The 112,776-nt window shown below is 57.1% G+C and carries 120 protein-coding genes, 4 tRNA genes and 5 pseudogenes (1 of these 129 running past the window's edge); 38 read left to right on the forward strand and 91 right to left on the reverse strand.

The genetic code is table 11. From position 1 onward, the window contains the following. From PXT33_RS13655 to PXT33_RS13785, 27 genes and pseudogenes are all read left to right on the forward strand, one after another. On the forward strand, nt 1–76 hold the 3' portion of the coding sequence (locus PXT33_RS13655; protein WP_009274458.1) for a hypothetical protein. It extends 68 nt beyond the left edge of the window; 76 of the gene's 144 nt are visible here — the last part of the coding sequence; the start codon falls outside the window, past its left edge; its stop codon occupies nt 74–76. A 185-nt stretch (nt 77–261) separates the two neighbouring features. Further along, nucleotides 262–1,842 carry a MobQ family relaxase gene (mobQ, locus tag PXT33_RS13660; RefSeq protein ID WP_332376788.1) on the forward strand — a complete coding sequence of 527 codons (1,581 nt, stop codon included), beginning with the start codon at nt 262–264 and terminating at the stop codon, nt 1,840–1,842. A 64-nt stretch (nt 1,843–1,906) separates the two neighbouring features. Next, a complete protein-coding gene (locus PXT33_RS13665) occupies nt 1,907–2,551 on the forward strand; it encodes a CHC2 zinc finger domain-containing protein (RefSeq protein WP_347070384.1) in 645 nt (214 codons plus the stop codon). Next, nucleotides 2,520–3,857, forward strand: a complete 1,338-nt coding sequence (locus PXT33_RS13670) for a virulence-associated E family protein (RefSeq protein ID WP_044959872.1) — start codon at nt 2,520–2,522, stop codon at nt 3,855–3,857. The genes PXT33_RS13665 and PXT33_RS13670 overlap by 32 nt, the downstream gene beginning before the upstream one ends. 242 nt (nt 3,858–4,099) lie before the next feature. After that, nucleotides 4,100–4,297 (forward strand): hypothetical protein, encoded by a 198-nt coding sequence (locus PXT33_RS13675; RefSeq protein WP_003020324.1) that lies wholly within the window; start codon nt 4,100–4,102, stop codon nt 4,295–4,297. Further along, a complete protein-coding gene (locus PXT33_RS13680) occupies nt 4,298–5,968 on the forward strand; it encodes a recombinase family protein (RefSeq protein WP_332376790.1) in 1,671 nt (556 codons plus the stop codon). Nucleotides 5,969–6,058: 90 nt separating this feature from the next. Beyond that, a pseudogene (locus PXT33_RS13685) lies at nt 6,059–6,142 on the forward strand (Maff2 family mobile element protein); the annotation flags it as partial. Nucleotides 6,143–6,355: 213 nt separating this feature from the next. Beyond that, nucleotides 6,356–7,221 (forward strand): annotated as a pseudogene (locus tag PXT33_RS13690) (VirB6/TrbL-like conjugal transfer protein, CD1112 family). 13 nt (nt 7,222–7,234) lie between these two features. Continuing rightward, nucleotides 7,235–7,600, forward strand: coding sequence for a PrgI family protein (locus PXT33_RS13695; protein WP_223474649.1), 366 nt, complete (start codon nt 7,235–7,237; stop codon nt 7,598–7,600). Then, nucleotides 7,572–9,965 (forward strand): VirB4-like conjugal transfer ATPase, CD1110 family, encoded by a 2,394-nt coding sequence (locus PXT33_RS13700; RefSeq protein ID WP_332376791.1) that lies wholly within the window; start codon nt 7,572–7,574, stop codon nt 9,963–9,965. The genes PXT33_RS13695 and PXT33_RS13700 overlap by 29 nt, the downstream gene beginning before the upstream one ends. An 82-nt stretch (nt 9,966–10,047) precedes the next feature. Continuing rightward, on the forward strand, nt 10,048–10,701 hold the full coding sequence (locus PXT33_RS13705) for a hypothetical protein (protein ID WP_347070385.1): 654 nt from the start codon (nt 10,048–10,050) through the stop codon (nt 10,699–10,701). Beyond that, on the forward strand, nt 10,683–10,925 hold the full coding sequence (locus PXT33_RS13710; RefSeq protein WP_347070386.1) for a hypothetical protein: 243 nt from the start codon (nt 10,683–10,685) through the stop codon (nt 10,923–10,925). The genes PXT33_RS13705 and PXT33_RS13710 overlap by 19 nt, the downstream gene beginning before the upstream one ends. Continuing rightward, the gene (locus tag PXT33_RS13715) at nt 10,901–11,566 is read left to right on the forward strand and encodes a C40 family peptidase (RefSeq protein WP_350339891.1); all 666 of its coding nucleotides are present in this window, start codon (nt 10,901–10,903) and stop codon (nt 11,564–11,566) included. The genes PXT33_RS13710 and PXT33_RS13715 overlap by 25 nt, the downstream gene beginning before the upstream one ends. After that, nucleotides 11,563–11,691: an NlpC/P60 family protein gene (locus tag PXT33_RS13720; protein ID WP_347070388.1), complete on the forward strand. Its 129-nt coding sequence runs from the start codon at nt 11,563–11,565 to the stop codon at nt 11,689–11,691. The genes PXT33_RS13715 and PXT33_RS13720 overlap by 4 nt, the downstream gene beginning before the upstream one ends. Before the next feature lie 13 nt (nt 11,692–11,704). After that, nucleotides 11,705–11,971, forward strand: coding sequence for a DUF4315 family protein (locus tag PXT33_RS13725; protein ID WP_117950439.1), 267 nt, complete (start codon nt 11,705–11,707; stop codon nt 11,969–11,971). Further along, on the forward strand, nt 11,955–12,683 hold the full coding sequence (locus PXT33_RS13730; RefSeq protein WP_223386650.1) for a DUF4366 domain-containing protein: 729 nt from the start codon (nt 11,955–11,957) through the stop codon (nt 12,681–12,683). Before PXT33_RS13725 ends, PXT33_RS13730 begins: the two co-directional genes overlap by 17 nt. 100 nt (nt 12,684–12,783) lie before the next feature. Next, a pseudogene (locus tag PXT33_RS13735) lies at nt 12,784–14,825 on the forward strand (DNA topoisomerase 3). Beyond that, the gene (locus PXT33_RS13740; protein ID WP_156076597.1) at nt 14,825–15,712 is read left to right on the forward strand and encodes an LPD16 domain-containing protein; all 888 of its coding nucleotides are present in this window, start codon (nt 14,825–14,827) and stop codon (nt 15,710–15,712) included. The pseudogene PXT33_RS13735 and the gene PXT33_RS13740 overlap by 1 nt, the downstream one beginning before the upstream one ends. A gap of 8 nt (nt 15,713–15,720) precedes the next feature. Continuing rightward, a complete protein-coding gene (locus PXT33_RS13745) occupies nt 15,721–16,236 on the forward strand; it encodes a YodL domain-containing protein (protein ID WP_223386651.1) in 516 nt (171 codons plus the stop codon). Continuing rightward, complete coding sequence (locus tag PXT33_RS13750) at nt 16,226–16,429, forward strand: transposon-transfer assisting family protein (RefSeq protein WP_097779582.1); 204 nt, start codon at nt 16,226–16,228, stop codon at nt 16,427–16,429. Before PXT33_RS13745 ends, PXT33_RS13750 begins: the two co-directional genes overlap by 11 nt. Nucleotides 16,430–16,594: 165 nt before the next feature. Continuing rightward, nucleotides 16,595–17,032: a radical SAM mobile pair system MarR family transcriptional regulator gene (locus PXT33_RS13755; RefSeq protein WP_242924032.1), complete on the forward strand. Its 438-nt coding sequence runs from the start codon at nt 16,595–16,597 to the stop codon at nt 17,030–17,032. Then, the gene (locus PXT33_RS13760; protein WP_242924033.1) at nt 17,029–17,718 is read left to right on the forward strand and encodes a radical SAM mobile pair protein A; all 690 of its coding nucleotides are present in this window, start codon (nt 17,029–17,031) and stop codon (nt 17,716–17,718) included. The genes PXT33_RS13755 and PXT33_RS13760 overlap by 4 nt, the downstream gene beginning before the upstream one ends. Continuing rightward, on the forward strand, nt 17,706–18,614 hold the full coding sequence (locus PXT33_RS13765; protein ID WP_332376794.1) for a radical SAM mobile pair protein B: 909 nt from the start codon (nt 17,706–17,708) through the stop codon (nt 18,612–18,614). Before PXT33_RS13760 ends, PXT33_RS13765 begins: the two co-directional genes overlap by 13 nt. A gap of 110 nt (nt 18,615–18,724) precedes the next feature. After that, nucleotides 18,725–19,134, forward strand: a pseudogene (locus tag PXT33_RS13770) (arsenate reductase ArsC). 176 nt (nt 19,135–19,310) lie between these two features. After that, nucleotides 19,311–19,622: a hypothetical protein gene (locus tag PXT33_RS13775; protein WP_347070389.1), complete on the forward strand. Its 312-nt coding sequence runs from the start codon at nt 19,311–19,313 to the stop codon at nt 19,620–19,622. A gap of 850 nt (nt 19,623–20,472) precedes the next feature. Then, entirely contained in the window at nt 20,473–20,829 is a 357-nt protein-coding gene (locus tag PXT33_RS13780) for a TnpV protein (RefSeq protein WP_223386654.1), read from the forward strand. Nucleotides 20,830–21,542: 713 nt separating this feature from the next. After that, a pseudogene (locus PXT33_RS13785) lies at nt 21,543–24,185 on the forward strand (N-domain protein, SNF2 family); the annotation flags it as partial. A gap of 801 nt (nt 24,186–24,986) precedes the next feature. On the opposite strand, the gene ppdK reads toward PXT33_RS13785, so the two are convergent. Beyond that, nucleotides 24,987–27,653 carry a pyruvate, phosphate dikinase gene (gene ppdK, locus PXT33_RS13790; protein WP_332376795.1) on the reverse strand — a complete coding sequence of 889 codons (2,667 nt, stop codon included), beginning with the start codon at nt 27,651–27,653 and terminating at the stop codon, nt 24,987–24,989. Nucleotides 27,654–27,761: 108 nt separating this feature from the next. Beyond that, a complete protein-coding gene (locus tag PXT33_RS13795) occupies nt 27,762–28,037 on the reverse strand; it encodes a hypothetical protein (protein ID WP_346352279.1) in 276 nt (91 codons plus the stop codon). Between the two features lie 38 nt (nt 28,038–28,075). Here PXT33_RS13795 and PXT33_RS13800 point away from each other — a divergent pair, with 38 nt between their 5' ends. Both PXT33_RS13800 and pth read left to right on the forward strand, forming a co-directional pair. Beyond that, on the forward strand, nt 28,076–29,014 hold the full coding sequence (locus PXT33_RS13800) for a UDP-N-acetylglucosamine diphosphorylase (protein ID WP_332376796.1): 939 nt from the start codon (nt 28,076–28,078) through the stop codon (nt 29,012–29,014). After that, nucleotides 29,001–29,579 carry an aminoacyl-tRNA hydrolase gene (pth, locus tag PXT33_RS13805; RefSeq protein ID WP_097774427.1) on the forward strand — a complete coding sequence of 193 codons (579 nt, stop codon included), beginning with the start codon at nt 29,001–29,003 and terminating at the stop codon, nt 29,577–29,579. Before PXT33_RS13800 ends, pth begins: the two co-directional genes overlap by 14 nt. A 197-nt stretch (nt 29,580–29,776) precedes the next feature. On the opposite strand, the gene PXT33_RS13810 is transcribed toward pth, so the two are convergent. Continuing rightward, on the reverse strand, nt 29,777–29,950 hold the full coding sequence (locus tag PXT33_RS13810; RefSeq protein ID WP_347070390.1) for a hypothetical protein: 174 nt from the start codon (nt 29,948–29,950) through the stop codon (nt 29,777–29,779). A 257-nt stretch (nt 29,951–30,207) separates the two neighbouring features. Here PXT33_RS13810 and mfd point away from each other — a divergent pair, with 257 nt between their 5' ends. After that, on the forward strand, nt 30,208–33,237 hold the full coding sequence (mfd, locus tag PXT33_RS13815; protein WP_347070391.1) for a transcription-repair coupling factor: 3,030 nt from the start codon (nt 30,208–30,210) through the stop codon (nt 33,235–33,237). Between the two features lie 19 nt (nt 33,238–33,256). Further along, a complete protein-coding gene (locus PXT33_RS13820; RefSeq protein WP_332376798.1) occupies nt 33,257–34,375 on the forward strand; it encodes a foldase in 1,119 nt (372 codons plus the stop codon). Nucleotides 34,376–34,438: 63 nt separating this feature from the next. Here PXT33_RS13820 and PXT33_RS13825 read toward each other — a convergent pair whose 3' ends face one another. From PXT33_RS13825 to PXT33_RS13865, 9 genes are all read right to left on the reverse strand, one after another. Beyond that, nucleotides 34,439–35,968: a glycoside hydrolase family 2 TIM barrel-domain containing protein gene (locus PXT33_RS13825; RefSeq protein WP_347070392.1), complete on the reverse strand. Its 1,530-nt coding sequence runs from the start codon at nt 35,966–35,968 to the stop codon at nt 34,439–34,441. Continuing rightward, entirely contained in the window at nt 35,920–36,207 is a 288-nt protein-coding gene (locus PXT33_RS13830) for a hypothetical protein (protein ID WP_347070393.1), read from the reverse strand. The genes PXT33_RS13825 and PXT33_RS13830 overlap by 49 nt, the downstream gene beginning before the upstream one ends. A 254-nt stretch (nt 36,208–36,461) precedes the next feature. Next, nucleotides 36,462–37,262, reverse strand: coding sequence for a twin-arginine translocase subunit TatC (tatC, locus tag PXT33_RS13835; protein WP_332376799.1), 801 nt, complete (start codon nt 37,260–37,262; stop codon nt 36,462–36,464). A gap of 2 nt (nt 37,263–37,264) precedes the next feature. Next, a complete protein-coding gene (gene tatA, locus PXT33_RS13840) occupies nt 37,265–37,468 on the reverse strand; it encodes a twin-arginine translocase TatA/TatE family subunit (protein ID WP_005937852.1) in 204 nt (67 codons plus the stop codon). 91 nt (nt 37,469–37,559) lie between these two features. Continuing rightward, entirely contained in the window at nt 37,560–38,168 is a 609-nt protein-coding gene (locus PXT33_RS13845) for a twin-arginine translocase TatA/TatE family subunit (RefSeq protein WP_097781274.1), read from the reverse strand. 344 nt (nt 38,169–38,512) lie between these two features. Beyond that, complete coding sequence (gene nifU / locus PXT33_RS13850; RefSeq protein ID WP_005937858.1) at nt 38,513–38,956, reverse strand: Fe-S cluster assembly scaffold protein NifU; 444 nt, start codon at nt 38,954–38,956, stop codon at nt 38,513–38,515. A 2-nt stretch (nt 38,957–38,958) separates the two neighbouring features. Then, a complete protein-coding gene (locus PXT33_RS13855) occupies nt 38,959–40,176 on the reverse strand; it encodes a cysteine desulfurase family protein (RefSeq protein WP_005937861.1) in 1,218 nt (405 codons plus the stop codon). A gap of 133 nt (nt 40,177–40,309) precedes the next feature. Beyond that, nucleotides 40,310–40,750, reverse strand: a complete 441-nt coding sequence (locus PXT33_RS13860; protein WP_097777163.1) for a hypothetical protein — start codon at nt 40,748–40,750, stop codon at nt 40,310–40,312. Nucleotides 40,751–40,770: 20 nt separating this feature from the next. Then, nucleotides 40,771–41,094, reverse strand: coding sequence for a rhodanese-like domain-containing protein (locus tag PXT33_RS13865; RefSeq protein ID WP_005937868.1), 324 nt, complete (start codon nt 41,092–41,094; stop codon nt 40,771–40,773). A 129-nt stretch (nt 41,095–41,223) separates the two neighbouring features. Here PXT33_RS13865 and PXT33_RS13870 point away from each other — a divergent pair, with 129 nt between their 5' ends. Next, nucleotides 41,224–41,682, forward strand: coding sequence for an Rrf2 family transcriptional regulator (locus tag PXT33_RS13870; protein ID WP_005937871.1), 459 nt, complete (start codon nt 41,224–41,226; stop codon nt 41,680–41,682). A 70-nt stretch (nt 41,683–41,752) separates the two neighbouring features. Next, a tRNA-Trp gene (locus PXT33_RS13875) sits at nt 41,753–41,828 on the forward strand. Nucleotides 41,829–41,960: 132 nt separating this feature from the next. Here the strand turns inward: PXT33_RS13875 and PXT33_RS13880 are convergent. The 7 genes from PXT33_RS13880 to PXT33_RS13910 form a co-directional block, all read right to left on the reverse strand. Further along, a tRNA-Thr gene (locus tag PXT33_RS13880) sits at nt 41,961–42,036 on the reverse strand. A 3-nt stretch (nt 42,037–42,039) separates the two neighbouring features. Next, nucleotides 42,040–42,116: transfer RNA gene (locus tag PXT33_RS13885), tRNA-Asp, on the reverse strand. Nucleotides 42,117–42,328: 212 nt separating this feature from the next. Then, nucleotides 42,329–42,404: transfer RNA gene (locus PXT33_RS13890), tRNA-Thr, on the reverse strand. Between the two features lie 240 nt (nt 42,405–42,644). Next, nucleotides 42,645–44,021, reverse strand: coding sequence for a sigma-70 family RNA polymerase sigma factor (locus PXT33_RS13895; RefSeq protein WP_005937878.1), 1,377 nt, complete (start codon nt 44,019–44,021; stop codon nt 42,645–42,647). Nucleotides 44,022–44,091: 70 nt separating this feature from the next. After that, nucleotides 44,092–45,051 carry an elongation factor P 5-aminopentanone reductase gene (gene ymfI, locus PXT33_RS13900; protein WP_332376800.1) on the reverse strand — a complete coding sequence of 320 codons (960 nt, stop codon included), beginning with the start codon at nt 45,049–45,051 and terminating at the stop codon, nt 44,092–44,094. A 263-nt stretch (nt 45,052–45,314) separates the two neighbouring features. Beyond that, nucleotides 45,315–45,797: a nucleoside deaminase gene (locus PXT33_RS13905; RefSeq protein WP_332376801.1), complete on the reverse strand. Its 483-nt coding sequence runs from the start codon at nt 45,795–45,797 to the stop codon at nt 45,315–45,317. A gap of 10 nt (nt 45,798–45,807) precedes the next feature. Next, nucleotides 45,808–46,197, reverse strand: a complete 390-nt coding sequence (locus tag PXT33_RS13910; protein WP_332376802.1) for a CPBP family intramembrane glutamic endopeptidase — start codon at nt 46,195–46,197, stop codon at nt 45,808–45,810. A 210-nt stretch (nt 46,198–46,407) separates the two neighbouring features. Here PXT33_RS13910 and PXT33_RS13915 point away from each other — a divergent pair, with 210 nt between their 5' ends. Then, nucleotides 46,408–47,265 (forward strand): DegV family protein, encoded by an 858-nt coding sequence (locus PXT33_RS13915; protein ID WP_332376803.1) that lies wholly within the window; start codon nt 46,408–46,410, stop codon nt 47,263–47,265. A 154-nt stretch (nt 47,266–47,419) separates the two neighbouring features. Here the strand turns inward: PXT33_RS13915 and PXT33_RS13920 are convergent, their stop codons facing one another. The 8 genes from PXT33_RS13920 to PXT33_RS13955 form a co-directional block, all read right to left on the reverse strand. Continuing rightward, on the reverse strand, nt 47,420–48,193 hold the full coding sequence (locus tag PXT33_RS13920; protein ID WP_332376804.1) for a TSUP family transporter: 774 nt from the start codon (nt 48,191–48,193) through the stop codon (nt 47,420–47,422). A gap of 49 nt (nt 48,194–48,242) precedes the next feature. Further along, nucleotides 48,243–49,094, reverse strand: a complete 852-nt coding sequence (locus PXT33_RS13925) for a serine hydrolase (RefSeq protein WP_097774416.1) — start codon at nt 49,092–49,094, stop codon at nt 48,243–48,245. A 22-nt stretch (nt 49,095–49,116) separates the two neighbouring features. After that, entirely contained in the window at nt 49,117–50,106 is a 990-nt protein-coding gene (locus PXT33_RS13930; protein ID WP_332376805.1) for a dipeptidase, read from the reverse strand. Between the two features lie 15 nt (nt 50,107–50,121). Next, on the reverse strand, nt 50,122–53,424 hold the full coding sequence (locus PXT33_RS13935; protein WP_347070394.1) for a DEAD/DEAH box helicase: 3,303 nt from the start codon (nt 53,422–53,424) through the stop codon (nt 50,122–50,124). A gap of 161 nt (nt 53,425–53,585) precedes the next feature. Next, nucleotides 53,586–53,978, reverse strand: a complete 393-nt coding sequence (locus PXT33_RS13940) for a metal-dependent transcriptional regulator (RefSeq protein ID WP_005937910.1) — start codon at nt 53,976–53,978, stop codon at nt 53,586–53,588. A gap of 186 nt (nt 53,979–54,164) precedes the next feature. Further along, the gene (locus PXT33_RS13945; protein WP_332376808.1) at nt 54,165–54,719 is read right to left on the reverse strand and encodes a Fe-S-containing hydro-lyase; all 555 of its coding nucleotides are present in this window, start codon (nt 54,717–54,719) and stop codon (nt 54,165–54,167) included. Between the two features lie 12 nt (nt 54,720–54,731). Beyond that, complete coding sequence (locus PXT33_RS13950) at nt 54,732–55,571, reverse strand: fumarate hydratase (protein ID WP_005937916.1); 840 nt, start codon at nt 55,569–55,571, stop codon at nt 54,732–54,734. A 15-nt stretch (nt 55,572–55,586) separates the two neighbouring features. Beyond that, nucleotides 55,587–56,759, reverse strand: coding sequence for an NADP-dependent malic enzyme (locus PXT33_RS13955; RefSeq protein ID WP_097774410.1), 1,173 nt, complete (start codon nt 56,757–56,759; stop codon nt 55,587–55,589). Between the two features lie 354 nt (nt 56,760–57,113). On the opposite strand from PXT33_RS13955, the gene PXT33_RS13960 reads away from it, so the two are divergent. Further along, entirely contained in the window at nt 57,114–58,271 is a 1,158-nt protein-coding gene (locus PXT33_RS13960; protein ID WP_332376809.1) for a trigger factor, read from the forward strand. 272 nt (nt 58,272–58,543) lie between these two features. Here PXT33_RS13960 and PXT33_RS13965 read toward each other — a convergent pair whose 3' ends face one another. The 52 genes from PXT33_RS13965 to PXT33_RS14220 all read right to left on the reverse strand — a co-directional run bounded on the left by PXT33_RS13965 (nt 58,544) and on the right by PXT33_RS14220 (nt 98,843). Then, entirely contained in the window at nt 58,544–59,191 is a 648-nt protein-coding gene (locus tag PXT33_RS13965) for a hypothetical protein (RefSeq protein ID WP_332376810.1), read from the reverse strand. 79 nt (nt 59,192–59,270) lie between these two features. Next, nucleotides 59,271–59,885, reverse strand: coding sequence for a CDP-diacylglycerol--glycerol-3-phosphate 3-phosphatidyltransferase (gene pgsA / locus PXT33_RS13970; protein ID WP_005937936.1), 615 nt, complete (start codon nt 59,883–59,885; stop codon nt 59,271–59,273). Nucleotides 59,886–59,903: 18 nt separating this feature from the next. Beyond that, nucleotides 59,904–61,229, reverse strand: coding sequence for a 30S ribosomal protein S12 methylthiotransferase RimO (gene rimO, locus PXT33_RS13975; RefSeq protein ID WP_332376811.1), 1,326 nt, complete (start codon nt 61,227–61,229; stop codon nt 59,904–59,906). A 38-nt stretch (nt 61,230–61,267) separates the two neighbouring features. Then, nucleotides 61,268–61,777 carry a RecX family transcriptional regulator gene (locus PXT33_RS13980; RefSeq protein WP_332376812.1) on the reverse strand — a complete coding sequence of 170 codons (510 nt, stop codon included), beginning with the start codon at nt 61,775–61,777 and terminating at the stop codon, nt 61,268–61,270. Beyond that, nucleotides 61,778–62,959 (reverse strand): recombinase RecA, encoded by a 1,182-nt coding sequence (gene recA, locus PXT33_RS13985; protein ID WP_005937946.1) that lies wholly within the window; start codon nt 62,957–62,959, stop codon nt 61,778–61,780. A gap of 117 nt (nt 62,960–63,076) precedes the next feature. Beyond that, complete coding sequence (locus PXT33_RS13990; RefSeq protein WP_332376813.1) at nt 63,077–64,051, reverse strand: HemK/PrmC family methyltransferase; 975 nt, start codon at nt 64,049–64,051, stop codon at nt 63,077–63,079. Next, nucleotides 64,045–64,992, reverse strand: a complete 948-nt coding sequence (locus tag PXT33_RS13995) for a DUF1385 domain-containing protein (protein WP_332376814.1) — start codon at nt 64,990–64,992, stop codon at nt 64,045–64,047. The genes PXT33_RS13990 and PXT33_RS13995 overlap by 7 nt, the downstream gene beginning before the upstream one ends. A gap of 62 nt (nt 64,993–65,054) precedes the next feature. Beyond that, nucleotides 65,055–66,479, reverse strand: coding sequence for a HAMP domain-containing sensor histidine kinase (locus tag PXT33_RS14000; protein ID WP_120079784.1), 1,425 nt, complete (start codon nt 66,477–66,479; stop codon nt 65,055–65,057). Continuing rightward, a complete protein-coding gene (locus tag PXT33_RS14005) occupies nt 66,476–67,183 on the reverse strand; it encodes a response regulator transcription factor (protein WP_332376815.1) in 708 nt (235 codons plus the stop codon). Before PXT33_RS14005 ends, PXT33_RS14000 begins: the two co-directional genes overlap by 4 nt. A gap of 18 nt (nt 67,184–67,201) precedes the next feature. Continuing rightward, complete coding sequence (locus PXT33_RS14010; protein ID WP_332376816.1) at nt 67,202–68,509, reverse strand: hypothetical protein; 1,308 nt, start codon at nt 68,507–68,509, stop codon at nt 67,202–67,204. Between the two features lie 158 nt (nt 68,510–68,667). Further along, nucleotides 68,668–71,502 (reverse strand): InlB B-repeat-containing protein, encoded by a 2,835-nt coding sequence (locus PXT33_RS14015; protein ID WP_347070395.1) that lies wholly within the window; start codon nt 71,500–71,502, stop codon nt 68,668–68,670. A gap of 266 nt (nt 71,503–71,768) precedes the next feature. Continuing rightward, complete coding sequence (gene rplQ / locus PXT33_RS14020; RefSeq protein WP_005921819.1) at nt 71,769–72,110, reverse strand: 50S ribosomal protein L17; 342 nt, start codon at nt 72,108–72,110, stop codon at nt 71,769–71,771. A gap of 23 nt (nt 72,111–72,133) precedes the next feature. After that, a complete protein-coding gene (locus PXT33_RS14025) occupies nt 72,134–73,093 on the reverse strand; it encodes a DNA-directed RNA polymerase subunit alpha (protein WP_044953267.1) in 960 nt (319 codons plus the stop codon). 113 nt (nt 73,094–73,206) lie between these two features. After that, complete coding sequence (rpsD, locus tag PXT33_RS14030; protein WP_005937973.1) at nt 73,207–73,809, reverse strand: 30S ribosomal protein S4; 603 nt, start codon at nt 73,807–73,809, stop codon at nt 73,207–73,209. 20 nt (nt 73,810–73,829) lie between these two features. After that, nucleotides 73,830–74,240 (reverse strand): 30S ribosomal protein S11, encoded by a 411-nt coding sequence (gene rpsK, locus PXT33_RS14035; protein WP_005934894.1) that lies wholly within the window; start codon nt 74,238–74,240, stop codon nt 73,830–73,832. A gap of 14 nt (nt 74,241–74,254) precedes the next feature. Further along, a complete protein-coding gene (gene rpsM / locus PXT33_RS14040) occupies nt 74,255–74,626 on the reverse strand; it encodes a 30S ribosomal protein S13 (RefSeq protein ID WP_005937976.1) in 372 nt (123 codons plus the stop codon). 82 nt (nt 74,627–74,708) lie between these two features. Beyond that, the gene (gene rpmJ, locus PXT33_RS14045; RefSeq protein ID WP_005921832.1) at nt 74,709–74,822 is read right to left on the reverse strand and encodes a 50S ribosomal protein L36; all 114 of its coding nucleotides are present in this window, start codon (nt 74,820–74,822) and stop codon (nt 74,709–74,711) included. Between the two features lie 35 nt (nt 74,823–74,857). Continuing rightward, a complete protein-coding gene (gene infA, locus PXT33_RS14050; protein WP_005937979.1) occupies nt 74,858–75,109 on the reverse strand; it encodes a translation initiation factor IF-1 in 252 nt (83 codons plus the stop codon). 714 nt (nt 75,110–75,823) lie between these two features. Beyond that, nucleotides 75,824–76,615, reverse strand: a complete 792-nt coding sequence (gene map, locus PXT33_RS14055; protein ID WP_097777145.1) for a type I methionyl aminopeptidase — start codon at nt 76,613–76,615, stop codon at nt 75,824–75,826. Nucleotides 76,616–76,617: 2 nt separating this feature from the next. Then, the gene (locus PXT33_RS14060; protein ID WP_005937991.1) at nt 76,618–77,250 is read right to left on the reverse strand and encodes an adenylate kinase; all 633 of its coding nucleotides are present in this window, start codon (nt 77,248–77,250) and stop codon (nt 76,618–76,620) included. A 114-nt stretch (nt 77,251–77,364) separates the two neighbouring features. Then, the gene (gene secY / locus PXT33_RS14065; RefSeq protein ID WP_005937994.1) at nt 77,365–78,660 is read right to left on the reverse strand and encodes a preprotein translocase subunit SecY; all 1,296 of its coding nucleotides are present in this window, start codon (nt 78,658–78,660) and stop codon (nt 77,365–77,367) included. A 1-nt stretch (nt 78,661) separates the two neighbouring features. Then, nucleotides 78,662–79,102: a 50S ribosomal protein L15 gene (gene rplO / locus PXT33_RS14070; protein WP_005934902.1), complete on the reverse strand. Its 441-nt coding sequence runs from the start codon at nt 79,100–79,102 to the stop codon at nt 78,662–78,664. A 20-nt stretch (nt 79,103–79,122) separates the two neighbouring features. Further along, on the reverse strand, nt 79,123–79,308 hold the full coding sequence (gene rpmD / locus PXT33_RS14075; protein WP_005934904.1) for a 50S ribosomal protein L30: 186 nt from the start codon (nt 79,306–79,308) through the stop codon (nt 79,123–79,125). 14 nt (nt 79,309–79,322) lie between these two features. Then, complete coding sequence (gene rpsE, locus PXT33_RS14080) at nt 79,323–79,823, reverse strand: 30S ribosomal protein S5 (RefSeq protein ID WP_005937997.1); 501 nt, start codon at nt 79,821–79,823, stop codon at nt 79,323–79,325. Nucleotides 79,824–79,842: 19 nt separating this feature from the next. After that, the gene (gene rplR, locus PXT33_RS14085) at nt 79,843–80,202 is read right to left on the reverse strand and encodes a 50S ribosomal protein L18 (protein WP_005938000.1); all 360 of its coding nucleotides are present in this window, start codon (nt 80,200–80,202) and stop codon (nt 79,843–79,845) included. 18 nt (nt 80,203–80,220) lie between these two features. Then, on the reverse strand, nt 80,221–80,772 hold the full coding sequence (gene rplF, locus PXT33_RS14090; RefSeq protein WP_005938003.1) for a 50S ribosomal protein L6: 552 nt from the start codon (nt 80,770–80,772) through the stop codon (nt 80,221–80,223). A gap of 17 nt (nt 80,773–80,789) precedes the next feature. Next, nucleotides 80,790–81,188 carry a 30S ribosomal protein S8 gene (gene rpsH / locus PXT33_RS14095; RefSeq protein WP_005938007.1) on the reverse strand — a complete coding sequence of 133 codons (399 nt, stop codon included), beginning with the start codon at nt 81,186–81,188 and terminating at the stop codon, nt 80,790–80,792. Nucleotides 81,189–81,298: 110 nt separating this feature from the next. Continuing rightward, nucleotides 81,299–81,484, reverse strand: a complete 186-nt coding sequence (locus tag PXT33_RS14100) for a type Z 30S ribosomal protein S14 (protein WP_005921866.1) — start codon at nt 81,482–81,484, stop codon at nt 81,299–81,301. A 17-nt stretch (nt 81,485–81,501) separates the two neighbouring features. After that, a complete protein-coding gene (rplE, locus tag PXT33_RS14105; protein ID WP_005938011.1) occupies nt 81,502–82,047 on the reverse strand; it encodes a 50S ribosomal protein L5 in 546 nt (181 codons plus the stop codon). 17 nt (nt 82,048–82,064) lie between these two features. Next, nucleotides 82,065–82,379 carry a 50S ribosomal protein L24 gene (gene rplX, locus PXT33_RS14110; protein ID WP_005934911.1) on the reverse strand — a complete coding sequence of 105 codons (315 nt, stop codon included), beginning with the start codon at nt 82,377–82,379 and terminating at the stop codon, nt 82,065–82,067. Nucleotides 82,380–82,392: 13 nt separating this feature from the next. Continuing rightward, the gene (rplN, locus tag PXT33_RS14115) at nt 82,393–82,761 is read right to left on the reverse strand and encodes a 50S ribosomal protein L14 (protein WP_005938014.1); all 369 of its coding nucleotides are present in this window, start codon (nt 82,759–82,761) and stop codon (nt 82,393–82,395) included. Between the two features lie 41 nt (nt 82,762–82,802). Then, a complete protein-coding gene (rpsQ, locus tag PXT33_RS14120; RefSeq protein WP_005938017.1) occupies nt 82,803–83,060 on the reverse strand; it encodes a 30S ribosomal protein S17 in 258 nt (85 codons plus the stop codon). 12 nt (nt 83,061–83,072) lie between these two features. Then, entirely contained in the window at nt 83,073–83,258 is a 186-nt protein-coding gene (rpmC, locus tag PXT33_RS14125; RefSeq protein WP_005921879.1) for a 50S ribosomal protein L29, read from the reverse strand. Next, nucleotides 83,248–83,688, reverse strand: coding sequence for a 50S ribosomal protein L16 (rplP, locus tag PXT33_RS14130; protein ID WP_005938020.1), 441 nt, complete (start codon nt 83,686–83,688; stop codon nt 83,248–83,250). Before rplP ends, rpmC begins: the two co-directional genes overlap by 11 nt. Continuing rightward, a complete protein-coding gene (rpsC, locus tag PXT33_RS14135; protein WP_005938023.1) occupies nt 83,688–84,392 on the reverse strand; it encodes a 30S ribosomal protein S3 in 705 nt (234 codons plus the stop codon). The genes rplP and rpsC overlap by 1 nt, the downstream gene beginning before the upstream one ends. A gap of 12 nt (nt 84,393–84,404) precedes the next feature. Then, complete coding sequence (gene rplV, locus PXT33_RS14140; RefSeq protein WP_005921882.1) at nt 84,405–84,740, reverse strand: 50S ribosomal protein L22; 336 nt, start codon at nt 84,738–84,740, stop codon at nt 84,405–84,407. Nucleotides 84,741–84,758: 18 nt separating this feature from the next. Then, nucleotides 84,759–85,025, reverse strand: a complete 267-nt coding sequence (rpsS, locus tag PXT33_RS14145) for a 30S ribosomal protein S19 (protein WP_005921883.1) — start codon at nt 85,023–85,025, stop codon at nt 84,759–84,761. 17 nt (nt 85,026–85,042) lie between these two features. Continuing rightward, nucleotides 85,043–85,873: a 50S ribosomal protein L2 gene (rplB, locus tag PXT33_RS14150; protein ID WP_005938027.1), complete on the reverse strand. Its 831-nt coding sequence runs from the start codon at nt 85,871–85,873 to the stop codon at nt 85,043–85,045. Between the two features lie 78 nt (nt 85,874–85,951). Continuing rightward, entirely contained in the window at nt 85,952–86,248 is a 297-nt protein-coding gene (rplW, locus tag PXT33_RS14155) for a 50S ribosomal protein L23 (RefSeq protein WP_005938030.1), read from the reverse strand. Then, on the reverse strand, nt 86,248–86,871 hold the full coding sequence (gene rplD / locus PXT33_RS14160; protein ID WP_005938033.1) for a 50S ribosomal protein L4: 624 nt from the start codon (nt 86,869–86,871) through the stop codon (nt 86,248–86,250). The genes rplW and rplD overlap by 1 nt, the downstream gene beginning before the upstream one ends. Before the next feature lie 14 nt (nt 86,872–86,885). Next, on the reverse strand, nt 86,886–87,518 hold the full coding sequence (rplC, locus tag PXT33_RS14165) for a 50S ribosomal protein L3 (protein ID WP_005938036.1): 633 nt from the start codon (nt 87,516–87,518) through the stop codon (nt 86,886–86,888). A gap of 97 nt (nt 87,519–87,615) precedes the next feature. Further along, nucleotides 87,616–87,927, reverse strand: coding sequence for a 30S ribosomal protein S10 (gene rpsJ / locus PXT33_RS14170; protein ID WP_005934923.1), 312 nt, complete (start codon nt 87,925–87,927; stop codon nt 87,616–87,618). Between the two features lie 890 nt (nt 87,928–88,817). Beyond that, complete coding sequence (locus tag PXT33_RS14175) at nt 88,818–90,572, reverse strand: NFACT RNA binding domain-containing protein (RefSeq protein ID WP_332376820.1); 1,755 nt, start codon at nt 90,570–90,572, stop codon at nt 88,818–88,820. A 273-nt stretch (nt 90,573–90,845) separates the two neighbouring features. After that, nucleotides 90,846–91,622, reverse strand: coding sequence for a Nif3-like dinuclear metal center hexameric protein (locus PXT33_RS14180; protein WP_332376821.1), 777 nt, complete (start codon nt 91,620–91,622; stop codon nt 90,846–90,848). 88 nt (nt 91,623–91,710) lie between these two features. Next, nucleotides 91,711–92,421, reverse strand: coding sequence for a class I SAM-dependent methyltransferase (locus PXT33_RS14185; RefSeq protein ID WP_120079774.1), 711 nt, complete (start codon nt 92,419–92,421; stop codon nt 91,711–91,713). Nucleotide 92,422: 1 nt separating this feature from the next. Further along, nucleotides 92,423–92,677, reverse strand: coding sequence for a DUF1858 domain-containing protein (locus tag PXT33_RS14190; RefSeq protein WP_005938058.1), 255 nt, complete (start codon nt 92,675–92,677; stop codon nt 92,423–92,425). Nucleotides 92,678–92,785: 108 nt separating this feature from the next. Then, nucleotides 92,786–93,655 carry a YitT family protein gene (locus PXT33_RS14195; RefSeq protein WP_332376822.1) on the reverse strand — a complete coding sequence of 290 codons (870 nt, stop codon included), beginning with the start codon at nt 93,653–93,655 and terminating at the stop codon, nt 92,786–92,788. A gap of 114 nt (nt 93,656–93,769) precedes the next feature. Then, the gene (locus PXT33_RS14200; protein WP_332376823.1) at nt 93,770–94,471 is read right to left on the reverse strand and encodes a P-II family nitrogen regulator; all 702 of its coding nucleotides are present in this window, start codon (nt 94,469–94,471) and stop codon (nt 93,770–93,772) included. Nucleotides 94,472–94,483: 12 nt separating this feature from the next. Next, on the reverse strand, nt 94,484–96,031 hold the full coding sequence (locus PXT33_RS14205; protein WP_332376824.1) for a DUF1538 domain-containing protein: 1,548 nt from the start codon (nt 96,029–96,031) through the stop codon (nt 94,484–94,486). 153 nt (nt 96,032–96,184) lie between these two features. Then, the gene (locus PXT33_RS14210) at nt 96,185–97,501 is read right to left on the reverse strand and encodes an NAD(P)-dependent oxidoreductase (RefSeq protein ID WP_120079766.1); all 1,317 of its coding nucleotides are present in this window, start codon (nt 97,499–97,501) and stop codon (nt 96,185–96,187) included. Nucleotides 97,502–97,638: 137 nt separating this feature from the next. Further along, nucleotides 97,639–97,995, reverse strand: a complete 357-nt coding sequence (locus PXT33_RS14215; protein ID WP_347070396.1) for a nucleotidyltransferase family protein — start codon at nt 97,993–97,995, stop codon at nt 97,639–97,641. Beyond that, complete coding sequence (locus PXT33_RS14220) at nt 97,953–98,843, reverse strand: nucleotidyltransferase family protein (protein ID WP_347070397.1); 891 nt, start codon at nt 98,841–98,843, stop codon at nt 97,953–97,955. The genes PXT33_RS14215 and PXT33_RS14220 overlap by 43 nt, the downstream gene beginning before the upstream one ends. Before the next feature lie 255 nt (nt 98,844–99,098). On the opposite strand from PXT33_RS14220, the gene PXT33_RS14225 reads away from it, so the two are divergent. Together PXT33_RS14225 and PXT33_RS14230 are read left to right on the forward strand one after the other, a co-directional pair. Then, a complete protein-coding gene (locus PXT33_RS14225) occupies nt 99,099–100,295 on the forward strand; it encodes an acetate/propionate family kinase (RefSeq protein ID WP_097774388.1) in 1,197 nt (398 codons plus the stop codon). A 307-nt stretch (nt 100,296–100,602) separates the two neighbouring features. Continuing rightward, nucleotides 100,603–100,890, forward strand: coding sequence for a zinc-ribbon domain containing protein (locus tag PXT33_RS14230; RefSeq protein WP_005921120.1), 288 nt, complete (start codon nt 100,603–100,605; stop codon nt 100,888–100,890). A gap of 113 nt (nt 100,891–101,003) precedes the next feature. Here the strand turns inward: PXT33_RS14230 and PXT33_RS14235 are convergent, their stop codons facing one another. Next, nucleotides 101,004–102,623 carry a phospholipase D-like domain-containing protein gene (locus PXT33_RS14235; RefSeq protein ID WP_332376826.1) on the reverse strand — a complete coding sequence of 540 codons (1,620 nt, stop codon included), beginning with the start codon at nt 102,621–102,623 and terminating at the stop codon, nt 101,004–101,006. A gap of 183 nt (nt 102,624–102,806) precedes the next feature. On the opposite strand from PXT33_RS14235, the gene udk reads away from it, so the two are divergent. Beyond that, nucleotides 102,807–103,436 carry a uridine kinase gene (udk, locus tag PXT33_RS14240; RefSeq protein ID WP_332376827.1) on the forward strand — a complete coding sequence of 210 codons (630 nt, stop codon included), beginning with the start codon at nt 102,807–102,809 and terminating at the stop codon, nt 103,434–103,436. A 128-nt stretch (nt 103,437–103,564) separates the two neighbouring features. On the opposite strand, the gene atpC is transcribed toward udk, so the two are convergent. The 11 genes from atpC to PXT33_RS14295 form a co-directional block, all read right to left on the reverse strand. Then, nucleotides 103,565–103,963 (reverse strand): ATP synthase F1 subunit epsilon, encoded by a 399-nt coding sequence (gene atpC, locus PXT33_RS14245; RefSeq protein WP_005938085.1) that lies wholly within the window; start codon nt 103,961–103,963, stop codon nt 103,565–103,567. A gap of 3 nt (nt 103,964–103,966) precedes the next feature. Further along, a complete protein-coding gene (atpD, locus tag PXT33_RS14250) occupies nt 103,967–105,361 on the reverse strand; it encodes a F0F1 ATP synthase subunit beta (protein WP_347070398.1) in 1,395 nt (464 codons plus the stop codon). Between the two features lie 26 nt (nt 105,362–105,387). Then, nucleotides 105,388–106,236, reverse strand: coding sequence for an ATP synthase F1 subunit gamma (atpG, locus tag PXT33_RS14255; protein WP_005938091.1), 849 nt, complete (start codon nt 106,234–106,236; stop codon nt 105,388–105,390). A 17-nt stretch (nt 106,237–106,253) separates the two neighbouring features. Beyond that, nucleotides 106,254–107,774: a F0F1 ATP synthase subunit alpha gene (atpA, locus tag PXT33_RS14260; RefSeq protein ID WP_097774385.1), complete on the reverse strand. Its 1,521-nt coding sequence runs from the start codon at nt 107,772–107,774 to the stop codon at nt 106,254–106,256. A gap of 51 nt (nt 107,775–107,825) precedes the next feature. Then, entirely contained in the window at nt 107,826–108,365 is a 540-nt protein-coding gene (gene atpH, locus PXT33_RS14265) for an ATP synthase F1 subunit delta (RefSeq protein ID WP_097774384.1), read from the reverse strand. Then, nucleotides 108,362–108,868, reverse strand: coding sequence for a F0F1 ATP synthase subunit B (atpF, locus tag PXT33_RS14270; RefSeq protein WP_005938099.1), 507 nt, complete (start codon nt 108,866–108,868; stop codon nt 108,362–108,364). Before atpF ends, atpH begins: the two co-directional genes overlap by 4 nt. Before the next feature lie 36 nt (nt 108,869–108,904). Beyond that, nucleotides 108,905–109,186: an ATP synthase F0 subunit C gene (atpE, locus tag PXT33_RS14275; protein ID WP_005930278.1), complete on the reverse strand. Its 282-nt coding sequence runs from the start codon at nt 109,184–109,186 to the stop codon at nt 108,905–108,907. Between the two features lie 53 nt (nt 109,187–109,239). Further along, nucleotides 109,240–109,983 (reverse strand): F0F1 ATP synthase subunit A, encoded by a 744-nt coding sequence (locus PXT33_RS14280; RefSeq protein WP_154259627.1) that lies wholly within the window; start codon nt 109,981–109,983, stop codon nt 109,240–109,242. A 3-nt stretch (nt 109,984–109,986) separates the two neighbouring features. Next, on the reverse strand, nt 109,987–110,487 hold the full coding sequence (locus PXT33_RS14285) for an ATP synthase subunit I (protein ID WP_005938105.1): 501 nt from the start codon (nt 110,485–110,487) through the stop codon (nt 109,987–109,989). A 22-nt stretch (nt 110,488–110,509) separates the two neighbouring features. Next, nucleotides 110,510–110,770: an AtpZ/AtpI family protein gene (locus PXT33_RS14290; protein WP_044953278.1), complete on the reverse strand. Its 261-nt coding sequence runs from the start codon at nt 110,768–110,770 to the stop codon at nt 110,510–110,512. Nucleotides 110,771–111,226: 456 nt separating this feature from the next. Beyond that, a complete protein-coding gene (locus tag PXT33_RS14295) occupies nt 111,227–112,645 on the reverse strand; it encodes a glycogen synthase (RefSeq protein WP_097774381.1) in 1,419 nt (472 codons plus the stop codon). Nucleotides 112,646–112,776: the final 131 nt, after the last annotated feature.

Raw genomic sequence — 112,776 nt, forward strand, 5'->3', positions numbered from 1 at the left:
AATGGGGCTGCTCGTTATCGGAATTGGGATTGTAGGATTGATTTTTTCAATCATAGGATTTATAGAACGCAAGTAAAATAACTTCCAGTTTGTCAGCTTCACATCGGGTCAACTTGCCCCGAACTTTTACAATTAAATACCCGCCGCCCACATAGCGGCACACCGAGCAGGAAATCTGAAAAAGGTCTCCTGCTTTTTCTGCCCAAAATGAGGTGGTAAAACGCCACCCCGTCCACCAATTAGCGAAAGGAGGGACACGAAATGCCCTGTCCACACAACGAAATCACGATTGTTCAGCGCAGCCAGCGGCAGTCTGCGGTTGCCGCCGCTGCTTACCAGAGTGGCGAAAAGCTGTTCTGTGAATACGACCAGCAAGTGAAGCACTACCCGGAAAAGCGTGGTATCGTCCACAATGAAATCCTGCTCCCGGCAAATGCTCCGCCGGAGTATGCAGACCGCAATACCCTATGGAACGCCGCCGAAGCTGTGGAAAAACAATGGAACTCCCAGCTTGCAAGGAGGTGGGTGCTTACCATTCCCAGAGAGATACCGCCTGACCAGTACGCTGTCCTTGTCCGGGAGTTTTGTGAGCAGCAGTTTGTTTCCAAAGGAATGATTGTTGACTTTGCCATCCATGACACTTATCCGCCGGGACACAATCCCCACGCCCATGTCCTGCTCACTATGAGGGCAATGGACGAACATGGGAAATGGCTTCCCAAGAGCCGCAAGGTTTATGACCTTGACGAGAATGGGGAACGGATCAAACTTCCGTCCGGCAGATGGAAAAGCCACAAGGAGGATACGGTTGACTGGAACGACCAGAAGTATTGTGAAATCTGGCGGCATGAATGGGAGGTCATCCAGAACCGCTATCTGGAAGCCAATGACCGCCCGGAGCGTGTGGACTTGCGTTCCTATGCCAGACAGGGGCTTGATATAGTTCCCACTGTCCATGAGGGGGCTGCTGTCCGGCAGATGGAAAAGCGTGGTATCCAGACGAATATCAGCAACCTGAACCGGGAAATCAGAGCCGCCAACAGTCTGATGAAGTCCATCCGGCAGCTTATCCAAAACCTCAAAGGCTGGATTACCGAGCTGGGTGAAAAACGGAAAGAGCTGCTTGCGCAAAAAGCGGCGGAGGAAGCAACGCTTCTTCCCAATCTGCTGATGAAGTATATGGAGATACGAAAGGAAGAACGGAAGGACTGGACAAGGGCTGGACAGAACCGGGGGACTTCACAGGACTTAAAGGCAGTCAGCGAAGCCCTGTCCTATCTCCGGCAAAAGGGGCTTTCCACTGTGGAGGACTTAGAAGCATTTCTGGAATCTTCCGGGAAATCAGCCGCAGATTACCGCAATCAGATGAAGCCAAAGGAAGCCCGCAGTAAAGTGATTGACGGGATTCTTGCCAGCCGAACAGACTGCAAGGAATGTAAGCCTTTCTATGAGAAGTACCAGAAGATATTTTTCAAGAAAACAAAGGAGAAATTCAAACAGGAACACCCGGAGGTTGCCCGGTATGAGAAAGCCGCTGCCTACCTTGCCAAGCACCCAGACGATAAGGACAGCACCCAAAAGGAACTGCAAGAGGAGCAGGAAACGCTTCTGGAAGAAATTGCAGCCCTGAAAATACCGTTGACCGAGGTACAGGAGGATTTGAAGAAGCTGCGGGACATCCGCTACTGGGTACGGAAAGCCACCCCCGGCACAGAAGAAAGCAAAGAGCCGCCCAAGAAGCAGCCCCTCAAAGAAGTCTTGCAGGATAAGGCGGACGAGAAAAAAGCACAAAGAACTGCCCCGGTGCAGACAAAACACAAACAACAGGATATGGAACTTTAACAGGCACTTGCCATTTTCAGATTGAGAATGTCAGGTGCTTTTCTTTTTTCAAGGAGGGATAGATTTGAATGTATTTGAAGCTGTGAAGCAGTCCGTCACAACAAGACAGGCTGCGGAGCATTATGGAATCCGTGTAGGCCGGAACGGGATGGCTTGTTGCCCGTTCCATAACGATAAAACCCCAAGCATGAAGCTTGATCGGCGTTACCACTGCTTCGGCTGCGGTGCGGATGGGGATGTGATTGATTTTGCCGCCGCCCTGTATGGGCTGGGAAAGAAAGAAGCCGCCGTACAGCTGGCACAGGACTTCGGGCTTTCCTATGAGGACTGGAAACCGCCGGGGAAGGCTAAAAAGCCCAAGCCCCGGCAGAAATCCCAGGAGGAACAGTTTCAGGAAGCAAAGAGCCGCTGCTTCCGTATTCTTGCCGATTATCTTCACTCGCTTCGGGCATGGAGAAAGGATTATGCCCCGCACTCCCCGGAGGAAGCCTTTCATCCACGGTTTGTGGAAGCCTTACAGAAGCAAGACCAAGTGGAATATCTGCTGGATGTGCTGCTCTTTGGGGAGACAGAGGAAAAAGCAGCTTTGATTACGGACTACGGGAAGGATGTGATACAGCTTGAAAAGCGAATGGCAGAGCTTGCCGCCGCAAACGCAGCAAGAACTAAAAAACACCATGAACGCCATGCAGCCGCCCCAGAGCATTGAGGAAATCAAGGCGGGGCTGGAAACTACCGAGAAAGGCGGTGTCCGTCAGAGCATACGGAACTGCCTGACCGTATTCCAGCGTGACCCGCTGCTTTCCGGGGCTATCGCATACAACATCCTGACCGACCGCAAGGACATCATAAAGCCCATCGGCTTCCACAGGGAAAGCACCGCCCTGAACGATACGGACATGAAGTATCTGCTTCTCTATCTGGAAGAAACCTACGGGCTTACCAATGAGAAGAAGATTGATAACGCCATCGGGATTGTGGCGAATGAAAACAAGTACCATCCCATCCGGGACTATCTCAATACCCTTGTGTGGGACGGGACAGAGCGAATCCGTTTCTGCCTGCGGCACTTTCTGGGGGCTGACGCAGACGATTACACCTATGAAGCGTTGAAGCTGTTCCTGCTGGGCGCAATCTCACGAGCCTTTCAGCCGGGATGCAAATTTGAAATCATGCTCTGTCTGGTAGGCGGTCAGGGGGCTGGCAAGTCCACCTTCTTCCGTCTGCTGGCAGTCCGGGACGAGTGGTTCTCCGATGATTTGCGGAAGTTGGACGATGACAATGTGTACCGTAAGCTGCAAGGTCACTGGATTATCGAAATGTCGGAAATGATGGCAACCGCAAACGCCAAGAGCATTGAGGAAATCAAGTCATTTTTAAGCCGACAGAAAGAGGTTTACAAGATACCCTATGAAACCCACCCAGCAGACCGCCCCCGTCAGTGCGTGTTTGGCGGCACTTCCAATGCCCTTGACTTCCTGCCCCTTGACCGTTCCGGCAACCGCCGCTTTATCCCCGTCATGGTGTACCCGGAGCAAGCCGAGGTTCACATTTTGGAGGACGAAGCCGCTTCCAGAGCCTATATCGAGCAGATGTGGGCAGAAGCGATGGAAATTTACAGAAGCGGCAGGTTCAAGCTGGCTTTCAGCCCTGCCATGCAGCGGTATCTCAAAGAACACCAGCGGGATTTTATGCCGGAGGACACCAAAGCCGGGATGATACAGGCGTATCTTGATAAGTACACCGGGAGCATGGTCTGCTCCAAGCAGCTCTATAAGGAAGCCTTGAACCATGCCTTTGACGAGCCGAAGCAATGGGAAATCCGGGAAATCAACGAGATTATGAACCAGTGCATTTCTGGCTGGCGGTACTTCCCGAACCCAAGAATGTTTTCCGAATATGGCAGACAAAAGGGCTGGGAGCGTGAAAACCCGGCAACGGACTCCGGCAACCCGTCTGAAAAAACGATGGACGGTTTTGTGGAGGTCACAGAACAGATGGAGCTTCCGTTCTGAAAATGACAGCCCGTTGCACCCCCTGTTGCTATCCCGTTGCCGAGCCGGTTGCCGGGGAAAATCCCGAAACTATCGGCTTTTCTCCCCTATGACAACCAAAACAACAGAAAAATAAAAGAAAAGTATAAATAGTAACCATCGCCAGATTGAGATTGTTTGCAAGGTCTTTTGAAGCCCGTTGCCGGACTTCGTTGCCGACACCGCTCTGTCTGGCTATTTTCATGTATGGAGGATAACTGCCTATGGCAAAAAACAAAACAGAGATTCATGTTACAACGGTATTTGACGGGGAACTGGACGCAACCGATGTGTTCGTCAGCCTGATTTCCCAGAAATACGGTAAGACAAATACGAAAGAATATCTTGCTAAAAGGAAAGATATGAGCTATAATGAAGATGAGGTTCAAAAGAGCCAGATACCGTCTGGATTGTGTGGGTAAATGGCTATGATGAACGAAATGGAATACAGAACAATCGGTTCGGCACTTGCCGGAGGGTATCGTGCAGCGGTCTATTGCAGGCTGTCAAAGGACGATGACCTGCAAGGCGAAAGTGCCAGTATCGCAAACCAGCGTGATATGCTGGAAAAATACTGCGAAAAGCAGGGATGGGAGGTTGTGGCAGTCTATCAGGACGATGGCTTCACAGGTCTTAATATGGAGCGTCCTGATTTACAGAGAATGTTGAGAGCCATTGAGCGCAGGCAAATCAACCTTGTCATCACGAAAGACCTCAGCCGACTGGGGCGTAACTATCTGCAAACCGGGCATTTGATTGAGGACTTTTTCCCAAGAAACGGTGTCCGCTATATCGCCATGAATGACGGTATCGACACCCTGCGTGATAACAACGATATTGCCCCGTTCAAGAATATCCTGAACGAGATGTACAGCAAGGATATTTCCAAGAAAGTCCATTCCTCTTATCTTCTGAAAGCGCAGAAAGGACAGTTTACCGGGTGTCTTGCCCCGTTCGGGTATCGGAAAGACCCGGAGGACAAAAACCATCTGCTCATTGACGAGGAAACCGCCCCGATTGTGCGGCTGATTTTCGGATATGCCCTGAACGGTCATGGTCCGAACTATATCCGCAGACGGCTGGAGGAAGAAAAAATCCCCTGCCCCACATGGTGGAACCGGGAACGGGGGCTTCGCAATACCCGTACCAAATGGGAAAAGAAAGACCCAGAAAACGGACGGTATATGTGGGACTTCTCCGTTATCAAAGACCTCTTGATGAATCCCGTCTACACCGGGGCGATTGCTTCCCAGAAAAAAGACTACCGTTTCAAAATCGGCACGATTGGAGAAAAGAAGCCGGAGGACTGGATTGTGGTGGAGGGACAGCATGAACCGCTGATTGACCGCATGAGCTTTGACATTGTGCAGAACAAGCTGAAATCCCGCCAGCGTCCGGGGCAGACCAATGAAATCAGCCTGTTTGCCGGACTGATAAAATGCGGCGAGTGTGGGAAGTCGCTGACGATACGCTACACAAACGCAAAACATCCCCAGCAGATTTATTCCTGCAAGACCTACAATGCCTTTGGAAAGAACCACTGCACCCAGCACCGGATTGACTATGACACCCTTTACAGCCATGTGCTGCGGAAAATCCGGGAATGTGCCAGAGCTGCCCTGATGGACGGGAAAGCGGTTGCCGACCGCCTGACTAATACCTGTGAAGCCGAGCAGCGGGAACAGCGGGAAGCAATGGAACGCTCCCTTACAAGGGACGAGGAACGGATTGAGGTTCTGGATAAAATGGTCATGCGGCTTTATGAGGATATGATTGCAGGGCGTATCAGTGAGCAGAATTTCAACACCATGCTGAAAAAGACACAGACCGAGCAAGCGGAGCTTAAAGCAAAAGTGTCCGAGGGCAGAAAGCGGCTGTCCGATGAAGTCCAGCTTGCCAATGACGCAAAACAATGGGTGGAAGCCATTCAGGAATACGCCAATATCACAGAGCTGGACGCAGCCACCCTCAACCGCTTAATCAAAGAAATCGTCGTGCATGAGCGCATTGACGAAGATAAAACAAGACACATTTCTATCGAAATTCATTTTAATCTCAAACCCATCCCAGAGGTGGAACAGGTCACTGCCTGACCTGTCCCGCCGGGACGGTTCTCTTAAAAACACCATATAGATTTTTTGTACGCCGCCGCCCGCCATCGAGCAGAGTTTTACACCTAATTGGGGATAAAACAGCTCATGGCTGGCGGCGGTGTCGCTCTGGTGGGCATCACCCTGATTCCTCTGCTGTCTGGTCTGTTCGGCTAAGAGCCGCAGGCGGGGTTTCCCGCCTGTACATACGCAATCGCTCCATCTCTGCTGTGGATAACAGCCCTTATTATAATAGGAAGCGAATTGCAGACGAACATCCACCCATCCATGAAAGGCGGTGTCTTATGCAGTTTTTGACCCACATTATTTTCCTCCTGAACCTTCTCAAGACCCTTATCAACCACTTCAGCTAAGGACGGTGACTGCTGAATGGAAACCGTTCTCAAAGCCATTGCCGACTGGATCAAAAGCATCCTGACGGCAGGCATTATGTCCAATCTCAGCGGGCTGTTTGATGATGTGAACACGCAGGTGGGAAACATCGCACAGCAGGTGGGCACCAAGCCCTCCAGCTTTGAGCCGAGAGTGTTCGCCATGATCGAAGCCCTCTCCCGGAACGTGGTGTTACCCATCGCAGGCATCATCCTGACCTTTATCGCCTGCTATGAACTGATCGAGATGATCACCCAGCACAACAATATGGCACAGTTTGAGCCTGCGCTCATCATGCGCTGGATCTTCAAAACGGCGGTGTCGGTGTGGTTTATTTCCAACACCTTCGATATTGTGATGGCGGTGTTCGACATCACCCAGAAGGTAGTGTCCGATTCCAGCGGCATCATTGCCGGAAATACCCATGTCAACGACATTGGCTTGTCCATGCTGCAATCCAGCCTGATGCAGATGGACGTTGGCCCCTGTTCGGACTTTTTCTGCAAAGTTTCTTCATCGGCATCACCATGCGGATATTGAGCATTGTGATCTTCGTCATCGTCTACGGACGTATGATTGAAATTTACTGCATGGTGAGCCTTGCGCCCATCCCCATGGCAACATGGGGCAACCACGAGCAGAGCCACATGGGGCAGAACTACCTGAAATGCCTGTTTGCACTGGGTTTGCAGGGCTTTCTCATCCTCATCTGCGTGGCAATTTATGCGGTGCTGATACAATCGGTAGCGATTTCTGGGGATGCCATCAACTCCATTTGGAGCATTGTAGGCTACACTGTCCTGCTCTGTTTCAGCCTGTTCAAGACCAGCTCGGTGACGAAATCCGTCCTCGGAGCGCACTAAAGGAGGTGTTTGATTGGCTGCGTATATTTCCGTTCCCCGTGACCTGACGAAAGTAAAATCGAAGGTCGCGTTCAACCTGACCAAGCGGCAGCTTGTCTGCTTTGGCACAGCGGCTCTCATTGGAGTGCCGCTGTTTTTTGTTCTCCGGGATTCCGGCGGCAACACTGCTGCCACCCTCGGTATGATGGCGGTGATGCTGCCGGCGTTCTTCCTTGGGATGTACGAGAAAAACGGCCAGCCCTTGGAAAAGCTACTGTCGTACTATGTGCAGTCCCGGTTTGTCCGCCCGAGGGTTCGACCCTACAAGACCAACAACTACTATGCGATTTTGATGAAAGGAGGCGTGACCCATGATGCCGTTTTGGAAAAAGACCGGTAAGCACAGCAAGTCGCAGTCTGCGCAGAAGCGCAGGCAGAACGCAAAGCCTGCTGTGCCCCGGACCGCCCAGCAGTCCATCCCCATGCAGCGGATGTTTGAGGATGGCACCTGCCGGGTGAAGCCTAACTACTACACCCGCACCATCCAGTATCAGGACATCAATTACCAGCTCGCCCAGCAGGAGGATAAGACCGCCATTTTTGAAGAATGGTGCTCCTTCCTCAACTTCTTCGACAGCTCCATCAAATTTGAGCTGTCCTTTGTGAACATGGCAACCGACAGCACCGAGTTTGAAAAGAGCATCCGTATCCCGTTCCAGAAGGACGGTTTTGACGATGTGCGTGCGGAGTACAGCCAGATGCTGCGCCAGCAGCTTGCCAAGGGCAATAATGGTCTGACCAAGACCAAGTTCATCACCTTTGGTGTGGAGGGCGAAAGCATGGCGCAGGTCAAGCCCCGGCTCGACCACATTCAGAATGACCTGCTGAACAACTTCCACCGGCTGGGGGTGCAGGCAAAGCCCTTGAACGGTGCCCAGCGGCTGAAGCTCATGCACGATATGTTCAACATGGACGGTGCATCCAAGTTTCACTTTGACTGGAAAGACCTTGTGAAAAGCGGACTTTCGGCGAAGGATGCCATTGCACCCACCGCCTTTTCGTTCAAAAACAGCCGTACCTTCCAGATGGGCGGCATCTTCTGCGCCGCCAGTTTTTTGAGCATCACGGCATCCGACATCAGCGACCAGCTTTTGAAGGATTTTCTGGACATGGATTCGTCCCAAATCGTTACCATGCACATCCAGTCCGTTGACCAGAACCGTGCCATTAAGACCGTGAAGCGCACCATCACCGAACTGGACCGCAGCAAGATCGAGGAGCAGAAAAAAGCCATCCGTGCCGGGTATGATATTGACATCATCCCGTCCGATTTGGCAACTTACGGGCGGGATGCGAAAGCCCTGCTCAAAGAACTTCAGAGCCAGAATGAGAGAATGTTTTTGGTGACGTTCCTTGTTCTGAACACCGGGCGCACAGAGCAGGAGCTGGAAAACAACGTCTTTCAGGCCAGCTCCATCGCCCAGAAGCACAACTGCAACCTGTGCCGCCTTGATTTTCAGCAGGAGCATGGGCTGATGTCCTCGCTGCCGCTGGCGGATTGCCAGATCGAAATTCAGCGGGGACTGACCACCAGCAGCACTGCTATCTTCATCCCCTTTACCACGCAGGAATTGTACCAGAGCGGAAAAGAATCGCTGTATTACGGCTTGAATGCCCTGTCCAACAACCTCATCATGGTGGACCGCAAAAAGCTGAAAAACCCCAACGGCCTGATTCTGGGCACTCCCGGTTCTGGCAAAAGTTTCTCAGCAAAGCGTGAAATCACCAACGCATTTCTGGTGACGGACGATGATATTATTATCAATGATCCCGAAGGCGAATACTCGCCGCTGGTGAACCGGCTGAAAGGTCAGGTCATCAAAATCAGCCCCAACAGCACCCAATTTGTCAACCCCATGGACATCAACGCCAACTACTCCGAGGAGGATAATCCGCTGTCCCTGAAAGCCGACTTTATTCTTTCTTTGTGTGAGCTGGTGGTGGGCGGCAAGGAGGGTCTGCTGCCGGTAGAAAAGACGGTCATTGACCGCTGTGTGCATCTGATCTACCGCAAATATTTTGCGAACCCCTGCCCGGAGAATATGCCCATCCTTGAGGACTTGTACAATGCCCTGCTCCAACAGGACGAAAAAGAAGCCCACCATGTTGCCACGGCTCTGGAAATCTATGTGAAAGGCTCCCTGAACCTGTTCAATCATCGCACTAACGTGAACGTCAACAACCGCATTGTCTGCTACGACATCAAGGAACTGGGCAAACAGATGAAGAAACTCGGTATGCTCATTGTGCAGGATCAGGTCTGGGGGCGTGTCACGGCAAACCGCAGCAGCGGAAAGTCCACACGGTATTATATGGACGAGATGCACCTCCTCTTAAAAGAGGAGCAGACTGCCGCTTATTCCGTGGAGATCTGGAAGCGTTTCCGCAAGTGGGGCGGTATTCCCACGGGGCTGACCCAGAACGTGAAAGACCTTCTTTCTTCCCGTGAAGTCGAGAATATTTTCGAGAACAGTGACATGATCATCATGCTGAATCAGGCGGCAGGAGACCGGCAGATCCTCGCAAAGCAGCTCAACATCTCGCCCCATCAGCTTTCCTATGTGACCCACTCCGGCGAGGGCGAAGGGCTGCTGTTTTTCGGCAATGTCATTCTGCCGTTTGTGGACCGTTTCCCCACCGATCTGGAACTCTACCGCATTATGACCACCAAGTTGGGTGAAGTCTCGGAGGGCGCGCAGAAATGAGTGAACCGAAGCTGAACATCAAAGAGGAAACGTCCGCAAAAAAGACCCGTTCTCCCCGAAAAAAGCCAAGGTAGAGCAGACGGTGCCCAGAAAGAAAAAGCTGAAAACCGATGCAGAAAAGACTGCCGAAAAAGCCCAGCACCTGCGGTTCGGCAAGGCAGAATTGACCCCGGACGAGTTGAGCCGGTTGAGCAAGGCGCAGAAGCGTGAAATGTACGCCGCCCATGCCGCCCGCTCTGCGGTGCACCGGGAAGTTGACCAGTACGAGGATGAAAACGTCGGTGTGCAGGCTCTGAGCGAGGGCGAAAAAGCCGCCGAGACCACCCACGATATTGCCAAAAGCCGCTATGCCCGGAAGCTGAAAAAGAAAGCCAAAATGCAGGGCAACAAGGGCACCAAAACCGCTAAATCTTCCGCATCGGAGCCGACTGCGGCACAAGATGCAGGCGCATCCGGCACCGGTGAGGGCGGCTCCAACTGGCTTTCACGCTGGAAACAGCGGCAAGAAATCCACAAAAGCTACTATGCCGCCGCCCGGTCGGGCACGGCGGCGCAGACCGCAGGCGGCAAAGCAGCATCCAACGGCGCATCTGCCGCTCGGTCTGGCGTGGAACAGGCCGTAGAAAAAGGCAAAACTGCCGTCAGCACCGCCGTAAAAGGGCTGATGAACGCCGCCAAAGGCAACGCACACGTTCTGGTGATCGTGGGCGTTTTTCTTTGCTCATCCTCATGGTGATGTCCGGCTTTTCTTCCTGCGGCATCCTCTTTTCTGGCGGCACACAGGTGTCCGGGCAGACCATGTACTCTGCCGAGGACCGGGACATCCGGGGCGCAGAGCAGGACTACAAAAAGCTGGAGAAGAAACTGGACAAAAAGATCAAGCGCACCCCGTCGACCACCCCGGCTACAACGAGTATCAGTACCACCTTGATCCCATCGAGCATGACCCATGGCAGCTGACTTCGTTCCTGACCACTTTGTATGACGATTACACCCGGTCGGAGGTGCAGGGCAAGTTGAAGGAGACTTTCAAAAAGCAGTACAAGCTGACCACATGGGTGGAGGTGCAGATACGGTATAAGACCGTTTGGGTCATCAGCCCGGCAGGAATCCCGGTTCCTACGCAGGTGCCCTACGAGTACCGCATCTTCCACACCAAGCTGGTCAATCGTGGCTTGGAAGTCGTCATCCGGGAGGAACTGAACAACGACCAGTGGAAACGGTACGAGATCTTTCAGGATACGCTGGGCGGCAGACCCTATCTGTTCAACGGCGGTCTGCCGCCCGGTGGCTCGGATGGCTCCGGCACACCGGGCATCGACTATCAGGTTCCGGCAGAAGCCCTGACAGACAGCGAGTTTGCCGCCATCTACAAGGAAGCCCAAAAGTATGTGGGTACGCCCTACGTCTGGGGCGGTTCCTCCCCGGAAACAGGCTTTGACTGCTCCGGCTACGTCTGCTGGGTCTACAACCAGAACGGCTACGATGTGGGGCGCACTACCGCCAACGGCTTGTGGAATAAGAGCCAGCACATCAGCGAGGCAGAAGCAAAGCCCGGAGATCTGGTCTTTTTAAGGGCACTTACGACACCCCCGGCATGAGCCACACCGGAATCTATCTGGGCAACGGCATGATGGTCAGTGCCGGCGACCCCATCAAGTACGCAAACATTCATTCGTCCTACTGGGAGAAGCATCTCGCCGGGTTCGGACGGCTTTCAAAATGATTGGAGGAGTTTTATGAGCGAAAAATCGGATAAGCTGCGGGCGATGTTGGCAAAAGAGAAGGAACGCCGCATCAAACTGAACAATCGTATCGAGATTTTGGAGCGGCGCATTCAGGAGGAGGATTCCGCCGAGGTCAACGAGATGGTGCGGACTGCAAAGGTCACGCCGGAGCAGCTCGCCGCCCTGCTGCGGCAGTCAGCTACCACCACCCCGAACCCGGCTGCGCTGTCTGCCGTGGGTGCAACTTTTGAGAAGGAGGTCGATGCAGATGAAGATTAAGAAACTGGGTGCACTGCTGGTATCGGCGGCACTGTGCGCTGGCATGGCGGCTCCCGCCTTTGCCTTTGAGGGCGAAGCCGCCCCGGTGGAACAGCCTGTTCTGCCGGAGGTAGTGGAAGATGTTGTCACTGTCACGGACGAAACCTCTGGTGCCCTGACCCCGGAGGGCAATCTGACGCTGGTGGACGACTACTACACCAACTATTCCGATGGCAGCGGTCAGCAGTTCATTACGCTGGTGTCGAAGTCGGGTGCCACCTTCTATCTGGTCATTGACCGCAACGCCAAAGGGCAGCAGACCGTCCACTTTATGAATCTTGTGGATGAAGCCGACCTGTTGGCTCTTATGGAGGAAGAAGCTGCGGACGCTTATACCGCCGAAAAGGAAGCGGCGGCGCAGGCGGAACAGGACAGGCTGAAATCCGAGGAAGAAGCCAAGAAAGCCGCCGAAGAAGCGGCAGCATCCGGCACAGAACAGCCCAAGGAAAACAAGGTCACAAAGATCGCATCCGGCTTTCTGGGCGTAGTCGTGCTGATTGCGCTGGCGGCAGGCGGCATTTTCTACGCTTTCGCAAAGCAGAAGCAGAAAAAACAGGCCGAAAAAGAAGCCCTTGACCCCGATGCAAATTACACCGAGGACAAGGGCGATTTTGAGATTCCCACCGAGGATGAGCCGGAGGAGACCGGCGAGGAAGATACCGAACCCATCTGATTTTAAGGCGGCGTTTTGCCGCCGTACATATTGTAATCAGAAACAGATTGGAGGGATTTTTATCGCAAAATTAGTCGTGGCGGAAAAGCCATCCGTCGCTATGTCCTATGCAAAAGTCCTTGGCGCAAACAGCCGCAAAGACGGCTACCTTGAGGGCAACGGCTATCTGGTAAGCTGGTGTGTGGGTCATCTGGTGGAACTAGCTCCGCCTAATGTCTACGATGCCAAATACGTCAAGTGGAGCATTGCAGATCTGCCCATCCTGCCGCAAAAGTGGCAGTATCTGGTGTCTGCCAGCACCAAAAAGCAGTTTGGCATCCTGAAAAAACTCATGCACCGCCCGGATGTGGATAGCATCGTGAACAGTTGCGATTCCGGACGTGAGGGCGAACTCATCTTCCGGCTGGTGTACCAGCAAGCGGGCTGCAAAAAGCCGTTCTCTCGCCTGTGGCTGTCCAGCATGGAGGAAAACGCCATCCGGGAGGGCTTTGCCCACCTCAAACCGTCAACTGAATACGATGCGCTGTACAATGCAGCACTCTGCCGGGAACGCGCCGACTGGATGGTCGGTATCAATGCGTCCCGGCTTTTTCGTGTCTGTACGGTCAACCGCTGGCGGTGGGGCGTGTTATGACCCCGGTGCTTGCCATGACGGTGGTGCGAGAAGCCGCCATCGCTGCCTTTACCCCGGAAAAATTCTACACGGTGGATCTGGAACTGACCAGCGGCTGCACGGCATCCAGCCGCCGCATTCCCGAAAAAACCGTGGCCGAAAACCTGCTGGAAGCCTGCCGAAAGGAGATGGTGGCAACGATCCAGCGTATCACCCGCAAGGAAAAGTCTGAGAGTCCGCCGTCGCTGTACGATCTGACCACCCTTCAGCGAGATGCTAACCGCTTGCTGGGGTACAGCGCACAGCAGACGCTGGACTATGTGCAGAGCCTGTATGAGAAGAAACTTACCACTTATCCCCGAACTGATAGCTGCTATATCACCGACGATGACGAGGAAATGCTGGAGGAACTGACCGAGGCACTGGAAAGATTTTTCGATATTACCTCGGAAGATGTGGACGATGCTGTGCCCCGGACACGGCGCACCGTCAACCGGGAAAAAGTCACCGACCACCACGCCATCCTGCCCACCCGCAGTATGCTGCAAGCCGATCTGGACGAACTGCCCAAGGGCGAGCAGAACGTTCTGAAACTCATCATCGCCCGGACGCTGATGGCGGTAAGCAAGCCCTTCCGTTATCTGGAAACCCTGCTGACCACCGAATGTGCCGGGGAGGAATTTACCGCCAAGGGCAAGGAGATTCTGGAGGAAGGCTGGAAAGCAGTGGAACGCAAGGTGCTGGCAGACATCTTGAACCGGAAGCAGGAACTCACCGCCCTGCCCAATGCGGCAGAGAACGAGTGCGGCATCCTCAATGCCGAACTGAAAGAGGGGCAAACGTCCCCACCGAAGCATTTTACCGAGGACACCCTGCTGCACGCTATGGAAACCGCCAGTGCAGACAGTATGCCGGAGGGCGTGGAGCGTCAGGGCATCGGCACCCCGGCTACCCGTGCCGCCACCATTGAAAAGCTTGTGCAGAAGGGTTTTCTGGAACGCAAGGGCAACAAGAAAACCAAGGTGCTTCTGCCTACCGACAAGGGCAAAGCCCTGATTACGGTGATGCCCGAAGAAATCAAATCCCCGGAAATGACAGCCGATTGGGAAACAAAGCTGCTGCGTATTGAGCGCAGCGAAATGGAGCCGAGCGAATTTATGACCGAGATCAACACGATGATTACTGAATTGGTAGAGAACACGGAAATGAAAAAAGGAGTGAATGCGCTTATGAAAAACAAAATCATTGGTGTCTGCCCGAACTGTGGTGCAAATGTTGTGGAGCGTGAAAAGGGCTGGTTCTGCGAGAACCGGGAGTGCCGTTTCGTGCTGTGGAAGGACAATGCGTTCTTTAAGCGTCTGGGCAAGCGGCTGGATTCCCACGTTGCGGACAAGCTGCTGCGGGATAGCCGTGTCCGCCTGAAGGACTGCAAGAGCGCCAAGGGCAAGACCTACAACGCCACCGTGCTGCTGGGCACCGAGGTCGATGGCCGCAGCAAGTTTTCTCTGGAATTTGAGGGTGGTTGCTGATGGAGCAGAAAAAAGAAGCAGTTTACCTTATCAACGATGAACGCTATCTCCACCTCCGGGAAAACGGTGCAGGGGTCGGCTTTGCCACTTATAACAAGGTAACTGGCGAGCCGCTGGAAAGTGGGCAGATCTCGGAAAAGAATCTGCCGCCAGATGGACAAAACACCATCTCTGCCGCCCGGAACTGGTATCTGTTTGAACTTTCGGACGATGACCGTAAGGCCATCCAACAGGAAAGCGTAAAGATCCTCGAAAACATCCCGCAGGCGGGCATCGGCAGGCGGCGCATCTGGGAGCCGGAAACGCTGCCGAAGGATATTCGTCTCATCAACAGCCACTATGACGACCTCTACCGCATTCCCGATGGCGGAGTTGTACAGGTGGATTACCCGGATGGGCGCAGCTTTACGGCACGGCTGGAACATCTGGATGATTATCACTTTGACATGGGCGGTCTGGGCAATGTGTTCCACATCTGTCAGTTTGCCGAGGTCATGGAACGAAACCATGCAGACTTCTACCCGGAGATTCAGACACAGGACGAGCAGGCTGCATGGGAACTGGGCGGCAAAGGCTACCTTGCCATACAGTCCTGTGAGGATGGATGGGACTACACCCTCTATCACAGCGATTATTCTGTGATGGACGGCGGGCAGCTGGGTGCCCCGGAACTGACCATTCAGGAAGCCCGTGAGCAGATTCTGGAAGCACACCACATGGAAAAGGGCCGGCGGCTACTGCAGGACTACGATGCCGTCATGGACAAAGTTGCGGAAGCCGAGGAACTGAGCGCAGACCACCGCCCTTCCACACTGGAAAAGCTGGCAGAACTGGCAAGTGATACGTCTGCGCCAAAATCGTCTGAACGTTCTGCGCCAGAACTGTGAGGTGGACGATGCAGCAAAAATGGAACCAGAATTTTGACGGTGAACCCATGACGGACATCCCGCAGAAGTTTCTGAACGCAGGGTGCGATGTTTATATGGTGATGCAGCTGCGGCATGACGAAAAAATCCTTGATGAAAGATTTGCTTCTATGCGGGAGTTGAATCGTCGAGGCAAAACGCCTGACCCGGAGCATTACGAGGTCACCTACTATGCTGATCTGTCCGCCATGTGGCAGGATGTGCCAAACAACGAGGTTTTGGAAGAACTGTTTCAGATGTTCAACCTCTCCCGTCCGCAGGATTTTGAGGGACACAGCCTGTCCGTCAGCGATGTAATCGCACTTAAACGCAATGGCGAGGTATCTGTGCATTATGTGGACAGCATCGGCTTCAAGGATTTACAGGGGTTTCTGGACAAGCAGCCGGAACGTCCTTCGGTGCTGATGAATCTCAAAGAAAAGTGCGATGCCCCGGAGTGCAACCCAACTGGATGCCGGAAAGTGAGGGCTGAACATGAACTTTAACCATGAGGAACTCATGCTGATGATGCTCTACAACACCGGCACCCGGCTGGGGCTTATCCATGAACTGCGGCTCATGCAGTGCTACCTGATGCCCGATGAGACCGCCCTGCGGGAGTTGTCGGAAGGTGTTATCGAGAAGCTGAAACTGCTGACCGATGCCGAGTTTGCCGAACTGGAATTTCCTCCGGACTGACTTTCGCCGCCTGCGGGCGGCGTACATAGGCTCTTTTACAATGGGATTCGGTGTGGTATACTGAACTCGACAAATCGGAATTTACCTCTACTCAGACATACAAACTGTTGACAATAAAGCTCCTATATAGTATGATTTTATAAACTACTATATAGGAGCTTTTGTATGAAAACAAATGGCGGATTTCTTGTTACCAAAATAAAACAACTTGGAGATCGAATCTTTGAAAAGATTCTCAGCGAAAAGAATATTGATGCGTTTAACGGAGCCCAAGGGCGTATTCTTTATGTGCTGTGGCAGGAAAATGGAATCTCAATCAGGTCACTCTCGATTAAATGTGGATTAGCGATAACTTCTCTTACTACGATGCTGGAAAGAATGGAAAATCAAGGGCTGATAAGACGTGTTCAGTCTGAAACGGACAAAAGGAAAACACTCCTGTTTCTGACTGAAAAAGCACATGCCTTAAAGGACGAATACGATTCTGTATCTGATAAAATGGGCAGTATTTACTACAAAGGTTTTTCGGAGGAAGAAATTACCCAGTTTGAGGAATGCCTCGACCGTATCAGAAAGAATCTTGAGGAGTGGCAGAAATCATGAGTATTTGTATCAAAGATCAGATTCAAAACATGAATATCGTCATCGGATGTACAGTGGGGTGTGCATATTGCTATGCCCGCAATAATGTGAAACGCTGGCATATGATTGATGACTTTGCTGACCCTGAATTCTTTCCAGGTAAGCTCAAGATGATGGAAAAGAAACGTCCGCAGAACTTTCTTCTTACCGGCATGAGCGATCTTTCCGGCTGGAAGTCAGAATGGAGAGACGAGGTATTTGAAAAAATCCGTGAAAATCCACAGCATCAGTTCCTGTTCCTTACAAAGCGACCAGATCTGCTGGATTTTGATACCGATCTGGAAAACGCATGGTTTGGCGTTACGGTGACGAGGAAAGCAGAGCTATGGCGTATCGACGCCCTTCGGAAAAACGTCAGAGCAAAACATTACCATGTTACCTTTGAGCCGTTATTCGACGATCCCGGCACAGTTGACCTTTCCGGAATCAACTGGATCGTTGTGGGCACCATGACAGGAACTCAGAGCAGGAAGATTCATACGGAGCCTGAATGGGCATGGTCTCTGGCGGACCAGGCACATAAGCTCGGCATTCCGGTGTTTATGAAGGAAGACCTTGTCCCTATCATAGGGGATGAAAATATGATTCAGGAAATGCCGGAAGAATTTAATAAAGTGTTAGAGGTACAGAAATCATGGAAGAAGTAATAAATGGAATCCTCATTCGTGAGGTGGAAACAAAGAACATCATGACTAAGTCTAGTCTGCCGGTAGGCGGTTACTCGGTCAATCCCTATGTGGGCTGTACACATGCCTGCAAGTATTGCTATGCTTCTTTTATGAAGCGCTTTACCGGACACACGGAGGAATGGGGCACTTTCCTTGATGTGAAGCATTGGCCGGAAATTAAAAATCCGAAGAAATATGCCGGACAGCGGGTGGTCATCGGTTCTGTGACAGATGGCTACAATCCACAGGAGGAGCAATTCGGGAATACCAGAAAACTTCTGGAGCAGTTAATTGGCAGTGACGCAGATATTCTGATCTGCACAAAGTCGGATCTTGTGGCACGGGATATTGATCTGCTGAAGAAGCTTGGACGAGTAACCGTTTCATGGTCAATCAACACACTGGATGAAAATTTCAAGAACGATATGGACTCTGCTTCTAGCATTGAGTGCCGCATCGCTGCTATGAAGCAGGTATATGAAGCAGGTATCCGTACAGTCTGTTTCGTATCCCCGGTATTCCCCGGTATCACGGACTTTGAAGCCATCTTTGAGCGGGTAAAAGATCAGTGCGATCTGTTCTGGCTCGAAAATCTCAATCTTCGAGGTGGTTTCAAAAAGACAATTATGGATTATATCGCCGAAAAACATCCTGATCTTGTACCACTTTATGACGAGATCTATAACAAGCATAACCGCAGCTACTTTGAAGCACTTGAAGTAAAAGCTGCGGAAATGGCTAAGAAGTATGATTGTGCCTTTGTGGATAATGAAATGCCTTATGGCAGAGTCCCGCAGGGACATCCGGCGATCGTGGATTATTTCTATCATGAGGAAATCCGAGGGACAGAAAATACCGGAAAAAGAAATCGTTAAACAGAAATTTTGTAAGAACTTTGAACGAGGGAGACTCCTTGTCCGAAGGGCAAGAAGGTGCAGCCGAGAAGATTTAGAACAATTCCAGTTTGTGGGGAAGGAACACCTATATGTCAAAACCCAAAATCGCCTTTATCTGTGTCCATAATTCCTGCCGCAGTCAGATTGCCGAAGCCTTTGGCAGGTACTGGCCGCAGATGTGTTTGAAAGCTACTCGGCTGGAACCGAAACCAAACCGCAGATCAATCAGGATGCTGTGCGCCTGATGAAAGAACTATATGGCATCGACATGGAAAAGACACAGTATTCCAAGCTGATTTCTGCAATTCCAAAGCCGGATATCGCTATTTCCATGGGCTGCAATGTCAGCTGCCCGTTCATTGGCAGACCTTTTGATGAGAATTGGGGTCTGGATGACCCTACCGGAAAAAGCGATGATGAATTCAAGGCAGTCATGGAGCAGATTCGTCAGAATGTCCTTACGTTAAAATCGAAACTTTACGATGGTTCCAGTTTTTGAAACCCTCAAAAGTAAGGTCTTGATAGAATGCATCGGTTCATGCTATACTAAAACCAGTTTTATTGTACGGACAAAAATAGAAAGTGAGGCTTGCCAATGGACACCACAAAACGCTCTCCCCTTGACCGCCTGCTCTTTGCCACTTTTCTGAAAGGCCGCACTTCTTCCCGCGACTTGTGGGAAGAAAAGGGCGATATGACCCCGAAGATAACCAGAAGATCATCGAGGAAACCAACGAGATCATCAACGATGATTCCACCTATCCCTTCATCAGCTACCTGACCGACCTGCTTGCTAAGTCCAAACCCTCCGATGATGCTGTCAAGAAACTGCACGACTGCATCGACAAAGTTGCAGTTGCGTTGGGACACGACAGCACCGATGTGTTCCGTGCGCTCCTTGCAAAGCTGATCGAGGAGCCGGAAGAAAAGCAGACCTTTGACCGTCTGCTGGAGATGGCAGAAAAGTCTGCCGCAAAGCACGAATAAAATACCATAGATTCCATAAGCGAGTGACCTGAAAAGGCCGCTCGCTTTTTTGTTTACCATGAACTTGAAGGGAGGAACGCTATGCCAAGCAAAACCGAAGAATACCTTGCCCTTGCCCAGCGCACGGCGAACGGCTTGACCCGGTACTGGGAAAGCTGGACGGACTACCTGACCACCGCATCCCGGTTGTACAAGTACCCCTTTGCAGACCAGTTGATGATTTACGCTCAGCGGCCCGATGCCACCGCCTGCGCCGAATTTGACATTTGGCGCAACCGGATGAACCGCTATGTCAGGCGTGGCTCTAAGGGCATCGCTCTGCTGGACGAATCCAGCGGATTCCCTCGACTGCACTACGTTTTTGACGTAAGCGACACCGGGGTGCGCCGCAATTCCCGTGACCCGGAGATGTGGCAGTACAATGACGACCTGAAACAGCCGGTTTCGGAAATGTTGAGCAAGACCTACGGCATCAGCGGGGAGCGTGTCAGCCAGCAGCTTGCCGATGTTGCCGGGAAACTGGTGGCGGATTACTGGGACAACAACGGCGGGGACATTCGTGCCATCGTTGACGGTTCGCTCTTGATGGATTATGATGAAGCCGGGGTGGAGATGCAGTTCAAAAGCGCAGCTGCAATCAGCGTCACCTACACGCTGCTGGAACGCTGCGGATTTGAGCCTGCCGGGTGGTTCGACAAGGACGACTTCCGAGCCATCCACGAGTTTTCCACCCCAGACAGTGTTTACGCCCTCGGCGCAGCCGTCAGCGACATGAGCCGGGAGGTGCTACGGAACATCGAGCGCACCGTAAAAACAACCATTCGCCGCCGCAATGCAGAAAGGAGCCAATATGAATACGAACAGCAGAAACGTGACCTACTCGACCGTCGGGGACTACCAGCTCCCGAACCTGACCCTGAACCAGCCCCGGAAGCCGCTGGGCAAGTACGGCAGGCTGCGCCGGACGTACCTGAAAGACCATCGCCCGGTGCTGTACAACACGATGCTCCTGAACGGGAGCCTGTACCCGCACCTGATGGAGGTGGAGCAGACGGCAGAGAGCCAGATGCAGCAGACCATGAAGCAGCTTCTGAAACAGAACCCGGCCCCGGACAAGGAGCAGAATCAGATGGCGTGGGTGCAGCACATGAACAGCCTGCGGGCACAGTCAGAGGAACTGGTGCTGATGGAACTGATTTACAGCTGAGTTTCTTCGATGCCCACATCCCTACCGAAGCTGAACAAATTGAAACCATCGACCGAGCGGAGAGCGAAAAAACGCCCTCCGCTTTTGTTTTGTCGCAGGCTGAAATCGAGAACGAACTGCGTAAGCATGGTTCTGGGTTTACAGGTGGCAAGCAGCGCATTATGGCACTGTACCAGACCCAGCCTGACCGAAAACTCCGTGCCAAGGCTCTGGCAAAGGAGTACGGAATCGGTGGGCACTCCCACGATTATCTGGATGGCAGCAGAGGGTTTGTCAACCACGACGGGAGAGGAATGGAATTTGACCATTACCCCGAACACAAGAAATTCACGTTAAGCTGGACACAGGTGGAAAAGTATATCGACCTGATGATCCAGTCCGACCGCTACCTGACGGACAAGGAAAAGGAGCATTACACGCCGCCCGTCAGCGCAGAGCCAGATGCCACCCTGACCCATGCAAAAAACCTGATCCGGGAATTTTGTCAGGAAGAATATGATTCTGAGCCGGACTTTTCTGACCTGTCCAAGATCGGCGTTGCCTACACCAACGCCACCGATGAGAATATTCCCATTCAAGTTAATGTGGATTTGGTGGGATACCGTGTGGAGCGGTATCTGGGCGAGGTGCTGATAGACGAACGCCAGTACGAAAGTCTGGAAGAACTGACCGAGACCGAGTTGGAAGCACTGGATTTTTCGGAACTGGTCAGCGTTACGGACGAGGAACTGGAGCATTACCACAACAAGGCGGAGGAGCACTCGGCACTGTTGCCGCTGGATGCCGCCACCGAATATAACACCCTGAAGGAGCAGCACCCGGATGCGCTGGTGGGTTTTGAACAGGGCGGTCAGTTTGAGTTTTACGGCGAGGATGCCCGGAAGGTCTGCGAACTTGTAGGCGGAAAGCTGCTGGAAAAGGAAACGGAATTGGGCACAGTCCCGGTCACCGGTTTTCCCCGCGACCAGTGGGCATACCGTGCCAAACAACTGTGGCAGTGCGGCGAGAACATCTACCTTGCCGGACTGAACGAGGACGGCACCCACCACCAAACCAAGTATCTGCGCCGGGAGGATTATCTGCCGCTGGGTGCTACCATCCACATGGAGGGGCGCGCTTTCCGGGTGGATACGGTAAACTTTGATAAGGGCAGCGTATCCTTGCAGGACGTGGCATTGGCAGAAATGCGGATACCAGTTTTCCGGGAGGAACCGCTAGCGCTTGTCCGGGAGTTGTACGAGGAGCAGGATATGATGGAATCCCCCCTGCCCGATTACAAGGTCGGTGACAATGTTGTGGTCGAACTCCCCACTCGAACTATTGAGGGGAAAGTTGGCTATGTGGGTGAAACGGATGTTCGCATCGACACCAGTACGCACGGGCAGTCATGGGATAACGAAGTTATCAATAAGCAACAATTCGAGGAGGGCTTGCGGCAGAACGAACCAAATTCTACCCGGCCAGTTCGTACTGAAAAAACGGTTGCCGTATACCCCGCCAAGGAAAACAATCTGCCGTTTGACATTGTAATTCAGACGATAAGCACAGAATCGCCCACAGTTGAAGCGGAACGTCCCACACTTGAACTTGCCGGGAACTTCCGTATCACAGATGACCATTTGGGCGAGGGCGGCGCAAAGCAAAAGTACGCCCGGAACATCGAAGCCATCCGCACCCTGTTCAAGCTGGAACAGGAGCACCGTGGTGCCACCGCTGAGGAACAGCAAGTGCTTTCCCAGTATGTGGGCTGGGGCGGTCTGGCGGATGCCTTTGACCCCAGCAAAGATAGTTGGGCAAAGGAATATGCAGAGTTGAAAGGACTGCTCTCCGAGGATGAGTACGCCGCCGCCCGTTCCAGCACCCTGAACGCCCACTATACCAGCCCTACCGTCATCCGTAGTATCTACGATGCCGTGGAGCGCATGGGTTTCCACAGCGGTAACATTCTGGAACCTAGTATGGGCGTGGGCAACTTCTTTGGAATGCTGCCGGACAGCATGGCAGACAGTCGGCTGTACGGTGTAGAACTGGACAGCATCACCGGGCGCATCGCCAAAAAGCTGTACCCGCAGGCTGACATTACCGTGGCGGGCTTTGAGACCACTGACCGCCGTGATTTCTACGATTTGGCGGTGGGCAACGTGCCTTTCGGTCAGTACAAGGTCAACGATAAGGCGTACAACAAGCTGGGATTCTCCATCCACAATTATTTCTTTGCGAAAGCCATCGACCAAGTGCGTCCGGGCGGCATTGTGGCGTTTGTGACTTCTCGTTATACCATGGACAGCAAGGACAGCACCGCCCGCAAACACATGGCAGAGCGTGCCGATTTGCTGGGTGCTATCCGTCTGCCGAATAATGCGTTTCGCGCCAATGCTGGCACAGATGTTGTCAGCGACATTATTTTCCTGCAAAAGCGTGACCGTCCCATTGACCATGAGCCGGACTGGGTGCAGTTGGGCAAAACAGAAGATGGCTTTGCCATCAACCAGTATTTCGCAGACCACCCGGAGATGGTGCTGGGCGAGCTGACCACCGAAAGCACCCAATACGGACGGGAGGACCTGACCGTTGCACCCATCGAGGGCACCAGCCTTGCAGACCAGCTTGCCGAGGCGGTACAGCACATCGAGGGCAATTACACTGCGGTGGAGATTGCTGCCCCGGACGTCGCAGATGCGGAAGCACAGCGCAAAACGCTGCCCGCAGACCCGACTGTGAAGAATTTTAGCTATACGGTTGTTGATGGCGAGATCTACTACCGAGAGAACTCTATCATGACGCAGATCGAACTGTCCGACAACGCCAAAGGTCGTGTAGCTGGTATGGTGGAGTTGCGGCAGACTGTCAACGAACTGATTGACCAGCAGTTGAACGACTTCCCGGACGAGGACATTAAGGCATCGCAAGCAAAATTGAACGCCACCTATGATGCCTTTACCGCAAAGTACGGCTTGCTGAACGACCGCAAAAACGGGCGGCTGTTTGAGCAGGATTCCTCGTATTATCTGCTGTGCTCGCTGGAAAATCTGGACGAGCAGGGGCAGCTCAAGAGCAAGGCAGCGATGTTTACGAAACGGACCATTCGCCCGGAGTGCACCGTCACCAGCGTGGACACCCCCAGCGAAGCGTTGGCGGTATCTATTGGTGAGCATGGCAAAGTGGACTTGCCCTATATGGCAGAACTGCTGGGCACTCCCGGTGAGTATGGGCGCATTACCACCGAACTCTCCGGCGTGATCTTCAAAGACCCTGCCGCCGACCCCACCGACCCGGAAGCGGGCTGGCAGATGGCAGACGAATACCTGTCCGGCGATGTTCGGGCAAAGCTGCGGATGGCGCAGTTTGCGGCAGAGACCCAGCAGCTCAGTTGCGACGCCATTTCCATCCCGGAGTGGAAGCTGGAACTGATGGCGAAGAAGATATTTGAAAAGGTCTGGGGCAATCAGAATAAAGCCATCCTTCGTGCCTGCAAGATGATTGAAAGCTGTCAGAACGGAAAAGCCGCCACACGAATGTCTGCTGCACCGATTCAGGGCCAGATCGAAAAAATCAAAAAACGCAAGCTGAACTACGCTGCCATGCGTGCAGACGGCGAACTGCCACGGGAAGAATATCAAGCCCTTTGCAAACAGGCAGATGACGAGATTGTCCGCTTGGAGCAGGAACTGAAAGCCCTCTCCCCTGCGCCCGAACCGCAGACGGTTTCCTCGGACATGAAAGTAATCTACGATTTTCTCTCTCAGAAGGTCGATGTGCACGGTGCCCGTCTTGCTCCCGAATTGATTGAGCAGTTCGTTGAAGTGGTCACCCCCTTTGCCGATTACGCCTACCGCTGGAAGCTGAACACCGGCTGCAAGAAGTCCAAAGAGGAGCGCACTGATCTGATGGCTGTATCGGAAAAGCCCATCCTTACCTTCACCATCGACTTTGAAACCGCCAAGCGTTACCGGGAAGCCAACAAGATGCCCCACCAGTTCCGCCGTGCAGCGTGGACCGACCTGACTGTGGAGGTGTATCTGTGATGCTTCTGGGAAGCAGCTCTATGTTAAACGCAATTCATCTCATACATGAGCGAACAAATAAAGCCCACCGCCAAAATTGACGGTGAGCCTTATTTTACGCTTGATTTTTAACGATAATTCGCTATAAGGTCCTTATGCTCTCGGGTTTTTAATAGCAGCCTGAGCAGCAGCCAGACGTGCGATAGGCACACGGAAGGGAGAGCAGCTGACGTAGTCCAGACCGACATTGTGGCAGAACTCCACGCTCGTGGGGTCGCCGCCGTGCTCGCCGCAGATACCCAGACCCAGATCGGGACGGGTCTCGCGGCCGTCGTGGGCAGCCATCTTGACCAGCTTGCCAACGCCGATCTGGTCCAGATGCTGGAACGGATCGCTCTCGTAGATCTTGTTCTCGTAGTATGCGCCCAGGAACTTGGCGGCATCATCACGGCTGAAGCCGAAGGTCATCTGGGTCAGGTCGTTGGTGCCGAAGCTGAAGAACTCGGCTTCCTTGGCGATCTCGCCGGCAGTCAGGGCTGCACGGGGGATCTCGATCATGGTACCGACCTGATACTTCATCTCAACGCCTGCAGCAGCGATCAGCTCGTCTGCGACCTTGACCACAACGTCCTTGACGAACTTCAGCTCCTTGACCTCGCCGACCAGCGGGATCATGATGTGCGGGGTGATCATATGGCCGGTCTCAGCAGAGACGTTCAGAGCAGCCTTGATCACAGCGCGGGTCTGCATCGCAGCGATCTCAGGGTAGGTAACAGCCAGACGGCAGCCACGGTGACCCATCATGGGGTTGAACTCGTGCAGAGAAGTAACCACGTTCTTCAGATCATCGAAGGTCATGCCCATATCGGCAGCCAGCTCCTTGATGTCCTCGTCCTTGGTGGGCAGGAACTCGTGCAGAGGCGGATCCAGATAACGAATGGTCATCGGGCGCTCACCCATGATGCGGTACATGGCCTCGAAGTCACCCTGCTGGAACGGCTCGACCTTGGCCAGAGCAGCTTCGCGCTCTTCCACGGTACGTGCGCAGATCATCTCACGCACAGCCTTGATGCGATCCTCTGCGAAGAACATGTGCTCGGTACGGCACAGGCCGATGCCCTCAGCACCCAGATCCACTGCCTGCTGTGCGTCGCGCGGGTTATCAGCGTTGGTCATGACCAGCAGCTGACGAGCAGCGTCTGCCCAGCCCATGAAGCGGTTGAAGTTCTTATTGCCGGTAGCGGCCACGGTAGCGACCTGCTCGCCGTAGATGTTGCCGGTAGAGCCGTCGATGGAGATCCAGTCGCCCTCGACGAACTTGTGGCCATTGATCTCGAAGGTCTTTGCTTCCTCGTCGATCTTGACCTCGTTGTCATTGCCGCAGCCGGAGACACAGCAGGTGCCCATACCACGGGCAACAACAGCTGCGTGGCTGGTCATGCCGCCGCGGACGGTCAGGATGCCCTGAGAAACCTGCATGCCCACGATATCCTCGGGGCTGGTCTCCAGACGGACCAGAACGACCTTCTTCATCTTGCCGGACTTGACCATCTCCTCTGCCTCTTCAGCAGTAAAGACGATCTGGCCGCAGGCAGAACCGGGAGAAGCTGCCAGACCCTTGCCGACGACCTCGGCGGCCTTCAGGGCAGCGGCATCGAACTGGGGATGCAGCAGGGTATCCAGCTGCTTGGGCTCCACGCGCAGGACAGCTTCCTGCTCGGTAATCATGCCCTCGTCCACCAGATCACATGCGATCTGCAGAGCAGCCTGAGCGGTACGCTTGCCGTTACGGGTCTGCAGCATGTACAGATGGCCGTCCTCGATGGTGAACTCCATATCCTGCATATCGCGGAAGTAGTTCTCCAGACGGGTCGCGATCTCAACGAACTGATCGTACACCTCAGGCATCTGATCCTTCAGATGGCTGATGGGAGAAGGAGTGCGCACGCCGGCCACAACGTCCTCGCCCTGTGCATTGATCAGGTACTCGCCCATCAGCTTCTTAGCGCCGGTGGCGGGGTCACGGGTGAATGCAACGCCGGTGCCGGAGCGGTCGCCAGAGTTGCCGAATGCCATCTGCTGAACGTTGACAGCGGTGCCCCACTCGTAGGGGATCTCGTTCATCTTACGATAGACATTTGCGCGGGGGTTGTCCCAGCTGCGGAAGACGGCCTTGACAGCCTCGATCAGCTGATCACGGGGATCCTGCGGGAAGGGACGGCCTTCGTTCTCCTCGTAGATCTTCTTGAAGGTGCCGACCAGTTCCTTCAGGTCATCAGCAGTCAGGTCCACGTCGTTCTTGACGCCCTTGGCTTCCTTCATCTTGTCGATCTCGACCTCGAACAGGCTCTTCGGGACCATCATAACGACGTCCGCGAACATCTGCACAAAGCGGCGGTAGCAGTCGTATGCAAAACGGGCGTTGCCGGTCTTCTTTGCCAGACCTTCAACAGCCTCGTCGTTCAGGCCCAGGTTCAGGATGGTGTCCATCATGCCGGGCATGGACTGACGTGCGCCGGAACGGACGGAGACCAGCAGGGGGTTCTGGTTATCGCCGAACTTCTTGCCGGTGATCTCTTCCAGACCCTTGAGGTGCTCAAAGATATCAGCAGTGATCTCGTCATTGATCTGACGGCCGTCTGCATAATACTGGGTGCAGGCGTCGGTGGTGATGGTGAAACCCTGCGGCACCGGCATACCGGCTGCGGTCATTTCTGCCAGACCAGCACCCTTGCCGCCCAGAGTATTCTTCATGGTGACTTTGTCGCCGCCGAAAGCATCATTGCCTTCGCTGAAGTAGTACAGATACTTTTTGCTCATGCGTTGTTTACCTCCCATTCGTGACTGCAGCACAGCCGCACCGCAGTCTCATCGTTTGCCTTGTCTTAAAAACTCGACCGATGAACATTGTTTGTGAATGCTAAACTATTATACCAGAAAATCCATTCCTTTCCACCATGCAAAATCCCGAATTTGTCTGTTATTTTTTATGCAAATCCCTTGAAATTTGCCAAGTTTTAAGGTAGTATAGAATGGGAGAAAGTTCGAGAGGTTTTTCGTTTTCTGATGCGGATTATCCGTCTGTTGGATACAACTTTCTATCCCTGTAATTTCAGCTTTTTCTTTTTGTCGGCGCAAAGCTTCTGTTGTATCCATCTTTGGATATGGATGCATCATTTTTCCGGGTCGGGCCTTATCATCCACCCGCCGGGAGCCGCCGTGCCGGAAGGGAGATCTATCGTATGGAAAATTCTGTTTCTTCTGCTGCGCTGAATGCAGCGCGTGAGCAGCTGGATGCCGCCGAAGCCGCCCGCGAGGTCATTCTGCTGCAGCACATCGCAAACGGCGTGATCATCGACAGCCGCACCGTGCAGATCGCACCGGACGTGGTCATCGCCCCGGGTGCCGTCATTCTGGCCGGTACCATCCTGCGCGGCAGAACAGTCATCGGTGCGGGCTGCATCATCGGTCCCAACACCCTCATTGAGGACAGCATCGTAGACGAGGGCAGCACCGTCAACGCCAGTCAGGTATACAGCAGCCACATCGGCCCTCACAACAACATCGGCCCCTTCACCCATGTGCGGGTGAACACCGTCACCGACTACGGCGTGCATCTGGGTGCATACGTGGAGACCAAGAACTCCAACTTTGCCCGGGGCAACACGGTGAGCCACCTGACCTATATCGGCGACAGCGATGTGGGCAAGTACTGCAACTTCGGCTGCGGCACCGTCACCTGCAACTACGACGGCAAGGATAAGTTCCGCACCCAGATCGGCGATTACTGCTTCATCGGCTGCAACACGAACCTTGTGGCCCCCGTGAAGGTGGGCAATGGTGCCTATACCGCCGCCGGCAGCACCATCACCAAGGACGTGCCCGCACAGGCACTGGGCATCGCCCGGGAGCGCCAGACCAATCTGGAGGGCTGGGCAGAGCCCAAGATGGAAGCCTACATTGCCAAAAAAAGAAGCTGGAAGACGAGCAGAGCAAGTAAGCTGTCCGTTTTTCGCGTACAGACCGCTGCACAGGATGGCCCTGCGCGGCGGTTTTTGTTTGCAGGTGCATCTTTTTCGCTTATAATGTATATCTTTTTACACGCGCGTATGTTATACTTAGGACTTGCATCGGACAATTTATCACAAAAAGGAAAATATAACACTCATGAATACAAATGACATCTGGCTGATTGCCGGTCTTGGCAACCCGGAAACAAAATACGACGGCACCCGCCACAATGCGGGCTATGCCGCGCTGGACTATCTGGCCGACAAGTGGGGCATTTCTGTCAGCAAAACCAAATTTGAAGGCCTGTGGGGTCAGGGCGAAGTGGACGGCCACAAGGTGGTGCTGCTCAAGCCCCTGACCTACATGAACCTTTCGGGCGACTCCATCGCCCCCACGGCGGGCTTTTTCAAGATTCCTGCCGACCACGTCATCGTTCTGTGCGACGATATCACCCAGAACCCCGGCAAGCTGCGCATCCGGCCCTCCGGCTCCGCAGGCGGACATAACGGCCTGAAGAGCATCATCGCCCGCTTGGGCGGGGAGAACTTCCCCCGCATCCGCATCGGCGTGGGTGCCAAGCCCCACCCGGACTACGACCTTGCCGCGTGGGTGCTGGGCAAGTTCCCGGCAGAGGATGCCAAGGCTCTGAGCGGCCGCTACCCTGATCTGGAAGCCGCCGCAAAGCTCATCATGGACGGCAAGCTGAGTCTGGCACAGAGCAAATATAACGGGTAAAGCGGAACGAACCCTCTCAGTCGCCTAACGGCGACAGCTCCCCCGAGGGGGGAGCTTTTCCGCATCACCCCATAAACTTTCCCTTAAATGATAAACGAAATCTCTTTGTCAAAAGCTCCCCCTTTCGGGGGAGCTGGCATCGCGCCAGCGATGACTGAGAGGGTTTCGAGAAAGGAGGTTTTTCCATGTACGAAGCCTTACTCAAGGCCACACCGGAATATCAGAAGATCGCCGCCAGCTTTGCAAAGCCCGGCCCTGCCGCGCTGTTCGGTCTGCCGCCCGCAGGCCGTGCCCTGCTGTACGCCGCGCTGCAAAAAGACCTTGGTCGGGTGCTGTGCATCGTGACCCCCGGCGAGGCCGAGGCCACCCACTTTGCGGACGACCTCAAGGCGTTGGGCCTTTCTGCCGCCGTGTTCCCGCCCCGGGACTTTATGCTGCGCCCGGTGGAGGGCGCGGGCCGCGAGTACGAGTACCGCCGCCTTTCGGTGCTGGGCTCCCTTGCAGGCGGGCGGCTGAACGCGGTCTGCGTGCCCGCCGAAGCGCTGTTGCAGTACACCGTGCCCCGGGATGAATTTTTAAAGAACACTCTTACCCTCAAACCCGGCATGGTGTACAACCGTGAGGGCTTGTGGCCCGGCTGTTCGCCGCCGGGTATGTGCGGCGCAGTCAGGTGGACGGCCCGGGACAGTTCAGTGTGCGCGGCGATATCGTGGATATCTATGCGCCGGATATGCGCCAGCCTGCCCGCGTGGAGTACTGGGACGACGAGATCGATTCCATTTCCTCCTTCGATCTGCTCACCCAGCGGCGGGACAGCGCACTGGAAAAGATCTATCTTTCCCCTGCCCGCGAGGTGCTGTTCGGCGATACCGCCGAGACTGCCGAGGCCCTGCGTTCCGCCATCAAAAAGGCACGCGGCCGGCACCGCACCGCACTGGAAAAGGCCACGGAAGCCGACCTTGCTCAGCTGGACTCCGGCCTGGTGCCGGAAGCCATGGATAAATACTACGGCCTGCGCTATCCGAGCCCGGCCACCCTGCTGGATCATCTGGACACACCGCTGTTCATTCTGGACGAGGTGGGCGGCATCCGGGATGCCCAGAAGGCCACCGAGTTCCGTCGCAGCGAAGAGCTGACCGGCCTGTTGGAAGAGGGTGTGCTCTGCCCCGGGCTGGATGTACTCTACCAGACCATGGACGACCTTGCCGCTGCCGCCCAGAAGCAGAGCACCCTGCTGTGCGAGAACTTCCTGCGCGGCATGAACGAATTTAAGCTGAAAGACCTCATCAACGCCGAGGCCTTTGCCGCCCCCAACTGGAACGGCGACCTTGTCTCCCTGCGAGAAGACCTTGACCCCCTCATTGCGCAGGGCTATGCCGTCACCCTGTTTTCCGGAACGCCCAAGGGTGCCGCCGCCCTCACCCGCGACCTTGCCGACAAGGGCTACTCCGTGAGCATGAGCCGGGATGTGCGGCCCACAAAAGGCATCGTACAGGTGCTGCCGGGCCATCTGACCGCCGGGTGCACCTTTCCGTTTGCCCATGCGGCGGTGCTGTCCAGCCGCAGGCACGGCCTGGAGGAAGAGACCTCCGCCGAGACCAAAAAGCGCAAAAAGAACAAGAACGCCCTTTCCAGCCTTTCGGACATCAAGCCCGGGGACTATGTGGTGCACCAGAGCCACGGCATCGGCATGTATGCGGGCATCCAGCGGCTGGAAGTGCAGGGTGCCACGAAAGATTACCTTAAGGTACAGTATTCCGGCTCGGACGTGCTGTATGTACCGGTGACCCAGCTGGACCTGCTGAGCCGCTACACCGCCCCCGGCGACGAGGAAAAGGTAAAGCTGGCAAAGCTGGGCGGTGCCGAGTGGCAACGCACCCGCGCCAAGGTAAAAAAAGCCACCGAGGAGATGGCGCAGGAACTGATCGAGCTCTACGCCCGCCGCCGTCAGGCCACGGGCTACGCCTTCCCGCCGGACGGCGACTGGCAGCGGGACTTTGAGACCCGCTTTGACTACGACGAGACAGACGACCAGCTGAACGCCACCGCCGAGATCAAGCAGGACATGGAAAAGGGCTGGCCCATGGACCGCCTGCTGTGCGGCGACGTGGGCGTGGGCAAGACCGAAGTGGCCCTGCGCGCCGCCTTCAAGTGTGTGATGGGCGGCAAGCAGTGCGCCATCCTTGCCCCCACCACCCTGCTGGCATGGCAGCACTACAACACCATTCTTTCCCGCATGGAAGCCTTCCCGGTGAAGGTGGAGATGATGTCCCGCTTCCGCACCGCAAAGCAGCAGAAGGAGACCCTCCGGGGCCTGCAGTCGGGCAGTGTGGACATCGTGGTGGGCACCCACCGGCTGCTGTCCAAGGACGTGAAGTTCCATGACCTCGGCCTTGTCATCATCGACGAGGAGCAGCGCTTCGGCGTCAAGCACAAGGAAAAGCTCAAGGAGAACTTCATCGGGGTGGACATGCTCACCCTGTCGGCCACTCCCATCCCCCGCACGCTGAACATGGCCATGAGCGGAATCCGGGACCTTTCCACCATCGAGCAGCCGCCCATCGAGCGCCAGCCCGTGGAGACCTTTGTGCTGGAATACAACGACGTGATCCTTGCCGAAGCCATGAAGAAGGAGCTTGCCCGGGGCGGGCAGGTGTACTACCTGCACAACCGGGTGGACAACATCGAAGCCTGCGCCGCCCATGTGAGCAAGCTGGTGCCCGGCGCACGCATCGGCATTGCCCACGGCAAGATGACCGAGGAAGAGCTGAACCCCGTGTGGCAGCATCTGCTGAACGGCGAGATCGATATTCTGGTGTGCACCACCCTCATCGAGACCGGCATCGACGTGCGCAACTGCAACACCCTCATCATCGAGGATGCCGACCGCATGGGCCTTGCCCAGCTGTACCAGATCAGAGGCCGGGTGGGCCGCTCCGGCCGCAAGGCCTATGCCTACTTCACCTTCCGGCGAGACAAGACTCTGACCGATATCGCCCAGAAGCGGCTCTCCGCTATCCGGGAGTTCACGGCCTTCGGCTCCGGCTTCCGCATCGCCATGCGGGATCTGCAGATCCGGGGTGCGGGCAGTCTTCTGGGCCACAGCCAGCACGGCCACATGGAGGCCGTGGGCTACGACCTCTACGTGAAGATGCTGGGGCAGGCCATCGCCCGGGCCAAGGGCGAACCTGTCCGGCGGGACAAGAGCGAATGCCTTGTGGACCTGCGGGTGGATGCCTTCATCCCGGAGAAATATATCGCAGACGGCCCGGGCCGCATTGAAGCTTATAAGCGCATTGCCGCCATCCAGACGGCAGAGGATGCCGCCGATGTGCTGGACGAGCTCATCGACCGCTACGGCGACCCGCCGCCCTCGGTAAGCGATCTGGTGAACGTGTCGCTGGTACGCGTGCAGGCTTCCGCTGTGGGCGTGACCGAAGTGACCCAGAAAAAGGACACCCTCACCCTGCAGCTGGAAAGTCTGGAGCTGCCCATGATCCGGGGCCTGCTGGTGGCCTTCAATGGCCGCGTCACCGCCGGTGCAGGCAACCGGCCCTATCTCTCGGTCACGCTTCAGCCCGACGAAAAGCCGCTGGAGCTGTTGCAAAGCATCCTCAAGGCGATGGCAGAGATCCTTGCCTCCGCCGAGCAAAAATAAACATCATAGGAGCATTACCATGAAAAAGAAACTTCTCGCGCTGATCTGCGCACTTGCACTGGTGTTCAGCCTTGTGGGCTGCACCATTTCCGCCCCGGACACCGTGGGCAGCATCGGTGATTTTGAGATCACCTCCGGCATGTATCTGCTGGCACAGTACGGTGCTTACCAGCAGGCCGCCCAGCTTGCCGGCACCGATCAGGACACCACCGACGTAAAAGCCTTCCTGAAAGAGACCATCACCACCGACTCTGACAGCGGCGAGACCGCAGTTGTGAGCGACTATGTGGCCCAGAAAACGCAGGAAACGTTGGAAACGCTGGCCGCTGTGGATGCCCGCTTCAAAGCGCTGGGCGGTGAGCTGACTGCAGAGCAGCTTTCCACTGCCGACCGTTATGCCCAGCAGATGATGGACCAGTACGGCGACACCTACACCGCCAACGGCATTGGTCTGGAGACCGTCAAGGCATATGAACGTCTGCAGGTGGAGCACACCGCCCTGCTGGATATGGTCTACGGCCCGGACGGCGAGACCCCGGTGGAGGACGACGAGCTGACCAGCCATCTGGACGACAGCATGTATGAGATCTGCTACATCAGCATCCCGCTGTACAATACCAGCACCTACGCCTTTGCGGACGATGACCAGAAGGCCGAGATGCTCAAGCTGGCACAGGCCGCTGCCGACAGTGTCAACGCCGCAGGCGGCGAGACGGTCTCGGATCAGGTGAGTGCCCTGCATGAGGCCGCACAGAATGCCCTGCCGGACATCTACGCTGTGCTGGACAGCGAAACTTCCGACGACAGCGCCAGCGTCCAGACCGAGCTGCTGACCGAGAGCGATGTTGCTTCGGCCTTTACGCAGGATGGCGCAGCCGATGCTCTGCGCAGCCTTTCCTACGGCGAAGCCGCTGCTGTGCAGATCAACGGCTCCACCCTGCTCCTGATGGTGCGTGTAGACCCGCTGAGCGTTTCCTCGCTGGACGACCTGCGCAGCCAGATCCTGAGCGATATGAAGGGCGGCGAGCTGGACGACGCACTGGCCGCAGGCGGTGCAGAGCTGGCACACGATCTGGACAGCTCTGCCATGAACAAACTGCCCGCCAAAAAGATCGTGAACAACAGCGCCAACAGCTGAGAGCTGCTGTAACATAAAACTCCCTCAGTCATCGCTGCGCGATGACTGAGGGAGTTTTTTCTTTCACCGCGTCACTTTTGCAAACTCTGCGGCAAGGGCAGCATTCACCGAGCGGACGGCATTGGCATCCGGCTTGATCTCGGCCCGGTCATAGGTGAACAGACCGTTCACCTCATCTTCCACATCCGTCAGCTGGGTGTACACCAGCGCCGAGAGTCCTTTTTTGAGCTGCGGCAGTACCGTGCCCAATTGCAGCTTTTTGCAGCGGGCGGTCAGGTCTGCGCGGCTCTTGGCCGTGCCGTAGCCGTAGGTTTTGCCCGGTGCTTCGTGCCCCGGCATGGGCCATGCAATGCCGCCGTATTCACTCAGGGCCACAGTGCGCTTTCCGGGCTTTACATGCAGCGGATAGAAATAGTTGTGGATGGAGCACACATCTCCGCCGCCCTGATCATACCAACCGCTGGCCTCGTCCACAAGGCGGGTATCGTCCAGCGTTCGGATGGCCTGCACTGCCCTGGCCGCATCAAACTGGCCCCAGCCTTCGTTGAAGGGTACCCAGCAGCCGATGCACGGATGGCAGCGCAGGGCTTCCACGGTGGCTTGCAGCTCTTTGCGGTATGTTTCCCGGCTGGATGCTTTTCCGCGGCTCAGCAGGCCCCAGAGTGGCTCTGCGTCGGGCAGGCGGCGCACAAGGGGCTGCAGCACATTGGTCAGGTAGGTGACGAACCACAGGTTGTATCTGCTGCCGCCGTTCACCATGTCCTGCCAGACCACAAGGCCCAGCCTGTCGCAGTGGTAGTACCAGCGCTGCGGCTCGATCTTGGCGTGCTTGCGCAGCAGGTTGAATCCCAGCGCTTTCACCTCGCTCAGCTCCCGCTCCACCGCCGCATCGGAAGGCGGGGTATACAGGCCCTGCGGCCAGTAGCCCTGGTCCAGCAGGCCGTTGAGCAGGATGGGCTTTCCGTTCAGGCAGAAGCGCAGCACGCCCCGCGCATCCGGCTCACAGCTCCACTTGCGCAGGGCAAAGTAGCTGTGCACGGTGTCGAACTGCTCCTCCCCTCCCTGCGTGGTGCCCACGGTCAGGTCATACAAAAACGGGGTATCCGGGCTCCACGGAAAGAAATGTTCCTCCGGGATGTTCAGCGTCACCTCGCCGTCCCGGTCCGCTTCGTCGCTGCCCCAGTCCTCGGCAATGGTCACGCCCCCGGCCCGCACCACGGCCCACAGGTTCACTGCACCTCCGGGCATGGAAGTATGGGCTTTCACGGTCACGGTGCGGGCATCGTAGTCCGGCGTGACCGTGAGCGACTGGATGTAGTTTTCCGGCACACGCTCCATCCAGACCGTCTGCCAGATGCCGCTCTGGGCCGGATAGAACATGCCGCCGGGCTTCAGGGTCTGCTTGCCCCGTGCCTGCGTGCCGCTGTCCGTGGGGTCCTGCACGGCCACCCACAGGCTGTTGCGGCCCGTATCGTTGAGCTGGGCGGTGACATCCAGTGTGAAGGGCCAGTAGCCGCCCCGATGGCCACCCACCAGATGGCCGTTCACCTGCACCGCACAGGCATCGTCCACCGCGCCGAAGTGCAGAAGCACCCGCCCCCTTCTCCCGGAGGGGGAGCAAAGGTGCAGTGGTAGTGCAGCCACTGGCCGGGCTGCAGGGTGCGGCCCACGCCGGAGGCCTTTGTTTCCGGAGAGTAGGGCACCAGAATGCTGCCGTCCCACGCAGCGGGGTATTCTGCTGTCTGAGTAATGGCGTACTTCCACAGGCCGTTCAGGTTCTCATAGCTGTCCCGGCGCATAGCCGGGCGAGGATATTCCGGGAGTGGGTGCATGGTCTCACCGCCTTTGATTTGTTGGTTTCATTCTAGCACAGGGCGGGTGGCTTGTATAGACTGAGCAGCAACGATTTGGAATTGCCGCCGCGTTCGCTTTGGACGAGTTGTGGCACCCAGCGTCTGCTGGCCACGGCCCCACGCGATTACGCTCTGCACCGGAAGCATTTTCCACATACAAAAAGGCTGCTGTACCAAATGGCGCAGCAGCCTTTGCTTTTGCAATGATAAAACAGAAAACCTGAAGTCAGAGCTTACTCTTCGTCCTCATCCTCGTCATCTTCGTCATCATCGTCCTCTTTCGGCTTATAGAAGATGCCGCTCAGGAGAATGCTGATGAAGTACAGCAGCACCATGGGGCCGGCCACCATGCACTGAGACACGATATCCGGCGGGGTGACAACGGCCGCGATGAAGAAGATGATCACGATGGCAACGCCGCGCACCTGCTTGAGCAGCTGCGGGTTGATAATGCCCATCTTGGACAGGATGATGGTGATCAGAGGCATCTCAAACACGCAGCCAAAAATGATGAACATGGTCAAGCAGAGGTTGACATAGCTCTCGATACTGGTGGTGGTCTGGATGTACTCGGCACCCTCGATGCCAGTGCTGAGGAAACGCAGCATGAAGGGCATCATGAGCTTGTAGGCGAACAGCACGCCCACGCAGAACAGGATAAGACCCAGCAGCATGACCAGCTTGAAGAAGGTGCTCTCGCTCCGTTTCAGACCCGGCCTTGCAAATGCATAGATGTGGTAGAACGCCACCGGCACAGTGACCACCACGCCTGCCAGAATGGAGACGCGGAAATACTGCATCAGCTTTTCCTGCGGGGCAATGGAAACAAACTCGTAATAGTCGCGGCCCATGGCAGTGAGCAGATCGATCAGACGGTCGGCGTATGCCAGCGAGACCACAACACCCACCACGAACACCACCGCGCAGATGATCAGCCTGTTCCGCAGTTCTTTCAGATGGCCGGTCAGCGTCATGCTGCCGTCCTCTGCCATGACTTCGGCTTTTTTCTTTTTGCGCTTAACGTTCGTAGCCACAATTACTCCTCGTCTTCGTCCTTCTTGGAAACCTGCTTCTCGGTCTTCTCCTCGGAATCATCGGAGCCTTCCTCGTCCTCCATGCCCTTCTTGAAGCCGTTGATGGTCTTGCCGAACATCTTGCCCAGCTTCGGCAGGTTCTTGGGTCCAAAGATCAGCAGAGCGACGACCAGGATGATCAGCAGTTCGTTAGTACCAATACGCATAATAAAAATCTCCTTTTTACTTTGCCGCGCCGCGTGGCGGGCTTATTGCATGTATCAGGCAACCGCGGGCGCGGGTGCATCCAGTAAGTAATCAGTCCTTCGGCAGAACATCATTCTGACGAGGGTCTTCCTCCACCGGCTCGGCCGCAGGAGCAGCCTCGGCAGCTTCCTGTGCGGGAGCCGCTTCTGCAGCAGGCTCGGCCTTTTCCTCTGCGGGTGCAGCGGCAGGCTCAGCCTTTTCAACCGGGGCGGCGGGTTCTTCAGCCTTCTCGGCAGGTGCAGCGGTCTCCTCAGCGGGAGTGCTCTCCTCTGCCTTGGCGGCAGATGCAGCGTCCTCTTCCAGCTCTTCCACCGGCTCCTCGGTCAGCTCGGTCACTTCCTCGGCGGCTTCTGCCTTGGCAGCTTCCTCCTTGCTGGTCTTGCCGATACCGGTAAAGCTCTTGGTCACATCCTTGACGCTGTTGTCGATATCCTTCTTGATATCGGTCAGCGGGGCAACAGCTTCCTTCAGGGGAGCCTGGATCTCATTCAGCGGCTCTACAACGTTCTTCTGGATCTCCTCAGAAGCAGCGCCGGTGTACTTTTTCAGTTCACGCAGCATCTTGCCGATCTTCTTTGCGTAGACGGGCAGCTGATCCGGGCCGATGAACACGAACGCCACGATCACGATGACGACAAGTTCCCAAAAACCAATTTTCATACTAACTCGTTTCCTTTCCTGTGCGGCGGGACGTTTTACGGGGCCGACGCACCTGCATTGCAGTGCGTGCCGCGAACCGTTCTTTGCCCTGTTCTTCGTCCGCTTCCGTGGGAGTTCGGCGCTCTTTGCGCCTGTGTTGCCCTACTTATACCGAAAAGTGGTGAACTCATTCTGAACAATATATGAATTTTTCATGAACGAGTGCATATTCAGGGTATTTTTGTAAACAAATAATATTTTACACTTGCTTTATTACGTTTTGGATAGGATACAACAGCGCAGTCTTTTGCAAAAAAAGAGGACACCGCACAAAACGGTGTCCCCTGAAGCGTTCTTTGCGGGGATCAGTGGCCGCAGCTCTCGCAGTGGTCGCAGTCCTCTTCGAGCTTACCCACGATGGGTTCCGGATCGATGCCCTGACGGCGGTAGTAGTCGGACAGAGCAGCCTTGACGGCCTGCTCGGCCAGAACAGAGCAGTGCACCTTGATGGGAGGCAGACCTTCCAGAGCTTCCACAACGGCCTTGTTGGTCAGCTTGAGCGCCTCGTCGATGGTCTTGCCCTTGATGAGGTCGGTGGCCATGCTGCTGGTGGCGATGGCGGCACCGCAGCCGAAGGTGAGGAACTTGACATCCACGATCACGTTGTTCTCGATCTTCAGGTACATGCGCATGATATCGCCGCACTTGGGGTTGCCCACTTCGCCCACGCCGTTTGCGTCGGGGATCTCACCCACATTGTGCGGATTTGCAAAATGCTCCATGACCTTTGCGCTATACATGCTTGCCATAATTACTGCTCTCCCTTCAGGCTGAACTGGCGGGCCGTGTTCTGGCCCTGCAGCCACATACAACTCATAGCACGGCGGCGGGGGATCACTTCCTCCAGCACGTCGCACAGATATTTTGCTTCTTCCATGGTGTTCTGCGGGCCAAAGGTGAACCGCATGGAGCCGTGGCCGATCTCCTCAGGCACGCCGATGCTCAGCAGGACGTGGCTGGGGTCCAGACTGTCGGAGTTGCAGGCAGAGCCGGTGGAGGCACAGATGCCGTGCATATCCAGATCCAGCAGGATGGTCTCGCCTTCCAGACCCGGGAAGCTGATGTTCACATTGTTAGGCAGACGGGGGCTGCGGCCGCCGTTCAGGCGGGCTTCCGGGATGTTCTTGAGGACGCGGTCGATGACATAATCGCGCAGCTCGCTCTCATGGGCCATGCGCTCATCCAGATGCGCCGTGGCGATCTCCAGTGCCTTGCCCATGGCAGCAATGCCGGCCACGTTCTCGGTACCTGCACGGTGGCGGGCCTCCTGACTGCCGCCATCGATCAGGTTCTGGGGCCATACGCCCTTGCGGCAATACAGGGCACCCATGCCCTTGGGGCCGTTGAACTTGTGGGCGCTCATGGACAGCATATCCACGCCCAGTTCCTTCACATCCACGGGGATGGCACCCACAGCCTGCACCGCGTCGGTGTGCATCCACACACCGTGCTTGTGAGCGACCTCGGCGATCTCCTTGATGGGCTGGATGGTACCGATCTCGTTGTTGGCCATCATGATGCTGACCAGCGCGGTATCGGGACGGATGGCAGCTTCCACGTCCTCGGGACGGATGTAGCCCTCGGCGGTGGGCTTGATATAGGTCACTTCAAAGCCCATGCGCTCCAGTGCAGCCATGCTGTGCATGATAGCATGGTGCTCAAAAGCGCTGGTGATGAGGTGCTTTTTGTTCTGGCGTGCCTTGGTGAAGGCGGTGCCCTTTACGGCCCAGTTGTCGGCCTCGGAGCCGCAGCTGGTAAAGAAGAGCTCAGCCGGACTTGCATTGATGGCCTTTGCCACCTGCGCACGACCGGTGTCCACGAATTCCTTAGCCTCATAGCCCACACTGTAATGGCTGCTGGGGTTGCCGCAGGCACCGCTCAGGGCTTTGACCATCATTTCCAGTGCCTCGGGAGCACAGGGAGTGGTGGCAGCATTATCCAGATAAACCACTTTTTCCATGTTTTCCATAGGAATGATCCTTTCTTATTGAACGCGTCTGCGGGAGCCTTGAATGCCCTGTGCAGATGCGGAATCCTTTCAACGGATAAGTTATACCATATCATTCCCTAGTATGTCAATATGAATACTGGATTTTCGTGATTCAGTCACCTTTTTTGCCCTTTCCGGTCAGTTTTCCCAGTACCACCTTCCACTTGGGGTAGCCCCAGCGCTTATCCTCGGCAAAATCGTCCGCTAGCTTCCACGGAAAATTGCTGCCGTCAAAGTAAAGATTGCCCGTCTCGTCCACGCGGTCCAGCTTTTTGGGCAGATACGCCTCGTCGTAGTAGCTCTTGCGCCGGTCGGGCAGCACCCAGTGCAGGGTGCCGTCCTCGTCCATGCCGGATGCCCATACGCCGAACACGAAGGTTGCGGCTTCGCCGTAGCAGTGCTGCTCAAAGCGGATGGCACCATCGTAATAGAACTTGATGACCTCCAGCGTGCCGGATTCCTTTTTGCCGTCGCGGCCCAAGGTAGGGCGGTAGTCCTGCTGGTAGCGGCAGCCGCAGTGACTGCCGGCAAAATCTTTTGCGTGGAACGACATGGAGTTATCCTTCTTTCTTTTTAAAAATGCCCTTCAAAGTCGCCCTCGATCTCATAGGGCCAGCTCAGGATGCCGCCCAGATCGTACAGGCGGGTGTAGCCAAGGCTTTCCAGCTTGCGCACGGCATCGGCACTGCGGCGGCCGGTGCGGCAGTAGACCAGCCATACAGCGTTCTTATCCGGCAGCACCTCAGCCGCACGGCTCAGCACCTGACCCAGCGGCAGCAGCTTTGCGCCGGGGATGTGGCCCACGGCAAACTCGTCCGGCTCCCGGACATCTACAGCAGCCGCCTCGTGTGCATCCAGCAGACGGATGGCATCGGCAGCCGTGATCTTCTCACTCATACTCTCACTCCTTATAGTATCCTTTTATCCATCCTATGATAACAGACCTTTTTTGTTTGCACAAGAGGATACCTTTGCAAAATCCGAGCAACGTGCTATACTATAGGAAGCAATAAGGAGAGGATCGCCATGAAATTTTCGACCAAAAGCCGTTATGCCCTGCGCCTGATGGCCGAGCTGGCACGTTATGCGCCGGGCACCACCGTGAGCCTGAAGGAGATCAGTGAGCGGCAGAACCTGAGCCTGAAATATTTGGAGCAGATCGTGACCCCGCTGGCCCGTGTGGGCCTTGTAAAAAGCGAGCGCGGCAGTCAGGGCGGCTACCGCCTGACCAAAGCCCCTGCCGACTACACCGCCGGCGAGATCCTGCGCGCCATTGAGGGCAGCGTGGCACCCATTCCCTGCCTTGGCAGCGAGACCAACGAGTGCCCCATGTGGGAGCAGTGCTTCACCCTGCCCTTCTGGACCGGCCTTGATGAGGTGATCAACCAGTATATTGACAGCGTAACGCTGGAACAGCTTTCCAGCCAGCTGCCTGCATCCGATAAAAAAGAAGGCTGTTGCAGCTGCGGCACGAAAAATGCCTGAATCTTGAAAGAAACGCTTGACATTCGCCTTTGCATCGGCTATAATAACAAAGCATTCAGCGAATGCCTATAGGGGTATAGCTCAGCTGGTAGAGCAGCGGTCTCCAAAACCGCGTGCCGTGAGTTCGAAACTTACTACCCCTGCCATAAACGCACAGGTTCTTCGGAGCCTGTGCGTTTTGTTTTTGTACGCAAAGTAATCCGCACTCCGTCAGCCTGCTTTTGCAGTCATACAACAAAAAAACACCCCGAAGTCCTAAGGCTTCGAGGTGTCTGCTATGGAGCTGCTATCCAGATTCGAACTGGAGACCTCATCCTTACCAAGGATGCGCTCTACCAACTGAGCTATAGCAGCAAATGGCGACCCGGATCGGGCTCGAACCGACGACCCCCAGCGTGACAGGCTGGTGCTCTAACCAACTGAGCTACCGGGCCATGATCGCTCAAGTTTCGCGCGGCGCTTACCGCCGGAACGTGCTTTATTATATCGAAAAAGCGTCCGCTTGTCAAGCATGAATTTACGAAAAACGCAAAAAAGCCTGAAAGAGCCGTTCAAAGCCCGCTCTGCCCTGTTCCGGACCCGCACAGCAGAAACGATTTACAAAAGAAAAACGCCCCGAAATCTTTCGACTTCAGGGCATCTGAGCTGGAGCTGCTATCCAGATTCGAACTGGAGACCTCATCCTTACCAAGGATGCGCTCTACCAACTGAGCTATAGCAGCGCAATCACAGCTCAGTTATAATACCACAGTTTCCACCGTTTGGCAAGAGGTTTTTGCAAAAAAATCTGGATTTTTGCAAAAAAGTCGTTTTTTACGAAAAAACTCCCCCAGTCTGCTTACGCAGACAGCCCCCTCGGAGATGGGGCCTTTGGCAGTACGGACAACTTTCCGGTTTTGCCAAGGGCTCCCTCTCTGAGGGAGCTGGCATCGCGCAGCGATGACTGAAGGAGTCTTACTTTATCACTCGATCAGGCCGTTCAGCAGGGACAGGCACTTGCGGCTGTGCAGCTTGCGGATCGCCTTTGCCTCGATCTGGCGCACACGCTCACGGGTAACGCCAAAGTCACGGCCAACCTCTTCCAGCGTACGGGGACGGCCATCGTCCAGACCAAAGCGCAGGCGGATGACCTTCTCTTCACGAGGGGTCAGGCTCTTGAGAGCCAGATTGATCTGCTGTGCCACCATAGCGCGGTCTGCGGCCTTGCCGGGGGCTTCGGCGTTTTCGTCTGCGACGAAATCGCCCAGAGAGGAATCTTCTTCCTCACCCACGGGGCTTTCCAGACTTGCCGGCTCCTGTGCCATGCGCTGGATCTCGCGCACACGCTCCACGCTCATATCCATAGCCTTTGCCAACTCTTCCGGGGTCGGCTCGTGGCCGTTCTGGTACACCAGCTGGTTGGTGGCCTGACGCATCCGGTTGATGGTCTCCACCATGTGCACCGGAATGCGGATGGTACGGGCCTGATCCGCAATGGCACGGGTGATGGCCTGACGGATCCACCAGGTTGCATAGGTGGAGAAGCGGAAGCCGCGGTCACAGTCGAACTTCTCGGCAGCCTTGATCAGGCCGATGTTGCCCTCCTGGATCAGATCCAGGAATGCCAGATTGTGGCCCACATGCTTTTTGGCAATGGACACCACCAGACGCAGGTTCGCTTCGCTCAGGCTGCGGCGGGCGTTCAGGCCATCGCGGCGGGTCTTGAGCAGCTCAGCGCGCTTTTCGTCGCTCAGGGGGCCGTTCTCCACAGCCTCCATAGCTTCCTCTTCGGCAGCCTTTTCCTCGGCATCCTCGCTGGGCTTCTCGTTGCCCTCCTCGTCCAGATCTTCGGTATAGCTGCGGCTGTTCTCATCCTCTTCAAACGAGAAACGGGCGCTGTTCTTTTTGATGTACTCCGGCCCGCCGTACTTCTGGCGGTCGGCCTGCAGGATGTGCGCCGCCTCGGCACCGGCATGGATGCGGCGGCTCAGCTCCACCTCCTGCTCCGCGCTCAGCAGCGGGATCTGGCCGATCTGCTTGAGGTAGTTCTTAACGGGGTCGTCCAGCAGTTCGTCCATGGCAGCCTTCAGGTCTGCAGGGTTCTCCTCGCTCTGCTCTTCCTCGTCCTCGCTGATGCCCATATCATCGTTGTTGTTCTCGGCATTCTCGACCTCGGCCATGATGCTGTCCACATCCAGCGTAGGCTCTGCATCCTCTTCCAGAACCTTGATGCCGCGTTCTTCCAGAAGGGTGTAGAGCGTTTCCTCATCCATTCTGCACTGTGCAGCCAGCGCCTTGGCCTCCTTGGCCGAAATGGTGCCTTCGCCTTTCGTCAACAGTTCCTTTAAAGTCATGCCCATTTTGCTCTCTCCTTCTTGCTCCGGGGATGCTCCCGCCGGGGGAAATCCTGTAATAAAGTGTTCCTGCGCATCAGATCACAAGTCCTCCGTTCACGCCGAACACCTGACCGGTGATGTAGCCCGCACCCTCGCCGGCAAGGAACACCAGCAGCTGCGCCACTTCGTCTGCGCTGCCAAGACGGCCCACAGGGGTCTCTTCGGCCAGCGCGGCCTTATCCTCGGCGGTGAATGCTGCCATCATATCGGTATCAATGACCCCGGGCGCAACACAGTTCACTGTGATGCCGCTTGGGCCTTCTTCTTTGGCCAAAGCCTTGGTCAGGCCGATCAGGCCTGCCTTTGCTGCAGAGTAATGCACCTCGCAGCTGCCGCCGGTCTGGCCCCACATGCTGCTCACGGTCAGGATGCGTCCGGCCTTGCGGCGGATCATACCCGGCAGCGCCAGTTGACACAGGTGGAACGCACCGGTCAGGTTCACGTCCAGCATATGCTGCCACTCTTCCGGGGTGATGTCGGTGAACAGCTTCTGCTGGGCGATGCCCGCATTGCTCACCAGCACATCCACACGGCCCAGTGCCTGTTCTGCGGTGCGGAACGCAAGCTCGCAGCTGGCGCGGGACGCCACATCGCACTGCACGGCGGTGATGCCGGGCAGCTGTTTTTCCAGCTCTGCAGCGGCTTTGGCATTGCTGTGGTACAGCACCGCCACGCGGTAGCCCGCCGCATAGAACGCCCGGGCCGCAGCGGCACCAATGCCGCGGTCGCCGCCGGAGATCAGCACACAGCGGCCATTGGCTGCTGCCTGCACGGTAGGTGCAGGTGTTTTCTCCGGCTCTTCCTGCACAGACTCCGGCATTTCCGGCTGCGGCGCAGGCTGGGGCTTTTCCAGCACCATCACCCGGGTGGGTTCGTCCACCACGGGTGATGCCGCCTTTGGCTTTGGCGGCACGGGCGGCTCCTGTGCAGCCTGTTCCGGCTGCGGCTCCTCACCCGACAGATTGAACGTCAGTTCAAATTCATCTTCGTACAAGAGTATAGTCCTCCTGTCGTGATCTCTGCACTGCAAAGGTATGCCGTGCAGGAGATGTCTGTGCGGCCCATCGCCGTCCGTTCAGCGTCCATTTCTTATCCGGTCAAAGTCCGGTGCTCGGCGCGGCAGACAGCTGCATAAGATGGGTTTCGACAAAACACCATTAAATAATATAGCACAATTTGCCGAAAAAAGAAAGTGGAAGCCGCCTACTTTTTCACGCAGCTTCCACTTTTTTACGGTTTCTTCATATTCCGTGCCGGTCATACAGGCGGTTTCCACTTCGGCCGGGCCGCAAGCCGTGCCCGCAGATCCTTGAAAAACGCCTGCAAAAGCGCCTGTGCTTCCTCTGCGCGCAGCCCCTGCTCCACCACCGGGTGGTGGTTGAAGGGCATTGCAAACAGGTCAGTCACACTGCCGCAGCAGCCCGCCTTGGTGTCTGCCGCGCCGTATACCACCCGCCGGATGCGGCTGTTGATGATGGCCCCGGCGCACATGGGGCACGGCTCCAGCGTGACGAACAGCTCGCACTCCCACAGCCGCCAGCCGCCCAGCTTTTTGCAGGCGGCATCAATGGCCAGCAGCTCTGCGTGATGCAGTGCGTTTTTTTCGGTCTCGCGGGTGTTGTGGGTGGCAGCTACCACCTCGCCGTTGCGGGCCACCACGGCCCCCACCGGCACCTCGCCCAGTGCAGCCGCCTTGCGGGCTTCTTCCAGCGCAAGGCCCATCAGTTCAGAATCGGTCATAGGTTCCCCTTTATCCTGCTGCAAAAACCAGCAGATTATTCAATGTATGCAAAAGCATCCCCGGCCATACCCTGCCGGTGCGTTCACGAAGTGCGCCCAGCACAAGGCCGCAGCCAAGCGCCCACGCCATGCCCGCCGGGGTGCCGTGCTGCACCGCAAACAGTACCGCCTGCAGCGCCGCGGCCTGCCATCTGCCCAAGGGCTGCGCCAGCTGCTGGATGACCCCGCGGAACACCAGTTCCTCCACGACAGGTGCAGCGATGCAGTGGTGCACAAAACTCAGCGCCCGCACATCCCACGCCGGGGCAGGCAGAAATGCCAGCACTTTGCCTGCCAGCAGGTAGGTCAGTGCGCAGCCGAACGCAGCCAGCAGCGCCCTTGTTTTTGCCTTTTGCTCCATGGCCTGCCCTCCCTGCCGTGCGGTTCTCAGCGCCTATCTTATCATAAGCAGCGGCTTTTATGCAAGTATTTTGCGCTGGGACGAAGCAATTTTCGCTCAGGCAATTGACTTTTCCCTGTGGATTCTGGTATAATGTTTCCCGACGTTTTGTTGCAAAGCGTCGGGAAACATGACTTGAATTTGTTTTTACCGGAAATCCGGAGGTATTTTATGATCCGTATTCTCACCGATTCTGCGTCCGACATCCTGCCCGCCGAAGCCGAGCAGCTGGGCGTGACCGTGATCCCTCTGAACGTGACGCTGGAGGATGGCAGCATCCTGCGGGATGGCATCGACATGACCCCCACCGAGTACTATGCCCATCTGGCCAGCTGCCGCAAGCTGCCCACCACCAGCCAGCCCAGCCCGGAGCTGTTCGAGAAGTTCTATCTGGAAGCCGCTGCCGCCGGGGACGAAGTGCTGGGCATCTTCCTGTCCCACGAGCTGTCCGGCACATGGCAGTGCGCAAAGCTGGCCGCAGACCTCGCCAATGTAGACAACGTGCTGTTTGTGGACAGTGCCACCGTGTGTCTGGGCGAATCGCTGCTGGTGCGTCTGGCCGTGCAGCTGCGTGACGCAGGCAAGACGCTGGTGCAGATCGCCACCGATCTGGAGCACGCCAAGGAGCACCTGCATCTGGTTGCCGCAATCGACGATCTGAAGTATCTGCGCAAGGGCGGCCGTCTGCCTGCCGCTGTGGCCGTCGCGGGCGGGATGCTGGGCATCAAGCCCCTCATCACCATCAAGGACGGTAAGGTAGCCATGGCCGGTAAAGCCCGCGGCCTGCCCGGTGCCTATGTGGCCCTGTTCAAGAAGATCGAAGAGCTGGGCGGCATCAGCCCGGACTTTGCCGCTGTTGCCGGTTATTCTTCCAGCCTGCGGGAAGTGCAGCCCATCGAGAACTACTTCCGTGAAAATCTGCACATAGGCGAACCGCTGGTGCGCCAGATCGGCTGCGTCATCGGCACCCACGCAGGCCCCGGTGCATTTGGTCTGGCATTCTTTGACAAAGGGCTGGTGCTGGAATAAGCGACCACCGAAAAAAGATCATCCGAGCAAAGTCGGGCAGCCTGCGGGCTGCCCGGCTTGTTTTTGCAGCGGGAAACGGGCGCAAACTCCCTCAGTCAAAACCTGACGGTTTTGCCAGCTCCCTCGGAGAGGGAGTCTCTGGCGCGCCCGGCGCTCACAGCACTGCGTCCGAGATGAGCTTGCCCAGCAGCAGCACCAGCACCACCAGCATCATGGGACGGATGAAGCGCGCACCCTTTTTCAGGGCGAAATGGGACCCCAGCAGGTTGCCCAGAATGTTGCTGACGGCGCAGGGGATGCCGATGTGGAACACCACCAGACCGTTCATCAGATAGGTGAACAGGCTGGCGTAGTTGCTGGCAAGATTCAGCACCTTGCCGTTGCCGTTGGCGGTGCGCAGGTCAAAGCCCATCAGGGTGGTAAAGGCAATGATGGCAAAGGTGCCGGTGCCCGGGCCCACGATGCCGTCGTACAGGCCGATGCCCAAGCCGATGCCCAGCGCCAGCAGGGTCTTTTTCAGGTTCAGGGTGCCGTCGTCCCGGTTCTGGTCCGGCAGGTCGCGCTGCCACAAAATGACCACCGCCGCCACTGGCAGGATGAGGAACATCATGGTGCGCAGCAGTTCATCGCTGAGCAGCAGCACGATATGTGCCCCCAGTGCACTGCCCGCAAAGCTGCCAATGGCTGCAAGGATGCCCACCTTCAGGTTCATTGCACCGTTTTTGAAAAAGTTGACTGTGGCAAAAGTGGTGCCGCAGGCGGCGCTGAATTTGTTGGTAGCATAGGTGTAGTGGGGCGGCAGCCCGGCAAACAGATAGGCCGGCAGGCTGATAAGACCGCCGCCTCCGGCTGCCGAATCCACAAAGCCTGCAAAGCCCGTCATCAGAACGAGAAATGCCATCATCCATGGCGAGAGCGTGATCCCCATTGTTATAATTTCCTATATTTTTCCAGTTTTTTGTTTTTGCACGTGCATTTCAGGACAGGGATAGCCGTCCCTCACAGGCCAGCACCTGATCCAGGATCATCCGCGAGACGCGGGCACCGTACACCATGGCGGGGTGTTCATTGTACTCGATGATATCGTGAAAGTCCTTGTTCATCAGCACGATGACATACTCGCCGTAGGGGGTGTGGACGATGCCGCCGTCGTTGCGGCAGGCGTTCATACTGCCGCTCTTGCTGGCTACCCAGATCAGCTCCGGCGCGCCGGTCTCCTCGCAGTCGAGGTAATACTGCGGGAAGTCGTGGGTCAGCATGGTGTTGTAGTGCTGCTGGCGCAGGATGGCAAGCATCTCCGCGCTGGCTTCCCGGCTGACAAGCTCCCCTTTTGCAATGCGGGCGAACAGCGCCGCGTAGTCGCGCGGCGTGGTGGTGCCAAGCCGGCGGTAGCGGTCAAAGTGCAGCGGATTGTGCAGCACAGTATGCGCAAAGCCTAGCTCCCGGATGCAGGCGTTGATGGTATCCAGTCCCAGATAGTCGATGATCATATTGGTGGCGATGTTGTCCGAGCAAATGATCATCATGGTGGCGGTGTCCTTCACCTTGAGCTTTGCGCCCACGCCCAGCGCGCGCAGCATACCGCTGCCGTCCACGAACTGGCTCTGCTCATAGGTGATCTCTTCGGCAAGGTCTGCTTTGCCGCGCTGCGCCTGCAAATACAATGCAGCGAGAATAAACGCCTTGATGGTGGATGCCGTCTCAAATTCTTCGTCCGCGCCCACCTCCACGGTATGGCCCTGCAGGTCGTCCACGAACACGCTCATTTTGCCCTGATAGCAGTACAGCTCCGCAGCAATGCGCTTTTCCAGCGTCATGTTTTTATCCATATCGGCATATTCTCCGTTGTTATTACAGGTTTTCCTCAAAAAAGCGCATGGCATTGCGGTAGTAGATACCTTCCACCTCGTCCTCAGTAAAGCCCTCTTTGCGCAGGGCATCCGCCAGCAGCGGCAGGAAGGCAGCATTTTCCAGCTGGTGGGGGCCATCGATGCCATCAAAATCGCTGCCAAGGGCAATCATCTGTGCACCGCCTACCTGCTTATAGTGGGCTGCATGCTTTGCGATCAGCTCCACCGTGCTGCGGCAGTTTTCCGGGTGGGTGGGGTCGGTGTCCAGAAAGGGCGCATAGTAGTTCAGGCCTGCAATGCCGCCACGCTCCGAAAGGGCGCGGATCATCTCATCGGTCAGGTTGCGGGTGTGGGGTGCCAGTGCACGGCAGTTGGAGTGGCTGGCCGCAAAAGGCCGGGTGCCGTGCTCCACGATATCCCAGAAGCCCTTGTCCGAAAGGTGGCTCACATCCACGATCATGTGCATCCGTTCCATCTCGGCCAGAAATTCAAAGCCCTTCCCGGTCAGACCCTTTTCGGTCTGGGGCACCAGCACGCCGCCGGGGTTCCGCTGCGGGCTTGCCAGCTCGTTTTCGTGGTTCCATGTCAGGGTCATCATGCGCACGCCCAGCTCATACATCCGGCGTAGCACCCCCGCGCTGCCCTTGCAGCAGGCGCCTTCCTCGATGGTGAGCATCCCGCTGATCTTTCCCGCCGCAGCATTCCGGCGGATGTCCGCCGCCGTGTACACCGGAGCAATTTTTTCCGGGTATGCCGCCATGATACGCTTGAACTGGTCGATCTCTTCCAGCGCTGTCACCAGCGGGTCCGCTCCGGGTGTCTTATCACCCAGATTGACGAATGCTGCAAAGCACTGCAGCAGATAGTCGCCTTTCTGTAATTTTTCAAGGTCGATATGCAGATCGTTCTGCGCGAAGCTCTTGGGCCGGCCCGCATGTTCGGCTTTGCGCAGCTCGCTGAGGGTATCGCAGTGCAGATCCCAGACTTTCATGATGTTTTCTCCTCTTTATTCCTCTTGCAACAGCTGCAGCAATTCCTCTGGTTTCATGGACAGGATCGCTCCGTCTGCCGAGCCGGTGACCGTCTCGGCAAGGTCCTGCTTTGCCTGCTGCAGCTCCACGATCTTTTCTTCAATGGTGTCCTGCGCAATGAGCTTGTACACCTGCACCGGATTGCGCTGGCCGATGCGGTAGGCGCGGTCGGTGGCCTGATTCTGCGCAGCCACGTTCCACCACGGGTCGTAGTGGATGACGATATCTGCCGCCGTCAGGTTCAGGCCGGTGCCGCCCGCCCGCAGCGAGATGAGGAACACGTCCGCTTCGCCGCTGTTGAACCGGCGCACAAGCTCTGCACGCACCGGCTTTGGGGTGGAGCCCTGCAGGGTAAAGTGGCTCACGCCCGCTTCGTCCAGCCGTTTTGCCAGCAGTTCCAGCATGGAGGTGAACTGGCTGAACAGCAGGATGCGGTGTCCGCCCTCCACAGCAGCCGTCACCAGCTCCATGCAGGCTTCCAGCTTGGCACTGCCGCCGTCCCAGTTGTCTGCCACAAGGCGCGGGTCGCAGCAGATCTCCCGCAGGCGCATGAGCACTGCGAACACCGCCATTTTATCCTCCGGCTTTGCAGCGCGCAGCTTTTCCCGCGCGTCCACCACAGCGGCAAGGTAGAGCTTGCGTTGCTGCTCGTCCAGCTCGATACGGTGGAGATTCTCGGTCTTGGGGGGCAGCTCTTTGAGCACCTCGGACTTCATGCGCCGCAGGATGAACGGCCCGGTGAGCTGGTTCAAACGGCGCAGTGCGTCTTTGTCGTCCTCCTGCACGATAGGCTTTTCAAACCGGGCGCAGAAGGTCTTGTAGGGCGGCAGATACCCCGGCATCAGGAAGGAGAAGATGCTCCACAATTCGCCCAAGCGGTTCTCCACCGGGGTGCCGGTAAGGGCAAACCGCACTTTGCTGTTCACCCCGCACACCGCCTTGTACTTTTGGGTAGTGTGGTTCTTGATGGCCTGCGCTTCGTCCAGAATGCAGGCGTAGAATTGCTGCCCGCTGTAAAGCTCCTCGTCCCGGCGCATCAGGTCATAGCTGGTCACCACAAGGTCGGCTTCCGCCCACTGCTTTGCCAGCTCTGCCCGGTGAGCAGCGTCACCGTCCACAGCCACGCAGGAAAGCTGCGGCGTGAACTTCTGGCATTCCTCCTGCCAGTTGAGCACCAGCGATGCCGGGCAGACGATGAGGCTGGGCAGGCACTGGCCGCTTTCCTTCATGGCCAGCAGGTAGCTGAGCACCTGCACGGTCTTGCCAAGGCCCATATCGTCGGCCAGAATGCCGCCCATGCCGTAGCCGTCCAGCGTGCGCAGCCAGCGGTAGCCATCCCGCTGGTACTTGCGCAGCACATTGTGCAGGCTTTCCGGCGGAGTATACTCGCTGTCCTTCACGGCGTGAAAGCTGCGGCTGATGCGGCGAAACGCATCGTCGCGGTTGAAACGCAGGCCGTTCTGGCCCGAGAGCGCCCAGTCGAGACTGGGTGCACGGTAGAGCGGCAGCTCGGCGTGGCCGCTCTTGAGCTTGGCCCCGGAAAGTTCCAGTGTATCGTTCAGTTCGTCCAGCCCTTCCAGACTGTCGTCCAGCCGTAGCAGACGGCCGTCCCGCAGGCGGTGGTAGCGCTTTTTCTGGTGCAGGGAACGCAGCAGGTCTTTCAGCTCTGCCACCGGGAACTCGCCGGTATCCACTTCCAGATCCAGCACACTGCCGTGCACCGAAACGCCCACCGTGATGCGGGGCGGCGCGGCCTGCAGGCTGCGGAAGGCATCCGTCAGGTATACTTCACCCTCGGCCAGCAGGGCCGGCACGCCCTCCTCCAACATGCGGTAGATCTCGTCCTCGTCAGCGGTGCCGTACACTTCCTCTCTGCCGTCCACACCGGGCTGCAGATAAGAGGCCAGCAGCCGCTTTGCCCGGCTCTCGGCGCGCACATCCCGCAAAAGCCCTGCCGGAGACGGCACGAACGGCGTGACCTTATCCTCTCCGTACAGAAATTCCGCGTGGGCCTCAATGCGGAAGCTGTCCGGTGCGTCCAGATAGAACTGCACCACCGGTTCCAGCGGGATCTGGTTCAGCAGCAGACGTTCCGGGTCCACGATGTTCAGCTTGCTGCCCAGCTCCGGCAGTACATAGCTGCAAAAGGCCGTGGCATCTGCGCTGGTAAAGAACAGGCTTTTGCCGCCCAGCGCCTGCAATGCGGGCAGGATGCGGGTGCACCCGGGCCGCTGCAGCCGCCAGAGCGTATCCTCGCTGAACAGGTAATCATAGTCAAGGCCCTGCACAGCGAAAAGTGCGGGTTCGCCTTCCACCTGCACACCGCCGCGGCGGCGCTCCACGGTCATGGTAATGACGGGCAGACCTTCCCGCAGCTCGTACCCGCCCAAAGAACCGGTATGCTCGTACAGCTGCACAAGGTCATCAAAGATCTCGCCGGTCAGGATCATGCCTCCCGCCGGGCCTTGTTCGGCCCCGCCGTACACTCGCACGGCGGCTTTGTCCATGCTCTGCCTTGCGTTCACCTGACGGCGCAGCAGCTGCAAAAGCGCACGGGACTCTTCATCAAAGGCATCCCACCGGTGCACAAAAGCCAGTGCCTTGCCGTAGCTGACGCTTTTGCCCATCTCGACGGCTTCCATCAGGTTCGGGATGCTTTTTACCACATACTGCCGCCCGCCGTCCGAGATGCGCAGCCGCAGCCATGGCTGTGCGCCGGGCACAAGGGTCAGCTCCGGTTCCAGATGGGCAAAGCCGGTGCGCTGGGCGGTCTCGTCCACGCCAAGGTTTTCAAGGGCTGCTTCCTTATAGGTATCCAGCAGCCTGCGGGCCTCGTGATCCGACACCGGCGTTTCGCCGTGCCACTTTTTGCCAAACAGCATTTCCAGCCCGGAGGCATAGCTGTCCCGCCGGGCCGGTTCCGGGGCAAGGCCCGCCGCGCCGCGCACAACACCGGGAATCGCATCCGGCTTTGCCGCCGGTGCAGGGGCATTCTTTTCGGCATCGTCCAGCAGCAATGCGCCGATATGCTTGCAGTAGGTGCCCTCGCCGTTCTGGTTATACGGGCAGCTGCAGGACGCACTGACAAAGCTGCCGTTCTCCCGCAGCCATGCCTGCGTATAGTAATAGCTGCCGCCGCTGCCCTGTACCATGGCCGAAATATGCCGCACGCCATCGGCGTTCACGGTGCAGGTGCTCTGCTGGATGCGCTTGCGGTATTTCTTGGCCCGCTCAAAAATGTTATCGCCCAAAAGCGTGCGGATCTCGTCTGCATCCATGGCTGTTTCCTCCCGGTTTGGCTGTAAAACCTTCTTATCTTATAAGAATACCGCACCCGCACCCCGGATGCAAGAGGGATCTGCCGCCCAATTTCCATACAAAAAAATCCCGCTCCTTTTCAGGAACGGGATCATTTTACGATCTTGGAATGCTGCGGGGATCACTTGACAGTCTTGCCAAGCTCAGCATCCGTCTCAATGGCGCGCTCACGGATCTTTTCCAGCGTCTGCTCACTGAGGATATGCTCTGCCTTGCAGGCATCTTCGGCGGCGGTCTTTTCGTCCACGCCCAGCTGCATAAAGAAGTGGGTCAGCAGACGGTGACGGCTATAGATGCGCTCTGCGATCTCGCGGCCCGGTGCCAGCAGGGTCAGGTTGCCCTCGCCGTCCACCGCGATATAGCCGTTCTCGCGCAGCTTCTTCATGGCAATGCTGACGCTGGCTTTGGTAAAGCCCAGCTCATTGACCACATCGATGGAGCGCACACGGCCCATCCGCTGGGTGAGCATAAGGATCGTTTCAAGATAATCTTCTGCGGATTGGTGGATCTGCATGGTATGTTTGCCTCCTGTCTGTGCCGGGATGCAAAGCACCACGGTTTCATATAGTACAAGATATCACACTTTTTGCCGATGTGCAAGCAATTCGCGGAAGTTTGTTAAAACAAACTAAATTTATCCTACGCAAATCTGCTGTTTTGCCGGTTTTTAGTCGGCCGCGTTTTGTGCAAAGGCGATAAATTATTTTGCTTCCAGATATGCCGCCGGGCCGGACTGGTACAGATCGCCGCCGTGGGCATCCAGGATCACCGTCAGCGGCATATCTTTCACAGTCAGGCGGCGCACGGCTTCACAGCCAAGGTCCGGCCATGCGATCACTTCCAGCGTCTGCACGCTTTTTGCCATCAGCGCACCGGCCCCGCCAAGCGCTGCCAGATACACAGCCCCGTTGCGCACCACAGCTGCCTTGACCGCATCGTCCCGCTTGCCCTTGCCGATCATGATCTTATTGCCAAGGTCCAGCAGGCGCGGGCTCATGGCATCCATGCGGCCGCTGGTGGTGGGCCCTGCCGAGCCGATCACCTGGCCCGGGCGTTCCGGCGTGGGGCCAACGTAGTAGATGGCGCTGCCGGTCAGATCAAAGGGCAGCGGTTCGCCTTTTTCCAGTGCTTCGGTCATCCGCCTGTGGGCCTGATCGCGGGCGGTGTACACCACACCGGAAAGCAGCACGGTGTCGCCCGCCTTGAGCGGGGCAAGTTCCTCGGCCGTGCAGGGAGTCGTCAGTCTGTATTCCATCTTTGCCCCTCCTTACAGTTCCGCGCTTGCACGGCGGGTCACATGGCAGGAAACATTCACCGCCGCAGGCAGGCCCGCCACATGGGTAGGCATCTGCTCAATGGCAAGGCCCAGACAGGTGGTCCTGCCGCCAAAGCCCTGCGGGCCGATGCCCAGCTCGTTGATGGCGGCAAGCAGCTCCTGCTCCAGCTGTGCGTAATAGGGGTCCGGGTTTGGCACATCCAGCGGACGCAGCAGGGCCTTCTTTGCCAGATACGCCACCTTGTCAAAGCTGCCGCCCACGCCGATGCCCAGCACGATGGGCGGGCAGGGGTTGGAGCCTGCCAGCTTCACCGTGTCCAGCACGAACTTTTTGAAGCCCTCCACGCCGTCGGCGGGCTTGAGCATTTTGATCTGGCTCATGTTCTCGCTGCCAAAGCCCTTGGGTGCCACCGTGATGCGGCAGCCCTCGCCGTCCACCAGATGCACTGTGATGGCCGCCGGGGTGTTGTCGCCGGTATTGCCCCGGCGCAAAGGGTCTGCCACGATGCTCTTGCGCAGGTAGCCGTCGGTGTAACCCCGGCGCACGCCCTCATGGATGGCAGCTTCAAAGCTGCCGTCAATGTGCACATCGGTGCCAAGCTCCACAAACACGCAGGCCATGCCGGTATCCTGACAGATGGGCAGGTTTTCTTCTTTTGCGGCGGAAAGGTTCGACCACAAAAGGTCGAGAGTGCTCTTCGCCAGCGGCCACGGCTCTTCCTGCCGGGCCTTGTCCAGCGCCGCCTGCACGTCCTGCGGCAGGCGGGTGTTGGCTTCGATGCACAGCCGTGCAACGGTATCCGTGATCTCCTGTGCGGAAATGGTTCTCATAAACGCTTCCTCCGCTTACAGACGGGCAACGCCGGTCTCGCGGGCAGCCTTTGCCACGGCATTTGCCACAGCTTCGGCCACGCGGGGGTCGAACGCGCCGGGGATGATGTTCTCCTCGCTGCGGTCGGCATCGGTGATGAGGTCGGCGATAGCGTAGGCGGCGGCCAGCTTCATCTCATTGTTGATGTCCCGGGCGCGGACGCTCAGTGCGCCCTTGAACAAGCCGGGGAAGCACAGCACGTTGTTCACCTGATTGGGGAAGTCGCTGCGGCCGGTGGCCATCACCCGCACGCCGCCGGCCTTGGCCTCGTCCGGCATGATCTCCGGGGTGGGGTTGGCCATGGCAAAAACGATGGCATCCTTGTTCATGGTCTTGCACAGCTCAGTGGTCAGGATGCCGGGCTTGGAAACGCCGATGAACACGTCGGCACCTTCCAGTGCTTCCTTCAGGCCGCCCTTGATCTGACGGGGATTGGTCACCTCACCCAGCCAGTTCTTGTGGGCTTCGGCGCTGTTGCAGCCCTTGTACAGGGTGCCGAACTGGTCCACTGCAATGATGTCCTTTGCACCGGCGGTCATGAGCATCTTGATGATGGCAGTACCGGCAGCACCGGGGCCGTTCAGCACGATGTGCACATCTTCCATCTTCTTGCCCACCACACGCAGGGCGTTGATGAGGGCAGCAGTAACGACGATAGCAGTGCCGTGCTGGTCATCGTGGAACACAGGGATGTCCAGCTCACGCTCCAGCGTTTCTTCGATCTCAAAGCACTCGGGGCTCTTGATGTCCTCCAGATTGATGCCGCCAAAGGTGGGCGCAATGGCCTTGCAGGCAGCAATGACGCTGGCTGCGTCGTGGGCATCGATGCAGATGGGGAAGGCATCCACGCCGCCGAACTCCTTGAACAGCACCGCCTTGCCCTCCATGACCGGCAGACCGGCTTCCGGGCCGATATCGCCCAAGCCCAGCACGGCGGTGCCGTTGGAAACGACAGCCACCATGTTGCCCTTGAAGGTGTACTTATACACGTCGTCGGGGTTTTCCTTGATCTTGCGGCAGGGTTCGGCCACGCCGGGAGTGTAGGCGGTGGACAGGTCATCGCGGGTGGCAACCTCCACCTTGCTTACGATGCCCACCTTGCCCTTGTGGGTCTCGTGCATTTCCAGAGCAGCTTTATTGTAATCCATTTGAATTTCCTCCAAAATCTTACCGTCCTCGCCCTCTCCATTGCACAGCGATGACGGAAGGAGGAACTCCTCCAGTCTCGCATACGCTCGACAGCCCCCTCAGGGAGGGGCCTTATGTTCCCGGGAAGGCTCACTTATTTTTATTGTAACAGAACCGCCCGCCCATTTCCACCGGTTTTGGTCACTTTTGCGCCTGTAGACGGGCAAAAGTGATACAAACCCGCCGCAGGATTTGTGGAAATTTTGCAAAGAACTTTCCTTTTGCCGTCAGAACGTATATAATAAATGGGTATCTGTTCTGCCTGTACCGGTCTTTTGCTGTGCATCAGGCCGATTTTTATGGAGGTATTTCTTTTGAAAAACAACACCAAAAAACTCCTGTGCATCCTGCTGGCCATCGCCGCGGCGGTGTGCGTCATTTTTGCCTGTTTCATGCTGACAAAGCACAAGCAGGCCGACAGCGCTTCTTCGGCTGCCGCATCCGTCTCGCAGTTTGGCTCTGTTGCCGACTTCGACTACGAGGCCTTTGATTACAGCGATGGTCTGGACGAAAACGGCTATTGGAGCGGCATCAAAGCGCTGGACTATGTGACCCTGCCGGAGGACTTCGGCTCCATTGCCCTGAAGGAGAACGACCTGACCCCCACCGAAGATGAACTGCAGCAGCAGGTGGACAACCTGCTGAACCAGTACACCTCTTCCCAGCCCGTTACCGGCCGTGCCGCCCAGAGCGGAGATGTTGCCAACATCGATTACACCGGCACCGTGGACGGCGTGGCCTTTACCGGCGGCACTGCCACCGGCTACGACCTGACCCTTGGCAGCGGTTCCTTCATCGATGGCTTTGAGGACCAGATCATCGGGCACAATGTGGGCGATACCTTTGACGTGACCGTCACCTTCCCGGACGGCTACGGTGATTCCACCGATGCCGAGGGCAACACGATCACCCTCAGCGGCAAGGAAGCCGTGTTCAGCGTGACGCTGAACTCCATTTCCGAAAGCGTGACCCCCGAGCTGACCGACGAGTGGGTGGACTCCAACTTTGGCACCAGCGATGATCTGCACACCGTCGATGCCCTGCGCAGCTACTTTAACGATGCGCTGTATGCCACCAACTACGAGAACGCCATCGTGGACTACCTGATGTCGAACTCCACCTTCAAGGAGCTGCCCGGCGAGATCACCAGCTATTACATCCGCATGTTCCTGAACTACTACAACCAGTACGCCACCGCCTACGGCATGGATCTGAATGCTTTTGCCCAGACGCAGGGCTACACCGATGCCGATGCCATGCTGGCCGCATCCGACGCTTACTTTGAGCATCTGGCAAAGCAGGACCTGATCCTTCAGGCCGTGGCCGAGACCAAGAGCCTTGCTCCCACGCAGGAAGAGCTGGACGACGCCAACAGCACCTATGCCGACACCTACGGTGAGAACCGTGCGCACCTGAACGCCCTGCAGTCCTGTGTGCTGGACTGGCTGGAAGAGAATTCCACCGTAGCGTAAAAACACAAGAACCATTTAGAATGCCCTCCGCTTTGCTCTGGGCATATTCAGAGGATAATTTATCTTTAATTTGCAGCTCCGAAAAGCCTGCGGGCTTTTCGGAGCTGCTTTTTCACAGGAAGGGCCGGAGCTTTCAGATGCTGTTTTTCTTTGCGGCCCCTTCTGTGAAAAATGCAATACCGGACAGACCGCAGTCTGTCCGGTATTGCTCTAATAAAAATTAGTATTTCCGCTATTTATGCCCAGAGCAAAGCGGAGGGCATTTCAGATCGTCAGGCTTTTTCTTTCTTCCCGCCGTTCAGCTTCCAGAGCAGCCATGCATAGAAGTAATTCATCAGCAGGATGACAATGCACCACAGCACCGACGCCTGCACGCTCTGGTCATACACCTTCATGAAGGGATATGGCCCATCTACCACGCGCTGGATGTTCAGCCACAAAATGATGCCGCCGTACAGCACCGTGGGCAGCAGCGCCCACTTGACCGTACTGCGGGGCAGGCGCGGTGTGCGCTCCAGCAGCACAAAGGAGAAGATGGCCGCCAGCGGGTTGAGCAGATGATGGTACAGCATGGAGCTGGTGCACAGCATGATGTACCAGCCGTTGCCGTCCTCATACATGGGACCCAGCACGAACACCACCGTGAGAAAGGTCATGGTCAGGCAGCAGGTGGCAATGTACTTGAGGGTGTGCAGCCAGTGCGGCAGTTCCCTGCCGGTAAAGATGCACACCAGCTGGCCCACCGCCACCATGGCGCAGATGCAGGCCGAAAGGATGTTGGAATCCTCGGTGTAAAAAATGAACATCTGCTCTTTGCCCCAATCCCAGCTCATGGGCAGGGCAATGGGCTCCGCCCAGACGATGAACAGGTTCAGTGCGATGGAGAGCAAGCGGCGCACTGTATCAGCAAATTTTTTCATGGAAAGCCTTTCCGTCTTGTAATATTTCCTCGAAAATTTGAAAAAGGGCAGGTCTCCCTGCCCTTTTTCAAAAAACGCTTTATTTTGCAGTGTTGATGAAGCTGCGGTTGTCCCACAGGTACTTGATGCCGGAAATGGCCGTCACGGCAGCCACCAGCCAGCACAGCACCATGGAAATGCTGATTACCAGGATCTGCCGCACGCCCTGCTCTGCGCCGGTAGCCGACATGCTTGCAATGGACATGCCAAAGAAGTAGAAGATGATGCTCAGCATCTGCAGCACGGTCTTCACCTTGCCCCACATATTGGCGGCAATCACCTTGCCGTCCTTGGCACCGGCGGCCACCATGCGCAGGCCGGACACGGCAAACTCGCGGGCCAGAATGATGCACAGCACCACCGGGCTGCATACGCCGTCCCGCATCATGTAAATGAAGGCCACAGTGGTGAGCAGTTTGTCGGCCAGCGGGTCGGCAAACTTGCCGAAGTCCGTTACCATGTTCCACTTGCGGGCCAGATGGCCGTCCAGAAAATCAGTAAAGCTGGCGGCAGCAAAGACGATGCCTGCGATCAGGTAATACGTCGGCTGGAAGGAGCCATCCGCGATGCCGTTCAGGCTGGTGAGGGACACAAAGACCATGAACACCGGCACCAGCAGGATGCGGGTCAAAGTGAGTTTATTGGGCAGATTCATACAGATTCCTCCAATTTGTTATTTTGCAACAGTACCATACAGATCGTAAAGGTCGCTGTCGTCCACCAGAACATCGTAGAACTGGCCGGGGTACAGCGGCTCCTCGCTGGAAACGCACACATTGCCGTCCACCTCAGGAGCATCGCCGGTGGTGCGGCACAGATACAGGCCGCTCTCCTCGTCGATGCCGTCGCAAAGTACATGCACGGTCTGGCCCACCTTTTCGGCCTGCTTCTGGGCCATGATGCCGGTCTGGATCTGCATCACCAGTTCGGCGCGCTTGTCCTTGGTCTCCTGATCGATCTGGCCGTCCATTTTGGCAGCAACGGTGTTCTCCTCGGCAGAGTAGGCAAAGCAGCCCAGACGGTCAAACTTTACTTCCTTGACAAAATTGCACAGATCCTCGAACTGCTCCTCGGTCTCGCCGGGGAAGCCTGCGATCAGAGTGGTGCGCAGGGTGATGCCGGGGATCTCGCGGCGCAGCTTGCCGATCACCTCCAGCAGCTCAGCGCGGTTGGAGCGGCGGTTCATATTCTTGAGGATGGTGTCATTGCAGTGCTGGATGGGCAGATCGAGGTAGGGCACCACCTTCTCATTGCGCTTCATGGCGGCAATGAACTCATCTGTGATGCGCTCCGGGTAAGCGTACATAATGCGGATCCACTCGAGGCCCGGCACCTTGTTCAGCTTATCCAGCAGCTCGCAGATGCTGCCGGGCTTGCCCCAGTCCTCGCCGTAAGCGGTGGGGTCCTGTGCGACCACGATCAGCTCTTTTACGCCCTCACCGGCCAGCCAGCGGGCCTCGGCCACGCAGTCGGCCATATCGCGGCTGTGCAGCGGGCCGCGGATGCCGGGGATGGCGCAGTAGTGGCAGCGGTTGTTGCAGCCTTCAGCGATCTTTAAGTACGCATAGTGGGCAGGCGTGCCGATGACACGCTTGCCGCCCAGCGGAAAGTCCTTTTTGGCACCGTAGCTTTCCAGATGGTCCTCACCATGGAACAGGCGGTCCACGATGGTGTCGATGGCCTTGTTGGAGGCACAGCCCACCACCGCGTCCACCTCGGGGATTTCTTCCTCGATCTGGCTGCGGTAGCGCTCGGCAAGACAACCGGTGACGATGACCTTCAGCTCCGGGTTCTGCTGCTTGTAGGAGCAGGCTTCCAGAATGTTTTCAATGGCTTCGGTCTTGGCGCTCTCGATGAAGCCGCAGGTGTTCACAAGGATCACATCTGCTTCGGCCAGATCGGCCACGGTCTCGTGGCCGGCAGACAGCAGGATGTGCACCATCACATCCAGATCGACCTGATTCTTGGGGCAGCCAAGGGAAATACACGCAATTTTCATAGGGGATGATACTCTCTTTCTCTTTTGAGGGGTGCTTTTTATTCTTCTTCCGCTCTTTTTATCGCTTCTTTTATGACCGAATACGCAAAGCCGCGGCGCTGCAGGGCGGCCACCACAAGGTCGCGGCGGCCATCGGCCAGCTTTTTCATATAGCGGCTGCGCACCAGAGCGGCGGCAGCTTCCAGCTCCGGGCTTTCGCCGTCTGCGTCCGGGGCATAGACGCTTTCCAGCGCCTGCTCGATCTGCGCGCCGGAAAGGCCCTTCTGCCGCAGGTTCTGGGCCGCCGCACGGCGGCTCTTGCGGGCGGCAAGCAGGCTGTGGGCACGGGCCTCGGCATAGCGGTCATCGTTTACGTAATCCCGCTCCACCATTTCTGCCACGGCCGCAGCCGCAGCCTGCTCCGTAAAGCCATAGCACAGCCGCTCGTACAGCTGGGCCGAGGACATTTCCCGCGAGGCCAGCGCATCCAGTGCGCGGGCGCGGGCCTTGGCCGGGTCGGCACACTTTTCTTCTTCCTGCTTCGGGCGGCGGCGTTTATAAAAGGACATTTAGTCCTCCACCATGATATCCAGTTCGCTCTCGCTGCTGCGGGCAGGAGCCTTGACCACCGGCTCCTTGGCATCTGCAGCCTTGGCGGGTTCCTCGGCCTTGGCCGCAGCGCCCTTGCCTGCCGGGCGGCGGGATGCGTACAGCTTATCGGCATTGGCGCGGATCTGGCCCTCGATGTCGTTTGCGATCTCGGGATTGTCCTTCAGGAACTGCTTTGCGTTGTCACGGCCCTGACCCAGACGGATATCGCCATAGTTGAACCATGCGCCGCTCTTCTGCACGATGCCCAGCTTTACGCCCACATCAATGAGTTCGCTCATCTTGGAAATGCCCTCGCCGAACATGATATCGAACTCTGCCTCACGGAACGGAGGTGCCACCTTATTCTTGACGATCTTGGCGCGGGTGTGGTTGCCGATGAACTGGCCGGAAGAGTCCTTCAGGCCCTCCACGCGGCGGATGTCGATGCGCACCGAGGCGTAATATTTCAGGGCGCGGCCGCCGGTGGTGACCTCCGGGTTGCCGTACATCACGCCCACTTTTTCACGCAGCTGGTTGATGAAGACGCAGACCGTGTTGGTCTTGCCGATGACCGAAGTCAGCTTGCGCATGGCCTGACTCATCAGGCGGGCCTGCAGGCCCACATGGCTGTCGCCCATTTCGCCCTCGATCTCAGCCCTCGGCACCATGGCGGCAACCGAGTCCACCACGATGGCATCGATGGCACCGGAGCGCACCAGTGCTTCGCAGATTTCCATGGCCTGCTCGCCGGTGTCCGGCTGGCTGACCAGCAGATTGTTGATGTCCACGCCCAGCGCTTCGGCATAGGTGGGGTCCAGTGCGTGCTCCACGTCAATGAAGGCCACTTCGCCGCCCTGCTTCTGGGCTTCGGCCAGAATGTGCAGAGCCAGCGTGGTCTTACCGCTGGATTCCGGGCCGTACACCTCAATGATGCGGCCGCGGGGCACACCGCCCACGCCCAGAGCCAGATCCAGACCCAGACTGCCGGTGGAAATGGCATCCACCTGCATGGAGGCGTTATCACCCAGCTTCATCACGGCACCCTTGCCGAACTGCTTTTCGATCTGGGCCAGCGCAGTGGCCAGCGCATCCTTTTTGGCCTCCGGCTCGGTCTTTTTGGTCGCCGGGGCAACGGTGTTGTTGTTCTGATTTTTTGCCATAGCGTGCTGCTCCTTTTCTTCCTGCTGCCCGCCGTGCGCGGGCTGTCCGTATACTTTCCAGTATAGTATACCACAAAATCAAAATATTACAACGAGAAGTTGTTTCTATTTTCACTTTTATTTTTCGGGTCTGTGGGCGATCATGCACCGGTCATTGCCGCCAAAATCCTTGCGGCACTCAATGTCTGCCCAGCCGTTTGCAGCCAGCAGTGCCGCCACAGCCTGCCGCTGCTGCCAGCCGATCTCCAGCACCAATGCTCCGCCGGGCCGCAGTGCATTCTGGTAATGCTCTGCAAGGGCACGGTAGAACACAAGGCCATCCTTTCCTGCTTCCAGCGCCATGGCCGGCTCCTGCGCCACCTCCGGCTGCAGATGCCGCATCTCCTCGGCGGTGAGGTAGGGCGGGTTGGATACGATCAGATCAAGCTGCCCTTCTGGCAGGCCCTGCCAGTAGGTGAACAGGTCGCCCTCCACCGGCTGCACCGCATAGGCTGGCTTTGCCTTTGCGCGCAGAGCGTTCAGCGTCGGCCCCCAGTCAAAGGCCGGGGCATCTGCCTGCTCAAACGCGGTAGGCTCCAGCAAGTCCTCCGTCTGCCCGCCCTGCCCTTTCAGGGCACAGCGGCAGTTCTTTTCCAGATAAACAAAGGCTTCCGGGCTTTTTTCCACGCAGGTCACCTGCGCCGCCGGGCAGAAGCGCTTGACGCCCAGCCCCAGACAGCCGGTCCCCGCGCAGAGATCCAGCACCCGGGGCGCTGCAATGCCCGTCAGGGTATTGGCAGCCGCTTCCGCTACCACCTCAGTGTCTGCCCGGGGGCAGAGCACACCGGGGCCAACGGCAAGGTCAAAATCCAGAAAGCTCCAGATCCCGCACAGGTATTGCAGCGGTTCCCGCTGCTCACGGCGCGTGCAGAGGGCTTCCAGCTTTTCCGCTTCCTCCGTGGTCAGCGCCCGGTCAGAAAGGCGGGCATCCCGCCCGGACGCCGCACGGAACAGCTCCCGTGCATCGTAATCCGCATCCGGACAGCCTGCGGCGGCAAGCCGCGCTTCCACCCTGCGCACCGCTTCCCGCGGAGACAGACCTGCACTTACCATTTGCCATCCTCCGGGTCCTCGGGCAGCACAGGGGTCACAGCGGCAATGGCCACCTCGATCATGCTGTCGTCCGGTTCAAACACGGTCAGGTGCTGCACCCAGATACCGGGCTGGCGGATGATGCGGGTGGCAATGTTATCGGACCGGCCGCACCACTTGAGCAGCTCATAGCTGATGCCCATGACCAGCGGCAGAAGCAGCAGCTTGAACAGCACCCGCAGACCGATGCTGCCCCACGGCAGCACGCTGTAGAGGAACACGCTGACGATGACCACCAGAATGAGGAAGCTGGTGCCGCAGCGCGGATGGAACCGAGTGTACTTGCGCACATTCTCCACGGTCAGCTCATCACCGGCCTCATAGCAGGCAATGGTCTTGTGCTCGGCACCGTGGTACTCAAACACGCGGTGGATCTCCTTCATCTTGGAGATGGCCACCATATAGGTGAGGAAGATGCCAACTTTCAGCACCGCTTCCAGCACCACCTTGGCCCAGCGGCCCAATGTTACAAAGTGGTTCACGCCGCCCACGATGAGGGTGGGCAGCACGGTGAACAGCAAAATCGCCAGCAGGCCGCCCAGTACGGCGGCACAGGCCAGCAGTGCGTCCTCTGCCTTTTTGCCCAAGTGGTCGCCCACCCATTTTTCAAAGGCAGTCTCTTCCTCTTCGGGGTCGTAGTCGTCACCCATGCTCACCTGAGCCGAGTACATCATGTAGCGGTAGCCCACGATCAGGCTTTCGATCATGGAGATGGCACCGCGCACCAGCGGGATCTTGGTCCAGATGCCGTGGTTCTTCACAGGGTCGATCTTGGTCTCAATGGTGCCGTCCGGCTTGCGCACCGCGCAGCAGATGAGCTTCGGGCCGCGCATCATGATGCCTTCCATCAGCGCCTGCCCGCCGACGCTGGTCTTGAAACGTTCCTTTTTGGGTTGATTCATTGGGTTCTCCTATCGGATCATATTTTTCCTGGTTATTTTACCACAGAATTGTGACAAAATCTTCACGCCTTATGGTACAGCGGCAAGCCCAGTGTGACCACTGTGCCGCGGCCCAGCGTGCTCTTGATGTCCATGGTGCCGTCCAGTGCAGTCATGATGGAATCCACCAGCGCAAGGCCGATGCCGCTGCCGCGCACCGAATTGCTGCCCTTGTAGAACTTGGTCTTGACATTCTCAAGGTCTTCCGGCGGGATGCCGCGGCCCTGATCGATGATCTCCGCAAAAGCCTTGTATTCGCCCGCCCACAGCTTGACCGTGATGCGCCCGCCGGGGGCCGAGTACTTGATGGCGTTGTCCATGATGTTGATGAACACCTGCCGCAGACGGTCCGGGTCGGCATAGACCGGGATCATCTCCTCCGGCTCGGTGTAGCTGAGCACAAGGCCCTCGCGCTGGATGCGTGCTTCACAGAACAGCACCGCATCGGTCAGCTCTGCCACAAGGTCCAGCGGGCGGCAGTCCATACGGATGCGGCCGTTCTGCAGACGGCTGAAATCCAGCAGCTCTTCCACCATGTTGTACAGGCGGCCCGTCTCATTGTTGATGATTTCAAGGCCCTTGCGGTAGTTCTCGTCTGCCGGGTCGTCCAGTGTGCGCAGGGTCTCCACCCAGCCCCGGATGGAGGTGAGCGGCGTGCGCAACTCGTGAGAGACGGAACTGATGAACTCGTTCTTCATCTTCTCGGTCTCTTCCAGCCCTTCGGCCATCTGGTTGATGGTGCCGCGCAGGCGGTCCACCTCGTCGTGCTCGTTGCCGGTGACCGGCAGGCGCACATCCAGCTCACCCCGGGCGATGCTGGCTGCGGTGCGCTCCACCTGTCCCAGCGGCACCACGATGCTGCGGATGAAGTACAGGCCGGACATCACGGTGAAAGCAAGGATCACCGCCGCGATCACAACACTTACCGCGAGGGCGTTCTTGATCTGCGCTCCCACAAGGGTCAGGCTGGTGACAAGACGCATCGCCGCCACATCCTCGGCGGCATAGGGCACCAGATAGCAGGCCGCCATCACCAGCTCACCGGACTGGGTGCGGTAGACCGCCACACCAAGGCCATCAGAAGCCTCCTGCGCCTGCTCAAAGTCGATGCCGGTCACAATGCCGTCCGCATTTGTGCCGCTGGAGGACGCAATGACCCCGCCATAGCTGTCCAGCAGCATGAACTCGTATTTGTCCTTATCGGCAAACTGCTCCACCATGCGGCGCAGGGCCACGCTGCGGGTAGCCGCCGTGCTCTGCACCGTATCGCCGGTGTACATTTTCAGCTGGCCGGACACCGAAGAGAACCGCCGGTACATGGTCTGCTGCACGCTGTTATAATAGCTGCGTGTGTAGTTGTACAGGAACATGGTTTCGGCCAGCAGCACCAGCAGCACGGTGATGAGCAGGTTGCCCCGCAGCCACCGGCGGGTGATCCCGCTTCTCATTCTTCCCATCTGTAACCGTAGCCCCACACAGTAAGGATATGGGTGGGATGGCTGGGTTCATCCTCCACCTTCATGCGCAGACGGCGGATGTTCACATCCACGATCTTCACGTCACCAAAATAGTTCTCGCCCCAGACACCCTTCAGGATCTTCTCGCGCACCAGCGCAATGCCGGGGTTGCGGAAGAACAGCTCCATGATCTGGAATTCCACCTGCGTCAGCTCAATAGACTGGCCTGCCTTGAGCAGCACGCGGCGGTTCTCGTCCAGCACAAATTCGCCGCTGGTGAGCATCCCCAGCGGGTTTTCCTTTTCTTTTTCGTCCCCGCCTGCAGTACGGCCGACGCGGCGGCACAGCGCTTTCACACGGGCCAGCAGTTCGCTTACGCTGAAAGGCTTGGTCATATAGTCATCGGCACCAATAGAAAGGCCGCGGATCTTGTCCTGCTCCTGTCCCTTGGCGCTGAGGATGATAATGCCGATCTTCTGATCGGTGCGGCGGATGGTCTCGCACAGGGAGAAGCCGTTCATGCCCGGCAGCATCACATCCAGAATGGCCGCATCGCAGCCCGGCTTCTTCTCCAGCAGCGGCAGAGCCGCCTCGGCGCTTTCGGCCTCCACAGCCTCCATGCCCGCAAGGCGCAGGTTCAGCGCGATCATCTCGCGGATGTTGGCTTCATCTTCAACGACAAGCACTCGTACCATGAACTGTTCCTCCGTTCTTTAGTTGAGCAGATACAGCGCCTTGGACAGGCGGTAATTTTTATCACGGATCTCCACATCCGGGGCAAGCTTCGCCTGCATCTGGCGGGATGCCACGATGCCAAGGCGGGTCCAGCCCTTCAGGCTGGAGGTGGTGCGCACCAGACGCAGGGTCATTACCAGCTGGTCATCGTCCACCGTGCGCAGCTCCACTGCACCATCATATTGTTCGCTGTCGGTCAGTTTGAGGTTGCCCTCCCACTCCATGGGCAGCTCGATATAGCAGTTGGTCTCTTCGTCCAGCAGCCCGAAGCTTTTTTCCGGGTGCGGGCTGGTATAGTCCATCCACACGATAAAATCCATGCGGCGGCTCTGGCTCATGTTCAGCAGGCCCGCTTCGTCCGGCTGGGTGGGGATCTCCACGATGCCGTCGCCGTCCAGATCCTGACTGACCAGACTTGGCACATTGCGCAGGGATGCGGTGTAAAGCTTTTCGGTGCTGATCTGATCGGCAGGCACCATCTGCTGCGTGTCCTCGTCAAAACGCAGCAGCACGCTGGCCAGATTGTTGCCGGAAATGCCGGTCCAGCCATCCAGCACCAGATAATGCCTGCCGTCCGCACCCACACCCGCCGCCACCGAGGCGCAGCCGGCGAACCGATTGGCGGAAAGGCCCATAACAGCCACCTGCTGGAAGCTGCCCTCTTTATCCACGGTCAGCAGTTCGATCTGCACGCCGCCGTCCTCCAGCGTAGACATCAGGATCAGGTCCTGATTGCCGCCGCCGGTGATATCCTCCACCAGATACTGCTGGTACTGCTGCTCCAGGATCGTGGAAAGCACGCCGTCGGTGTAGGAATACACAGCCAGATAATGGTCGCCCTGTGCCGCTGTATAACCCACCACCAGTTGGGTGGCATCGCCGGGCTGCAGCTGGGCCAGCCCCACCGACTCTACCGTGTCTGCAAGGCCCTCTACGTTCTGGCGCACATGCCAGATGTCGGCATCATCCTTCTGCAGGATGGCAATGCACACGTTGGAGCTTTGGGCGGTGGTGTAAAGCACGGCGGCATCCTGCCTGCCGTCACCGTCCAGATCCTGCAGCAGGAAAGGCGAAAGCAGGTCGCCCTGCATGGGATATTTGAGCTGTGCGCTCTCCCCCAGCCAGTCGTTCAGGGCAGTCTGCACATCGCCGTAATCGCCGGAAAGCTTGGGCGCACGCAGAAGCTCTTCCACCTGCACCTGTTCACCGGGCATGCTGCAGCCTGCCAGAAGCAGGCACAGCAGCACGCAAGCCAACCACCGGCCAAAATGATTCGGATGTTTCAACCGCTGCGCCTCCTCTGTGTGGAAAACTTGTCCGGCCAAAGGCCGAAAACATGCTATTGTCAGTATACCACGGGGCGGGCGCAATTCCAACACCCGAAAACGAGAAAAGGGGCTGCCGCACTACATTTGGTGCAGCAGCCCTTTTGGGGTTCTGATTTTTATTCTTCGGTCTTGTCAAACAAGCCTTTTTCTTTTGCGGCGTTCCAGGTCAGGCAGGTGCGCAGCTTGCTGACGGGGAAGTACGGGTTGAATTTATTGTTGTCCGCATCGTCCTTCATCAGATCCTGCTCCACTGCCCAGCGGGCGGCCTTTTGTGCATCGGTATCGCCCTCGTCGATGTCGCTGTAGAGGGCGGTGCTTACAGGCTCCGGCTTGCCGGCGTGCTCCCACAGCAGCTCGGCCAGCTCGATACGGTTGGAGGGCATGGGGATGCCGGGCATATTGATGACGCGGTAGATGCCGGTGCCGGCTTCATAGATAATAGCACCTGCGGCAGCACCCACGACCACAGCAGAGATCGCGCCCTGAATGTTGCCGGTATCGCTGGGTCCAACCGGGTCGGGGCCATCCGGGCCAATGGGGTCATCCGCGAAGGTTGCCGTCACCTCTACATTAGCATCCGGCATGATAAAGGTCACCTTGGTGGGGTCGTCCGCGTCCGGCTTCAGGAAGGTCGGGTCTTGCTCAACACCATTCACCTTCACCGTCCAGCTGATGAAGTGCTGTCCCGGTGCAGTGGCTGTCAGGTGCACAATTTTATTCTTTGGCACGGGCACAGTGCTGCCGCTCGGTACGGACGCATCGCTGCCTTCAATGGTCGCCGTCACATGGTCGCCGACCCTCAGAGTGGGGTTCAGAGTGGGGTTGCTCGCAAAGTTTGCCGTCACTTCCACATTCTCACTCGGCATCGTAAAGGTCACCTTGGTGGGGTCGTTTGCGTTCGGGGTCGTCAGGAAGGTGTCTGCTTTCTGTTCCTCACCGCCTACCTTCACCGTCCAGCCGGTGAAGTGCTGTCCATCCGGCGCAATGGCTGTCAGGTGCACGGTTTCACCCACCGGCACAGTGCTGCCGCTCGGTACGGACGCATCGCTGCCGTCAATGTTCGCAGTCACATGATCGCCGATGTTCAGCGTGGGATTCCCCTCAAAGTTTGCCTTTATTTCCACGTTCTCAGCCGGCATGGTAAATCTCACTTTGGCGGGGTCGTTCGCGTCCGGGGTCAGGAAGTCGTCCGTGTGTTGCTTAACACCATTCACCTTCACCGTCCAGCCGATAAAGCGCTCGTTGGCTTTCAGCGCCCTGCGCGTTGCTGTTACAGTATCGCCCATAGAAGCTTTGGGCATATCCACAGTGCAGTCTACAGCCGTGATATTATACGGAATATCGCTATAATACGGTTCCGCCTTAACATTATAAGCGGGCATGGTCAGGGTCGCAGTGGTTTCGGTGCCATTCTTCAACAGATTGGCAAGTTCTGTTTTGTCCGTGATTTCAGTCTCAGTACCATTTACGACTTTATACAGTTTCCAGCCTTTGAACTCCTTGCCCTCAGGTGCTGTATCCGCTGCTTTCAGCGTTACTTCCGTATCTTTTGCAATCAGCTTTGTACTGTCCAGCTGATTCAGCTCGCCGTTTATTTCTGCGGTGGCTACAGCCTTCTCAGAATCCACATAATAGCCACGGGTCAGGTAACGATACTCTCCTCTATAATCATTTTTGTAACCGATAACATAGCCCGAGTTCGCACTGGTCAGCTTCAGGTTTTTCTGGTATGCCTTTCCATTCGTGTATGTCGTGATTCGTCTGCCTTCATAGGGATTTCGCACCTCAATTTTTGCCTCGCTCGTAAAGGTAGGGTCAATCGTTACATACGGATTTCCAAACTCCTCACTATCTTCCCCACTAGACAAATATATATCTGTATCGTTGCCCTCAAAGGTCACATTCTTTATGACCAGTTCGTGTTTCTTATCTACCAGACAGTGAACACCGTATTTACCGTTTTTAATCGTAATATTATCCAGCGTAACATCTGCATTCAGACCTCCGCCAAAAACCACAGTCATTCCGCTCGCAAGTGCTTCATAAGTTCCTCCGTTTGTGATCCGTATCTCTTGCGCCGTATCATCATAAAGTTTTCCACATAAATCCAAAACTCTGCTGTTGTGACTTTCTTCACCCCTCGCGGATACGTTTACATTGTCAAGGGTAATCGTTCCTCCCTCAATTGAAACACAATATCCGTCATCATTTTTCAAAGTACTGTTCTTAATTTCAACACTTCCGTTTTTACTACCGACGAATCCATTTTTTATTTTTGCACCGTCTATAATAACAGTTCCTGCCTTTTCAATTCCAGCCCAAGGCCATGGTGCATTGTATACTATGTAATACCCTTCTGCAGTTAATTCACCGCCATTGATATGAACTACACTGCCATTCAAAATCGGGAAAGTCGTTTTTTTCGCGGCAATATACACGTCATTCAGTTCAAGTGTTCCCGCGACAACGGTAAAAAAAGATAGACGTTGTTCACCATCCAGATAACGTCCGTTCTGAACAACCACCGTTGCATTCGAGGCATTCAAATTCATAAAAGCGGCGGCATCTGTATTTTTCACATTTGCAACGACATCATACTGCCCTGCATTGATCTTCAAATCGCGGGCATCCTTCACATTCAGCAGTGCAGACCCCATATTGACATCCACATTACCAACAATGTTCAGCGTAACATTTTTTGTCGTATAGACCGTGATACTCTTTGTATAGGGTCCGCTCAGTTCATACACATCGCCATGCGCTGCTACAAATGTATCATTAACAGTCTCCCCGCCATTCAAGTGGTAGGGTTCCGTCTCTTCCTGCGCACTTACGCCATTTTCCGGTTCTGCTGCCCCCGGCTCCGCCGCAAACGCGCCCACTGGCAGAACCGACAGCATCATGCACGCCGCAAGCGCTGCACTGAGAAGTCTCGTACTCTTTTTTCTCATGTTCTCTTCCCCTTTTCGTTTGTTATTTTGCAGGCACCCACCCCAAAAGGCACCGTCTGCTCTTTAAGTTTACCCCCCCATACAACATATCAAGAGGCATTTTGCTAGAAAATAGGTTCGAGTTTTTAGTGGAATTGTGAAAATGTTTGCGGTTTGGCCCGCTATTCCCGGGAACATTCAGAAGCAATGAAAATGCCACGCAAAAAAAGCCCTCTCCCATTGCTGGGAAAGGGCTTTTGAACACTGTATCAAACAGTCAGAGCAGATCAGACGAGCTCCAGAACTGCCATCTCAGCAGCGTCGCCGCGGCGAGCGCCGATCTTGATGATGCGGGTGTAGCCGCCGTTGCGGTCAGCGTACTTGGGGCTGATCTCATCAAACAGCTTCTTTGCAACATCTTCCTTGGTGATGTAGGCATAAACCTGACGCTTGGTGTGCAGGTCGCTTGCCTTGCCAAGGCTGATCATCTTCTCGGCCATGGAACGAACGTCCTTAGCGCGAGTGACAGTGGTCTCAATCTTGCCATTCTCTAACAGGTAGGTAACCATAGCGCGCATCATAGCGTTGCGGCTGTCGCTGGTTCTACCGAGCTTTCTGGTACCGGGCATCCCGTTTCACTCCTTAATTATTTTTAGTTATCGTCATCCGTGTTCAGCTTGAAGCCCAGAGAATCCAGCTTTGCCATGACCTCTTCCAGGCTCTTGCGACCGAGGTTGCGGACCTTCATCATCTCGTCCTCGCTCTTGCTGACCAGATCTTCCACCGTGTTGATGCCTGCGCGCTTCAGGCAGTTGAAGGAACGCACGCTCAGATCCAGCTCTTCAATGGTCATTTCCAAAGCCTTTTCCTTGTCGTCGTTGGTCTTCTCCACCATGATCTCAGCGCCGGCTGCCTCATCGGACAGGTTGACGAACAGGTTCAGGTGCTCGGTCAGCACACGGGCAGCCAGAGAAACGGCTTCCTGCGCATTGATCGTGCCATCGGTCCAAACCTCAATGGTCAGCTTGTCATAATCGATCGCCTGGCCAACACGGGTGCTCTCGACGTTGTAGTTCACCTTGAGCACAGGGGTGTAAATGCTGTCAACGGGAAGAGTGTTGATATCGTTCTTCTCGATGATAGCCTGTTTGTTGCGCTCTGCGGGCACATAGCCGCGGCCCTTATCGAAGGTCAGCTCCATGACGAGCTTGCCGCCCTCGCCCAGGGTTGCGATGTGCCACTCAGGGTTCAGAATTTCGATGTCGTCGCCCTGCTTGATGTTGTCAGCGGTGACCTCACAGGGGCCGACTGCCTCAACACGCACTGTCTTCGGACCATCGGTGTACAGCTTTGCAGCAATACCCTTCAGGTTCAGGACAATTTCGGTAACGTCTTCCTTGACGCCCTCAATGGTGGAGAACTCGTGAACCACGCCATCAATCTTGACGCTGGTCACGGCGACACCGGGCAGAGAGGAAAGAAGCACACGACGCAGGCTATTGCCCAGTGTGATGCCAAAGCCACGCTCCAGCGGTTCTGCCACGAATTTGCCGTAGCGGCCGTCCGGGGACAGGCTTGCCGTTTCGATTTTGGGACGTTCAATCTCCATCATATCTATGCCCTCCTTGTCAAACCGGCGCTGCCGCCGGCCCATTATTAAATTCTTTCAAAGAAAAGAATGCGAAAGTGAGCCGTCCACGGGGAAGGCCCAGCCTTCTTAATGGATTACTTGGAGTACAGCTCGACGATGAGGTGCTCTGCGACTTCGTAGTCGATATCGCTGCGCTCGGGCAGCTTTGCGACAACACCCTTCAGAGAACCGGTCTCACGGTTCAGCCATGCGGGCAGAGCAACAACGGGAGCCTCGGGGCCGGTCAGCTTTGCAAACTTTGCAGAGCTGCGGCTGGACTCGCGCACTTCGATCACGTCGCCAGCCTTCACCTGATAAGAAGGAATGTTGACCTTCTTGCCGTTGACGGTGAAGTGAGCGTGGGACACCAGCTGACGAGCGTCGCGGCGGGTCTGAGCAAAGCCCAGACGGAACACGACGTTGTCCAGACGGCACTCCATGATCTGCAGCAGGTTCTCACCAGTCTTGCCGGGGCGGGCCTCAGCACGCAGGTAAGCATTGTGGAACTGCTTTTCCAGAACGCCGTAGATAAACTTGACCTTCTGCTTCTCCTTCAGCTGAGATGCGTACTCAGACTGCTTCTTGCGCATGTTGCCATTGGAGTTGCGGGTGGTATTCTTCTTTGCATAGCCCATGACCGCAGGAGAAATGCCCAGGGCCTTGCAACGCTTTGCGATAGGCTGCGTATTCTTTGCCATAATTCAATTTCCTCCTTCGATCAGACACGACGGCGCTTCGGGGGACGGCAGCCATTGTGGGGGATGGGAGTCACGTCCTTGATCAGGGTGACTTCCAGGCCGGTAGCCTGCAGCGCACGAATAGCGGACTCACGGCCAGCGCCGGGGCCCTTGACGTAGACCTCAACGGTCTTCATGCCATGCTCGATAGCAACCTTGGCTGCGGTCTCAGCAGCAGACTGGGCTGCGAACGGAGTGCTCTTACGGCTGCCGCGGAAGTTCAGGGAGCCGGAGGAGCACCAGGACACTGCATTACCCTGCAGGTCGGTGATGGTGACAACAGTATTGTTGAAGGTAGACTGGATATGAGCCTGACCAGCAGCAATGTTCTTGCGCTCTTTGCGCTTCATGCGGACATTAGCGCCCTTCTTGGCATTATTTGCACTTGCCATTTCTCAAATCCTCCTTACTTCTTCTTGTTAGCGACAGTGCGCTTGGGACCCTTGCAGGTACGTGCATTGGTCTTGGTACGCTGGCCGCGGCAGGGCAGATTCTTGCGATGGCGGGTGCCACGGAAGGACTGGATCTCAACCAGGCGCTTGATGTCCAGAGCAACGTTGCGGCGCAGGTCGCCTTCAACGATGATGTTAGCCTGATCGATGTAGTCACGGATCTTAGCCTCTTCTTCCAGAGTCAGGTCCTTGACGCGGGTATCGGGGTTGATGCCAGTTGCTTCCAGGATCTTGTTAGCAGTGGTCTGGCCGATACCATAAACGTAGGTGAGACCCACCTGAACGCGCTTCTCGCGGGGCAGGTCAACGCCGGCAATACGTGCCATAGTAGTTTCCTCCAAAAATCATCCCATGTCAGTGTCGGGGTCTGCGCCGGGACTCTACGCACTTGACCCCCAGGCGCCCGAATTAGCCCTGGCGCTGCTTATGCTTGGGGTTCTGGCAGATGACCATCACGCGGCCTTTGCGGCGGATGACCTTGCACTTTTCGCAGATGGGTTTCACGGAAGGCTTGACCTTCATGATGTTGAACCTCCTTTTGGTTGATACCCTGGTGCTTATTTGGAGCGCCAGGTGATGCGGCCCTTAGAAAGATCATAGGGCGACATTTCCACGGTAACCTTGTCCCCGGGCAGGATACGGATGAAATTGGTCCGCAGCTTGCCGGAGATGTGCGCTAAGAGGATGTGACCGCTGGGAGTGAGCTTCCCGGTGTTCTTATCCTCGCTCAACATTTCCACCTTAAAGATGGCGTTGGGCATGGCTTCACGCACAATGCCTTCGATCTCGATAACGTCTTCCTTAGACAAGCTATTTGCCTCCTCATTGGATCTGCTCAGTTTGTCGTTGAACCTGAACCGGTGCTTTTGCCTTGGAACCCTGAAAGCGCCGCGGTTTTCACGTGCCTGCGCCCGTTTGACCGCAGCTTGCCGCTTCAGCGTTCTCCAGTTCCAGTGCCGGTCCACAGACGGACAGGCGGCGATGATCGCCACATACTTCATCTTTCGCGGCACAAAATCCGCAAAACGGGCAGAAAATCCCTGTCCGCCGAGGAAGTATCTGGCTTCCACAGCCATTTATAGATTATACACCTTTTGTTGTCAATTTGCAAGAGGTTTTTTCCGTATTTCCGATAAAAAATTCTCGAAATTCAAAAGCTGTCCTTTCTCTCCCCGGTCTTGGTTTTTCTCCACCGCAAAGATGAAACTTTTTCACCAAAAGTTGTCATAATTGCACAAACAGCAGGAGCGGAAAGGGAAAAAGGCATCTCGCACAAGGGCAGCAGCCTCGCCCTCTCAGTCAAATCCTACGGATTTGCCAGCTCCCCCAAAGGGGGAGCCCTTGGCAATCCACACAACCTTCATCTTTTTGCCAAGGCCTCTCCCTTTGGGAGAGGTGGATTTGCGAAGCAAAGACGGAGAGGGCGAGCCCGCTAACCAAAAAAGCAGCTGCGACAAGAATACTCCATACGCAAAAGGAGCCACCACACATCATCTGCGCAGCGGCTCCTTTTTTATGATTGCTTACTTCAGGCTGAACTTTTCCGGGTCAAAATCCGGGTCATCCCAGAAGCGGGTCATGATCTCAGTGTGATCCTTCAGGATCGCATTGGAGTGCTCAAAGTGCGCAGCCAGACCACCGTCTTTGGTCTTGACGGTCCAGCCGTCCTTGGACTGGGTGATCTTGCAGTCGTACTGGCAGATCATGGGCTCAATGGCAATGGTCATGCCGGGCACAAGGCGCGGGCCGCGGCCCTGATGGCCGTAGTTGGGCACTTCCGGGTCCTCGTGCAGCTCACGGCCGGTGCCGTGGCCCACGAACTCGCGGACGACCGAGAAACCGGCATCCTCGCAGTAGCTCTGCACGGCATAGCCAATGTCGCCGATGCGGTTGCCGGCCACAGCCTGCTCGATGCCCTTATACAGAGCAGCCTTGGTCACATCCAGCAGGCGCTGTGCTTCCAGATCGACCTTGCCCACCGCATAGGTGCAGGCATTGTCGCCGTTGAAGCCATCGATTTTTGCGCCGGTGTCGATGCTGACGATATCACCGGGACGAATGACGATGTCATGCGAAGGGATACCATGGATGATGGTATCGTTCAGGCTGATGCAGGCCGTGCCCGGAAAACCATACAGACCCTTGAAATTGGGGGTGCCGCCGTGCTTCACGATGAAGTCGTAGATCAGCTTATCCAATTCCCATGTGGTCATACCTGCTTCGATATGCTCACCGCCGTACTTCAGGGCAGCTGCGCTCAGGGCATTTGCCTTGCGCATGCCGTCCAGCTCTTTCGCATTTTTGATCTGAATCACGATTATGCCTCCAAAGCTTTCATGACTTCAGCCGTGGTCTCCTCGATGGAGGGGCAGAACTTGATCTCTGCCAGCTTGCCGCGGGTACGGTAGAACTCCACCAGCGGCTCGGTCTGCTCATGATATGCTTTCAGACGATCCAGCACGGTGGCAGGCTGGTCGTCCTTGCGGATGACGGTCTTGCCGCCGCACAGGTCGCACACACCCTCGACCTTGCTCTTCTTGTTGACGATGTGGTAGCTTGCGCCGCACTTCTCGCAGACGCGGCGGCCGCTCATGCGGTCAACGATCACATTGTCCTCGACCTGCAGCTCCAGCACCTTGTCGATGCGGATACCCATGGTCTCGATGGCCTCGGCCTGAGCGATGGTGCGGGGCACACCGTCCAGGATAAAGCCGTTTGCGCAGTCCGGCTGAGCCAGACGCTCTTTCAGGATGCCGATGATGACCTCATCGGGCACCAGAGCGCCAGCGTCCATAAAGCTCTTTGCCTTCAGGCCCATCTCGGTGCCTTCCTTGACAGCAGCGCGCAGAATGTTGCCGGTGCTGATGGAGGGGATGTTCAGCTTGGCGCAGATGATCTCGGCCTGAGTGCCCTTACCAGCACCAGGTGCGCCCAACAGGATCAGATTCATAGGATCATTCCTTTCCTTTGCTAGAGGATGTAAACTCCAAAAAAGTAAAAAAGCACTGAAAAGTTCGAGCGTACTCTCCTTTCCAGTGCTTTCTCACATCTTAATTATTGTGGATCAACCAAGGAAGCCCTTGTGGTTGCGCATCGTCATGAAGCTGTCGAGGCTGCGGGTGGTATCAAGTGCCACACCAACCACGATCAGCAGGCTGGTACCGCCCAGCTGGATGCTCATACCGGTCAGGTTGCCCAGAATGATCGGCAGCACAGCCACCGCAGCCAGGAAGATGGCACCGATGAGGGTGATCTTGTTCAGGGTGCGGGTGATGAAATCGCTGGTCGGCTTGCCGGGACGGAAGCCGGGGATCGAGCCGTTGTTGCGGCGCAGATTGTTGGCGATCTCAACGGGGTTGTACTGGATGGCCACATAGAAGTAGTTGAATGCCAGAATCAGCAGCAGGTAGATCACAACGTACAGCCAAGAGGTGTAGTTGAAGGTGTGGAAGAATGCATACCACACCGGGTGTGCCTGCTGGTCGATCTGCAGGAAGCTGCCGATGGTGCCCGGGATGGACACCAGAGCCGAAGCGAAGATGATGGGCATAACGCCGCTCATGTTCAGCTTCAGGGGCAGATAGCTGTTCTGACCGCCCATCTGCTTGCGGCCTACCACGCGCTTTGCGTACTGAATGGTGATGCGGCGCTCTGCGTTGGTCATGACGACCACGAAGACCACAGCCACCAGTGCCAGCACGATCAGCAGCGGCAGGAAGAAGTAGTACTGGGGCTTGCCGGACGCTGCCTGAGTCAGCAGACCCTTGACAGAGGTGTACAGCGAAGACCAGTTGGAGACGATCGAAGCAAAGATGATGAGCGAGACACCGTTGCCGATGCCCTTGTCATCGATCTGCTCACCGCACCATGTGATCAGCTGTGCGCCAGCCACAAAGGTTGCGATGATGACGATGGCGGCAAAGATGCCGGCACCGCCGGAAACGTACTTCAGTGCGCCCATATTGCGGATCACGAAGTAGTAGCCGATGCTCATGATCAGAGCGACCACAGCACCTGCGTACCGGTTGATCTGCTGCAGCTTCTGCTGGCCGTCGGCTTCCTTTGCCAGATTTTCCAGCGCGGGAATTGCCACGGTGAGCAGCTGCACAATAATGGAGGCGTTGATATAGGGTGTCACACCTAACGCGAAGAGCGTGCAACGGGCCAGAGCACCACCGCTCATCATGTTCAGATAGGAGAGCATGTCGCCGTTTGCGAACATCTGCGTCAGCGCAGAGCCGGAAACGAACGGAACGGGGATGGCACAGCCCAGACGGTACACCACGAGGATCGCCAGCGTGAACAGGAGACGATTTTTAAGCTCGGGGATCTTCCATGCGTTACGGAATGTCTGGAACACCTTACATCACCTCAGCCTTTCCGCCTGCCTTCTCGATTTTCTCTTTGGCAGAAGCGGAATAGGCTGCGGCCTTCACGGTCAGAGCCTTGGTCAGCTCGCCGTTGCCCAGAACCTTAACGCCGTCCAGAGTCTTCTTGACCAGACCCTTTGCCTTCAGAGCCTCGGTATCGACGACATCGCCGGCATTGAAAGCAGCTTCCAGATCAGCCACGTTGACGATGGCGTACTGGGTAGCAAAGATGTTGTTAAAGCCAACCTTGGGCAGGCGGCGTGCCAGAGGCATCTGGCCGCCCTCGAAACCAGCGTGCTTCACGCCGGAACGGGCCTTCTGGCCCTTGCTGCCGAAGCCGGCAGTCTTGCCATTGCCGGAGCCAATGCCGCGGCCCTTGCGGGTCACAGCCTTGTTTGCGCCGGGAATCGCGTGCAATTCATGAAGTTTCATTATGCGTATACCCCCTGCTATTAGGCTTCGGTGACGCTGAGCATAAAGCCGATCTTTGCGATCTTGCCCTGCGTAGCGGCATTGTCAGGCTGAACGGTAACGTCGCCCGGCTTCTTCAGGCCCAGAGCCTCAGCGGTAGCGATCTGCTTAGCGCCGCGGCCAATCAGGCTCTTCTTCAGCTCGATCTTGAGCATCTTATCTGCCATGGTTTGTTACCTCCTTAACCCAGAATTTCTTTCACGGTCTTGCCGCGCTTCTCAGCGACAGACTCAGCGCTGACCAGGCCGCACAGACCTGCGAAGGTAGCAGAAACAACGTTGATGGGGTTGTTGGAACGCATAGACTTCGCACGGATGTCCTTGATGCCAGCAGCCTCAATGACGGCACGCACAGGGCCGCCGGCGATCATACCGGTACCAGGTGCAGCCGGCTTGAGCAGAACGGCGCCTGCGCCGTACTTGCCGACGATCTCGTGGGGGATGGTGGTGCCCTTCAGGGCAACCTTGTGCATGTTCTTCTTAGCAGCAGCTTCGCCCTTGCGGATTGCCTCAGGCACTTCGCCGGACTTGCCGATGCCGTAACCGATGGTGCCCTTGCCGTCGCCCACGACAACCAGAGCGGCAAACTTCATGATGCGGCCGCCCTTGACAGTCTTGGAAACGCGGTTGATGGAGACAACCTTGGTGATCATGCCGTCGTCTTCACGGTTTCTCATAGCCATAATGTGTTTCCTCCTCTCATTACAGCTTCAGGCCGCCCTCACGGGCGCCATCAGCCAGGGCCTTAACACGGCCATGATAAACGTAGCCACCACGGTCGAACACGACCTCGGTGATGCCCTTTTCCAGAGCCTTTGCTGCGATCTTCTTGCCGATCTCAGCAGCGGCCTCGACGTTGCCGCCGTTGCCGTTGAAGTCCTTGTCCATAGTAGAAGCCGACACCAGAGTCACGCCCTGCTCATCATCGATGATCTGAGCGTAAATGTGCTTGGCGGAGCGGAAAACATCCAGGCGAGGACGTGCTGCGGTGCCGCTGATCTTGTTACGAACGCGGCGATGACGACGAAGACGAGCTTCGTTCTTGTCGATCTGCTTAACCATTGTCTTTCACTCCTTACCTTATTTCTTGCCCTTGCCGGCCTTGCCTTCTTTGTGCTTGACAACCTCGCCCTCGTAGCGGATGCCCTTGCCCTTGTAAGGCTCGGGCGGCTTCTTGGCGCGGATCTCGGCAGCATACTGGCCGACCTTCTGCTTGTCAATACCGGTAACGGTGAAGTGGTTGGGATCCTGCCACACGATGGTGCAGTCCTCAGTATCAGGAATGTTCACCTGATGAGAGAAGCCCAGGTTCATGACCAGGTTGGAGCCCTGCTTCTGGCAGCGCAGACCAACGCCCACGATCTCCAGCTTCTTCTCGTAGCCGTTCACAACACCGTTCACCATGTTGGCGATGTTGGTACGGGTCAGGCCGTGCAGGCTGCGGGCCTGGGGTTCGTCATTGGGGCGGGTAACCAGAACTTCATTGCCCTCGACCTTGACGGTCATCAGGGGATGATAGTTGGAATTCAGGCTGCCCTTGGGGCCCTTGACGGCGACGTGATGTGCTGCCTCATCGACAGTGACAGTAACGCCGGCAGGAATGACGATGGGTTTTCTTCCAATTCTCGACATTGTCTTTTACCCCTTTCTTACCACACGTAGGCCAGGACTTCGCCGCCGACGTGTGCAGCACGTGCAGCCTTATCAGTCATGATGCCCTTAGAGGTGGAAATGATTGCGGTGCCCAGGCCCTTCATGACCTTGGGCATATCCTCGCAGTTGGTGTAGATGCGCAGGCCGGGCTTGGACACGCGGCGCAGACCAGCGATAACGGGCTCGCCGTTAGCCTGATACTTCAGGGTGACAACGATGGTGCCCTGAACGGTGTCGTTCTTGACCTGCATGCCCTTGATGTAGCCCTCGTCAACCAGAATCTGGCAGATAGCCTTCTTCATGTTGGAAGCGGGGATCTCCACAGAAGGGTGTTTGGCAGTGCTAGCGTTGCGGATGCGAGTCAGCAGGTCCGCGATAGGATCAGTAATCTGCATTTGCCACTAACCTCCTTAGATTAGCTCTCGTTTGTTTTATAATGATACCGCCCCGAAACATCGTTGCCCCGGGGCGGATATCCGACAAATTATCCGGCCCTCTGGCTTGATTACCAGGAAGCCTTCTTCACGCCCGGGATCTCGCCCTTGTAGGCCAGCTCACGGAAGCACACACGGCACACACCGTACTTGCGCAGCACGGAGTGGGGACGGCCGCAGATGCGGCAGCGGGTGTATGCACGGGTAGAGAACTTAGCAGGACGAGACTGCTTCAGCTTCATAGACAGTTTAGCCATTGTAGAAATCTCCTCCCTTAGTTGTTCTCTGCGAACGGAGCGCCCAGAGCCTTCAGCAGCTCCTTGCCCTCTTCGTCAGTCTTGGCAGTGGTGACAAAGCAGACATCCATGCCGCGGACTGCATCGACCTTCTCGAAGTCGATCTCGGGGAAGATGATCTGCTCCTTGATGCCGCATGCAAAGTTGCCGCGGCCGTCAAAACCGTTGCCGTTGATGCCGCGGAAGTCGCGGACACGGGGCAGTGCGATGTTGAAGAAGCGATCGACGAACTCATACATACGCTCACCGCGCAGGGTGACCTTGCAGCCGATGGGAGTGCCCTGGCGCAGCTTGAAGTTAGCAACGCTCTTCTTGGCACGGCACACAACTGCCTTCTGGCCAGTGATCTGGCCCAGATCCTTCATGACAGCTTCCAGGATCTTCTCGTTGTCCTTGGCTTCGCCGCAGGCAACGTTGATGACGACCTTGTCCAGCTTGGGGATCTGCATAACGCTCTTGTAACCGAACTTGGAGTTCAGAGCAGGAGCAATTTCATTGACATACTGTTCTTTCAAACGAGCCATTGTTCCTTACTCCTTTCTTACAGCTCAGCGCCGCACTTCTTGCAGACGCGAACCATCTTGCCGTCCTTCTCGACGTGGCCCACACGCACGGCCTTGCCGCACTTGGGGCAGATGGGCATGACCTTGGATGCGTACATAGCACCCTCAGCCTTGACGATGCCGCCCTGCTCGCCCTGACGACGAGGCTTGACGTGCTTGGTAACCATGTTCTGGCCCTCAACGATGACCTTGTTCTCAGAGGGGCTGACCTGCAGGACCTTACCAGTGTGGCCCTTGTCCTTGCCGCTGATGATCATAACGTTGTCGCCGGTTTTAACATGAAGATTATTCATTTTTAAAACCTCCTTACAGCGATTCCGGAGCCAGGCTCAGGATCTTGGTGTAGCCGGCATCACGCAGCTCGCGAGCAACGGGTCCAAAGATACGGGTACCCTTGGGGCTCTTGTCGGCCATAACGATAACGGCGGCGTTCTCATCGAAACGGATGTAGGAGCCGTCGTCGCGGCGGACGCCATGCTTGCTGCGCACGATGACAGCCTTGACGACGTCGCCCTTCTTAACGGAGCCGCCGGGGGCTGCCTTCTTGACAGAGCAGACCACGACGTCACCAATGTTTGCGTATCTCTTGCGGGTGCCGCCCAGCACGCGGAAGCACATCAGCTCCTTGGCACCGGTGTTGTCGGCAACTTTGAGATAAGTTTGCATCTGAACCATATCAGATATCTCCTTTCAAACTGTTCAAAGCAGCGGGCAAATTACTTTGCCTTCTCAACGATACGGACCAGGCGCCAGCGCACATCCTTGGACAGGGGGCGGCACTCCATGATCTCAACACGGTCACCGATGCCGCACTCGTTCTGCTCATCACGAGCCTTGAACTTGGCGGTACGCTTCAGGATCTTCTTGTACAGGGGGTGCTGCACGCTATCCTTAACGGCAACCACGATGGTCTTATCCATCTTGTCGGACACGACGACGCCGACGCGGGTCTTTCTCAGATTACGTTCTTCCATCGTTTAACCTCCTTACTGCTTCTCAGCCAGAACGGTCATCACGCGGGCGATGTCCTTCTTGACTGCTTCGATGCGGCCGGGGTTCTCCAGCTGGTTGATGGCATGCTGGAAGCGCAGGTTAAACAGCTCGGCCTTCAGGTCTGCCAGCTTGCTGGTCAGCTCTGCGGTCTGCATTTCGCGGAGTTCATTAGCCTTCATTGGTGCCATCCTCCTTCACGGAGTCCTCACGGACAACAAATTTGCACTTGATGGGCAGCTTGTGCATAGCCAGGCGCAGTGCCTCACGAGCAGTTGCCTCATCGACATCTGCCAGCTCGAACAGAACGCGGCCGGGCTTCACAACAGCGACCCAGTATTCGGGAGAGCCTTTACCGGAACCCATGCGGGTCTCAGCGGGCTTTTCAGTCACGGGCTTATCGGGGAAGATCTTGATCCACACCTTGCCGCCACGCTTGATGTAACGAGTCATGGCAACACGAGCAGCCTCGATCTGGGTGGAAGAGATCCATGCCGGCTCCAGAGCAACAAGGCCGTACTGGCCCTGGCACACCACGTTGCCGCGGGTAGCCTTGCCGGTCATGCGGCCGCGCTGGACGCGGCGGTACTTAACACGCTTAGGCAGTAACATTACTTGTTGCCTCCTTCCTTCTTCTGAGCGGTCTTAGCGCTCTTCAGGACTTCGCCCTTGTAGACCCACACCTTGACGCCGATACGGCCGTAGGTGGTAGCAGCCTCTGCAAAGCCGTAGTCAATGTCAGCACGCAGGGTCTGCAGGGGGATAGTGCCCTCGTGATAGCTCTCGGTACGAGCGATATCAGCGCCGCCCAGACGGCCGGAACACATTGCCTTGATGCCCTTTGCGGGAACGGTTGCGCGATCGCGGGGGCTCATGGCATTGCGCATGCACTGCTTCATGGCACGACGGAAGGTCACGCGGTTCTCCAGCTGACGAGCGATATCCTCAGCAACCAGCTGAGCGTTGGTAGCAGCGCTCTTGACCTCGATGACATTGACGATGACAGTCTTGCCATACTCCTTGGTCAGCTTGTTCTGCAGAGCAACGCGCTCTTCGCCGCCCTTGCCGATGACCATGCCGGGCTTAGCGCAGTAGATGTTGACAGTTACGCGAGGAGCGGAAGTGGACGGGTCCACAGTACGCTCGATCTCGATCTTGGGCACACCAGCATCCTTCAGCTGAGCCTTCAGCTCAGTGCGGATCTTGTGGTCCTCGACGAGGTTATCGCTGAAATCCTTCTTGGAGGCAAACCAGCGGCTGTCCCAGTCTTTAATAACGCCGACACGAATGCCGTGCGGATTTACTTTCTGGCCCATTGTTTTCCCTCCTTACTCTTTCTCTTTCAGAACAACGGTCATGTGGCTGGTGCGCTTCAGGATGCGGTAGCCGCGGCCCTGTGCACGAGGCATCATGCGCTTCAGCGTCGGGCCGGGGCAGACGTAGCACTCGGCGACGTAGAGGTTGTTCTTGTCCATATTGAAGTTGTTTTCCGCATTAGCGGCTGCAGACTTCACCAGCTTCAGAAGGGGCTCACAAGCTGCCTTCGGGGTGTACTGCAGGATTGCCAGCGCTTCGTCCAGGGGCTTGTTACGGATCAGGTCCATAACGATAGACACCTTACGAGGACTAATGCGGGCATAACGAAGAATTGCCCGAGCTTCCATGTTGTGTTCCTCCCTCTATTACTTAGAATTACCAGTGTGGCCCTTGAAGGTACGGGTGGGAACGAACTCACCCAGCTTGTGGCCAACCATGTCCTCAGTCACATACACAGGCACATGCTTGCGGCCGTCGTGGACGGCAAAGGTGTGACCAACGAATTCGGGGAAGATCGTGGAGGCGCGGCTCCAGGTCTTGATGACCTGCTTCTTGCCGGAAGCGTTCATCGCTTCAACGTGCTTCATAAGAGCAGCCTGGACGAAAGGTCCTTTTTTAATGCTTCTACCCATTGTCTTAAACTCCTCTCTTACTTACCTGCACGCTTCACGATCAGCTTATCGGAGCGCTTATGATGCTTGCGAGTCTTGAGACCCAGAGCGGGCTTGCCCCAGGGAGTCATAGGACCGGAGTGACCAACAGGTGCGCGGCCCTCGCCACCACCGTGGGGATGGTCGCAGGGGTTCATGACGGTACCACGGCTGCCGGGACGCACGCCCATGTGGCGCTTGCGGCCAGCCTTGCCCAGATTGACGTTCTCGTGGTCGATGTTGGAAACCTGACCGATGACTGCGGTGCAGTTCACGGGCACGTTGCGCATCTCACCGGAGGGCAGACGAACCAGAGCGTAGCCATTCTCCTTAGCCATCAGCTGAGCCATGTTGCCAGCGGAACGAACCAGCTGAGCGCCGCGGCCGGGATACAGCTCGATGTTGTGGATGATGGTACCGACGGGGATGTTCTCGAAGGGCAGGCAGTTGCCGGGCTTGATGTCGGCAGACTTGCTGCTGATGACCACATCGCCCACCTTCAGGCCATCGGGAGCAATGATGTAGCTCTTGACGCCATCGGTGTACTCGACCAGAGCGATGAATGCGCTGCGGTTCGGATCGTACTCGAGAGTCTTGACGGTAGCGGGCATATCGGTCTTCTGACGCTTGAAGTCGATGACACGATACTTGGTGCGGTTGCCGCCGCCCTGATGACGGACGGTGATGCGACCGGTGTTGTTGCGGCCGCTGTGCTTCTTCATGGGCTCCAGCAGGCTGCGCTCGGGAGCGACCTTAGACAGGACGCTGTAATCCGTGACGGTCATGCCGCGGCGGCCCGGAGTAGTGGGGCCATACTTCTTGATAGCCATAGTGCTATTCTCCTTTGTTTATCTTATGAATTATTATCGGGGTCATATCCCCATAGAGGAACCCTCGGCGGGTTCGGCTTAGACCATGCTGTTGAAGAACTCGATCTCCTTGGAGTCCTTGGTCAGGGTCACGATAGCCTTCTTGGATGCAGCGGTGTAACCGGCGTGCATACCCTGGCGGCGGAAACGGCCGCGCACAGAGATGGTGTTGACCTTTGCGACCTTAGCGCCCGGGAACAGGACCTCAACGGCCTGAGCGATCTCGACCTTGGTAGCATCGGTAGCGACCTTGAAGGTGTACTTCTTGTCAGCGATGCCAGCCATGGAGTTCTCGGTAATGACCGGCTTCAGGATGATATCATGTGCGGTTTTCATTAGCCAAGCACCTCCTCGAGCTTCTTAGCTGCGTCGACGCTGATGATCAGCTTGTCGGCATTCAGCACATCGTAGGTGTTCACGCTGCCTGCGAAGGTGGTCTTCACACCGGCAATGTTGCCAGCGCTCTTGACGAACTTTGCGTCGACAGTCTCGTTGACCAGCAGGTTCTTCTTGCCGGCACCAACAGCGTTCAGCATTGCAACCACGGTCTTGGTCTTGTACTCATCGCAAGCGAACTTGTCAACAACGACCATGTTGCCATTGGCAGCCTTGTCGGACAACACGCTCAGCAGAGCCAGGCGCTTGACCTTGTTGTTGATGTGGTAGTTGTAGCTGCGGGGCTTGGGGCCCAGAGCGACGCCGCCGTGAGTCCACTGCGGTGCACGGATGGAACCCTGACGAGCGTGGCCGGTGCCCTTCTGACGCCAGGGCTTCTTGCCGCCGCCGGAAACTTCCATGCGGATCTTGGTGTTCTGGGTGCCCTGACGCTGGTTGGCCAGGAAGTTCACCACAGCAATGTGGACAGCCTTCTCGTTCGGGGTGATACCGAACACGGCGTCGGAAAGCTCGATCTCGCTAACATGCTGACCGTTCATATCGACTACGTTAAACTTTGCCATTGTAGCTTTCCTCCTTACGCCTTCACGCTGTTGGCCAGAGTGATGATGGTGCCCTTGGAACCGGGGACCGCACCCTTGACAGCGATCAGATTGTTCTCGGTGTCAACCTTGACAACAGTCAGGTTCTGCACGGTGACGCGCACAAAGCCCATGTGGCCGGGCAGGCGCTTGCCGGGGAACACGCGAGCAGGGGTAGAAGTGGAACCGTTAGAACCTGCATGACGAGCAACAGGACCGGTGCCGTGGCTCTCACGCAGACGGTGCTGACCGTAGCGCTTGATAACGCCCTGGTAGCCCTTGCCCTTGGAAACGCCCACAACGTCCACCTTGTCGCCCTCTGCGAAGACATCAGCCTTCAGCACGTCGCCAACGTTCATTGCGGAAACATCTTCCAGACGGAACTCGCGCAGGGTCTTCTTGGGGGCAACGTTTGCCTTCTTGAAGTGGCCTGCAGCTGCCTTGTTGACCTTCTTGGCGGAAACCTCGCCGAAGCCCAGCTGAACAGCCTGGTAGCCATCGCTCTCGACGGTCTTCTTCTGCACGACGGTGCAGGGACCAGCCTCGATGACGGTGACGGGAACGACCTTGCCGTTCGCGTCGAACAGCTGGGTCATACCGACTTTCTTGCCGATAATGCCTTTAACCATTTTCTTTTCCTCCTGTAAAGGTTATTGGTTGGCAGCGCACGTCACTGCCAACATGACCCCTCGGGAAACGAGGGCATCGAATTTGATCGAGTGTCTTTTACAGCTTGATCTCGATGTCCACGCCAGCGGGGAGCTGGAGGCTCATCAGAGCCTCGACCGTCTTGTTGGACGGCTTCAGAATGTCGATCAGACGCTTATGAGTGCGGCTCTCGAACTGCTCGCGGCTATCCTTGTACTTGTGGGTAGCGCGCAGAACGGTAACGATCTCACGATCGGTGGGCAGGGGGATGGGGCCGGACACGCGTGCACCGGTGTGCTTTGCGGTCTCCACGATCTTCTCTGCTGCGGCATCGATCAGCTGAGCATCATAGCTCTGCAGACGGATTCTGATTTTCTCTTTGACTGCCATTGCTTACGCCTCCTGAAAAAATTGATTTTGCCCTAGGCGAGCCGATAAATTGCTCTACACAGTTCCGGGTGTTCCTCGATTTGGCACTATAAAAACCGGTGAACCGCATGGCAGTTCTCCCGGAAACATATTAGCAAATCAAATCCGAACATTGGTTCCGCCCGTTTCGCAGAGGAGTAACTTCTCTGCCGAGGGAACGTATTCCATCGCTGTCAGTAATTCTTTCGCCCGGTTCTAAGATCGGACATACTCCGCGGAAATAACCCATCGCAGCTATCGCCGGATGACAACCTCCCGCATCTACGCATATCGCTGGCCTGCACGACTTGTATCGCACAAGCCCTTTGCAGCCGAGAGTTATTCTATCACACCTTCGTGCATTTGGCAAGTGTTTTTTAGAAAAAAGAACGAATTTTCTTTTTTATTTTCTCCGTTTTGTCAAAGCGCGCATTTTCTGTGCAAGATGCACAATCCGCAGGCTTTTCTGCCGGTGGAAAACTCCCCTGCCCCGCTTTTGCAGAGGTAGTATGGACGGTTTTGCTGCGGATTATACCTATTATATAAAGGGAAGCGGCCTCACCCTCTCAGTCACTTCGTGCCAGCTCTCCCAAAGGGAGAGCCCTTGGCAGTCCACGCAAACTTCATCTCTTTACCAAGGCCTCTCCCCTTGGGAGAGGTGGATGCGAACGTAGTGAGCAGACGGAGAGGGCGAGGCTGCTTTCCTGCCGCGCTGCTGCTTCCGCAGGAAGCAGGCGCTACAGATGCCGGTCGCCTTTACGACCCCACCCGTGAAAATGGCATACCGGAGCGTCCGCAGACGCTCCGGTATGCCGAAAATATAAATAATTCTTCCGCTGAAGACGGCCAGAGCAAAGCGGAGGCCATTTAGATCATTTCTTTTTCAGCTGTTCCGCCAGCCCATCCCGGGGCGTGATATAGACCGTGGTGTACACCTCGTACAGCACCATGCCGGGCTTGGCACCGCTGGCTTTCCAGATGTTTTTCACCTCGGTGGTGTCCACCGCCACCTTGGCGCCGGTGCCTGCCTTGTAGGTGCTGGAGTAGATAACTGCCAGCTCCGCGGCTTCCTGCTTGGTGGTGTCCGGGATGTCCTCGCCCCGGCTCATGACCACAACGTGGCTGCCGGGGGCCTTCTGCACATGGAACCACAGGTCTTTGCCCCGGGCGGTGTGCAGGGTGAGCTTGTCGTTCTGGACGTTGTTGCGGCCTACCAGGATCTCAAAGCCATCGGTGGAAGTGAACCGCAGGAAATCCGCCGGTTTCTGGCGCTTATCCCGCTGCTTGTAGTATTTCAGGTAGCCCTGACTCTTCAGCTCTGCCCGGATCTCGTTGAGGGCCGCTTCACCGGAAGCGGACTCCACCTCGTAGAGCACCGTTTCCAGATAGGCGATCTCCTTTTCACCCTCTGCCAGCAGATCCACCAGCATCCGGGCGGCGGTCTGCTTCTTTTTATAGTTCTTGAAGAAGTTCTGGGCATTCTGGCTGGGGGTAAAGCGCAGGTCCAGCGGGATGGTCACTTCCTTGCCCTCGTCGTACCAGTTGGGCACGGTGATGCTCTTCATGCCCTTCTGGGCCAGATAGAGGTTGGCCGAGAGCAGCTCACCGTACAGACGCAGCTTTTCGCTCTTGCCGCTGGCAGCAAGCTCTTCCTGACGGGCCGCCTGCTTGCGCACGGCGCGCTCGTACATATTGTGCACCGCCTTGTGCAGCTCCTTGCTTTTGGTGCGCAGGCGTTCCGCGCGGTCCTTCTCAGCGTAGTAGCCCTCCAGCATGGCGTTGAAGGAGGGCCATTCCTTTATTATATACTTTTCGCCGTACTGCTGCGGGCGGAAGAAGGTATACTCGATGGGCTTTCCGCTGGGGTCGGTGACGCTGCAGGGCGTACCGCCGGTTGCGTGCTCTTCCTTCAGCTCGTCGATGGCAGCCATAAGCTTGCGCTTCTGTTCCTCGGTCAGCTCATTGGCGGGCAGATGTTCGCCGTCAAAGGCACGCCATGCAGCTTCGCGGCAGACCACCGGGCCAACACCGGCCACGGTCTTGTTGAGGGCATCTGCCACCGGCAGATCTCTCTGGCAGGCTGCTGCCACGATGGACGCACTGCTCACCAGCAGGAAGTCCGGTCTTGCAGGCTTGGGCGGCGTGGTGTAGGGCAGGCCCGGCAGCAGCTGGCGCACATCGCTGTCCTCAAAATCCACGCGCTTGAGTGCGTCAATGATCTTGCCGTTCTGCACCAGAACCAGATTGGAGTAGCGGCCCATCAATTCGGCACACAGGGTGTTGCGCACAAGGTCGCCCATCTCGTTGGTGCACTGAAAATCAAAATAGACGATGCGGTCTCCCGGCTCCATGTGCACGTCCAGCAGCCTGCCGCCGGTAAGATGCTTGCGCATCAGCATACAGAAGGAGGGCGGCGTTTCCGGGTTTTCAAAGCTTTCTTCGGTCAGGCACACGCGGGCGGAACCGCTGCGGGCCGAAAGCAGCAGCGCATAGGTATCCGTGCGGGTGCGCAGGGTGAGCACCAGCTCATCACGGGTGGGTTCAAATAGTTTTGCGATCTTGGCGTCGGTCAGCGTTGCTTTGAGCTCTGCTGCCGTAAGGGCCAGTGTCGCGGCATCCAATGCCATAGTGTTTACCTCGTTTATGATTTGGAATGGAAATTCTTTTATTTTAAGCGGCCTCGCCCTCTCCGTCACGGCTAACGCCGTGCCACACTCCCCCTTTTGTCACCTATGGTGACATCTTCCCCCGGCGCGGGGGAAGTCTTTCCTCCCCAAAGTGAGAGGCTTTGGCAGTCTACGCAAGGTTCATGGTTTTGCCAAGGGCTCTCCCTTTGGGAGAGCTGTCGAGCAGATGCGAGACTGAGAGGGCGAGGCCGTTCACCTTATTGCAGCTTTCCCTTATAAATACGTATACGGATCCCGGTTTTCAGTGCTCACCAGCACGTCCAGCTCCGGCAGGGCGGCGCGCAGCTTTGCAGCCACGGCGGCAGTCACCGGAAATTCGGTGGCGTAGTGGCCCGCCGCAATGAGCGAAAGGCCCAGCCGCTTGGCATCGATGGCGTGGTGGTGGTTGGCTTCACCGGTCAGCAGGCAGTCCGCGCCCATAGCAATGGCATCTGCAAACAGGCTTCCGCCCGCACCGCTGATGACCGCCAAGCGCTTGACCGGCTTACCCGCATCCACAAACTTCACCTGCACCGCCGGGCCGTTCTTCGGCTGGTTGCAGCGCGCAGCAAGCTCCTGCTGTGCCTTGCGGGCAAGCTCCGGAACCGCGATTTCTTCAATGGCTCCCACACGGCCGCAGCCCTCGGCAAAGGTTTCCATATTCTTCATTTCAAAGATGCCTGCCAGCACTTCGTTCACGCCGCCCTCGGCAGCATCCAGATTGGTGTGCATACAGATGGCAGAAATGCCCGCCTGCACCAGCTGGAAAGGCACATCCTGCGGGCCGATCTTTTTGAGCGGATCAAAAATGACCGGGTGGTGGGACACGATCATCTCACACTGCTTTGCAGCGGCTTCGGCCACCACCTCGGGGGTGATGTCCAGTGCTGCCAGCACCCGGTGCATCTGCCCGCCGCAGTCCACCAGCAGGCCGGGATTATCCCAGTGTTCCGCCAGCTCCAGCGGCGCGATGGCCTGCATTGCTTCGTATACCTGATTAACTGTTATCATATCTTCACCATCCTCGCCCTCTCCGTCATTGCTTACGCAATGCCACCTCTCCCATGGTGAGAGGCCTTGGCATTCCATGCAGCGTTCATCATTTTGCCAAAGGCTCTCCCTTTGGGAGAGCTGGACGCGAAGCGGCCTGAGAGGGCAAGCCAGCTAATAAACTATCGATTTCCTGCGCCAGTTCGCTGCCATCCGGCACGCCAAGGCGCATCCGGGGCAGCTTTGCCTTCTGCCAGTCGGCGTAGCCTTTTCCCTCGGGCCACTCTCCCGTACTGCCAAACAGGCACTCGGCAAAGGTGGGCGCATACACCCTGCCGGTGTACTCCGCCGCCATCACCGCGTACCAGCGGCCCGCCGCCTGCACCGGGCGGTCGGCTGCAAAGGAGAAGCCATGCTCCCATAACCAGCGGCGCAGCGCGTCGTGGCGGGTGGCCGGGATCATGATGATCCGCGGCCCTCCCACGGTGAACACCCACGGGGCTTTCTCTAAAATTTCCCAAGTGGTCTGGGCGGAAACGCCCGCCAGCACGATGCTGCCTACTTCGTTCTCCGTAAGCACAGAAAGACCGTCGCCAAGCCGAAGCTCAGCGCGGTCTTTACAGCCTGCATGTTCCAGCGTCTGCTCTGCCTTTGCCAGCGGGCCGGGCCGCAGGTCGGCACCGATCACCTTCGGGTATTTTCCCGAAGCCGCCAGCACCGCCGTCAGCTTGCCGTGGTCGCAGCCGATGTCTGCCACCGGCTCTCCCGGCCGCACAAGCTCTGCGGCGGCAGCCAGACGCGCATCCAGTGTGGGCAGCAATTTATGCCTTCTTTGCGGCCAGATGCTCGTTCAGCTTCTCGATCAGCTCATCGCAGTCCACGCCGTGGACAGCACAGGCCTCCTCGATGCTCTCGCCGCGGGATGCAGGGCAGCCCAGGCAGTGCATGCCGATCTCCATGAAGTAGGGAGCGGTGGTCTGGTCCATATCCAGAATATCGCCGATGATGGTCTCGCGGGTCACCTGCTTTGCGTCCTTGTGTTCTTCCTTCTTGAGCATATTGAAAATATCAAACATGATGGTTTTCCTTTCCTGTTGGGTAAAATCACGGCATAACCTACCGTTCTTCTATACTATACCCTAAACCAGTACTGTTTTTCAAGTATCTGCTGGGATTTTCAGCGTTTACTGGTAATTCTTATCCAGCGAGAAGCCGCGCCCGCTCACCTCGGTCACATGGCTCACGATCATAAAGCAGGTGGGGTCGATGGCATGGGCCAGCTTTTCCAGCTTCGGCAGCTGGCGGTTGCTCACGATGCTCAGCAGCACCTGCTCCGGCTCGTGGCTGTAGCCTCCCTCGCCATGCAGCACGGTCACACCGCGGTCCAGCTGGGTGAAGATGGCCTCGCGGATATCATCGGCGTGCTGGCTGATGATCTTTACCTCGGTGCGGGTAGTGCCGAAGATGAGCACCTTGTCCAGCACCACTGTATACACGATCACCATCACGATGCCGTACAGACACTGCTGCAGCGGGCTGAACGCCGCCTGCATGCAGAGGATGAGCATATCGAACACCAGCATACTGGCCGACACCGGGATGTGGAAATATTTGTTCAGCACCAGCGGAGGGATGTCCATGCCGCCGGTGGATGCGCCTGCCCGGATGGTGATGCCCAGCGAAATGCCTACGCCGAAGCCTGCAAAAATGGTGTTGAGCACCAGATCATCGGTGAGCACAAAGCCTGTGAACACCCGCTCCCACAGGGCCAGAAACAGGGGGCTGAGCACGGTGCTGGCAATGGTGGTGATGGCAAAGCGCCGCCCCAGCAGCACCCAGCCCACCGTAAGCATGGTCATGTTGATGACGAACAGCACACCGGACACCGGCAGTCCCAATGCACGGTTGATGCCCAGTGCGATGCCGGTGGCACCGCCGGTGATCAGGCCTGACGGCACAAGAAACAGCACCACCGTGAGCGCATACAGTGCATTGCCCGCGATGATGGACAGCGAATTGAATGCGATCTGCTGCTCATATGAAAGCTTTATCATCTTTTGTCCCTCATTCTTGAATTTCTTTCTTCTATGATAACGAAAAAATCCGCATTTATCAAGCGTTTCGCCCATAAATGCGGAATAATCCCGGAATAAATTACATTTTGTTGTTTACTGCGCAGAGGTTTCCTGCACCGGTTCTTCGTCCTCCAGCAGACGCAGACCGGCGGTATCCGTCACCGGCAGCGAGAACACGATCGCGCCCGCCTTTGGCCCGGCACCGTCCATGATGGCTTTCATGATGCGGTTCTTTTCCGGCGTGCGGGCCACGATGAGCACCAGCTCTTTTTCATTCACCAGCTCCACGCCAAGGAACTGGGCTGCGCCTTCCATGCCGGTACCCTTGGCGTGGATCACCGTGCCACCGCCGGCACCTGCTGCGCGGGCGGCATCCATAATGGTGCCGGTGTGGCCCTGATTGGCGATTACCAGCAGCAGTTCGTAACGGGTATCCTTCAAGGTGCTCTCCTCCTTCAATGTCAGCGGCTGGTGCTGGGTGAGGAACATCAGCGCCCTTCTGCCGCCGATGCTGCTCAGCGGCACCGTGAATGCAATGCCGGTGCCCGGCACGTCGATGCGCATTTTGCGGCGCAGGTCTGTCCGGACGGCCTTCCATATATCCTCTGTCACCACCGCCAGCAGCACGGCCTTCTCGGTCTTTTCCAGACCCAGCGTGGCCAGAGTCTCCCGCACCGCTGTGCCGCTGCCCACCGTGCGCAGGTTCACATCCACGCCGCGCTGCTGGTACAGCTGCAAAAAGGCATCGGTGGAGCGGCGGTCGGTGATGGTCACCATCAAAAACAACGAACTCATGCCGCGCCCTCCTTACAGTTCAATGATATCATCGTCCGGCAGTCCGCCAAAGGCCGCACCCATGGCCGCAGGCTGCAGCCGCCGGGCCTTGCGGGTGCGCAGCTGTGCCACAAGGCCCATCAGCTGCACCGTAATGAGCGGGGTCATGGCCACCATGGCCACCACGCCGAAAGCGTCGGTGACGATATTGCCGCCCACGGCCACGCAGGCACCCTGTGCCAGCGGCAGCAGGAAGGTGGCTGTCATGGGGCCGGATGCCACGCCGCCCGCGTCAAATGCAATGGCGGTGAACAGCTTTGGCACCACAAAGGAGATGCCGATGGCAAACACATAGCCCGGCACGAGGAACCACAGGATGGAAACGCCGGTGAGTACCCGCACCATGGCAAGGCCCACCGAGATGGAAACGCCTGCCGAGAGTGCCATGCCCATGGCCTTGGCCGAAATGGCACCGTCGGTCACCTCTTCCACCTGTTTGTTCAGCACATAGACGGCCGGCTCGGCCTTGACGATGAAGTAACCGATGAGCATTCCAATGGGAATGATGATCCAGCGGAAGCTCTGCCCGGCCAGCACCTGACCCAGATAATTACCGGCGGGCATAAAGCCCACATTTGCGCCGGTGAGGAACAGCACAAGGCCCACGTAGGTATACGCAAGACCCACCGCAATGCGGCCCAGCGACAGGCGGTCCATGTGCAGAGCCACAAATTGAAAAATGCCGAACATCACGATGATGGGCAGCAGCGAGACAGCGATCTCTTCCAGATACGTAGGCAGGCTGACATGGAACAGCTGCCACAGCTCCACCGAGTCGCTCACCTCCGGCAGCACCGGCGGGATATAGGTGCTGTCCGAGGCGCGGAATACGATGCCCAGAATGAGCACCGCCAGAATGGGGCCGATGGAGCACATGGCCACCAGACCAAAGCTGTCGTCCGCCGCGTGGCGGTCGCCGCGGATGGACGAAACACCCACGCCCAGCGCCATGATAAAGGGCACAGTCATGGGGCCGGTGGTCACACCGCCGGAATCAAAGGCCACAGCAAGAAATTCCTTGGGCACAAACGCCGCCAGAAGAAAGATCATGCCGTAGAACAGCACCAGCAGCTTTGGCAGCGAGATGCCAATGAGCATACGCAGGAAGGCAAACACCAGAAACAGGCCCACGCCCGCCGCCACCGATAAAATAAGGGTGCGGTTCGGGATGGAGGGCACCTGATTTGCCAGCACCTGCAGGTCCGGCTCCGAAATGGTGATGAGGAAGCCCAGCAGAAAGCCGATGCCCAAGATCACCGGCAGCTTCCGGCTTTTGGTGATCACCGCACCCACGCGCTCGCCCATGGGGGTCATGCTCATCTCCGCGCCCAGTGTGAAGAACATGATGCCCACCACGATCATGGCGGCCCCCAGCAAAAAGCACAGCAGGATGCTGGGCGACACCGGCGCAATGGTAAAGCAGAGCACCAGCACGATGGCTGCAATGGGCAGCACTGCCTGTAGCGCTTCCAATAGTTTTTCCCGCAGTTTCGGGAGGGATGCTTTCAGGATAGCGTCCACCGCCTTTCGCCGTTTTATATCCAGTTTGTACAAATCACAAACAAGTATATGAATAGTATACAAGGCAAAAGCCGCCCCGTCAACAAACGGAGCGGCAAAGATCGGCAAAGACGCAAAAGCTTTACAGTTTCTTCCAAGTTTGTCTTTATTTCGTCAGATCTCCTGCTTTGCCAGCACGTCCGAGGTGGGGGTCTGGAACACCGGGATATTGGCATAGGGGTCAGCCACTTCTTCTGCAGGCAGGCTCTTCATGTAGGCATCCATGCTCTCGGCCACCTTCTTGGCCACAGCCACCGCCTCCACCACGGTGCGTGCGCCCATCACGGCATCGCCGCCGGCAAACACGCCCTCGCGGGTGGTGCTGCCGTCCTCGCTGACGGTGAGCAGACCCTTCTGGTTGGTCTCGATGCCGGTAGTGGTCTTGACGAGGTTGCTCTCCGAACCCTGGCTGACCGACACGATCACGCCGGTGTGGGGGTAGAAAATCTCACTGCCCTCCACCTGAGTGAACCTGCCATCTTCGCCCTTGACGGTATCGCGGCAGATCAGGCCGTTCTCGCGGATCTCCACCGGTGCTTTGCAGAAGCGGAAGCCCACGCCCTCCAGCTTTGCATAGCTCACCTCGTATTCGGAAGCACTGATGCAGCTCTCGTCGCGGCGGGCATAGCAGGTGACGTGGCGGGCACCGTTGCGGATGGCGGTGCGGGCGCAGTCCATGGCAGAGTTGCCCACGCCGATCACGGCAATATCATCGCCCAGACGGAACGCCTTGGAGTTTGCCAGATAGTCGATGCCAAAGGCCACATTGCCCAGCGTCTCGCCCTTGATATGCATGGCGTTTGCCTTCCACAGACCGGCACCGATGAACACGCTCTTGTAGCCGTCGCGGAACAGATCATCGATGGTGATGGTCTTGCCGATGGTGGTGTTGGGCCGCACCTTGATGCCCTTCAGCTCCAGATGGCGGTACTGGAAATCGTCCAGCACGCTGTCCGGCAGGCGATAGTTGGGGATGCCGTAGCGCATGACGCCGCCGATCTTATCCCGGGCATCAAAGATGGTCACATCGTAGCCCCAGCGTGCCAGCAGCACCGCAATGGTCAGGCCCGCCGGGCCGGAGCCAACGACTGCCGCCTTCATGCCATTTTTGGGGGCAGGGCCGGCGGTCATTTTGTTGGCGTAGGTCGTGGAAATGTAGTCCTCAATAATGGAGAAGTGCACCGGGTCGTGGCTGGGCATCCGGTTGCGCACGCAGTGGCCCTCGCACTGGTTCTCGTGGTTGCACACCAACGCACAAACGGTGGTCAGCGGGTTATTCTCAAACAGCATCCTGCCAGCTTCGTCCATCTGGTTTGCCTTGAGCAGCCGAATGACCTCCGGGATGTTGGTGTGGATGGGGCAGCCCTGCTGGCACAGCGGCTTTTTGCAGCCCAGACAGCGGTTGGCTTCGTCCAGAACGTGAAGTGCCATGAAGTTTCCTCCTTATTGCGTGCAGTTTTCTGATTTCATTCTCGTTTGTTGTATCCAACATTGCATTGTTCTAATCATACACCACAAACCGTCCGGGCACAAGTGTTTCTGCATAAAATTTTTTCGATTATTTTTTGTCAATTCGTCAAAAAGATAATTTTTTGACGATATACTCCCCCCATCGGCCCGGGCACCCGGCGGCACAGTGCGCCAAAATCGCTGGCTCCTGCCTGTGCCGCCGCCATGCGGGCGCAGGCATCGTTTTCTTTTTCCAGCTTTGCCATCGAGTGGCTCAGCGGCAGGGATGCATGCTTCAGCAGCACAAGTGCTTCCCGCCTTGCCCCCAGCAAATGCAGATAAGGCGGCAGGGCAGGCACGGTCTCCGCCGCATAGCCCAGTGCCGCATCCATGGCAAGGCGGCGCATCCGGGCCCGGGGGTAACGCACAGTGGTCAGCGCGTCCAGCAGCTGGGGCAGGCCGGTGCAGCTGCGCACGGCGTTCTCCAACCGGTGGTCCAACCCTCGGAAACGCCCCGCACTGCGGCAAAAGGTTCCGGTCGTGCACAGGCCGCCCGCAGCAGAGCCAGCTCACACCGGCCCGCAGCGGCATAGTCGGTATACATTCCGTCGATTTCCGCTTTTTTATACAGCTCCAGTGCTTTTTCCGGCACATACGGAGTCAGCGCATCCGCGCCCTGCTCTGCCCAGAGGGCGCGCAGCGCGCTGGCACTGGCAAACTGTGCGTGGCCGCTTTCGGCAAGGGCCTGCCCGTGGCCCGCCCCCACGCGGGGCAGCGGCACCGGGGTCATGGGTGCCTCCTGTTCCAGAATGGCCTTGCAGTATTCCACTGCCAGATTGTTGTTGGGCTTATCCAACAGCGCGGCCAGTGCCGTGCCAGGGCAGAGCGCTTCCACCGCCGCTTGCCGCGCCGCCGCAAAGCTGCGGGCACCGGCTGCAAGCCGGCGCTTCAGCTCGGTGCGGTAGGCCTCGCTGTTCAGTACCCGGGCAGCTTCCATCAGCAGGGCTGCGTCCGGCGTCTCTGCCCCGAACACCAGCGCATCGCACCCGGCGGCGGCAAGGATGCGCACCCCCGCCCGGGCAAAAGCCTCTGCCCCCGCACAGGCACAGGGCGCAGGCAGGGCAAATATCAGATCTGCCCCGCACTGCAGGGCGGCCTGCACCCGCACCGCTTCCGGCAGCAGAGGCAGTGCGCCGCGCTGGGTCAGCCCGCAGCTCATGGCCACCGCCACATGCTGTGCTCCCAGCGCTTTTGCCTGCGCCAGCTGCCATGCATGGCCGTTGTGAAAGGGGTCGTACTCTGCAATGATACCGGCAAATTTCATAGATAAGCTCCTCTGCAGGGCTGCTGCGCCCTCGGAAAGATTGTTAAATTTATATCGTATATACAGAAAACTGCAGTGGTTTTGCGCATTTGTGGGCAGGATGTACAAAAACCTTGTACACAAGCTTTACCGCTTTGCCCGGGTTGCGGCTTGAAAAGCCGCCCACCCTATTATATAATAAACACAGGAATCTGTAAAATTCTGTCCTCAGGTTTAAAAAGAGGGCAGACCAAAAACATACAGGAGGCAACACAGATGAAAGTTCTGGTTATTAACTGCGGCTCTTCTTCCCTGAAGTATCAGCTGATCGATATGGACGGCGAGAAGGTGCTGTGCAAGGGCCTGTGCGAGCGCATTGGCATGGAAAGCAGCATGATCACCCACGAGGCCAACGGCCATAAGGCCACCACGCCCGCCATCTTCCCCACCCACACCGAGGCATTTGCCGAGGTCGTGAAGAAGATGACCACCGGCGAAGGCAAGTGCATCAACGACGTCAGCGAGATCGATGCCATCGGTCACCGTGTCGTGCACGGCGGCGAGAAGTTCAAGGAGAGCTGCCTGATCACCGACGAGGTCATCGAGACCATCCGCGAGCTGAGCCCTCTGGCTCCCCTGCACAACCCCGCCGGCATTCTGGGCATCGAGGCCGCACGCAAGGTGTTCGGCAACATCCCCATGGTGGCCGTGTTCGATACCGCTTTCCACAGCACCATGCCTCCGAAGGCTTATATGTACGCCATTCCGTATGAGTACTATGAGAAGTACGGCGTGCGCCGCTACGGCTTCCACGGCACCAGCCACAAGTACGTTGCTCACAAGGCTGCCGAGTATCTGGAAGAGCCCATTGAGCGCCTGAAGCTGATCACCTGCCATCTGGGCAACGGTTCCTCCATTGCCGCTGTGGATCAGGGCAAGGTCGTGGACACCTCCATGGGTATGACCCCGCTGGCCGGCCTGATGATGGGCACCCGCTGCGGCGACCTGGACCCCTCTGTGGTCAACTACCTGAAGTACACCCTGAACATCACCGGCCACGAGCTGGACGAGATCCTGAACAAGAAGTCCGGCCTGCTGGGCATCTCCGGTGTTTCCAGCGACAAGCGTGACGTGGAAGAGGCAGCTGCTGCCGGCAACAAGCGCGCACAGCTGGCTTCCGACATGCTGAACTATCAGATCAAGAAGACCGTTGGCGCTTACATCGCTGCAATGGGCGGCGTGGATGCCATCGTCTTCACCGGCGGCATCGGCGAGCACGATGCAATTGCCCGTGCAAAGGTCTGCCACCACATGGATTGGCTGGGCATCCGCATCGATACCGAGAAGAACAAGCACCCCGTGGGCGATGTGTGCGAGATCACTGCCTGGGGCGCAAAGGTGCGCACTCTGGTCATTGCTACCGATGAGGAGCTGATGATCGCCCGCGACACCAAGGAAGTCATTGAGAAGTAACCGTTTTCCAAAGGGCTTTGCAGGGGCTGCTGCACGGAATGTGCGGCAGCCCCTTTTCATCTTCCGGCAGTTATTTTACCCAAATCAGCCCTGTCGGATTGTGCTATCTATACAAATAACAAGGCGAATGGTTGTTTTTTGGTTGACAAATTTCAAAAAGAACGGTACAATAGAAAAGTCCTCAATTGGAGGACGTCCATTCATTCAAGCCCCTGGTAAGCTTACTGATCAGCGCGATGGTCCCAAAACCAAAGGTATGGTTACAATCCTTCCGTGGGCAAGAACTAACTAAAGAGGAGATACTACTATGTTTGAAGACAAGACTCTGGTCTGCAAGGACTGCGGTAAGGAATTTGTTTGGACTGCTGGTGAGCAGGAGTTCTACGCATCTCGCGGCTTCGAGAATCAGCCCCAGCGCTGCAAGCCCTGCCGTGACGCCCGCAAGAACGGCGGCGCACGCAGCAACAGCGGTGAGCGTCAGATGTTCGATGCTGTCTGCGCAGCTTGCGGCAAGGCTTGCAAGGTTCCCTTCCAGCCCCGTGAGGACCGTCCGGTCTACTGCTCTGACTGCTTCGCTCGCATGAAGCAGAACTAAGCGCTGATTTTTATTTAAATCGGTAACACAAGGCCCGCTGTCGAAAGGCAGCGGGCCTTTTTGTATTCAGAGCTTCTCCTGTCCGCTTACGCAGCCATGACGGAAGGAGTCTTTCACACCAGCGGCGCAATAAACTTGAGCAGGATGCCCGCCAGATGCAGCAGCTTTTTGCCCTGCCAGATACTTTCTTTCGTCTGCTCCACCCTGCGGCACCGGGTGAGCGTATCCTGAAAATCCGCTTCCATGTTGGCAATGCAGTCGGTGCCGCGCATCCAGACCGCGTTTTCAAAGTGATGGTACAGGCTGCGGTAGTCCAGATTGATGGTGCCCGCCACAGCTTCCACGCCGTCGGCGATCACGATCTTCGCATGGGTAAAGCCGGGCTGCCACTCGCTGATCTTCACACCCGAAGAAATCAGCGCCTTGTAGTGGGTCTTGGCCAGTGCATAAACGAACCACTTATCCGGCTTGCCGGGCAGGATCAGGTGCACATCCACACCGCGCTCTGCCGCAAAGCGCAGGGCCGTTTCCAGCTCGCCGTCTAAAATCAGATACGGCGTGATGATATGCACATACTTCCGGGCGCGGTTGAGCATATCCATGTACACCATTTCGCCCACCCGCTCACCGTCCAGCGGGCAGTCTCCGTAGGGCACCACAAAGCCCTTGGCGTTTGCTGCCGCCGGGATGGGATCGGACAGGAACTGCTCAAACTCTGGCTGGCGCTGGATGCTCCACATCTGCAAAAACAGTGCCGTCATGGAGCGCACGCCTTCGCCTTCCAGCATCAGGGCCGAGTCCTTCCAGCGGCCATACTTTTCTATGTGGTTGATGTACTCATCTGCCAGATTCACGCCGCCGGTAAAGCCCACCTGGCCATCAATGACCAGAATTTTGCGGTGGTCGCGGTAGTTGTAGTGGGTGGAAACGAAGGGCGTGACCGGCGAGAACACCTTGCACTGGATGCCCAGCGCTTCCAGCCGGCTGGGGTAATCCCGCGGCAGTGTGGAGAACTCACAGGTGCCGTCATACATCACCCGCACATCCACCCCCTGCGCCGCCTTGCGGGCCAGCACTTCCAGAATGCGGCCCCACATCAGGCCTTCATCCACGATGAAATATTCCAGAAAGATGTACTTTTTTGCCGTTTCCAGCTGGCGCAGCATTTCATCGAACATAGCTTCGCCGCCGTTGAAGTAGGTGGCCACCGTGTCGGCATAGACCGGAAAGCCGCCTCCCTTGCCCCGCAGATACCGTGCCAGCGGCATCGCTTCGGGTGCCTGCTCCTGCAAAAGCTCCACGGTCTGCTCATTCTGCGGCAGCTGGGCGCGGGTCTGGCCCTCCAGATCCAGCAGGCGGCGCTTCAGGGCATTGTGGCCCACATCACTTTTGGTGTACCAGAACAGCGGCACGCCCAGCACCGGCATCAGCGCTGTGACCACCAGCCATGTAATGCGCACGCTGTTGTCCATGTCCTGATTGAGCAGATAGACCATCATTGCCGCTGTTACCAGCAGGGTGCCGCCAAAATAATGCGGCAGCAGCTCGCCGAACCACTGCAGCAGGCTGAACAGCGCGAACGCCTGTAAAAGCAGCAGAACCAGCACTAGGCCAAAACGGCTGAAAATAGCGTGTACCACGCCCTTCTGTCCCCGTTTGAGCAGGCGGATGCCGCCATCCTCAAACACCCGGACCTTGTCCTTCATATTTTGCTGAAATTGTTTTTTCTGCATGGCATTTTCCTTATCTCACACATTTGCAGCCCTGGGGCTGTAAAAATGTGCCGGTTTGTGTTATGATGTACAGGAACAAACCCGCCCGGCGCTGTGTCCCGGACAGGCAGCTTTGCACCTATTATAATCCATTCCTGCCCTTTTTTCCACCCAAAGCGGCAGGATGATGCAGGAGGGACCCCTATGAATAATCTGATCATTGGCATTGCAGGCGGCTCCGGCAGCGGCAAGACCACCCTTGCTCTGCGGCTGAAGGAGCGTTTTGGCGAGGATGAAGTGCGCCTGATCTCCCACGACAGCTATTACAAGCGCCACGACGAGCTGCCCTTTGAGGAGCGCTGCAAGCTGAACTACGACCACCCGGATGCTTTTGACAACGCTTTGCTGATCTACCATCTGCAGGAGCTGAAGGCAGGCCGCGCCATCGACTGCCCGGTGTACGACTACTCCAACCACAACCGCAGCGACAAGGTACAGCACATTGAGCCCGCACCGGTTCTGATCGTGGAAGGCATCCTGCCCTTTGTGGAGCCGGAGCTGTGCGCCCTATTCGACTACAAGATCTATGTGGACACCGATGCCGACGAGCGCATCCTGCACCGTCTGGTACGCGACGTAAAGGAGCGCGGCCGCAGTCTGGACAGCGTGATCGAGCAGTACCTGACTACCGTCAAGCCTATGCACGAAGCCTTTGTGGAACCCAGCAAGCGCAACGCAGACATCATTGTACCCAACGGCGGCGAGAACACCGCTGCGGTGGAGATGCTGGCCCATCACATCCGCAACCTGATCGAGAAGGCAAATATGATGTAACGTCTTTACGATTTAAATGCCCTCCGCATTCGCTCTGGGCATATTCAGCGGAAATCTTATTTTTAGTTTCATCATGCACGCAAAAGGAGCCACTGCACAGGTTGTGCAATGGCTCCTTTTCTTTTGTTTTAGTGGATAGAGGTACGCACCAGTGCGCGCTTGAGACGCGCCTGAGCCAGCTCGTAGTCCCGCTTGTCGAGGTTCTTCTGCGCAAGGATCTCCTCCGCGCGCTTCTTGGAAGCCTCGGCGCGGGCCTGATCGATCTCCTCGGCCCACTCCCATGTGGTGGCGACCAGACGCACTTCGCCATCCAGCACGCTCAGCAGCCCGCCCATGCAGGCGGCGCGGCGGCGCTGGCCCTCGGCATCCACGATATGGGCTTCGCCCATGCCCAGCGCGGTGCAGTAATCCCCGTGTTTGGCAAGGATGGCCAGATCGCCGTCAATGGCGCGGCAGACGATGCGCTCGGCCTGCCCGTCAAAGGCGCAGCCGTCCGGCGTGACCACCGTCAGATGAAAGGTCGTCATGGTTTACCCTTTCTTCGCTTTTGCGAACACATCATCGATGGTGCCCGCGAACAGGAATGCGCTCTCGGGCAGCTCGTCGCACTCGCCGTTCAGGATCATCTTGAAGCCGCGCAGGGTCTCCTTGAGCGGCACATACTGGCCGGGCATACCGGTGAACTGCTCTGCCACGTGGAAGCTCTGGCTCAGGAAGCGCTGCACCTTGCGGGCGCGGCTGACCGTGCGCTTGTCTTCCTCGCTCAGCTCGTCCATGCCCATGATGGCAATGATGTCCTGCAGCTCCTTGTAGCGCTGCAGCACCTTCTGGACGGCGCGGGCGATCTCGTAGTGCTCCTGACCCACGACCTCCGGGCTGAGGATGCGGCTGGTGGAATCCAGCGGGTCCACAGCGGGATAGATGCCCTGCGAAGCAATGTCACGGCTCAGGACCGTGGTGGCATCCAGATGGGTAAAGGTGGTGGCAGGGGCCGGGTCGGTCAGGTCATCGGCGGGCACGTAGACGGCCTGCACCGAGGTGATGGAACCCTTGCGGGTGGAGGTGATGCGCTCCTGCAGAGCACCCATCTCGGTGGCCAGCGTGGGCTGGTAGCCGACGGCGGAAGGCATACGGCCCAGCAGTGCGGACACCTCAGAACCAGCCTGGGTGAAGCGGAAGATGTTATCAATGAAGAGCAGCACATCCTGATTCTTCACATCGCGGAAATACTCCGCCATGGTCAGGCCGGACAGTGCCACGCGCATACGGGCTCCTCGGGGTTCGTTCATCTGGCCATAGACCAGCGCAGTCTTGTTGATAACGCCGCTCTCGGTCATTTCACCATACAGGTCGTTGCCCTCACGGGTGCGCTCGCCAACGCCGGTGAACACCGAGTAGCCGTTGTGCTCGGTGGCAATGTTATAGATCAGCTCCTGGATCAGGACCGTCTTGCCGACGCCTGCACCGCCGAACAGACCGATCTTGCCGCCCTTTGCGTAGGGGCAGATCAGGTCCACGACCTTGATGCCGGTCTCGAGGATCTCGGTGGTGGACTGCTGCTCCTCGTAGCTGGGAGCAGGGCGGTGGATGGGCCAGTAGGCCTCCGGGGCCGGGGCGGGCTTGTTGTCCACGGGCTCACCCAGCAGGTTGAACACGCGGCCCAGACACTGGTCGCCCACGGGCACTTTGATGGGTTCGCCGGTATCCACGGCTTCGGTGCCGCGCACCAGACCATCGGTGCTGTTCATTGCAATGCAGCGCACCACGTTATCGCCGGTGTGCTGTGCCACCTCGACCACCAGCTTTTCGCCGTGGTTGTCGATCTCGATGGCGTTGAGCAGCTCCGGCAGCTGGCCATCTTCAAACTGGATGTCCAGCACCGGGCCGATGACCTGGAGCACCTTGCCGATATGTTTTTCGGACATAGGCTACAACTCCTTTTTGATAGGTTTTAAATCTCCGCGCCGGCCACGATCTCGGTGATCTCCTGCGTGATGGCAGCCTGACGGGCACGGTTATAATACAGGTTCAAATGGTCGATCATCTCACCGGCGTTCTTGGTGGCGGCATCCATGGCAGTGCGGCGGGCGGCAAGCTCACTTGCTACGCTCTCGCACACGGCACCGTAGACGATGCCTGCCACATACTCCGGGATGATCGCGCTGAATACTTCCTCGCTGCTGGGCTTGTACAGGATCTGGCTGCGGCGGGCATCCGCCTTCTGCTGCTCGGTAGGTTCGATGGACAGCGGCAGCACCTCCATGGTGGCTGCGGTCTGGGTCATCATGGAATCGAACCGGGTGTAGCAGATCTTTACCGCATCGTACTCGCCCTTGAGATATCCTTCCGTGATCTGGCGGGACAGCTGGAAGCACTCGCCCACCGAGACATCTGCCGCCAGCAGCACCTCCTGCGTGAACAGAGGCACCTCGTGATGGACGAAATACTCTGCCGAGCGCTTGCCGATGGGCAGCACCAGCACTTCGCCTTCTTCGGCCCCGGCCTGCTTGAGCACGTTGGAATTGTATCCACCGGCAAGGCCGCGGTCGCCTGCGATCACGATGAGCAGGGTGCGCTTCACTTCGTCACGGCGCAGGTAGGGGTTGCGGGCGCGGGGGTCGGCCGCGGCGATCTTGGTCAAAGTCTCATGCAGCGTTTCAAAGTAGGGGCGGCTGTGCTCCACCCGTTCCTTGGCGCGGCGCATTTTGGAGGAAGCCACCAGTTCCATTGCCTTGGTGATCTGCATGGTGCTCTCTACGCTTTTGATGCGCAGCTTGATGTCTTTCATGGAACCAGCCATGCGTTACGCCTCCTTCCTTAGTGCGCCTTGACGAAGCTGTCGGTATAGGCTGTGAGCACGCTCTTAAGCTGCTCCTCAGTGTCCTTATCCAGATTGCCGGTGGTGCGGATGGTCTCCATGACGGCGGCACCCGCAGCATTGTTGTCCAGATATTCGTACAGGCCCTTCTCATACTCGGCCACGTCCGGCACCTTGACCTTCACAAGGTGATCGTGAATGGTCGCATACAGGATGGCCACCTGCTTTTCCACAGGCACGGGAGCGGAGCGGTTCTGCTTGAGCACTTCCACGATGCGCTCGCCCTGTGCAAGGCGGGCCTTGGTGTCGGCATCCAGATCGGAACCGAACTGTGCAAAGCTCTGCAGCTCGCGGTACTGGGAGTAGATCAGCTTCAGGGTGCCGGCGACCTTCTTCATGGCCTTGATCTGGGCATTGCCGCCCACGCGGGACACCGAGATGCCGGGGTTGACTGCCGGCATGACACCGGAGTGGAACAGCTCCGTCTCCAGGAAGATCTGACCATCGGTGATGGAAATGACATTCGTGGGGATGTAGGCGGAAACATCGCCCGCCTGCGTCTCGATGATGGGCAGAGCCGTCAGGCTGCCGCCGCCCAGCTCATTGGAGAGCTTGGCCGCGCGTTCCAGCAGACGGGAGTGCAGATAGAACACGTCGCCGGGGTAAGCCTCACGTCCCGGGGGACGGCGGATCAGCAGCGACAGTGCACGGTAGGCCACAGCGTGCTTGGACAGATCGTCGTAGATGATGAGGACATGCTTGCCCTGATGCATGAAATATTCGCCCATGGCACAGCCGGAGTAGGGTGCGATATACTGCAGGGGCGAAAGCTCGGATGCCGTTGCGGACACCACGATGGTGTAGCCCATAGCACCGGCCTCGGTCAGGCTCTGCACAAGGTTTGCCACGGTAGAGCGCTTCTGACCGATGGCAACGTAAATGCAGATGACGTCCTTGCCCTTCTGGTTGATGATAGTATCGGAGGCGATGGTGGTCTTGCCGGTCTGGCGGTCGCCGATGATCAGCTCGCGCTGGCCGCGGCCAATGGGGATCATGGAGTCGATGGCCTTGATGCCGGTCTGCAGCGGCTCCTTGACCGGCTGACGGTCGATGATGCCGGGAGCGCGGCTTTCAATGGCGCGGAACTCGGTGGTCTCGATGGGGCCTGCGCCGTCGATGGGCTGGCCCAGCGCATTGACCACGCGGCCGATCATGGCTTCGCCCACCGGCACGGACACCACCTTGCCGGTGCGCTTGACAGTGCTGCCTTCCTTGATGCCGACGTCGGAGCCCAGCAGAACGATGGAGACGGTGTTCTCCTCCAGATTCTGGGCCATGCCGTATTCGCCGTTATCAAACTGAAGCAGCTCACCTGCCATGCACTTTTCCAGACCACTGGCGCGGGCGATGCCATCGCCCACCATAATGACCGTGCCGGTCTCGCTCTGCTCAATGGCATTTTCGTAATGCTTGATCTGCGCACGGATGATCTTGGAGATCTCTTCAGGTTTCAGTTGCATCTTTGTTTGTTCACCACTCAATTCTTAAAAATCTTTCGGGTGGAAATTCGATCACAGTGTCACGGAAGCAATATCCCTGCGCAGGGCGGACAGACGGTTCTGCACCGTGCCGTCCAGCTCGGTGCCTTCGATATCCAGCCGGATGCCGCCCAGCACTGCCGGATCGACCTTTGTTTTCAGGTCGATGGTCTTGCCGGTGAGCTTTTCCAGCTTTTCGTGCAGGCTCTTTGCCTGCTGCTCCGTCATTGCCACTGCAGTGGTCGCCGTTGCTTCCAGAATGCCGTGCGCCTGATTGTAGCGCACACGGTAAGCCCGTGCACAGCCGGACAGCTCCCGCAGGGTGCCCTTCTCGCACAGGATCTTCAAAAAGTTCAGCACATAGAGGTGGACCTGATCCCGCAGTGCTTCATCCAGCAGGCCGCAGCGCTCTCTTTTGGGGATGCTGGGGGTGCTGAGCAGATGCAGGTAGTCCGGGTTTGCCTTAAAAAGCGCCACGGCTTCGTCCAGCTCACCCAGAATGCGGGCCTCCAGCCCTTCCTCCGCCGCCAGATCGTACAGGCTTCCGCCGTACATCCTTGCAGTCTCGGTCATGATGCTTCACCCACATTTTTGATAAATTCGTCGATCAGATCCTTGTGGTCCTTCTCGCTGATCTCACGCTCCACCACCTTGGAGGCGATCTCCATGGCGATGCCGCCGATCTCGTCCTTGACCTCGTTCACGGCCTTCTTGCGCTCCTGCGCAATGTCGGCTTCGGCTTTCTGCTTGAGGGCAGCAGCCTGCGCGCGGGCCTCGCCCACGATCTCTTCGCCGCGGGCGGTAGCCGTCTTCTGCGCATTGGCAACGATCTCGTTGGCCTCGGTGCGGGCATTCTGCAGGTTCTGCTCGTACTCTGCCTTCATGGCTTCGGCTTCGGTGCGCAGCTTGGTGGCATCGGCGATCTGGCTGTCTGCCTTCGCCTTGCGCTCTGCGATCACGTTTTTGACCGGATTCAGCAGGAACTTTTTGAAGATGAACAGCTGGATCATCAGGTTGCAGATCTGGGCCAGAAAGGTCCAGCCGTCCAGCGTGATCAACGCCTGGTACAGTTCCATAAGCGTCTCCTTTCGTTATTTTGTAAAAGGTTCCGCTTATGCCAGGAACTTCATGAACATACCGGGTGCCAGGAAGATCAGCAGCAGGCCGGTGACGAAGCCGTAAATACCGGTGGTCTCGGAAAGTGCAACGCCCAGGATCAGGGTGCTGGTAACGTCGCTCTTGCACTCGGGCTGACGGCCCACAGCTTCACAGGCAGCAGCTGCTGCGTTGCCTTCGCCGATACCGGGGCCGATACCTGCGATCAGTGCGCAGCCTGCGCCGATGCCGCAGCCTGCCAGAGCGATACCACGAGCGAGGTACTGAAAGTCAGTCATAAGATTTGTCCTCCAAAAAAGTTTTTTGTTTTGGGAGATGCCGTTGTGAGGGCTTAGTCCTCACCGGCAGCACGTTTGATGAAAATTGCGGTCAGGGTGCAGAAGATGAACGCCTGAATGCAGCCGCCGAACCAGTCGAAATACAGGCCCGTAAAGGCCGGGATGCCGATCTGGAACAGCTGGATCTGACTCAAGGCACCCGGCAGCCAGCCGAAAATGACGTGGCTCAGGCTTGCCAGCGCCCAGTACAGCAGTGTGGAAATGACCGTACCGGACAAGATGTTGCCAAAGTGACGGAACGCCATACTGACGGGGGTGGAAACCTCCGACAGCACATTGATGGGTGCCATGATGAAGATGGGGTCCAAAAGACCTTTCAGGTAGGAAAGGATGCCGTTGGTCTTGATCTTGTAGTACATGATCAGCACGAACACCACAATGGCCCACGCCGCCTCGGTGTTCAGGTCGGCTGTGGGGCTCCACAGGCCGATGACACTGATGAGGTTGCAGCCGATGCTCAGAGCGAAGATCGCGCCGATGAGCGGGATATACTTATCAAAGTGATAGCCCATGTTGTCGTGCACGAACTGATCCAGCCGTTCTACGATGAACTCGGCGGCGGCCTGCCGCTTTGAGACATTTTCCAGCTTGAGGTTGCTGCCCAGCCAGATGGCAAGACCCGAAAGCAGCGCCATGACGATCCAGGTGCTGACTAAGGTCTGGGAGATCTTGAAATCACCCAGCAGGGGGATGTCCGTATGGATGGTATACAGGATCTTTGCGCCGTTCAGTTCCATTTGTTACGTTTCACCCCCTTCGTCACGGGGTTCAGCTTCCGGCTCCGGTGCGGGTTCGGGGTCGTCCTCCACAGAGACGTCCACCGAAGGCCCGGCCGGTGCAAGAGGCTTGTACTTGCCGGTTATTTGCAGGTAGTAGATCGTAACGCGCGGGAAAAGCAGGGGCAGAACACCGGCAAACGGCTGGAACACCGGTGCCCCGATGGCAACGATGATCCACACCGCCTGCAAAAGCATCCGGACATTGTAGGAAGCCTGCAATGTCGCTTTGCGCCGTTTCTCATCCTGCTCGTCGATGACCTTCTGGCACACGAGGCAGATGCCCGCAAAGTTGCCGATGGCCACGGCCGCGCCGATGAGACTGCCCAGAACAACAGTGTAATCAAATTTCACCCAGCCAACCAGGTGCAGAGCTGCAAAGATCACCCACATGACGGCGGTACAGATGGCCGTGCCGCAGGCGATGCGGGTCAGCTCCTTTTTGGATTCCGGCTGCAGTTTCATAAAGGGAAACCTCCTGTTAAGTTTACTGATGCGAGTTGAACCCCACCCGCTTTGGTTTTTCCTTTTTGGTGCGGTCCATGTGTTCCTTTGCAAAATACCAGAAGTTCTGTGCCCCGGCAGCAAGCCCCAGCAGGATGGCCGGCAGGAATACCCATTCCGGCCAGCTCCAGTTGTTCACCGCCCACCATGCACCGCCCAGACACATGACCAGCGGCAGCAGCATATTCAGGCCCAGCTGGGTCAGCCAGACAAGATCCTCCAGTGCCTTATACCAGCCCTTCAACCTGCGTTTCCTCCCTGTGTGATGTGCCTTTGCAAAAGCCAGATTCTGGATTCTTTGCCAAGGATTTGCAATCAGCAAAAAATCTTATAACGATAGTATAATTCAAACCGATCGTTTTTTCAATCAATTTTCCACTGTTTTCTTGTAAAATTTCATAGTTTGTTTACACTAATGCCGTAACTGTACGCCCTGTATGGAGTTTGTGCGTCTGCGGGCGCATCAATACCAAAAGTTTGATGGATCTGTTGTGCAGAATGCAAAAAACGGGCGAACCCTCTCAGGCGCTGACGCGCCAGCTCTCCCGAAGGGCGAGCTTTTATGCATCTTTCGGGCAGCACAAATAAAGCTCCCCCTTCCGGGGGAGCTGCTGAGCGAAGCGAAGCTGAGAGGGTCACACAAAAAAGCCGCCCGGCTCTTTGGGAACCGGGCGGCAGCCGTTATGCAGTTTTCAGGACATTACCAGAGGTTTGCGGTCTCGTTGTACAGGCCCTCATAGCTCTTGGCGGAGACATCCCAGCTGAAGTCGCACTCCATGCAGTGGTGCACGAGGTTCTTCCAGTTCTCCTTGTCATAGTAAGCATTCTGTGCGTTGCAGCAGGCCACATACAGCTCGTGGGCATTGTAGCCCGCAAAGGTAAAGCCGTTGCCCTCACCCATGGTGCTGTCGTGGATGGAGTCGCGCAGACCGCCGGTCTCGCGGACGATGGGAGGCGTGCCGTAGCGGCAGGCCACCATCTGTGCCAGACCGCAGGGCTCGCTCTTGGAAGGCATGATGAAGGCATCTGCGCCTGCGTAGATCTCCTGCGACAGGGCCGGCTCGAAGCCGATGTAGGTGCCAACGCGGCCCGGGTGGCGTGCGCACAGGTCGGAGAAGAAGTTCTCGTACTGGCTCTCGCCGCTGCCCAGAATGACCAGCTCGATGCCGCGATCCACCAGGCCATCGGCGATGCTCTGCACCAGATCAAAGCCCTTCATGCCGACCATGCGGCTGACCATGGCAAAGACGGGGCTGCCGTCCTTGTTCAGGCCGAACTTATCCTGCAGGGCTTCCTTGCACTTTGCCTTGCCCTCTTCAAAGTTGGTGATGTCGTAGTTGAAGGGGATGTTCTTATCCGTAGCGGGATCGTTGGAATCGGTATCGATGCCGTTCAGGATGCCGCACAGCTTGTACTGCTTCTCGCGCAGCAGAGCGTCCAGACCATAGCTGAACCACGGGTCGAGGATCTCCATGGCATAGGTGGGGCTGACGGTCGTGATCTTATCGGCAGTCTCGAAAGCACCCTTCATGAAGTTTGCGCAGCCGTCGTACTCTACGATGTGCTGGTCGCGGCGGCCGATGCCGCAGGTGTCCTCCAGAATGTCGGTGCCGTACTTGCCCTGATAAGCAATATTATGGATGGTGAAGATGGTCTTGATGCGGTTGAACTTATCCAGATGGCGATAGTACAGGTTCAGGTACACCGGCACCAGAGCGGTCTGCCAGTCGTTGCAGTTGATGATATCGGGGGTGAAATCGATGTAGAACAGGGTCTCTAAAACGGCGCGGGAGAAGAAGGCGAAACGCTCGCCGTCATCATAGAAGCCGTACAGGCCGCGGCGCTTGAAGTAATACTCGTTGTCCAGGAAGTAGTAGGTCACGCCGTTCCGCTCGGTCTTGAACAGGCCGCAGTACTGGCTGCGCCAGCCCACGGGGACGGAATAATTGGTCACGTACTCCAGCGTATCACGGAACTTCAAATCGCCGTACAGGGGCATAATGACGCGGGCATCCACGCCGTCCTTGACCAGAGCCTTGGGCAGGGCACCCGCAACGTCGGCCAGACCGCCGGACTTTGCAAAAGGGGCAGCTTCCGAAGCAGCATACAGGATTCTCATAGGATCGCTCCTTCCATATAGTGGGATATTTTCGTTCTCCCCCACCGCCCTTGCAGGCAGCACGAACCATTTTTACAAAAGAGCAGGCGGGGGCACACAGATGCCCCCGCCCCTCTCAAGAGGGGCTACCG

It is taken from the genome of Faecalibacterium taiwanense (genome assembly GCF_036632915.2).
GTDB lineage: Bacteria > Bacillota > Clostridia > Oscillospirales > Ruminococcaceae > Faecalibacterium > Faecalibacterium taiwanense.

Excerpts from the sequence above, each read along its gene's own strand:
- PXT33_RS13965 (WP_332376810.1), bottom strand. The coding sequence starts at position 59,191 with ATGAAAAAATTTGCTGATACAGTGCGCCGCTTGCTCTCCATCGCACTG.
- atpC (WP_005938085.1), bottom strand. The coding sequence starts at position 103,963 with ATGACGACCTTTCATCTGACGGTGGTCACGCCGGACGGCTGCGCCTTT.
- rpsM (WP_005937976.1), bottom strand. The coding sequence starts at position 74,626 with ATGGCACGTATTGCCGGCGTTGACCTGCCCCGCGAGAAGCGCGTTCAG.
- PXT33_RS14025 (WP_044953267.1), bottom strand. The coding sequence starts at position 73,093 with ATGATGGAGATTGAACGTCCCAAAATCGAAACGGCAAGCCTGTCCCCG.
- rplC (WP_005938036.1), bottom strand. The coding sequence starts at position 87,518 with ATGGTTAAAGGCATTATCGGCAAGAAAGTCGGTATGACCCAGCTGTTC.
- PXT33_RS13830 (WP_347070393.1), bottom strand. The coding sequence starts at position 36,207 with ATGCACCCACTCCCGGAATATCCTCGCCCGGCTATGCGCCGGGACAGC.
- PXT33_RS14180 (WP_332376821.1), bottom strand. The coding sequence starts at position 91,622 with ATGATAACAGTTAATCAGGTATACGAAGCAATGCAGGCCATCGCGCCG.
- pgsA (WP_005937936.1), bottom strand. The coding sequence starts at position 59,885 with ATGAATCTGCCCAATAAACTCACTTTGACCCGCATCCTGCTGGTGCCG.
- rpsS (WP_005921883.1), bottom strand. The coding sequence starts at position 85,025 with ATGGGTAGAAGCATTAAAAAAGGACCTTTCGTCCAGGCTGCTCTTATG.
- pth (WP_097774427.1), top strand. The coding sequence starts at position 29,001 with ATGAATACAAATGACATCTGGCTGATTGCCGGTCTTGGCAACCCGGAA.
- PXT33_RS13870 (WP_005937871.1), top strand. The coding sequence starts at position 41,224 with ATGAAATTTTCGACCAAAAGCCGTTATGCCCTGCGCCTGATGGCCGAG.
- atpF (WP_005938099.1), bottom strand. The coding sequence starts at position 108,868 with ATGGAACTGTACCAGGCGTTGATCACGCTGGACGGCTGGACCTTTCTG.
- PXT33_RS13930 (WP_332376805.1), bottom strand. The coding sequence starts at position 50,106 with ATGAAAGTCTGGGATCTGCACTGCGATACCCTCAGCGAGCTGCGCAAA.
- PXT33_RS13855 (WP_005937861.1), bottom strand. The coding sequence starts at position 40,176 with ATGGAAAACATGGAAAAAGTGGTTTATCTGGATAATGCTGCCACCACT.
- rplO (WP_005934902.1), bottom strand. The coding sequence starts at position 79,102 with ATGAAACTTCATGAATTGCACGCGATTCCCGGCGCAAACAAGGCTGTG.
- mobQ (WP_332376788.1), top strand. The coding sequence starts at position 262 with ATGCCCTGTCCACACAACGAAATCACGATTGTTCAGCGCAGCCAGCGG.
- rplQ (WP_005921819.1), bottom strand. The coding sequence starts at position 72,110 with ATGCCCGGTACCAGAAAGCTCGGTAGAACCAGCGACAGCCGCAACGCT.
- PXT33_RS14230 (WP_005921120.1), top strand. The coding sequence starts at position 100,603 with ATGTTTGAAGACAAGACTCTGGTCTGCAAGGACTGCGGTAAGGAATTT.
- rpmD (WP_005934904.1), bottom strand. The coding sequence starts at position 79,308 with ATGGCAGATAAGATGCTCAAGATCGAGCTGAAGAAGAGCCTGATTGGC.
- rpsD (WP_005937973.1), bottom strand. The coding sequence starts at position 73,809 with ATGGCAAAGAATACGCAGCCTATCGCAAAGCGTTGCAAGGCCCTGGGC.
- PXT33_RS14220 (WP_347070397.1), bottom strand. The coding sequence starts at position 98,843 with ATGAAATTTGCCGGTATCATTGCAGAGTACGACCCCTTTCACAACGGC.
- PXT33_RS14005 (WP_332376815.1), bottom strand. The coding sequence starts at position 67,183 with ATGGTACGAGTGCTTGTCGTTGAAGATGAAGCCAACATCCGCGAGATG.
- PXT33_RS13725 (WP_117950439.1), top strand. The coding sequence starts at position 11,705 with ATGAGCGAAAAATCGGATAAGCTGCGGGCGATGTTGGCAAAAGAGAAG.
- rpsH (WP_005938007.1), bottom strand. The coding sequence starts at position 81,188 with ATGCAGATTACTGATCCTATCGCGGACCTGCTGACTCGCATCCGCAAC.
- PXT33_RS14280 (WP_154259627.1), bottom strand. The coding sequence starts at position 109,983 with ATGGAACTGAACGGCGCAAAGATCCTGTATACCATCCATACGGACATC.
- rplE (WP_005938011.1), bottom strand. The coding sequence starts at position 82,047 with ATGGCTCGTTTGAAAGAACAGTATGTCAATGAAATTGCTCCTGCTCTG.
- rplD (WP_005938033.1), bottom strand. The coding sequence starts at position 86,871 with ATGGCAAAGTTTAACGTAGTCGATATGAACGGTCAGCATGTTAGCGAG.
- PXT33_RS13800 (WP_332376796.1), top strand. The coding sequence starts at position 28,076 with ATGGAAAATTCTGTTTCTTCTGCTGCGCTGAATGCAGCGCGTGAGCAG.
- rpmJ (WP_005921832.1), bottom strand. The coding sequence starts at position 74,822 with ATGAAGGTCAAGCCTTCCGTGAAACCCATCTGCGAAAAGTGCAAGGTC.
- atpD (WP_347070398.1), bottom strand. The coding sequence starts at position 105,361 with ATGTCCGAAAAACATATCGGCAAGGTGCTCCAGGTCATCGGCCCGGTG.
- rplN (WP_005938014.1), bottom strand. The coding sequence starts at position 82,761 with ATGGTTCAGATGCAAACTTATCTCAAAGTTGCCGACAACACCGGTGCC.
- PXT33_RS14200 (WP_332376823.1), bottom strand. The coding sequence starts at position 94,471 with ATGAGTTCGTTGTTTTTGATGGTGACCATCACCGACCGCCGCTCCACC.
- PXT33_RS13925 (WP_097774416.1), bottom strand. The coding sequence starts at position 49,094 with ATGGATAAAAACATGACGCTGGAAAAGCGCATTGCTGCGGAGCTGTAC.
- PXT33_RS13865 (WP_005937868.1), bottom strand. The coding sequence starts at position 41,094 with ATGAGTGAGAAGATCACGGCTGCCGATGCCATCCGTCTGCTGGATGCA.
- PXT33_RS13920 (WP_332376804.1), bottom strand. The coding sequence starts at position 48,193 with ATGGGGATCACGCTCTCGCCATGGATGATGGCATTTCTCGTTCTGATG.
- atpA (WP_097774385.1), bottom strand. The coding sequence starts at position 107,774 with ATGCAACTGAAACCTGAAGAGATCTCCAAGATCATCCGTGCGCAGATC.
- PXT33_RS14210 (WP_120079766.1), bottom strand. The coding sequence starts at position 97,501 with ATGGCACTTCACGTTCTGGACGAAGCCAACCGCTGTCTGGGCTGCAAA.
- PXT33_RS14060 (WP_005937991.1), bottom strand. The coding sequence starts at position 77,250 with ATGAATCTGATCCTGTTGGGCGCACCTGGTGCTGGTAAGGGCACTCAG.
- PXT33_RS13760 (WP_242924033.1), top strand. The coding sequence starts at position 17,029 with ATGAGTATTTGTATCAAAGATCAGATTCAAAACATGAATATCGTCATC.
- nifU (WP_005937858.1), bottom strand. The coding sequence starts at position 38,956 with ATGGCAAGCATGTATAGCGCAAAGGTCATGGAGCATTTTGCAAATCCG.
- PXT33_RS13765 (WP_332376794.1), top strand. The coding sequence starts at position 17,706 with ATGGAAGAAGTAATAAATGGAATCCTCATTCGTGAGGTGGAAACAAAG.
- rplV (WP_005921882.1), bottom strand. The coding sequence starts at position 84,740 with ATGGAAGCTCGGGCAATTCTTCGTTATGCCCGCATTAGTCCTCGTAAG.
- rplP (WP_005938020.1), bottom strand. The coding sequence starts at position 83,688 with ATGTTACTGCCTAAGCGTGTTAAGTACCGCCGCGTCCAGCGCGGCCGC.
- PXT33_RS13955 (WP_097774410.1), bottom strand. The coding sequence starts at position 56,759 with ATGGATTACAATAAAGCTGCTCTGGAAATGCACGAGACCCACAAGGGC.
- PXT33_RS13950 (WP_005937916.1), bottom strand. The coding sequence starts at position 55,571 with ATGAGAACCATTTCCGCACAGGAGATCACGGATACCGTTGCACGGCTG.
- PXT33_RS13910 (WP_332376802.1), bottom strand. The coding sequence starts at position 46,197 with ATGGAGCAAAAGGCAAAAACAAGGGCGCTGCTGGCTGCGTTCGGCTGC.
- PXT33_RS13905 (WP_332376801.1), bottom strand. The coding sequence starts at position 45,797 with ATGACCGATTCTGAACTGATGGGCCTTGCGCTGGAAGAAGCCCGCAAG.
- PXT33_RS14190 (WP_005938058.1), bottom strand. The coding sequence starts at position 92,677 with ATGTTTGATATTTTCAATATGCTCAAGAAGGAAGAACACAAGGACGCA.
- rimO (WP_332376811.1), bottom strand. The coding sequence starts at position 61,229 with ATGAAAATTGCGTGTATTTCCCTTGGCTGCCCCAAGAATCAGGTCGAT.
- PXT33_RS13740 (WP_156076597.1), top strand. The coding sequence starts at position 14,825 with ATGGAGCAGAAAAAAGAAGCAGTTTACCTTATCAACGATGAACGCTAT.
- rplW (WP_005938030.1), bottom strand. The coding sequence starts at position 86,248 with ATGAAAACCGCACATGATATCATCCTGAAGCCGGTCATTACCGAGAAC.
- PXT33_RS13730 (WP_223386650.1), top strand. The coding sequence starts at position 11,955 with ATGCAGATGAAGATTAAGAAACTGGGTGCACTGCTGGTATCGGCGGCA.
- PXT33_RS13680 (WP_332376790.1), top strand. The coding sequence starts at position 4,298 with ATGGCTATGATGAACGAAATGGAATACAGAACAATCGGTTCGGCACTT.
- PXT33_RS13720 (WP_347070388.1), top strand. The coding sequence starts at position 11,563 with ATGAGCCACACCGGAATCTATCTGGGCAACGGCATGATGGTCAGTGCC.
- rplR (WP_005938000.1), bottom strand. The coding sequence starts at position 80,202 with ATGGTTAAGCAGATCGACAAGAACGAAGCTCGTCTTCGTCGTCATCGC.
- PXT33_RS13820 (WP_332376798.1), top strand. The coding sequence starts at position 33,257 with ATGAAAAAGAAACTTCTCGCGCTGATCTGCGCACTTGCACTGGTGTTC.
- rplX (WP_005934911.1), bottom strand. The coding sequence starts at position 82,379 with ATGAATAATCTTCATGTTAAAACCGGCGACAACGTTATGATCATCAGC.
- PXT33_RS13675 (WP_003020324.1), top strand. The coding sequence starts at position 4,100 with ATGGCAAAAAACAAAACAGAGATTCATGTTACAACGGTATTTGACGGG.
- rpsK (WP_005934894.1), bottom strand. The coding sequence starts at position 74,240 with ATGGCAAGTGCAAATAATGCCAAGAAGGGCGCTAATGTCCGCATGAAG.
- tatA (WP_005937852.1), bottom strand. The coding sequence starts at position 37,468 with ATGCGTATTGGTACTAACGAACTGCTGATCATCCTGGTCGTCGCTCTG.
- PXT33_RS14295 (WP_097774381.1), bottom strand. The coding sequence starts at position 112,645 with ATGAGAATCCTGTATGCTGCTTCGGAAGCTGCCCCTTTTGCAAAGTCC.
- PXT33_RS14225 (WP_097774388.1), top strand. The coding sequence starts at position 99,099 with ATGAAAGTTCTGGTTATTAACTGCGGCTCTTCTTCCCTGAAGTATCAG.
- rplB (WP_005938027.1), bottom strand. The coding sequence starts at position 85,873 with ATGGCTATCAAGAAGTATGGCCCCACTACTCCGGGCCGCCGCGGCATG.
- PXT33_RS14235 (WP_332376826.1), bottom strand. The coding sequence starts at position 102,623 with ATGCAGAAAAAACAATTTCAGCAAAATATGAAGGACAAGGTCCGGGTG.
- rpsE (WP_005937997.1), bottom strand. The coding sequence starts at position 79,823 with ATGGCTATGAGAAACCGTGAAGACGACGGCATGATCACCAAGGTTGTC.
- rpsQ (WP_005938017.1), bottom strand. The coding sequence starts at position 83,060 with ATGGAAGAACGTAATCTGAGAAAGACCCGCGTCGGCGTCGTCGTGTCC.
- PXT33_RS13945 (WP_332376808.1), bottom strand. The coding sequence starts at position 54,719 with ATGGAATACAGACTGACGACTCCCTGCACGGCCGAGGAACTTGCCCCG.
- PXT33_RS14195 (WP_332376822.1), bottom strand. The coding sequence starts at position 93,655 with ATGATAAAGCTTTCATATGAGCAGCAGATCGCATTCAATTCGCTGTCC.
- rpsC (WP_005938023.1), bottom strand. The coding sequence starts at position 84,392 with ATGGGCCAGAAAGTAAATCCGCACGGCATTCGTGTCGGCGTTATTAAA.
- rplF (WP_005938003.1), bottom strand. The coding sequence starts at position 80,772 with ATGTCGAGAATTGGAAGAAAACCCATCGTCATTCCTGCCGGCGTTACT.
- PXT33_RS13980 (WP_332376812.1), bottom strand. The coding sequence starts at position 61,777 with ATGTCCTTTTATAAACGCCGCCGCCCGAAGCAGGAAGAAGAAAAGTGT.
- PXT33_RS13990 (WP_332376813.1), bottom strand. The coding sequence starts at position 64,051 with ATGGTAAGTGCAGGTCTGTCTCCGCGGGAAGCGGTGCGCAGGGTGGAA.
- PXT33_RS14175 (WP_332376820.1), bottom strand. The coding sequence starts at position 90,572 with ATGGCATTGGATGCCGCGACACTGGCCCTTACGGCAGCAGAGCTCAAA.
- udk (WP_332376827.1), top strand. The coding sequence starts at position 102,807 with ATGAATAATCTGATCATTGGCATTGCAGGCGGCTCCGGCAGCGGCAAG.
- PXT33_RS13940 (WP_005937910.1), bottom strand. The coding sequence starts at position 53,978 with ATGCAGATCCACCAATCCGCAGAAGATTATCTTGAAACGATCCTTATG.
- atpG (WP_005938091.1), bottom strand. The coding sequence starts at position 106,236 with ATGGCTGGTTCCATGAAAGACATCAAGCTGCGCATCAAAAGCGTAGAG.
- PXT33_RS13845 (WP_097781274.1), bottom strand. The coding sequence starts at position 38,168 with ATGAAAATTGGTTTTTGGGAACTTGTCGTCATCGTGATCGTGGCGTTC.
- atpE (WP_005930278.1), bottom strand. The coding sequence starts at position 109,186 with ATGACTGACTTTCAGTACCTCGCTCGTGGTATCGCTCTGGCAGGCTGC.
- rpmC (WP_005921879.1), bottom strand. The coding sequence starts at position 83,258 with ATGAAGGCTAATGAACTCCGCGAAATGCAGACCGCAGAGCTGACCAGC.
- PXT33_RS14100 (WP_005921866.1), bottom strand. The coding sequence starts at position 81,484 with ATGGCTAAACTGTCTATGAAGCTGAAGCAGTCTCGTCCTGCTAAGTTC.
- rpsJ (WP_005934923.1), bottom strand. The coding sequence starts at position 87,927 with ATGGCAGTCAAAGAGAAAATCAGAATCCGTCTGCAGAGCTATGATGCT.
- PXT33_RS13755 (WP_242924032.1), top strand. The coding sequence starts at position 16,595 with ATGAAAACAAATGGCGGATTTCTTGTTACCAAAATAAAACAACTTGGA.
- PXT33_RS13915 (WP_332376803.1), top strand. The coding sequence starts at position 46,408 with ATGATCCGTATTCTCACCGATTCTGCGTCCGACATCCTGCCCGCCGAA.
- PXT33_RS13995 (WP_332376814.1), bottom strand. The coding sequence starts at position 64,992 with ATGAATCAACCCAAAAAGGAACGTTTCAAGACCAGCGTCGGCGGGCAG.
- recA (WP_005937946.1), bottom strand. The coding sequence starts at position 62,959 with ATGGCAAAAAATCAGAACAACAACACCGTTGCCCCGGCGACCAAAAAG.
- PXT33_RS13745 (WP_223386651.1), top strand. The coding sequence starts at position 15,721 with ATGCAGCAAAAATGGAACCAGAATTTTGACGGTGAACCCATGACGGAC.
- PXT33_RS14000 (WP_120079784.1), bottom strand. The coding sequence starts at position 66,479 with ATGAGAAGCGGGATCACCCGCCGGTGGCTGCGGGGCAACCTGCTCATC.
- PXT33_RS13670 (WP_044959872.1), top strand. The coding sequence starts at position 2,520 with ATGAACGCCATGCAGCCGCCCCAGAGCATTGAGGAAATCAAGGCGGGG.
- PXT33_RS13895 (WP_005937878.1), bottom strand. The coding sequence starts at position 44,021 with ATGGGCATGACTTTAAAGGAACTGTTGACGAAAGGCGAAGGCACCATT.
- PXT33_RS13860 (WP_097777163.1), bottom strand. The coding sequence starts at position 40,750 with ATGTCGTTCCACGCAAAAGATTTTGCCGGCAGTCACTGCGGCTGCCGC.
- PXT33_RS14285 (WP_005938105.1), bottom strand. The coding sequence starts at position 110,487 with ATGAAACTGCAGCCGGAATCCAAAAAGGAGCTGACCCGCATCGCCTGC.
- PXT33_RS13750 (WP_097779582.1), top strand. The coding sequence starts at position 16,226 with ATGAACTTTAACCATGAGGAACTCATGCTGATGATGCTCTACAACACC.
- ppdK (WP_332376795.1), bottom strand. The coding sequence starts at position 27,653 with ATGAGCAAAAAGTATCTGTACTACTTCAGCGAAGGCAATGATGCTTTC.
- atpH (WP_097774384.1), bottom strand. The coding sequence starts at position 108,365 with ATGACCGAGACTGCAAGGATGTACGGCGGAAGCCTGTACGATCTGGCG.
- PXT33_RS13780 (WP_223386654.1), top strand. The coding sequence starts at position 20,473 with ATGAATACGAACAGCAGAAACGTGACCTACTCGACCGTCGGGGACTAC.
- PXT33_RS13700 (WP_332376791.1), top strand. The coding sequence starts at position 7,572 with ATGATGCCGTTTTGGAAAAAGACCGGTAAGCACAGCAAGTCGCAGTCT.
- PXT33_RS13935 (WP_347070394.1), bottom strand. The coding sequence starts at position 53,424 with ATGGATGCAGACGAGATCCGCACGCTTTTGGGCGATAACATTTTTGAG.
- PXT33_RS14015 (WP_347070395.1), bottom strand. The coding sequence starts at position 71,502 with ATGAGAAAAAAGAGTACGAGACTTCTCAGTGCAGCGCTTGCGGCGTGC.